The sequence below is a fragment of the Polaromonas sp. genome (genome assembly GCF_013817205.1).
In the GTDB taxonomy this organism is placed as follows: Bacteria; Pseudomonadota; Gammaproteobacteria; order Burkholderiales; family Burkholderiaceae_C; genus Polaromonas.
Genome location: NZ_JACDDD010000005.1, coordinates 1 through 89,852, shown reverse-complemented (window position 1 = coordinate 89,852; position 89,852 = coordinate 1). Strand labels below are relative to the sequence as shown.

The following is an 89,852-nucleotide window of genomic DNA, read 5'->3' as shown; positions in this document are numbered from 1 at the left end:
CTGTTCGCCATTTAAAGAGGTACGTGAGCTGGGTTTAAAACGTCGTGAGACAGTTTGGTCCCTATCTTCCGTGGGCGCTGCAGATTTGAGGAAGCCTGCTCCTAGTACGAGAGGACCGGAGTGGACGAACCTCTGGTGTACCGGTTGTCACGCCAGTGGCATTGCCGGGTAGCTAAGTTCGGAAGAGATAACCGCTGAAAGCATCTAAGCGGGAAACTCGTTTCAAGATGAGATCTGCCGGGGCCTTGAGCCCCCTAAAGAGTCGTTCAAGACCAGGACGTTGATAGGTCAGGTGTGGAAGCGCAGTAATGCGTTAAGCTAACTGATACTAATTGCTCGTGCGACTTGACCCTATAACTTTGATTAGATTCAAGGTTGTTATGCCAAAGTGACGCATTCAAAATACTGCACTCGCAAGAGTGCAAGACATTAAATAAAAGCTGATTTTCTCTATAAATTCGATGGGTTGTCGTTGTGACAATCGATCAAAAAGTTATGCCTGATGACCATAGCAAGTTGGTACCACTCCTTCCCATCCCGAACAGGACCGTGAAACGACTTAGCGCCGATGATAGTGCGGATTCCCGTGTGAAAGTAGGACATCGTCAGGCTCTTACAGCAAGAAACGCCCAGTTGATTCAATCAACTGGGCGTTTTCTTTTGGGCGAACGAAGATGAACAACGTCCAGTGCCTGCCTCATTCGATCCTTCGCTCGTTCGCAACTTTTCTCGGGCGGATCTGACGACGCTCACCGGACCGAGCCTCGACGCAGAGTCAATCAGTTGTTGAATATCAGGTCACCATCCCGGCGCGCTGCTGCCGAACGCACAAGTTCCTCGGTGAGCTGTTCGATCCAACTCTCGAATGTTGTCGATGGGAAAAAGCTCTTTCGCATGTGTTCGAAATGACTGGTGCGACGAGCCCAGGCTGAAAAATCAGAAAATTTCAGTTTCTGACGTTCAAGCAGCTTGAACTTCAGTAACACTTTGGCCGCATGATTTGCATGGCGACCGGGATTGGCGACGAAAGATGCCAATCTTCGACGCGCGAATGCGAGCACCTCGGAACGGTACCCGAATATCGGGCCATGCCCAGGAATGATCACGCGCGGATTCAAACGCTCGACCAGATCCAGAGTTGCTGCGACTTCTCCGAAGGCATCCTCACCATCAAGCTCCGGAAACACCACACCGAAGCCACTCTCCCACAGGGCATCGGCCGAAATCAGGGTACGTGACGCAGGTTCAAAAAGGATCACCGAATGCGGATCATGGCCTGGAGCCGCATGAATTTCCCAGGATATGTCTGCCAGCCGGACTTCACTACCCGGCTTCAATAAATCAGTAAATCCAAACCGGGGACAAAATTGCCCAGTTGGCTCGTAGCTCAGGGCGACAGGATCCCAGGCGGAGACAAAATGTTCTTGTCCAGGAGGTATCCATGTCTGTAAATCCGGGTAGGCCGCCTGAAGCGCAGCGTTTCCGCCGCAGTGATCACTATGCAGATGGGTATTGAGAAGACAGTCCAGTCTGCGCCCCTTCAAGCCGGTTTCGACAAGTGCCACCGTCTGCGCCGCATGCGTTCCGTATCCACTGTCCACCAGCGCGCTTGAGTCGGCTCCCAAAAAGAGAATGTTGTTGGACGACAACCATCCCCGCTCGAAAACCAAAACCCCCGGTGGCAATTTCGTCTCAGTCATGCAAGCCGGCCGTCAAGCCGCTGCGCGCAGTTCACGTCTTAAAATCTTTCCCACATTGGTCTTGGGCAGATCATCGCGAAACTCGATGTATTTTGGGCGCTTGTATCCGGTGAGATTCTGGCGGCAATACTCGCCAACAGCTTCTTCCGTTAGTGCCGGATCGTTCTTGACGACAAAAACCTTGATCGCCTCGCCCTGTTTGTCATCGGCGATGCCGATCGCCGCACATTCCACCACGCCGGGGCACAGTGAAATCACATTTTCCAGCTCGTTGGGAAAAACGTTGAAGCCCGACACGATGATCATGTCCTTCTTGCGGTCCACAATTTTTGTGTAGCCGTTTTCATCCATGATCCCGATGTCACCGGTGCGCATGAAACCATCTGCGGTAAACGCCTTATGGTTCTCCTCGGGCTGCTGGTAATAGCCCGTCATGACCTGCGGGCCCTTGATGCAGATCTCTCCGGATTCGCCAGGAGCGAGTGATCTGCCGTCATCGTCCTTGATGGCGATGTCAATTCCCGGCAGCGGCAGGCCGATGGTGCCAGTGAATTCGCGGTTGAGCACAGGATTGTTGGTACCGATGGCGCAAGTTTCACTCATGCCCCAGCCTTCGATCATTGGGCTGCCGGTGACTTCGAGCCAGTGTTTAGCAGTTCCCTCAGACGCCGCCATGCCGCCAGCTTGTGAGACGCAAAGGCTGGAAAAATCAACCGATTTGATCTGCGGGTGCTGCAACAAGGCATTAAAGAGGGTGTTCACAGCCGGCAGCATATGGAACGGGTGTTTCTTCAGAACTTCAATGAACTGGCCGAAATCGCGCGGGTTCGGAATCAGCGTGAGGTGGGAGCCCCAGCGAATCGCCAGCAGACACAGCGTCAGAGCGAAGATGTGATAGAGCGGCAAAGCAGCGATGCCATTCGTTTTGCTCACTTCGCCGATTCGCCGCAAGGCCGGGGTGAACCAGGCCTCAGCCTGAAGGACTGCTGCGACGATGTTTCTATGGGTCAGCACCGCGCCTTTGGACAAACCGGTGGTCCCGCCGGTGTACTGCAAAAAGGCGACGGAATCGAGACTGGTCTGGGATGGTTTGAGCGCTTTGCCCATTCCCTCCGCCATGACCAGCTTGAAGGGCGTGACGGTGCGGCCATTGGCCAGCGGCAATTTGTAGGCGGGCACCATTTTCGCCAGGTGACGTACCGCAAAGGTGATCCATCGTCCGTACCAGAAGCCCAGCAAATCCCCCATTGACGCGATCACCACATGTTTAATGGGTGTCCGGTCAATCACCTCTTCCAGCGTGATGGCGAAATTTTCGAGGATGACGATGGTCGTAGCACCCGAGTCCTTAAGCTGGTGCTCCAGCTCGCGGGCGGTATAGAGCGGATTGACGTTGACGCAGGTGTAGCCCGCGCGAAGTATGCCGGCCATGGTGACTGCAAACTGCGGAATGTTGGGTAGCATGATGGCCACACGTGCGCCGGGCTCAAGTCCCTGGGCCTGCAGCCAAACGCCCATTGCGCAGGAGAATTCGTCGAGTTCCCCATACGACATCCAGCGATCCATGCAGACTGAAAACGGCCGCGTTGCATTCTTTTTGAAGGAGTCCTCCAGCAACTGGGTCAACGAGCGGAATTGATCGGGATCAACGGTATGGGGAACCCCCTCGGGATAACTTTTGAGCCAAAACTTGTCCATGAAAACTCCTTGTGTTCCATTGTGAAAGCACGGCGGGTGCAAGCGTATGGGGCTTGTCCCTAATTCGGCGATGGGCCGGCAAGAAGTTCATGCAATTTCGTCTCGCAGGTGACAGCGTCATCGTCGAACAGCGCATTGATCCAGCCTGACTCACGTGACTCAATCAGGCCCAAAAATTCGGAAGCGCCTTTCATTCCCGAGAAACAATCAAAACCTGCCTCCAGAAAACCTTGCAGTGAACTCAGTCCGGCAGCAGCAGCAGGCGCTCGCATCATTCTTAACAGGCTGCGCAGGCCCCGCCTGCGTGTCAGCCGGTCCAGTTCGCGCCCCAGATGCAACACTTCTTTTAGTTGCCGAAAGCGGGCGGATCGGTCGCCCACCATGCGCCAACACTGGATGTAGCGGCCCTGCACTGTGGGCCCGCTGGCGGCCAGCCATTGGCGGGCCATGCTGTCATCAAGTTGTTCCGTCAGCGCATGCACCTCAGCCAGTGAAGCTGCCGTTTCGACCACGGCTTGCGGGAAAAGCCGGGCAATGGTGTTGGCAATGCGGGCAAACTGCCGGTCACGTTGCGCATAGTCCTGCTCTCCATACAGCTCCCGCAGAAAAAAGCTGGCGGCGCCCCCATAACGTGGGTTGTGCAGCAGGTCGGGGTATGTCGCCCTGAAGCGTAGCGCCTGAAATCGCTTGATTTCAAGACAAGCCTGTTCCACCGCAGGCTGGCTCGCACGACCAAGCCGCAGCAGAGAAACAGCCTGCATGGCTTGACGAATGCGGGATGCAGCAGGGTCCATATAAACACGGAGTTTATCTAGGTGTGGTGCTCTATAGAAATGCAGTGAGCCCATGCGAAACTTGATCGATGAAGAGAAGGACCCTGTTCAAGCTAGGCGTAGCCTCGGCGGCGGCGCTCGCCCTGGGCGGCGGCGCGGCGGCGCTGTTGCACTCCGGCTTGCGCGATGGCAGGCTTGCCGAGGCCGGGCGCGAGGTGTTTCGGGCTGTGGCGCGCGCAGTGCTGCAGGGAGGCCTGCCGTCCAGTGAAGCTGCCAGACAGGTGGCGCTGGATGGTCTGCTGGAGCGCATCGACGCGCTGACGCTGGCGCTGCCGCCACACGCCCAGGACGAACTGTCCCAGCTCTTGTCTTTGCTGGCCAGCGTGCCGGGGCGGCACCTGCTGGCCGGATTGAACCAGGCCTGGCCGGTGGCTTCGGAGACCGAAATCCAGCAGGCGCTGCAGGGCATGCGGCTTTCCACCCTGGCGTTGCGGCAGCAGGCCTATGCGGCGCTGCATGACATCGCTGCCGCGGCCTATTTCACGGACGCATCGACCTGGCCGCAGCTTGGCTACCCCGGCCCGCTGGCCATTTGATCAATCATTGAAGGCCGCATGAGTCAACTGCAAGACCCGATACGCGACGGACTCCGGCGCGGCTGGAAAGTCCTCGGAGGCGCCAGAGGGCCGGCGCCGGAGAAAATCGTCTGCGATGTTGCCATCGTCGGTACGGGTGCCGGCGCAGGCATCACCGCCGAACTTCTGGCCCGGGCCGGCCTGAATGTGGTGATGGTCGAGGAAGGGCCGCTGAAAAGCAGTAGCGACTTCAAGCAGAAGGAGTCCGAAGCCTATCCGCAGCTGTATCAGGAAAGTGCAGCACGCAAGACCGAGGACAAAGCGATCAACATCCTGCAGGGGCGCTGTGTCGGTGGTTCCACCACCGTCAACTGGACCAGTTCCTTTAGAACCCCGGCGGCTACGCTCCAATTCTGGCAGGACCATTTTGACCTGCCAGATTACAGCGTTGATGGCCTCGCGCCCTATTTTGCGCAGGCTGAAAAGCGCCTGAACATCCTGCCCTGGTTGACGCCACCGAACGAAAACAATGAGCTGCTGCGGCGCGGCGCGGCCAGGCTGAATATCCAGGCGGCCGCGATTTCGCGCAACGTGACAGGCTGCTGGAATCTGGGCTCGTGTGGGCTGGGCTGTCCGACCAATGCCAAACAATCGATGCTGGTCACGACCATCCCTGCCGCGCTCGACCTGGGCGCGCGGCTGCTGAGTGAAACGCGGGTGGAGCGCTTTGAACTGGCCAATGGCAAGGTCACCGCCATGGTTTGCCAAAGTGTGATGCCAAATGGGGCTCTGGCCCCCGCTGGACGCGGGGTAGTAGCTACAAAAATCATAGCGAAACACTATGTACTGGCCGGCGGCGCCATCAACTCGCCGGCCGTGCTGCTGCGCTCGGGTGCCCCCGACCCGCACGGCGTTCTGGGCGCCCGGACCTTTCTGCATCCGGTGGTGATGAGTTCGTCAGTGTTTTCGCAGAAAGTAGAGGCCTGGAGCGGCGCCCCACAGACGATTTACACCGACCACTTCCTGGACACACAGGCGATTGACGGACCGATGGGCTACAAACTTGAAGCGCCGCCCCTGCACCCGGTGATTTTCGCGTCCACTGTTCCCGGCATGGGTCAAAGCCAGGGGGATCTGCTCAAGACCTTCCCTCACAACCACACCTTGCTGGCATTGTTGCGCGACGGGTTCCATGCGCAGTCGCGTGGCGGTCAGGTCAAGCTGCGTGGCGACGGATCGGCCGTACTCGACTATCCGCTGACCGACTATGTGATGGACGGTGCGCGCCGTGCCCTGCTGTCGATGGCGGAAATCCAGTTTGCCGCCGGCGCGCGACAGGTCTTTCCTTTGCACGAGATGGCTCAGCCTTATACGTCGTGGGCGCAGGCCCGGGATGCGATCCATGCGCTGCCCATGAAACCGCTGCTCACCAAGATCGTCAGCGCACACGTCATGGGCGGCTGTAGCCTGGCCGGCCATGAAAAGCGCGGCGTTACCCGTCCTGACGGTATCCACTGGCAACTCGGTAACCTGTCGATTCACGACGGCTCCATTTTCCCGACCAGCATAGGCGCCAATCCGCAGTTGTCGATCTACGGCGCCGTTAACCGTCTGGCGCAAGGGCTGGTCAAAAAGCTGACCGGGCGCGATGTCGCTCTGGCCTGAAACTGCTGCTGGACGCACACCAGGCACGCTGGCGCGCCTGCAGCAGCTGATCACCATTTCGCTGCTTGTCGCTGCGGCCGCATGGCTGTTGTTGTTCTGGGAAACCTCCGTGGTACTGGCGGTGTCTGGCGGGCTGCTACTGGTGCTGGGCTATTCGGGCTTTCTGGCCGTCGAATTTTTCCTGCTGCGGTTCGTCAACCGACGCGATCCGGCACCCCAGCCCACCTGGGCCCAACTGGCGGCGGCCTGGCTAGGCGAAACGCTGGTGGCGCCCCGGGTGTTTTGCTGGCGCCAGCCGTTTCGCTCGCGGGCATTTCCCGACGAGTCGGCGCTGCGGTCAGCCGTACCGGGGCGGCGCGGCGTTGTGTTCATTCACGGATTTTTCTGCAACCGCGGCTTTTGGGCGCCATGGCTTGAGAAGCTCCAGGGCAGCGGCCACGCGTACATCGCCGTCAATCTGGAGCCTGTTTTTTCCTCCATTGATGACTACGTGCCGATCATCGACGCCGCAGTCGCCCGGGTCACGCAGGCCACCGGGCTGCCGCCCTTGCTGGTTTGCCACAGCATGGGCGGATTGGCCGCGCGTGCCTGGCTGCAGGCCCTGAAGTCAGAGGACCGTGTCCACCACGTCGTGACCTTGGGCACGCCGCACCGCGGCACTTGGCTCGCCCGCTTCAGCCGTGGCGCCAATGGCCGGCAAATGCAGCTGAGCGGTCAATGGCATCAATTGCTGGATCAGGACATGCCGGTTCACCGCCACTCACTTTTTACCTGTTGGTACTCGAATTGCGACAACATAGTGTTTCCCAGCTCAACGGCGACCTTGCCCGGCGCGGATAATCGACTGATGCAGGGTGTTGCTCATGTGCAACTTGCTTTCGTGCCAGAGGTCATGAGAGCCACGCTGGCGATGACGGGCGGCGATTTGTGAAAAATTACCCAAGGCTGTAACTCTTCCGAGTCTTCATACTGCGCTGGTAACAAATTGTGTATGCTGGGGGGGTATCTCCTTGTGAGCCCACCCGCCCGGAAGAACAATGCCCTTGATTGTGTTGATGGAAGACGATGCCGCGACGCGCACGCTGGTCGCTTCGGTGCTCAGGAAAGATGGGTACGAAGTCCTATCGGCAGACAATGGCATGTCTGGCTTGGCGCTGGTCAAGCAGAACAAACCGGATCTTGTGATCAGCGACGTTCAGATGCCGTTGATGGACGGTTTTGCCATGCTGCAGGCCTTGCGGGCAGACCCTGCCATCATGGCCATCCCCGTGGTGTTGCTGACCTCGCTTCAGGAGCGCGCGCACATGCGTATCGGCATGACCAGCGGCGCGGACGACTACATCACCAAACCATTCAGGCCCGGCGAATTGCGTGAGGCCGCCGCAGCCCAGCTCAACAAGCGCCAGGTGCAGGCGGCGCTGCAGACCATGGCGGTAGAGGCTGCGGTGCAGGCCGCGCTGGAGGATCAGAAGCATCATCTCTCACACTTGTACGAACAAAAACTTGCCTCTGAACTGAGCGACAAGTGGCCAGCGGCCGATGCGACGACAGAGGATGAAAAGTTTTCCAATGCCACCGTGCTGTTTGTAGATGTGCTCAACTATGCTGCACTCGCCGAGAAGCTGTCCAGCTCAGACCTGAGCGATGTGGTGCGCCAGTTTTATAACAACGCCGGTGACACCGTGCATTTGTTCGGTGCACGCCACATGCAGTTTGTCGGTGAAGGTCTGCTGGTGGTGTTTGTGGACAGCACGGACACCTCCTCCGTCAACCACGGCCTGCGTGCCGCGCGTGCTGCCCTGGGGCTGCTTGATTCAGCCCGGCGCGTCCAGAAATTTCTTAACAGCCGTTTCCCTGACCAGGAGCTCCCGCGTTTCGACGTCAGTGTGGCCTTGAACAGCGGCCCCGTCGCGCTGGCCAAGCTTGAGGATCCACTGCGCGGAGGCCAGCATGTACTGCCCGTAGGCGACACGGTCAGTGCCACGCTGCAACTGCAAAAGCAGGCCCACAAGGCCGGCTGGCAGATCGCGGCCAGCGTGGCCATGTTGCGAGGCGTCACCGGCGCGGTGAGCATCGGTGGGCGGGCGCTCATCTCGCTGCCGGGCCGCACTGCGGCGCTCGACGCGGCGGAATTATTGGGTCTGACTCTGCAGAGCTGAGCGCTGCCCCAGACCGACGAAGCGAAGTCATCAGGCCCGCCACATGCGCCAAAGAACGCTCTCGCTGCGCCGCGTCCTCGTCGTGAGTCTTCTGCTGTTCGCACTCGTGCCTGCGGCGCTGGTCGCGTGGCTGATGGCGCGCAGCAGCGCCCAGGCAGTGGAGGATCTGGCGGGAGGGATTCTCGTCAATGTCGCCGCAAAAATCCAGGCCGGCACCGAAGCCCATCTGGGACAGGCTCACAACGTTCTCAATGGCCTGTTCCCGGAGCGCCTCAATACGGCGCAAACCGAACAGGCGCGCGACTGGTTGCGCCAGGGCGCGGCTTTCGAGCCCATGGCGTTTACCTTGACCCGACTGTCTCCAGATGCGCCACGTCTGTATTTCGGCAACAGTCGTGGCGAGTATTTTTCGGTCGACAATACCGACAGCGGTGCAACGGTGTTGTTGCGCAATTCGGGCGATGCCGCCTTGCAGGCCTTTGCCGCCCGGCGGCCTGGAGACAGGAGCCGGCCCGTGCCACCGGCCCAGCCAGGGTTCGAGCCGCGCACCCGCAACTGGTACCAGGGCGCCCTGCTTGCCAAGGGGCGTGTTTTTTCCCCCATCCAGGTGGTTCCAGGCAAGCCCCAACTGATGGTCACGCTGTCACAGCCTGTCTATGACAGCGATGAAGGTGCGGCCGGTGTGTTTGGTGCGGATCTTTACCTGCAGCAACTCTCCCGCCTGTTGCAGACACAAAGCATCAGCGCCCGGGGCGCTGCATTTATTGTGGACGAAGCCGGCCTGCTGGTCGCCGGATCGGCAGGCGATGCCTTGTTCGAGGATGCGCAGGGGGGTCCGGTCCGGCGCAGTCCGCAGCAAAGCGCCAACCCGGTCATTCGGGAGAGTTTCGCCGCACTGCAAAAAGAGCGCGCCCGCGAGCGCGAGGATTCGGTCGCCAGCAGCACGGCCCTGCAGAGGCTGCCCATGCGGGGAGACACCCTGATGCTGGTCCAACGCCCCTTTGGCGGGTCGCTGGGCTTGCGCTGGACGCTGGTGGTGGCCGCGCCCGAGAGCGACTTCACGGCACCGATGGACAAGGCGTGGAAACTGTCCCTGGGCTTGATTGGCGGGCTGGTTTTTCTGGGCGCCCTGGCCGCCCTGTACGTGGCGAATCGCATCGGTCGTCGGCTTTACCGCCTCAGTATGGCAGCCAGGCAGCTAGGCCGTGGCGAGGTGCCCAGGATAGACCGGCGTACCCATCTGCAGGAGGTGATGGAACTTTCGCAGATGCTGCATGACAGCGCGGAGCAGCTACAGACCTACAGGGCGGAGGTGCAAACCAAAACCCGCGCCATTGAAGAGGCCAACGAGATGCTGAAGCGGCGTGTCGCAAAGCGCACAGAGGAGTTACTGGCCTCCCGCGAAGAGGCCTTGCAGGCGGCCCGGGCCAAGGCCTCGTTTCTGGCAACCATGAGCCATGAAATCCGCACCCCGCTCAATGGGGTGGTGGGCATGAGTAGCCTGCTGGCCGAGACCGCCCTGGATGATGAACAAAGTGACTACCTTCAGACCATCCGTTTGTCGAGCGATCAGTTGCTGGCGGTCATCAACGACATCCTGGACTTCTCGAACATCGAGTCCGGCAAATTGGACCTGGAGGCCGAACCCCTGAGCCCCTTGAGCGCCATTGAAGAAGTCTGCGACATTGCCGCCCCGCGGGCCAGGGAAAAAAATCTGGAACTGATCGTGGATGTGCCTGAGCTATCGGGCCCCGGCGCGCTGGCGCTGCCGGCTGCCATTGCCGGGGATATCACGCGTATCCGGCAGGTGCTGGTCAACCTGATCAACAACGCCGTCAAATTCACCGAAAAAGGTGAGGTGGCCGTGAGTGTCCGGCGGCTGCCCTGCGCAAATGAAGCGCAATTCGCCCTGCTTGAGTTCCGCGTTACGGATTCGGGCATTGGCATACCCCCTGACCGCATTGGCTCACTCTTCCAGGCATTCACCCAGGTCGATACGTCCACAACACGCAAATACGGGGGGACCGGATTGGGGCTGGCCATCTGCAAGCGTCTTGTCGAGCTGATGGGGGGAGACATCGGCGTTGACAGCGAGCCCGGGAGGGGTTCCACCTTCTGGTTCACCATTCAGGCGCCTTTGGCCGAGTTGCCGGTGTTGTCGGGTGTCGTTGATGCAACGACGGGCAACGCACTGGTCGGCGCAAAAAACCTGACCTTGCTCGTGGTTGACGACAACGCCGTCAATCTCAAGGTTGCTTGTGCCATGCTGGCCAGGCTGGGCTACCAGACCGAGACTGCGCTGGATGGCCGGGAGGCCGTGCAGGCGATGGCGCGGGCCCATGGGGCGGGCTGGCGATTTGGCGCAGTGCTGATGGACGTCAACATGCCCCGCATGAACGGCTTTCAGGCCACGCAGCAGATCCAGACCATGATGGGCAGCAAGGCGCCGCCCATCATCGCCCTGACCGCTGCCGCGTCCCCCGAAGACCGGGCCCGTTGTGCCGCTGCCGGCATGGACGACTACCTGACCAAGCCGCTGCATGTGGCAGCGCTGGTACAGGCGCTGGAACGCTGGTTGCCCATGATGACGGTGGCGGCCGGCGGTTCGGGCAAGCCTGAAAAACGGTCGCCTGCGCGGGATCGGGTGGCTGACGCATTATCTCCAAGCCCTGCGCTGGCGAGCAAAGCCAGCGCGGTCCCTGTGCCCGAAGTGAAATTGATGGATCTGGAGCGGCTGGCCCAGTTCAAGGAGTTCGACGATGAGCATCTGACCATGACCCGCGAGGTCATCGGGCTGTTCGTCGCCGATGCCTCCCAGAGGCTCGATGCCATCGAGCAGAGCATTCGTGCTGCGGATCCGGTGGCTCTGGCATGGGCGACCCATGCGCTGATCGGCGCCACGGGCAACGTCGGCGCCGTTGCCATGCAGACGGTATGCGCTGAGCTCGAACTGGCGGCCAAGACCGGCGGTGTACCTGCCAACGCGAACCAGCAATTCGAGAGGTTGCAGAGCTACTGGACGCAAACGCGCGCCGTGTTGAACACTTGGGTTTAATTCCCCGCTGCCTGCCCGCTCCCTTGTGGCAATACAACAGCCCAACCCGCTCCAGACAAACAAGCAGTGGGCTCACACTAGCTTGAGCTTGGTCAAGCTAATCCCCCTCTTCTCGAATCGTGAAGTGTGAAGTGTGAAGTGTGAAGTGTGAAGTGTGAAGTGTGAAGTGTGAAGTGTGAAGTGTGAAATTATTCACATAAAACAAGTTCCTTATTCACTAGGCACATTTGCGCAGGCTTCATACGCTTAACAAGTTGTAACGGCTACAAGGCGCCTGAAAAATGAACACCGTGTTGAATGCCGGATTTCCAGACCCGGCCCTGCTTGTTGCCAGTCCGGGTCTTGCCCAGTCCAGCCCCGATGTCCTGGCCGTGCTGCTTGATGTGCTGGCCCATGGCCTGCTCGTGCTCGGTGAGCACGGTCAGCTTCTCCATGCCAACCAGATCGCCCGCATGGAACTCCATCGGGGCAGGGTGCTGTGCAAAGCCGGTGACGAGATCCAGGCCGTCACCGCCGCCGACAACAAAACACTGCAACTCGCGCTGACCAAAGCTGCGGCCGGCAAGCGCAGCCTTATCAATGTCAGCGGGGCCGGCTTGAACCTGATGCTGGCGGTGGTGCCCCTCAAGCCCGAAGCAGATCGCTGCAGAAGCCGTATCGCGTTGCTGTTTTCAAGGGCCGAGGTCTGCGAATCGGGGATGTTCGGATTCTTTGCGCGCAGCTACGGGCTCACACAGACGGAAGAGCAGGTGCTGGCCATCTTGTGCCGGGGCTTGAGCACGCCGCAAATAGCCGTCCAGCTGAAGGTGGCCGTTTCCACGGTACGCAGCCACGTGCGCAGCCTTTGCGCCAAAACCGGCTCCTGCGGGGTGCGGGAGCTGGTCAACCGGGTGGCGGTGCTGCCGCCTGTGGCGCCGTGCCATCTGGTTCAAATTCACTGAATTTGCGATAGGCCGCGCCAGCAGCCCCACCTGCAGCGCGCCCCGTGCTAGATTACGGCTCATCATGAGCACGTCAATTCCTTCCGCCGAAGATCTGTACACCCCTCTGGTTCCCGAGTTGCGCTCACTGGCGCGCCGTGGTGTGCAGCGCACTTACCGTAAAAACGCAGTCCTCATCAACGAGGGCGAGGCGGGCGACAGTCTTTTTGTGCTTCTCAAGGGCAGCGTCAAGGTGTTTGCCATGGACGAGAGCGGGCGCGAAATCACCTACGGCACGGTCTACGCGGGTGACTATTTCGGTGAGATGTCGCTGGACGGCGGCCCCCGTTCGGCTTCGGTGATGACACTTGAGCCCTGTACCTGCTCGGTGCTCAGCCGCACCGATGTCAGCGAACACCTGGCCGAAGAGCCCGAATTTGCCATCAACCTGGTGGTGCAGGTGATACGGCGTGCCCGGGCCGCCACCGAAACCGCCCGCAACATGGCCTTGCTCGACGTGTATGGCCGGCTGGTCGCCCTGCTGGAAGAGCGGCGTGGCGATGCAGAGGCTGAAGGCACTGCCAGCCCCGCCATGCTGGAATCCATCACCCACCAGGACATTGCCAACCGCGTGGGCGCTTCCCGCGAGATGGTGAGCCGCCTGCTCAAAGACCTTGAAAAAGGCGGCTACATTGAGCTCGGCATCCGGCGCATCACACTGCTCAAGAAGCTGCCCAGCCGCTGGTAAGTCCGGTGGACTGACCGCCGGGCCGACACCCAGGCGCGGCCTGTTGCGCTGAGCCCAGTTCGCGCCCCCAAAGGAATCTCCCGTGACATCTGCGTATCGGTGTTTCTGTTTTGCGGTTCCTTCCAGGCTGCTCAAAAAACTGGCAACCAAGGCCGGAGAAGCCGACCGTCATGTGATGCGCGGGCATATCGAGCACACAGCGCGTCTTCGCTCGCTGCGAAGTGCCTGGAGCGCGCCTGCACCGTTGCCCCCGCTTCTGGCCGCGACCGCGCACAAGGTGGCTGCACCGGGCCAGCGTACAGTTTTTGATGCGGGCACAGGCATGCTGCTCCCTGGCAAGCCCGCGCGAGCGGAAGGTGACAAGCCGGTCAGAGACAAGGCCGTCAATCAGGTCTACGACAACACCGGCATCACGCTGGATTTCTTCCTCAAGGTTTTTGGGCGCAACTCCATAGACAACCGGGGGATGCGCGTGAACTCGGCGGTGCATTTCGGAAAAAACTTCAGCAATGCCATGTGGACCGGCGAGCAGATGGTTTACGGTGACGGCGACGCCAATGTAGGCGGCTTCACCCAGGCGCTGGACATCATTGCCCACGAACTCACCCACGGCGTGACCCAGCACCTCATACCACGCGGGCTGGGCGTGGTCCGCGTGCCGGTCAGAGACAGGGAGTTCAAAGAGCAAACCCATGCCCTCCAGGGCCAAAGCGGCGCGCTCAACGAATCTTTCTCTGACGTGGTCGGCAGCATGGTCAAGCAGTGGCACGCCGGCGAGGACGTGACCGGGGCCAGCTGGCTGCTCGGCGAGCACATGCTGGCACCCGAGCATGGCAAGGCCATCCGTTCGCTGAAGGACCCGGGCAACCGGAAACTGACGTGGTACGAAGACGATCAGTTCAAGAGCATGGACCAGTATGTCGATAGCGCTGACGTGCATGACAGCTCCGGCATTCCCAATCACGCCTTTTATCTGGCCGCACGGAAAATGAGCGGGTACTCTTGGGAAGCGGCCGGGCCGATCTGGTACGAGGCTTTCGCCCAGCTCAAACCCAGGGCCAGCTTTGTGGATGCAGCCAGAGCGACTCTTGGCGCCGCTCTGGCGCGTCACGGACTTCAATCAAAAGAGTACAAAGCCGTCAACGCGGCATGGCGGGCCGTCAAAGTGCTGCCCTGAGCCTGGTAGCAATGCCTTGCATTGTTTCGGGCGCCGTGCAAGCATTCCTGTTGCCACAATTTTCAGAGTTTCCAGTCGTTGAGTACCCCCAAAGATGCCCTTGCGTTGCACATCCTGCCTGACCACCAATCCGGACGCCAACCGCTTCTGCGGTAATTGCGGCACGCCTCTTCATGCTGGTGGCGAAGTCAGGGAGCAGCTGGTGCCGCCGACTGCGCCGGAAGTTCAGTGGGGTGCACTGAAGCACGCCACCATTTTGTTTGCGGATATCGTCAGCTCGACGGAACATGTGGCCGGGCTCGATCCTGAGCAAGCCATGGAGCAACTGCATCCCGCCGTCCAGCGCATGTGCCATGCGGTGGAGAGGTTTGGCGGCACGGTGGTGAGAACGCTTGGCGACGGCATCATGGCCCTGTTTGGTGTGCCCAAGGCGCTGGAAGGCCATGCCAGCCTGGCCTGTGAGGCCGCCATCGTCATGCAGGCAGCGTTCGAAGGCCATGCCCAGGGTTTGCGTATCCGGGTTGGCCTGCATTCCGGCCAGGTGGCGCTTGATCCCGGGGCCGCTGACGCCACGAAAGGCGGTGGTGTGCACGGCCATGCCATTCATCTGGCCAGTCGCGTGGTGGGCCTTGCCGAGCCGGGCGGCATCTGCCTGACGGGCGATTGCCTGGCCCTGGTCCGCACGGTTTGTGATGTCCGGTCCATCGGCCCTCATCTTCTCAAGGGCATCAGCGAGCCCGTAGAGATACATGCCCTGCTCGGCATGAAACACGATGTCGACAACTACCATTTTCATGAGGCGTCGCTGTCTGTTTTCAGGGGACGTGCCAAGGAACTGGAAATCCTGAAGAACGCGCTTTCCCTCGCCAGCCAGGCGCAAGGGGCCGTGCTGGGCCTGTCGGGCGCGCCGGGAACCGGCAAGAGCCGCTTGTGCCACGAATTCGCCCAATGGTGTCGTGCAAAGGACATTCCTGTCCACGAGATACGCACGCAACTTTACGGGCACGCCACACCCCTGCAGCCGGTGTTGATGTTGCTGCGTACCTGCTTTTTTCAGATATCCCCAAAACACGACGCGGCTGGCGCACGCGAGCGGATTTCAGACATCCTCGCAAAATGCGGTTCAGGCTCGGCAGATGACTTTTCCCTGCTGTGCGAGTTTTTGGGGGTGGCCGAGGAAGGCAGTGCGGCCTGCTCGCTCAACCCGAAGGCGCGGCGCGCCAGATTGTTGGGGCTGGTGCATGAACTGGTCAAGCAGGCCGGAGCCAGCCCCTCCGTCATTGTGTTTGAAGACCTGCATTGGCTCGACGAGGCGAGTGCCGAGTTTGTGTCTGCCCTGGTGCAGGCGGTGGCGGGTACCCGGCTGCTGCTCCTGCTCAATTACCGCCCGGGTTACCAGGCACCCTGGGCGGAGTTGCCGCACTTCCAGGCCATTCATCTGGCTGATCTCAGCACAACCGACGCGCTGGACCTGGTACGCGAAAGGCTCAGGCACCACCCGCATCTGCACGGCTTTCTGTCCCTCATCGTGGAGCGCTCCGCGGGCAACCCGTTTTTTGCCGAAGAACTGGTCAACTCGCTGATCGAGAAAAGCGTCCAGCTGAAGATGTCTGCGGTTGGCTCAGCAGACATGGCCCCGCTGGTCCATGCCTTGCCCGCGACAGTACAGGCTGTCATCGGCGAACGGATCGACAGGCTCGTTGCCGCGCAAAGAACGCTGCTTCACATCTGCGCCGTCATCGGCAAGGAAATACCGCTCCCTGTATTGCAGGATGTCGCGGTTTACCTGGTCAGCCAGGTGGAGAGCGGGCTGGACGGGCTGTGTGAAGTGGAATTGCTCCAGCTGCTGCGCGAGATCGCCGGCGAGCGGCGGTTTGCCTTCCGCCACCCGCTGATTCAGGAGGTGGCCTACAGCTCCCAGCTCAAGGCCAGGCGTGCCAACCTGCATGCCGCGGTGGCGGTGGCCATGGAGGCGCATTACAGCGCCCAGCCTGGCGAGTTTGCCGCGTTGATTGCGTATCACTATGCAGCGGCCGGGAAGTTTGTGCAGGCGGCCCAGCATGAAGCACGTGCGGCCAAGTGGACGGGATCGACCCATTCTGCACAGGCTACCAAACACTGGCGCAGGGTGTGGGCTCTGCTGGAGGGCCAGGAGCGTTCTCACGAGGTCAACAGCCTTCGCGCCCTGGCAGGCGGGCGGATTGTCTACCTGGGCTGGCGCGAGGGTCTGAAGCCCGACGAGGTGCACCAGATTACTCATGAAGCCATCGAACTCGCGAGCGAGGTCGACACCCGGCTGGTTCAATTGCTGCTCTTTGCCCGGGGCCGCATCCTGCAATCGGGCGGAGGCGCGGCCGACGACTATGTCGAGTGCATTCTCAAGGCGCTGGCGCTGACGCCGCCAGGGCAGGACACCGGAAGGGTGGCGATGCTCAATGTGGCGTTAAGCCAGGCCTATGCGTGGGCGGGCTTGCTGCACCAGGGCCTGGCGGCCAATGATGCTGCCCTGGCGGCGGTGCAGCACATTGATCAATTCGACCGCGAATTCATCGACTTCAGCATTGAGCAATGGGTGCTTGGCATCCGTGCCCGTTTGTTGATACGGCTGAACCGGGTGGAGGAAGCGACCCTGTGCTTGCAAAACATGCTGTCTGTCAGTGCAGGTCTGAACGACCCTGTCATTGGACAAATCGCCCACCATATTCATGTAGAACTTGCCGCAGTTACCCAAAATACTCTGCTCGCCAAGGAGCATGCGGCGATTGTCATCAAGCTGGCGCAGCAGCACGCCAGCCCCTATTCAAGAGTATTTGCGCTCTGGAGCTCCGGATTGGCTCAGACGAGTGTTGGCGACCTGGAGGCGGCGCAGCAGAGCTTTCTGGATGCGCTGGAACTGATCGCCAGTTCGAAAGTTGCGGTGGAGTTCGAGGCCGAAATACGGGCTGGCCTTGCGGAGTGCTACCAGCATCTCGGCAACTTCCACTTGGCCGAGGCATCTGCCCAAGAGGCGCTTGTTCTTTCGAGGCAGCGCAGCAATCGACTGGCCGAATGCAGAGCTCTAATCGTTTTGGGTGCCGTGTCGGCTTCGAAGAACGAGCCCGAGAGAGTCGAGAAGGCACAAGACCTGTTTGATCAAGCGGCACAGCTGATCTCCCTGACAGGGGGCAAAATTTTTGAAAGCTCTCTGGCGCGAGCCCAGGCGACGGCCTTTCCACCTGCAGCGATTTAGATGGAGGGCGTTTCGGTCTCAGCTGCTGCGTGCAATCAGGGTGTACTCGCGAAGACCGTAGCCGGCGATGACTTCAACCTTTGAATTGAACGTGCGTTCGCAGTACTCGCGCCAAACATCAGGTTGCGCATAGTAGAGCTCGGGCACGGGCAGACTCTGCGCGGAAGTCGGGGTCAGAAAATTCACCGCAAAGCCTCGCCGGCTGGTGCTGTGCATGTTCGCAAGCGACTTTGCAACGAAGAGCTCCCATAAGTCGATGGGCTGCTTCAATTTCACATTGAAAATGCCGCTTGCAATCGAGTAATCAGCCGTTCGGGGGCTGGTGCTGGCGATCAAAAATTTTGTGCCGATGCGTTTTTGCCATAACTTCTGCGCCTGGGTAATCATCGCGGGTGAGATATCCAGTCCCAGATAGTCAATCGCAGTCCCGCGAAAGCGTTTGGCCAGGAAGGCCAGAACCGCACCGTACCCACAACCCACATCATTCAGTGAAGTGGCGCTTTCAAAGCTGCAAAGCTTGAGCAGATGCACGAAACGCATTTGCTGCGTGGGGACGCATGACCAATCGACGCCCAAGGGGGTAGCCCCATGGGTGTTGATTTTGCGGGTGTAGTACTGCGCTACATCATCAAGCAACGCATCAAGCGATGGTTGCTTGAGGTGCTCAGTCACTGAAGACGCCGGAGGATAAAGCTGCGCCAGCTCGGGCGACTTCTTACTTCTTTGCGCCAGACTTGCCCGGTTTCGCCGACGCCCTGGCTTGACGTGCTGCGTTTGCCGCTTGCACGGATTGCATGGGGAGCGAGATCGTGAGGTAATCTTGCTCCAGGTAATGAACAGGACGACTCTTGTCTGTAATCTTCACCTGCGCATTTTCTTTCTCGCCGCGCATGTCGTGGGAAGTGAAATAAACCGGCAGTGGTGCTTTGGCCGCGAGGTTTTTAATCAGGGCATTGACAATCGCAACGTCTCCATTCTGCTTGGGTCGATTGGAGTCATGCTTGCTGAGTGCCCCTATCAGGTCATACCAGCGATTTTTAACTTCGTTGTTTCGGGCGCCAAGATTGAGCGCCATGACGCTGGTCTTGAAGGAGCGGCCCTTCTTGAAGATTTTGAATTCCTTCTGCAAGGCCACCATTTCTTCGATGCCACCGTGGTGCGTGTCTTTGCCCTGCGGGGGCGCAAACCGGAGATTCAATTCATCCAACATGCTACCGATGTAGATGTCGTGCTCTTTCATAAACCAACCCATATCTCTCTCCTAGTGGTTAAGTGGTAACAGAAGCAGAAGTGCGCATATTGTTAAAAGTGCACGGTACTTTAAGTCCCTTTTGGGGTTTGCCCAAGAGGGCATTCTGCCCTCGCGCATTCAAACTCAACTCAAGGGGCAGCATTCTTGGCTCCGCGCCCCTTTTCCTGATCCCGGGCGAGCCTCAATTGCCATTGAGAATCTTTCGTGCAACCTGCGGCGAGGCATCGCTGGTTCCGCGCAGGCGCACCACCGCACCGCTGCGGGTGCCTGCCGCATTGACGCCTAGAGCGGCGGGGTTGACGTCACTGAAGGCTTCGGCATCGGGCACCTTGACCACGCCGGGCCGTTGCGGCCGGCCAGCGTCGGGGTCGGGCCGCTGCGGCGAATAGTGCGCCCAGCGCGGCCCGGTGATTCGCGTGCCGCCAACAGATACCGTCTTGCTTCCGGTGGCGATGCTGTTGAAGTTGCCGCTGCGCCGGATGGCGCTCGGGTTGTCGGGGTGGTCCACAAAGGCGTTGGGGTTGCCGCTGGTGTCGTACCACTTGTCTTCGAAGTGGGATTGCTGCGCGCCGCTGCGGGTGCCGATGACGACATCGTCCCGTTCCACGTAGGCGTCCACCGTGACCGGTTTGTTGCCGGTGTTGATGAGCTCAATCTTCCAGACGCCGCTGGGGGCGGTCGCGGTCTTCTGGTCGAAGCTGAAGGTCGGGGCGACCGCGAGCAGGGCGCAGGTGCCACGCCTGCCGGTGGCCACTGTTTCAGGGTAGATCAGCGCACAAAGGGGCTGTTTGCCGCCGTTGGTCCACATCCGTGATTCGCCAAACTTCAGCGCCGGCAGTGGCGCGCAGCCCGGCGGGGACAGCTGGATCTGCATGCCCTCGCGGTCTTCCTCCACCCACAGTTCCACAAAACTTTGAGTCGAATCGTCGGGTAGCCCCCGCCAGTCAAGCGTATGCCGCTCTCCTTTTGATAGCGTTTTGTTGGCGTGGGTGCGCAGCTGGTAACTGTTGCCGGCCGCCAGCACGATCTGCAGCCGTTTGCCCAGCAGCGCGATCAGCTGGTCCATGGCGGCTTCCAGAAGCGATGTGCCATCGTGTGGCCCTGCCAGGGTGCCGAAACTGACGTTCACGGTCACCTTCGCGTTGTCGGTGCAGCGCGACAGGATGTACATCAGGCCGTCCAGCACATGCACATTCATCGAGCCGCCCGAAGTGTCGCGCACCGTGTCGTAGTCGAGCTGCACGGCGATCAGCGGCGCCCGGCTGGCGTCGTCGTTTGCAGCCGCCCAAGTAGGCGGTGCGTCGAAGCCGGGGGGAAGGTTGCCCACCTGGGCCAGCAAGGTGCGCGGCCCGGCCGCGAGATCCATGACGTGGCTGCCGTGGCTGACGGAGGTATCCAGCGCATGAAAGAAATGCTCGTTTTTCGGCATCTTCTTGCCCAGCGTCGACAGCCCCAGCGCGACGTAGACCGCGCTTTCGTCCACCAGACCGTTGTGGACATTGGCCCGCATTGCCGCGTTGATGTCAGCAGCGGTCAGCTCATGGCCATAACCCAGGGCGTTCGGCGTGCGGCCCGTGCCCTCGGCGTCCTGCCGCCAGAAATAGGCCGTACGCGCTTTCCCCTGATGCAGGAAGTTGGCATGCGCCAATGCCAGACTGTCGTCAATCAGTGCCAGCACCTTGCCCGACAGCAGGGTCTCGGCCTGCGCTTCGGCCTGGTAGGCGGCGCCGGTCGAATGGGGCGGCAGGCTTCCCTTGCCATGACCGGTCGGGTCGTCGGCATATTCCGCCGCCGGCAACCCCAGCTCGAAACGCAGCACCAGCGCGTGCAGGCGTCCCCCGGGCTGGATGTGTTTGAAAAACGCCGGCCGCACCCGCGCCGTACAGAACTTCAGCCCGGCCGGCGCCGCGCGGCCGGTGTACACGGGCGGAACGTGCAGCCATTTGCTGGACGCAGCGGCCAGCAGTTGGTGGACAGTCGTGCCGGGCTTCAGCTCGATGGCAATCGGCAGCCATTTCGGGCGCTGGTCGCCGTAACCTGAAAAATCGTCTGCTTCCGCCCAGATCAGGTAAGGGTCAAAGCCCTTGGTGGCGCCGGGCTTGGCCCAGTCAATGCCCGTGAACTCGCCCGTGGGCAGTTTGGTCCAGCTCATGGCGGCTTACTTGAGCGGCTGCCACTCTTTGGCGGCTTTGGTCCACATGAACTCGAGCAGCGGCGACGCGGCAATGGCCGATGCCGACGACGCGTATTCGTAGTAGCCGCTCTTGTTGTCGATCATGGACACGCGCGGGTCGAAGTCGATCACCGCATCTTTCGCGCCGTGGAATTTCGGGCCGTTGAAGCCGCGTTCATGCAGTTTTGCACCGGTGCAGCGCGCGACAAAAAATTCTGCCAGCGATGTGCCGAGCAAGCGCCCCGCGGCGCTGTCAGCCGGGTAGTGCATGCCCGCGACCGTGCGATTCACCGCAATCCGCGCGGCCAGGCGTTCGAGCTGCTCGCGGTATTTGTCACCGTGCGGAATCAAAGCCTGCAGCACTGCGCAGGTCATATAGGCTTCCGTCGCATGGCCGCTGGGCCAGCTGGCATGACCGGGTGTCGGGATCATGGGTTGGATTTGCGGTGACAGGTCGACCGGCCTCGGGCAGGCAAAGGCGTGCTTTAAGCGCATCTCCACATGAATGGCCAGCGACATCGCCAAGTCCAGCAACTCCAGCGTGTATTTGTGGCGGTGAGCCGTTAGACCCACGATGGACGCCCAGAAAGCCGGGCCGCCGCCCGTCTGCGCCAGAACCTCTGCACCACGGTCTTCGCGCAACTCGGCGTAGTTGGCGACCAGGTCCAGTTGCTGCTTGAAGATGCTTTCAGTCGGACGGGTCAGGCTCGCAAGTGTCAGGTCCTTCAGCGGCTTGCGGTCAAGATCGACAAAACCAAGCGTCATCGACTTTTTGCCCTGGTTGACGTCGAAGCGCACCCCGGAAAGCACTTCCAGTGCGCAGACCGCCATGCGCGGGCCTGCGGCCCATTCGGCGAGGCGGTCTGGTTTGTCTAGGGGGGTGGGCAGCGTGAATGGGAGAGTTGCGCCTTGGAACGGGCCAGTCAACGCCGCTCTGTTGTTCGTCAGTGCGTCCGCCAGTAGGGGGTCGGTTTGCGGTCCAAAGCCCGAAAAGCCAGAGAACCCAGAAAAGCCAGAAAACCCAGAAAAACCCGAGAAACCCGAAAAGCCGGAGAAGCCGGAAAAACCAGAAAAACCAGACATCAAAGTCTCCTGTTAACGATAAGAAAAAAACTAGTCGGGCAGCCCGGCGGCTTGTAAAGCGCCAGCCAATAAAGCCGTGAATTCAGGCGATGACCTGCTACCTGGGTGCCGCACCACGAATTCCCTAACCGTGAAAGTGGGATCGATCGTCAGCAATTTCTGCACAGTTAACCTGGCCTGCTGTACGTCTCCATGCAAAGACTGGGAAATAGCCAATGAGCGGTAGCTGGAGAGATGCATCCTGTTCGCTTGCAGGGATCGCTTTGCATACTCACTCGCGATCGGGTACTTTTTTGCGGCTATAGCGGCGGCCGCTGCCAGCGAGTCATAGTAATAACGCAGCGGATCTAGAGGGGACAGCCGGAGAGCTTTTTCGGCGGCAACAAAAGCTTCTTCACCTTCATTTTTATAGGCGTGCATGATGCTGGTGAAAAGCCACGCCAACGACTCATTGGGATTTTTTTCCAGTGCTGATCTGTGCTGATCTTGGGCTTTATCGAGGTTCTTGAGCAAATTGCTCTGCACCATGCCTTCAATTGTCAATGCGAGTGCGCAGTTCGGGTCGGCATCGAGAGCGCGATGCGTGGCATCCAGCGCCAGTTGAGCATCTTTGTCCGGGGAGCTGGACCAACCCTGAGATGCACGCATGACGTACCACTTGGCCAGCCATGCATGGGGGATGGGGTGACGCCGGCCACGTTCAATCAGGTGCTCGAGCATCAGGTGAGACCGCTCAAACTCAGCCGGGGAGGTGCGATGCATCAGGGCGATGGCGCCGAGAAGCAGGGTATAGCCCTCGAGATTGGGGATGGCCTGGCTGTGTGCACGCTGCAGTTGCTGCGACATCACCGAGGAACTGACCGCTGCGACCACCCGCGCAATCAGCTCATCATCAGCCGCAAACAAACCATGCACCTCCCCCTTGAGGCTGTCAGCCCAAAGAATGTGCCCGGTTTTGGTATCGATCAGCTCCACGAACAAGGCCAGCTGCGTTCCCGCACTGCGGCAGGTGCCCGAGAGGATGTAGGTCGCGCCCAGGTGTGTCTTGATGTCCTGGATGGCCTCGCGGCGATCCCGGAACACGGTCGTTGACAGCCGCGAAATCACATGCAATTCCGAGGTTCGCGACAGCGCCGCGATCACCTCGTCCGCCAGAGCTTCACCAAGCAATTCATGCCCTGGCTCGTTGCTGCGCATCGCAAACGGAATCACCGCAATCGTAGGGCGCAGGTTGAGTTCAACGGCATGGCCCGGCGGAACGATGGGGGCATCGCCGGGTGGGCCGACGCGGTATGCGCGAATCGGCTCCTTGACGTGTTTGAGATGGCACTCACCGAGGTCTTCGACGTCGGCATCCAGCAGCGGCGCGAGCTGATCGCGCATGTCGGCGGTGACCACGATTTCACCCGGCCCTGCAAGCGTGCTCACGCGCGAGGTCAGGTTGACGTCGGTGCCGTAGATGTCATGCTGGTCGGTGACGAAGCTGGCGAGGTGGCCGCCCATGCGCAGGTGCATCTGGTGCTCGGGCCGCACGCCGCGGTTGGCCTGGCGGGTGAAGCTGTGCAGGGCGAAAGCGGCCTTGACGCAACCCTGGGCGCTGGCAAATTCGAGCATCAGGCCGTCGCCCAAGCTTTTGACAATGCGCCCGCCATGCTGCGGCAGCACCTTGTGCTCTGCCTCTTCCACGAGTTGTTGCCACCGCTGTACAAAGCCATCCTGGTCCTGCTCCATGATCCGGACCGACTCCACCACGTCCATGACCAGCAACACTTTCGTGCTTCTTGGCAGGTTGGCAGGGAGTTCGATCAACGGGAGCCTCATCGTAGACGGTGTAACAAAAGTTTACCTCCTCTGTTTGTAGGAGAGGCCGTCTGGATGTGGTGAATAAGCCCGATGGCGCACGGCAGCGCGCAATACGTTGCTTTAGTGCTGAATCGTCTTGGCTTCCCGTGGTCGTGCCGTTGCCGCGATGTCAGGCTGGCCCTGCAGTCGCCGGTAAATCGGCGTGAAGTCGGGCGCTGTTTTGTTGAACACTTCCTGGAAGCTTTTGATGACAAAGTAAGCCTGCAGGCATTGTTGCTATTGTTTGCATAGCTGCTCACGCTCGTATTTGTTGGGCTGAAGGCCGATTTTCTTAAGAAATTACCTGCCTCTGAGGCTCGCCACGCGCGGTGCTCTGGCCTTGCATCAATCGGTGGGCGATTTGCATTCATTGGCTGTCTGCGCAACAAGCCGTCAAGCCTTCAGTCGGTCCAAAGCCTGCAACGCTGTGATTATCGGAATGCCTTCAAACCTTTGCAGCACCAGCAGGTCCTGGTCACCGGAGACGATGAGGTCGGCTTGGGCCGCTTTGGCGCATGCCAGCACCGAATCGTCGTCAGTGTCGCGGCTGACAGCTTGGGCCAACGGGGAGGGTGAGACGACTTCACACAAAGCGCTGTAGTTCATGACCAACTGCTGCGCTGATATGTCACGCTTTAACAGCTCGCTCCCCAGTTTGGTGCCCAGCAGTTTGCGTGTCAGTTCAGAAATGAGTGGATAGCTGGTGAAGGCCGCGAATTTATCTTCGGTCAGGGCAACCAGCAAATGGTGTGGTGTGCCTCGCCAGATCAGGCCAGAAATAACGATGTTGGTGTCAAGAACAATTCGCAGCATCAAAACACTGACCCATTAATTAGCGAGAGACTGCGCACCGGCCTCCAGCTCTGCATCGGTCAATGGAGCAATGGGGTCGCTTCCAAGCTTTTGCCAGATGACTTGCAAATCGGCCTTGGCCTTGCTTCGCAAAGAGGCGCGAATAAGTCGTTCAAAATGACGTGCATCAAACAAACCAGCCATGGCGGCCTGGCTGGCCAATTCGTCGGGCAGATCAATCGTAATACTCGTCATGGCGTGCTCCTGTAACGCTGCTGAAAGCAAGGAATTTCAGTTTACAGCAAAGCTTATTTTTACCTGCTTGCCGAGGAAACCCCGGAGGCGGGGCACCCGTTCCGTTGATTGACTCGGAGTGATTGTGCGGGCTCACCGCATCGCATCCGCCGCCAGTTCCGGCATCCCCTTCAGGCGCTGATAAACCGGCGTGAAATCCGGCGCTGTTTTGTCGAACAGTTCCTGGAAGCTGTTGATGACAAAGTAGGTCTGCATTTTGTGAGTCGTATATCATGCTAGATATGGCATAATTTGTTATGAAAACAATCAGCTGGGTTGGCGACAGCAAGAAGGACTTGCTTGGCTTTCCAGTCGACGTCAGGCGTGAGGCGGGTTATCAGTTGGGCAAGGTGCAGGCTGGCCTTGAGCCTGACGACTGGAAGCCCATGAAGACTGTGGGTTCCGGCGTACGCGAAATTCGTATCCGAGATGCTTCCGGAGCGTTTCGGGTGATCTACCTGGCCAATGTAGGGACGACGGTCTATGTCTTGCATTGCTTTCAGAAAAAGACCGAAAAAACCAGCCTTCCTGATTTGAGGTTGGCGCAAGAGCGGTTCAAGAGAATCCAGGAGTGAAGCGTGAAAACTGAAGCAACAAAAGCTGTCCGCGTGACCAAGGGCGATCCCCGTGGTGTTTTCTATGACCTGTTCGAACCCGATGAGGCCGCTGAACTGACCATGCGTTCTGCACTGTTGAGTGCCTTGCAGGTCTGGCTCGCGGAAAGTGGCCTGACTCAAGCAAAAGCGGCCGTGCAGTTGGGTGTGACTCAAGCCAGAGTCAGTGACATCAAACGGGGAAAAATCAACAGCTTTAGCCTTGACTTACTTGTCCGCCTGGCCGCACGGGCCGGATTTTCTCCCAGGCTCAAGCTGGCCGCTTGAGCTCAGGCCACCGGGCCCGCCGCCAATTCCGGCATTCCTTTCAGCTTTTCATAAATCGGCGTGAAATCCGGCGCGGTTTTGTCGAACAGTTCCTTGAAACTGTTGATGACAAAGTAGGTCTGCTGGTAGCTGTCGATCTTGTAGCGGGTGCGCATCACGCGCTCAATGTCCAGCGGCAGGCGCTGGGGCTCGGGGCTTTGAGCCGAGTGCTGCAGTTCGCCCGAAGAACTGAGAATGCCCGCGCCGTAAGCGCGCAGTCCGTCCTTTTGCTGGATCAGCCCGAACTCGATGGTGTACCAGTAGAGCCGGCTCAGTTGCTCGCAGGCGCCCAGGCCGTGGGCCTTGAGGCCGCCCTTGCCGTACTCCTGCATGTGGTCGGCAAAGATGGGGTTGAACAGCAAGGGTACATGGCCGAACAGGTCGTGAAACACGTCGGGCTCGACGATGTAGTCGAACTCTTGAGGCTTGCGTATCCAATCGGTCACCGGAAATTGGCGGTTCGCCAGCAGGGTGAAAAACGGCACCTCCGGAATCAGCCCCGGCACGGTGACGATTTCCCAGCCGGTGGCTTGGCGCAGGCGCTGGTTGATGTCTTCAAAGCGCGGAATGTGGTCGCTCGCGCCCAGTGAGGGCAGGGCGGTGATGAACTCGTCGCAGGCCAGGCCCGGCAACAGCGCGGCCTGTCGTTCGTACAGGCGCCGGTAGGTGTCGTGGTCGGCCGCCGTGTAGCTGTCGTAATCCTGCGGACAGGTGTAGTCGGCGCCCGCGCGGGTGTAGTCGCCGCGAGGGGGGCGTTCACTCGCGCCGTAGGATGTGACCCCCACCCTCCCCACTGCGTGTGGTTCGCTGCCCCCCGAGGGGGCCGTCGCTTGCTCGGGGCGGCCCTTCGCGGCGCGTGCCCCGGCACTTCCATCTTCCTGAGGCGCGCCGGTCCTCATGCTTTTTGCAGGACGCCGCGGCGCATCTGATCCAGCTCAATACTTTCGAACAGCGCCTTGAAGTTGCCCTCGCCAAAACCCTGGTTGCCCTTGCGCTGGATGAACTCGAAGAAGATGGGGCCGAGCTGGTTCTCGCTGAAGATCTGCAGCAGCAGCTCACCCGGCGTGCCGTCCACCAGGATGTTGCGGGCCTGCAGCTCGGCCACGTTTTCGCCGTGGCCGGGAATGCGTTTGTCGAGCAGCTCGTAATAGGTCTCACCGGTGTTCAGCAGCTTCATGCCGCTCATTTGCAGCGAGTCCACGGTGGCATACAGGTCGTTGGAGCCCATGGCGATGTGCTGGATGCCTTCGCCCTGGTACTTGTCGAGGTACTCCTGGATCTGGCCGGCTTTTTCGTTGCCTTCTTCATTGATCGGGATGCGGATCTTGCCGCAGGGGCTGGTCATGGCCTTGCTCTTGACGCCGGTGGCCTGGCCTTCGATGTCGAAGTAGCGCACCTCGCGGAAGTTGAACAGGCGCTCGTAAAAGCCCGACCACTCGGCCATGCGGCCGCGGTGCACGTTGTGGGTGAGGTGGTCGATGTAGGTCAGGCCGTGGCCGGCCGGGTTCAGCTCTGCGCCGGGCAGGGGTTCAAAGTCCACGTCGAAGAAGCCGATGTTGCCGATGTCGCCGTCTTTCGCGCCATTTTTGCCGCGCCAGCGGTCGATGAAATAAATGATGGAGTCGCCGATGCCCTTGATGGCCGGGATGTTCAGCTCGCCCGGGCCTGCCGTGTGGGCATAACCCCAGGCGCCCAGGCTGATCGCGCGCTCATAGGCCGCCTTGGCATCCTGCACGCGGAAGGCGATGGCGCAGACGCTGGGGCCGTGCTGGCGTGCAAAACGCTGGGCAAAAGAATCGGGCTCGGCATTGATGATGAAGTTGATGCCGCCCTGACGGTAGAGCGTCACGTTTTTGTGGCGGTGCTTCGCGATCGGCTTGAAGCCCATGCGTTTGAACAGTGCCCCCATGGCAGCCGGGTCGGGCGCCGCATATTCAATGAATTCGAAACCGTCAGTGCCCATGGGGTTGTCCCATGCGGTGGTGGCTGTGGCGGTCGGGGTGCTTGTGGAAGTCATGGTGTCTCCAGACGATAGGCGTTTTGCGGGCAACAGATCCCTTAATGTACCGGCGCGCCCTCTCACGTTTTATGCAAATTGAGGCGCTGATCTTGGCAATCGTGCAGTAAACCTGCAAAATAGGCCGCATGGAAGCATTAGACAAGCTGGACAGACTTATATTGCGCAGCCTTCAGGCAGACGGAAGGGCCACCTACGACCAGATCGCCGAGGAGGTCCGCCTGTCGCCGAGTGCTGTGTTGCGCCGCGTCAAGCGGCTGGAGGAAAGCGGCGTGATCGCCCGGTATGTGGCCCTGGTCAGGCCCGAATCCGTCGGGCTGGGGCTGACGGCCTATATCAATGTGCGGCTGGAAAAACACACCGAATCCCACAAGCGCAACCCCATGGACCTATTCCGTGCGAGTGTGCAGACCTGGCCCGAGGTGGTGGAGTGTGCGGCGCTGACCGGCGAGATGGACTATTTGCTGCGTGTGGTGGTCGCCGACATGGCGCATTACAGCCGTTTCATCATGGACACCCTGCTCAAGCACCCCAGCGTGCAGGACTGCAAGACCAGCTTTGTACTGGATCGGGTGAAGGCCACAACCGCAGTGCCAGTTTGAACGTGCCGGGACGGATATCTGGGCCGTTTGGGGGGGCTGGTCGGGGCACCTGATTCCGGATGAATTAGGGGAAGGAGCCGGTTCAGGTGTCGAGTAATGCCGGACCGGCGTCAGTGCAGAGGGGACATTTGCTCCTGTTTTGATAGCTACTTGCGCTTTCTGGACGAGGGCTGGAGGCCAATTTGGCTTGTAATTGAGGTGTCTGACCCCGGTCAGTACGGAAAAAGCCCCTGCAGGCTGGATTTCTGCGGGAATACCCTTATATTGGGTACATGGTCAGTCCCGGCATATTTTTAAAGGCATCCCTGAACGCAGGCAGGGAGTTCTTCCGCCCACCCGTGGTGGAGGACGGCGAGCCTGCGCCTTACCGGGTGCCGGTGATGGTGCCTATCCGTTCCATCGGCCCCAGCCACAGCGAGCGGATTGAAAAGCACTTGCTGGCGCTGGACGCGCACGACCGCTACCTGCGTTTCGGCTACGCCGCCAGCGACGAGCAGATCCGCCGTTACTCGGCCAGCCTCAACTACCAGCGCGACGAAATTTTTGGCATCTACAACCGCCGGCTTGAACTGATCGCCATGGCGCACCTGGCGCTGTCGGTGGATCCGGATCTGACCAGTTGCGCCGAATTTGGCGTGTCGGTGTTGCCGCACGCACGCGGCCGCGGCTACGGCGCGCGGCTATTTGACCGAGCCGTGATCCACGCGCGCAACGAAGGCGTGCGCATGATGTTCATCCACGCGCTCAGCGAAAACACCGCCATGCTCAACATCGCCCGCAAAGCCGGTGCGGTGATTGAGCGCGACGGCTCGGAGAGTGAGGCCTACCTCAAGCTGCCGCCGGCCGACCTGGACTCGCGCATGACCGAGCTGGTGGAAGAGCAGATTGCCCAGACCGACTATCGTCTGAAAGTGCAGGCCATGCAGTTCTGGGACCTGCTGGGACTGGTGCAGGAAGTGCGTCGCGGCGTGCGTGACAGCCGCGACCGCATGCCGATGTGAATATGGCCCCCACGGTCGCTCACTGCGTGTAGCTCCCTGCCCCCCGAGGGGGCTGGCCTTGCTTGGGGCGGCCCTGCGCTGCGGCCGATGGCCCCCACGGCAAAACTCAATCCACATCGGGCTTGTAGCGGCGCGCGCTGCTGCCATGGCGCCTGTCGGCCAGCGGCAAATCCCCCTCAGCGGCCAGGGCGTCCGCGCTTGCCTGCAAGCGCGTCAGCATGCCTGCGAGCAGTTCAATCTCTTGCGGCTGCAGGACTTGCAGCACATCGCGGTTGATCTGTCTAACCAGCGGAAACAGCCGCGCATGCAGGGCGATGCCAGCCGCTGTCAGTTCCACGCGGATCTGCCGGGCATCACCCGGGCGGCCGCTGCGGCTGACCAGTTTTTTCTCAGCCAATGTGGTGACCGCCTTGGAGGTGCGCGGGCGGTCCAGGTGCGCGTGTTCGGCCAGTTCCGAAGAGCCCATGGGGCCGCGCGAAGCCAGCTGCGCCAGAATGCGCCATTCGCGTCGGGTGATACCAAACTGGCCCTCGCAGTACCGCACCACCATGCGGCCGGCGGTGGCCTGCAAGCGGCTGAGGCGGTAGAGCAGAAGGTCGTCCAGAACCTCAGGCGAGAAGAGGCGGGAGGTGGCTTCAGAGGTAACGGTCATGGGGGCGGGCACCAGGGTCGGGCATCAGGGTTACTCCCGGGGATGATTGATTTCCGCAATCAAGGGTCGGGCCAGGACAATCGCCGCACCAACCGGAGATTTATCATGCCACAGCCTCTGTTTCCTGCTGCGCCCAATCGGCGCAAAGTCTTGCTCGGGACCGCCGCCTGCACCTTGGCGGCGGGCCTTTCACTGCCACGACGGGCCCTTGCCCAGACGGGACCCATCCGTATTGTGGTGGGTTATCCGCCAGGCGGCGCGTCTGACCGGGCCGCCCGCATGGTGGGTGAGCGCATGCAGCAACTACTCAAGCGCCCGGTGATTGTTGACAACCGTGTGGGCGCGGGCGGTCGCCTGGCTGCGCAGCAGCTGGTCAACACGCCCCCCGACCAGACCGTGATGATGATTGGCAACCCGGCGGTCATGAGTGTGGCGCCGCTGATCTACAAAGACCTCAAGTTCGATCCGCTGACCGATTTTGTCCCCTTGGGCGCAGTGACCGACTACGATTTTGGCGTGGCTGTCAGCTCGGGCCTGCCGGTGCGCGAGGTCTCGCACATGCTGGCCTGGATACGTGCCAACCCTGACAAGGCCAACGCCGGTGTGCCCGCCACGGGCAGCTTGCCGCACTTTTTTGCACTGATGGTCAGCCACATGGCGCAGGCGCGACTGGAGGTAGTTGGCTATCGGGGCTCGGCCCCGCTGCTCAATGACCTGATCGGGGGGCAGATACCCATCGCCTTCGATACGCTGGACTCCCTGCTGTCGCAACATGAAGGCGGCAAGCTGCGTATCTTGGCAACCTCCGGGGCCAAACGCTCGCCTTTTTCCCCCACCGTACCCACATTCAGGGAGCAGGGCCTGCCTCTCGTGGCCACCGGTTGGAACACCATGTTTGCGCCGGCCACCACGCCCAAAGCCACGGTGGATTTGCTGGCAAAAACCTTGCTGCAGATCATGCAGGAGCCGGAGACACGCGCCAAGTTCGAGGCCGGCAAAATGGTGCCTGTGGCCATGAGCCAGTCCCAGACTGCGGCTGCACTCCAAGCCTTCAATGCACAGTGGAGCCCCGTTATCCGGCGCTCCGGCTTCAAGCCCGAATCCTGAGCGAGTGAGCGCAGCCTTGACCGCCTCGCCACGCCCCAACATCATTTTTATCGTGGCCGATGACCTCGGCTACGCCGACCTCGGGTGTTATGGCGGCCGGGCGCCGGTGTCGCCCGTGCTCGACAGCCTGGCTGCAGCGGGTATCAGGTTCACGCAGGGGTATTCGAATTCGCCGGTGTGTTCGCCCACACGTTTTGCGCTCATGACTGCGCGCTACCAGTACCGCCTGCGCGGTGCCGCCGAAGAGCCGATCAACAGCAAAAGCCGTGGCAGCAGCACGCTGGGGCTGCCGCCCGATCATCCGACGCTGCCGTCGCTGCTTGGGCAAAGCGGTTATCGCACGGCCCTGATTGGCAAATGGCATCTGGGCTATCCGCCTTACTTCGGGCCCCAGCGCTCCGGGTACGAGGAGTTTTATGGACCGATGTCGGGCGGGGTGGACTACTTCAGTCATTGCGACTCGACCGGACGCAAGGATCTCTGGCTGGGTGAGCAGGTGCACCAGGAAACCGGCTACTTGACAGACCTGATTTCACAACGTGCGGTGGACTATGTGCACCGCATGGCAAGCGGCGCCAGAGAGGACAGGCCATTTTTCCTGAGCCTGCACTACACCGCGCCGCACTGGCCTTGGGAGAGCCGCGACGATGCGGCGCTGGCGCCGCAGCTTGAAGGCAAGCTGTTTCATCTTCACGGCGGCAACATCCACACTTACCGGCGCATGATTCACCACATGGACGAAGGCATCGGCCAGCTGATGCGGGCGGTGCAGGAAAACGGCCTGTCCGACAACACGCTGGTGGTTTTTACCAGCGACAACGGCGGCGAGCGCTTTTCAGACAACTGGCCCCTGGTCGGCGGCAAGATGGACCTCACCGAAGGCGGCATTCGTGTGCCATGGATTGCACACTGGCCGGCAGTGATTGCGACCGGCAGGCTCAGTGATCAGCCCTGCATGACGATGGACTGGTCGGCCACCATGCTAGCCGCTGCCGGGGTATCGGCTGATGCCGACTACCCGCTGGACGGCGTATCGCTGCTGCCGGTGCTCGCGCGGCCGGGCCACCGTTTTGCACGCCCGCTTTACTGGCGCATGAACCATCGCGGCCAGCGGGCCCTGCGCGACGGCGAATGGAAATACCTGGTGGTCGATGGCAACGAGTATCTGTTTCATATCGCGTCCGACGAACGCGAACGCGCCAATCTGGCCCATCAGCAACCCGCCCGCCTGGCGGCCATGCGCGAGGCATGGGTCCGCTGGAACGACAGCATGCCGGCTATTCCGGCCGATGCCACGGTCAGCCTGGGTTATTCGCTCAAGGATATGCCACAGCGCTAAGATGTCGGCCCCCACGGTCGCTCACTGCGTGTAGCTCTCTGCCCCCCGAGGGGGCCGCTGCGCCTGCGGGCCGGCAAAGCCGGGCCCGCGGCCCCGGCTTGAATGGAGATAGCCGCGGGCTTACAGCCATCGAAGTAAGTTATCCTTGGCGCTCCTCCACTACCGAACACCCTTGTGTCCGACGCCCCCCCCAGTAGATCGACCAAGCCGGAAGACAAACGCGGCTTTTTGCAAAAGCTTGCTGAAATGCTCCACCCGGGGCCCGACTCCAAAGACGAGCTGATCGAAACCCTGGTCGAGGCGCAGGACAACGACGTCATCGGCGCGCAAAGCCGCGAGATGCTCGAGGGCGTGATCCGCATGGCCGACATGACGGCGGGCGATGTGATGGTGGCCGCGCCGCGCATGGACGCCATCAACATCGATGCGCCCTTTGACGAGCTGCTGCACCTGGTGATAGACACCGCGCACTCACGCTTTCCTGTTTACGAAAACGAAAAAGAAAACATTCTTGGCATCCTGATGGCCAAGGACTTGCTCAAGCTGCAGCGCGCGCCTGAGCTCAACATTCGCGCGTTGCTGCGCCCGGCGGTGTTTGTGCCCGAGAGCAAGGGCCTGAATGATTTGCTGCGCGAGTTTCGCGGCAACCGCAACCACCTGGCCATCGTGATCGACGAGTTTGGCCGTGTTGCCGGCCTGATCACGATTGAAGACGTGCTTGAGCAAATCGTTGGCGAGATCGAAGACGAATTTGACATCGCGGAAGACGACGGCGACATTTTCGGCCTGAGCGACCACACCTACCGCGTCAGCGGCGACACCTCCATCGAGCGGGTCAGCGAGGCCTTCGGCGTGAAGCTGCTGGACGCCGACTTCGAAACCATAGGCGGCCTGGTCGCGCACGAGATGGGTCATGTGCCCAAACGCGGCGAAGTGTATGTGCTGGATGGCCTGCAGTTCACCGTGCTGCATACCAAGGGCGGCGCGGTGCGCTGGTTCAAGGTCTCCCCAGTCGCCGCTGCCGGCACCCCGGCGCCATAAAGACACGCGGCATGGGACGGCAGACCATCGACAGCATGATGCCTGCGCCGCCGACCCTGCCGGCGCTGCTTGAGCACATTGGCTACCCCAGACAGAAGAACCAAGGCGCGTGGGTGCTGCAACTGCTGGGGATGTTGCTCGCCGGTGGCGCCCACGCCGCCAGCATTGCCTGGCCCTTCGCCGTGGGTTTGCCGCAGGGCCAGCCGGTCTGGTGGCTGCAGTTGCTGGCGCTGGCGGGGCTGGTCTGGCAACTGGACCGCTGCAGGACTTTCCGCCAGGGGCTGACCTTGGGTTGGGTGTTTGCCACCGCGTGGTTGAGCGGTATTTTCTGGTGGCTGTTCATTTCGCTGCACATCTACGGCGGGCTGGCTTCGCCGCTCGCTGTATTGGCGGTGCTGGGGCTGGCTATTTTTCTGTCCACCTACTACGCGCTGGCCAGCGCTGTGTTTGTGGCCGTCGGGCCGGCCGGCCGAACACGGCGCGCGCTGGTGTTTGCCGCGTTGTGGTTGATGGCCGAGTTGGCGCGGGTCCAGTTGTTCACCGGCTTTCCATGGGGCGAGGCTGGCTACGCCCATGTGAGCGGCTGGCTGGACGACTACGCCCGCTGGATCGGTGTGCACGGCATCACCTTCCTGGCGGCTTTCCTGGCCGCCGGCCTGGCCGGCTGGAACCAGTCGCGGCGCCAGGTCCTGCTGTTTCCGCTGACGGCGCTGGTGATTGTGGCGGTAGCCGTGCTGGCCGGGCGCCAGACTTCCACCTCAGCCGGCAACCTGCAGGTCACCCTGCTGCAGGGCAATATTCCGCAGAACGAAAAATTCCAGCCGGGCAGCGGCTTGCCGACCGCCCTGCGCTGGTACGCTGAGCAGTTGCAGGGCGCGAAAACCGCGCTGGTGGTGGCGCCCGAGACCGCTTTGCCGTTGCTGCCCCAACAAATGCCCGAAGGCTACTGGGGCGCTTTGCAGTCGCGTTTTGCTACGGGAGGGCAGGCCGCGCTGATTGGCACGCCGCTGGGCAGCTACAGCGCAAGCTACGCCAACTCCGTCGTCGGGCTCAAACCGGCCTCAGGCGCAGGCACGGCACAGAGTTACCGGTTCGACAAACACCATCTGGTGCCTTTTGGCGAATTTGTACCGCCGGGCTTTCGTTGGTTCATCAACCTGATGAACATCCCGCTCGGTGACTTCAACCGCGGCCCGCTCGGCCAGCCCTCGTTTGACTGGCAGGGCCATCGGCTGGCGCCCAACATTTGTTATGAGGATCTGTTTGGCGAAGAGCTGGCGGTGGCCTTTTCCAATGCGGCGATGGCGCCGACTATCCTGGTCAACGTCAGCAACATCGCCTGGTTCGGCAACAGCATTGCCATCGACCAGCATCTGGCGATCTCGCGCATGCGCGCGCTGGAGTTTGAGCGCCCGATGATCCGCGCCACCAACACTGGCGCCACGGTGATCATTGACCACCGCGGCAAGGTCACGCACGAGTTGCCGCGGCATACACGCGGCGCGTTGGTGGGTGAGGTTGAGGGGCGCACCGGCATCACGCCATACGTCTCGTGGGTGTCGCGGTATGGGCTCTGGCCCTTCTGGGGCGGGGCCGGCGTGCTGGTGTTGCTGGCCTGGCTGGCGCGGCGTCGTCGTTGATACGCACCGGTGGCGCTATCAAAATAGTAGCTTCTCACGCCCGTTGGATAAGGGCTGAAGGCCGATTTGTCTAAAAATCAGGACGCGACTCTTCCCATCCGAACCAGCCGCCCGGGACGCCCTGCGGTGATCTCGCCTTCGCGCTGTACGGCCACGCCGGCGACCCAGGTCGCCACATAACCCTCGGCCTTCTGCAGAAAACGTTTGCCCCCGGCCGGCAGGTCGCGCACCAGCGCCGGTGTGCCCACGCTCAGGCGTTGCGGGTCGATGAGGTTCAGGTCGGCGCGTTGACCGGGTGCGATCTCGCCGCGGTCTGTCAGGCCCAGGTAACGCGCGTTGCGCCGCGTCAGCATCTCCACCGCGCGCCCCAGCGGCAGCTTGCCCTGCTCGCGGCCCAACACCCAGTGCGTCAGCATGAAGGTGGTGAAACTTGCGTCGCAAACCGTGCCGACGTGGGCGCCGGCATCGCTGAGGCTGGAGAGCACACGCGGATGGTCCAGCATCTGCCGCACCGCGTCCAGCGAGCCGCTGTTGTAGTTGAAGATCGGGAAGTAGATGAGGTGGCTGCCGTCGCCCCCGGCCAGGTGGTCGTACAGCGCTTCCAGCGGTGTGGCGCCGCGCTGCCTGGCCTGCACCAGAAAACTCTGCATGACCGATGGCTCGTAGTTGAGCTGGTCGTCGAGCGGGAACATGCGCCCGCTGATCATGTCGATACGCGCCAGCAAAATATCCACCAGTGGCGGGATGGCCGTGCCGTCGCCCGCCAGGCGTTCCGACTTCTCGCCCAGGATGCGTGCCTTGCGGGCCGGCTCGCGCAGTGCGGCGGCGCGTTCGGCCAGCGGCAGGTGCGCGACTTCCTTGTAACCGGGGAAGCCCATGAAGGGATGAAAACTCGCGTCCAGCCCGTTGATCACGCCGATGCCGCGCACGGCAGCCTGCAGAAACAATGGCAGGCCAGAGGCCACCGCGCTGTCGACGCGACTGCGTATCGCTTCATACTGCTCGCCGCCCGGGTCGCGCTGCAACCAGGTCATGGACAGCGGCTTGCCGCTGGCTTGCGCCATCTGTTCGACCAGGTCGAATTCGGCGTCGAAGCGCGGCCCCGGCGACGGGCCGCCCCTAGCGGGGAGCGCCCCCTCGGGGGGCCGGTCCTGCAAGGGCCGGGGGGCAGCAAGATCTTGCAACAGGTCGAAGTCGCTGACCACCTGCAACACGCCGTGCGCGATGCCTTTAAACGCGCCGGCCAGTCCCACCAGTTCTGCCGCCGTGGCCTCGGCGGCCGGCGTGTCCTTGCCTTCGGAGGTGCGGTGGTTGTCGCTGCGGCCAGTGCTGAAACCGGCGGCGCCGGCCAGCAGTGCCTCGTGCAGCAGCGCACGCATGGCGGCGATCTCATGCGGCGCGGCGGTTTGTTTGGCCACCGCGCGCTCACCCATCACATACATGCGCAGCGGGTCGTGTGGCACCTGCACCAGGTAGTCCAGGCTGCGCGGCGTCTTCTCCAGCGCGTCCATGTACTGCGGGAAACTCTCCCAGTCCCAGCGTATGCCCTCGTGCAGCGCCGCACCGGGAATGTCTTCCACCCCCTCCATGAGCTTGATCAGGTCGTCCTGATGGCCGGGACGAACAGGCGCAAAACCAACGCCGCAGTTGCCCATCACCAGCGTGGTCACGCCGTGGTAAATGCTAGGTGCGAAGTTTTCGTCCCAGGTCACCTGGCCGTCGTAGTGGGTGTGGATGTCGACAAAACCGGGGGTCAGCCACAGGCCGCTGGCGTCCACCGTTTCGTGCGCGGCTTCGCTGAGGGTACCGACTTCCACGATGCGGCCGTCCCGCACGCCGACGTCGGCGACAAAAGGCTCGCCTCCGCGTCCATCCACCACGGTGGCACCCTTAACCAGAAGATCGAGCATCCTGTTTCCTCCACCAGTAAACCATGACCAGGCCGCTCACGATGTGCCAGATGCCCCACAGGCTGGCCACCGTGACCATACCCAGGTCGCTGCCAAACTGCACGCCGATGATGCCCAGCGCCAGCCCGGAATTCTGCATGCCGCCCTCGATCATCACGGCGCGGCGGTCTTTCTCGCTGACCCGCATGACGACGCTGGTGAGCCAGCCGAAGAACAGCCCGCAGGCGTTGTGTATCACCACGATCAGCAGCGTCGGCAGCAGGCCCAGCGTCAGCAACTGGCGCTCCTTGATCAGGCCGGCCACGATGAACAGCAGCAGGCAGGCCACGGCAAAGTTTCCTAGCGGCTTGCGGATGCGCGCCGTCAGCATTGGCAGCTTGTGCGAAAACAGCAGGCCCAGCGTCATGGGCACAGCCAGCAACAGCAGCAGGCTCAGCCAGATGCCCGAAGGATCGATGCTGAGTTCGCGCATCCAGGCCGCCGTGGCCGGGTTGGTGGCGATCATCCAGCTGAAGTTGAACGGCGTGGCCACCAGCGCGATCACGCTGGCGACCGCCGATACGCTGACCGACAGTGCGGTGTTGCCGCGTCCCAGGTGGGTGATCACGTTACTCAGGCTGCCGCCCGGGCAGGCGGCGACCAGGATCATCGCGGCCTCGACGTTGGGCGGCAAGTCCAGCAGCAGGGTGGCGGCCCAGGTGGCTACCGGCAGCAGGATGAACTGCGGGATCAGCCCGCAGATCACCGCACGCGGCGTCTGCGCCACGCGTTTGAAGTCCTCGATGCGCAGCTCAAGCGCGACCGAAAAAACCATGGTCGCCAGCACCAGGGTGAGGATCAGTTGTTGGGTTGTCATGAAGCTTTCCTCGTGCCTGAGGGTAAACCGGAAAAAGCTCCGTAAAATCAAGGGTTTTCGCGGGTTCAGGCCCGTGCGGTCCTTTACTTGCGCTTACCTGCAGCCACGCTGCTGCGGCACACCCTACCTATGTTGACCTTTCAGCAAATCATCTTGAAGTTGCAGTCCTACTGGGATGCCCAGGGCTGTGCACTCTTGCAGCCTTATGACATGGAAGTCGGCGCCGGTACGTCGCACACTGCTACGTTTTTGAGAGCGCTGGGCCCTGAGCCCTGGAAAGCCGCCTACGTGCAGCCCAGCCGCCGGCCGAAAGACGGGCGCTACGGCGACAACCCCAATCGCGGCCAGCACTACTACCAGTACCAGGTGGTGCTCAAGCCAGCGCCTGCCAACATCCTGGAGTTGTACCTGGGCTCGCTTGAGGCGTTGGGCTTTGACCTGAAAAAAAACGACATCCGTTTTGTGGAAGACGACTGGGAGAACCCGACCCTCGGCGCCTGGGGTTTGGGCTGGGAGGTTTGGCTTAACGGCATGGAAGTCACCCAGTTCACCTATTTTCAACAAGTTGGCGGCATTGACTGCAAACCCATCACCGGCGAAATCACATACGGCCTTGAGCGGCTGGCCATGTACCTGCAAGGTGTGGACAGCATGTTTGACCTCAAATGGACAGACGGCATCACTTATGGCGACGTATTTCACCAAAACGAGGTGGAGCAGTCGACGTATAACTTCGAACACAGCGATGCCGACTTCCTGTTCACGGCCTTCACCGCCTATGAAAAGCAGGCCAAGCACCTGATCGCAGTGCAATTGGCTTTGCCAGCCTACGAGCAAGTGCTCAAGGCCGCACACAGCTTCAACTTGCTGGACGCGCGGGGCGCAATCAGCGTGACCGAACGCGCCGCCTACATTGGCCGCATTCGCAACCTGGCCCGCGCCGTGGCGCAAAGTTATTACGAAAGCCGCGAGCGCCTGGGTTTTCCAATGGCGCCGCGCGAATGGGTTGACCAGATGACGAAGAAGGCTGCTTGATGATTCTGGAAATCGCTCAGTTGCAGGTCAAGCCCGGCGAAGCCGATGCCTTTGAAGCCGCTTTTGCCCAAGCCCAGTCCATCATTGCGTCCATGGGCGGTTATCAGGGGCACGAACTGCAGCGTTGCCTGGAAAACGATCATCACTACATGCTGCTGGTGCGCTGGGCCACGCTTGAAGACCACACCGTCGGTTTTCGGCAATCGGAGCCTTACCAAGCGTGGCGCAAGCTGCTTCACCATTTTTACGATCCGTTTCCAACAGTGCTGCACTACAGCGCCATTGAATCGAAGAATCAGAACAAGCCATGACTAGCAAGAACCTTCTCGTTGAACTGTTTGTGGAAGAGTTGCCGCCCAAGGCACTCAAAAAGTTGGGCGATGCATTTGCCGGCGTGTTGTTCGAGCAGCTCAAGGCCCAAGGGCTGGCTGGTGCTGATTCCACGCTGACTTCCTTTGCTTCGCCGCGCCGTCTTGCCGCACACGTGACGGACGTCGGTGCGCAAGGCGCTGACAGGGCCGTCTCGCAAAAACTCATGCCCGTGACGGTGGGACTTGACGCGTCAGGCAGCGCTACGCCAGCGTTGCTGAAAAAGCTGCAGGCACTCGGCGCCGACGCGTCGGCTGTTGCTGGTCTCAAGCGCGCGCCCGACGGCAAAGCGGAGGCGCTGTTTTATGACAGCAATGTCAAGGGCGCCACATTGGTCGAAGGCCTGCAGAAAGCGCTGCAGGAAGCCATCACGAAATTGCCGATTCCCAAGGTTATGACCTACCAGCTCGCCGATGGCTGGAGCGACGTGAAGTTTGTGCGTCCCGCCCATGGCTTGGTAGCGCTGCACGGCAGTGAAGTGGTGGCCATCGAGGCGCTGGGCCTGAAAGCCGGCAACAGCACACACGGTCATCGCTTCGAGGCCTCTGTGGACCCCGTGGTGTTGAAAGACGCCGACAGTTATGCGGCCACGTTAAAAAAGGACGGGGCGGTGATCGCCAGCTTTGCTGAACGCAAAGCCGAGATAGCCAGACAGCTCGCAGCAGCGGCGGCCAAGGTCGGCGGCGGCGTCAAGGCGATTGAAGACGACGCGCTGCTCGACGAAGTGACCGCGCTGGTTGAGCGCCCCAACGTGCTGGTGTGTGAATTCGAGAAGGAATTTCTCGACGTGCCGCAGGAGTGCCTGATCCTCACGATGAAGGCCAATCAGAAGTACTTTCCGTTGCTAGAGGCGTCGGGCAAGCTCAGCAACAAGTTTTTGGTGGTCAGCAACATCAGCCCGGCCGATGCCAGCGCGGTGATCGGTGGCAACGAGCGGGTGGTGCGGCCGCGCCTGGCCGACGCCAAGTTCTTCTTCGACCAGGACCGCAAGAAGACACTGGCTTCGCGCGTGGCAGGGCTGGGCAAGGTGGTGTATCACAACAGACTGGGCTCGCAAGGCGAACGGGTGGAGCGGGTGCGCGCGATTGCCAAAGCGATTGGCCAGCAACTCGGCGGCGACGCGCTGGCGCAACAGGCCGACCAGGCTGCGCAACTGGCCAAAACCGATCTAGTGACCGACATGGTCGGCGAGTTCCCTGAACTGCAGGGAATTATGGGCCGCTATTACGCGCTCAACGACGGCTTGTCCTCTGATATTGCCGACGCTATCGAAGACCACTACAAACCTCGCTTTGCCGGCGATGAATTGCCGCGTCATCAGGTGGGTGTGATCGTCGCCTTGGCTGACAAGCTGGAAACTCTGGTCGGCATGTTCGGCATCGGCAACCTGCCCACCGGCGACAAGGACCCGTTTGCATTGCGCCGCCATGCGCTGGGCGTGGTGCGCATGCTCATGGAAAAGAATCTTCCTCTCGAGATCCTTCAGCTGACCGGTGCAGGCTTCAAGGCGTTTCCAGACGGCATGTTGGGCGATGCCCAAACAGACCTGAGCCTTTTTATTCTGGACCGTCTCAAGGGTTACCTGCGTGAGGGCGGCTACTCTGCAGCCGAGGTGGATGCCGCTGTACATGCGCCGGGCATGACGGTCTGGGCCGATATTCCACGCCGCCTGGCCGCCGTGCGTGCTTTCGTGGCCCTGCCCGAAGCGCCCGCGCTGGCCGCGGCCAACAAACGCATCAGCAACATTCTGAAAAAAACCGAAGGTGTCGATGCCCATGTGAGCGAAGTTCTGCTGCAGGAGCCCGCAGAAAAAGCCCTGCACGCTGCGATGCAGCAGGTGGCGCCGCAGGCCAGTGCGCAGTTCGAGGCGGGCGACTACGCGGCTTCGCTGCAAACCCTGGCCGCGTTGCGCGCGCCCGTCGACGCATTCTTCGAGGGCGTGATGGTCAATGCCGAACAGACCGATTTGCGGCTGAACCGCCTCGGCCTGCTCGCCACCGTGCATCAGGCCATGAACCGCGTCGCCGACCTGTCGCGCCTCGCGGCCTGAGCTGCGTGCCATGATGGACTTCAAACTGGCTTGGCGCGCGTGGAAGACACGTTACCGGGATCAGGTGTTCGAGTTGCGCGCGATCCGCGAGGCCTTGCGCCATGGCGGCGTGGCGCTCGACGTGGGCGCCAACAAGGGCAGTTACCTGTATTCGATGGCGCGCTGGGCCGGCACCTCGCCGGTGGTGGCGTTCGAGCCGCAAAGCCGTTTGGCGAGTTACCTGACGCACGCCTGCCGGCGTTCCGGCCTGCGCAACGTCACCATCGAAAATCTTGCCCTGTCCAATCAGCAAGGGGAGCTAAAGCTGTTTGTGCCGGGGGACAGCCATTCGCCCGGTGCTTCGCTGGAAGCCAGCATTGCGGACAAGACGGCCTGCCACACGGAAACGGTCAGCGTCACCACGCTGGATGCGTATGCAGCAGAAAAATTGCATTCACCAGTGCGCGTGATCAAGATCGACGTGGAAGGCCATGAGATGGCGGTTCTGCAGGGCGCGTTGGCACTGATCCGGCGCGACAGGCCGCTGCTGGTGGTCGAGTGTGAAGCGCGCCACCTGCCGGCCGGCAAGACCGTGCGCGACTTCATCACGCTGGTGACCTCGCTGGGCTACAGCGCGACGCTGGCTATGCCCGGTATCGGGGAGTTGCAGGCAGCGCAGTTTGATGAAGCGCTGCACCAGAAACAGGCAGGCGAGCGTTTCTGGGGCGCCAAGGATTACTACAACAACTTCATCTTCCGACCCACAGGGGCTGCGTCATGAAACTCGTCATCCTCGACCGCGACGGCACCATCAACAGCGACAGCGAAGATTTTGTCAAGTCGCCGGAAGAGTGGGTGCCGCTGCCAGGATCGCTGGAGGCGATTGCGCGCCTGAACCATGCAGGCTGGCATGTGGTGATTGCCTCCAACCAGTCGGGGCTGGGCCGCGGCCTGTTTGATGTGGCTTCGCTCAATGCCATGCACGCCAAGATGCACAAGATGCTGGCGGCGGTTGGCGGGCGCGTCGATGCCGTGTTCTATTGCCCGCACAGCCCCGAGGAAAGCTGCACCTGCCGCAAGCCGCTGCCGGGCCTGTTTGAACAGATAGGCGCGCGTTTTGGTGTGCCGCTCAAAGGGGTACCGACGGCCGGCGATTCGGTGCGCGACCTGCTGGCCGGCGCTGCCGCCGGCTGCGAGCCGCACCTGGTGCTGACCGGAAAATCCGCGCAGTACCAGGGCGGCGGCCAGCCTGAAGGCCTGCCACCCGGCACGCGCCTGCATGCCGACCTGACAGCTTTTGTGGAGCATCTGCTAAGCCGTGGGGCATCCACCTGATGCTATGAAAATAGTAGCTATCAGCCCTTGTATTTAAAGGGCTGGAGGCACAAAACGTTAATAGAAAACGAGACAAGAGACTTCACATGCCACTGATCCGCTCCGTACTGCACCTGCTGTGGATGATTGTCACGGTAATTCCCTGGGCGCTGGCCGTGCTGGTGTTTTCACTGTTCGGCAGCAGCACCCAGATCTACTGGATGTGCGCGGGCTGGCTGCGCCTGGCGGTCAGCGGCGGCACAGTGATTCTTGGCATCCATAACCGGGTGTCGGGAATGGAAAACCTTCCCACCAGCAACACCAGCGGCGCGGTCCTGCTGCTCAAGCACCAGAGCACCTGGGAAACCTTTTCGATGCCGACGCTGATGCCGCACCCGCTGGCTTACGTTTTCAAGAAAGAGCTGCTCTATGTGCCCTTCTTCGGCTGGGCCATGGCCCGCATGGACATGATCCACATAGACCGCAGCCAGCGTACCCAGGCTTTCAACAAGGTGGTGGAGCAGGGTCGCCGGCTGATGGGGCAGGGCGTCTGGGTCATCATGTTTCCCGAGGGCACACGCATAGACCGCGGGCAAAAAGGCGTCTACAAAACCGGCGGCACGCGGCTGGCCATTGAAACCGGCGCGCCGGTGATCCCGGTGGCCGTGACATCGGCCAAATGCTGGCCGCGCAAGGCCTTCATCAAGAAGCCGGGCATTGTCGACATTTCCATCGGCAAGCCGATCAGCAGCGTGGGCCGCAAGCCCGAGGAGCTGATGCGCGAGGTCGAGGCGTGGATAGAGGCCGAGATGCGGCGACTGGATCCCGAAGCCTATCTTTAGGCCCCCACGGTCGCTCACTGCGTGTAGCTCCCTGCCCCCGAGGGGGCCGCTGCGCCTGCGGACTGGCAGAGCCAGATCCGCGGCCCCTGTTTGACAAAAGATGCCCGCGCATGCGCCCACTCGACTTCGTTCACCCGGAGCTTGTCGAAGGATTCCGCTTCCACCGCTGGAGCGGCGCTAAACTGCCATGATGCAAAGGCTTCTCCAGTTCACGCTTGACCTGTTTGGCACGGAGATACCGGCGCCGGGACCTGACAAGCGGCGCAAGGCCGGAAAAATCAAGCCAAATCGCCCGCCAGCCCCCGTCCTTCCTGCGAATTCTGCTATTGAAACAGTAGCTGATCTCGGCCCGGTCGATGGTCGCCCGGCGCAGACCCTGCAGCAGGTGCTGGCGCCCGCCACCTACCGCCATCCGGCCGCTACGCGCGAGGCGCTGCTGGGCGACACGGTGGTGGCGTACCAGTTCCGGCGCGGCAAACGCCGCACCATCGGCTTTTCGGTAGGCGCCGAGGGCCTGGTGGTCAGCGCGCCCAAGTGGGTGCCCCTGTATGAGATCGACAAGGCGGTTCAGGAAAAAACCAGCTGGATTGTCGCCAAGCTGCGGGAAACCCGGGCGCGCCACGACCGGCTCGAAGCGGCGCGTATCGAGTGGCGCGACGGAACCACCCTTCCCTTCCTGGGCGAGACGGTGACGGTGCAGATCGACCCGCGCCATGCGTTCAGCGGTGTCGGTGGCGAACTCCAGCCTGGACCGGCCGGGGCACCGAAAACCCTGTGCATCGGACTGGCGCACGACGCCAGCGCCGAACAGATCCGCGACTCGGTGCAGGCCTGGCTGATGCGGCGGGCCAAACAGATCTTTACCGAACGCCTGGACCACTTTGCCCCCCATTTGGGTGTGCAATGGCGCAAACTCAGCCTGAGCAGCGCGGGCACCCGTTGGGGCAGTGCCAGCGCCGATGGTGCGATACGGCTGAACTGGCGGTTGATCCACTTCAAACCGTCGGTGATTGACTATGTGGTGGTGCACGAGTTGAGTCATTTGCGGGTGATGGACCACAGCCCCCGCTTCTGGGACACTGTGCGCACCGTGGTGCCCGACTACGCCCATTTGCGCAGCCAGTTGAAGGATGAGGTGGTGCCCCGATGGTGATGTGGATCAAAGACATGCGATGTAGACGCTGCAGCCATCGTATGAGGGCTAATACGACTGGACAACTTTGTGTTTTTCTGTAATATGACAAAGATGATAAAACTGATAGTCAAGCGGCTGTCACACTGGTAACGAAGGTTCTTATGAACGACAACCCTATTCTTGTAGTTGAGGACAATCCCGACCATCTGGAGTTGACCGTCCTGACGCTCCAGGAGCAGGGTGCAGATACCCCCATCGTGACTGCGCGCGACGGCGCCGAAGCACTCGACTACCTGTTTGGTCAGGGCGTGCACGCGGGGCGCGATACCCAGAAGCAGCCGGCCTTCATCCTGCTGGACATGAAGCTGCCCAAGCTGTCGGGGCTTGATGTCTTGCGCAATGTGCGCGCCAATCCGCTGACTGCGCTCGTGCCCGTGGTCATGCTCACATCCTCAAGCGAGCAGTCCGACATCATTGCCTGTTACCAGAGCGGCGCCAACGGATTTGTCCGCAAGCCGGTCGACTTTGGCGAGTTCACTGAAAAACTCAGCCGGCTGCAGCAATACTGGCTGCGCGTCAACGAGTCCATCGCAACGGCCTGACGGCCTCACGAAAGCTCATCAACGCGTGAAGCAGTCACGCGACGTCTTGGCATTGCGTGGCCGACGCATGACCCTATTTGAATTCAACCTGCACTGACCCGCGCGGCGACTGGCGTCGGCCAGGGCCAGTTTGTGCTTCCCCCTTTGCGGAGAGTGACTTACATTGGAGTCAGGTCAACAGTGGAAGGCAGCATGAGGCTCAGGATTGGTTTGCGCACGAGACTCGTCATGGTTGTGATGCTGGCCATCGTTCCGCTGCTGGGCCTGTTTTTGCTGAAAGCCTGGGTCAATGCAGACGCAGCCGTTAACCGCGCTACTGAAAACCTGCGCTTCGCCGCTGCGCTGGTTGCTGCCAACCATCAACGTGTTGGCGAGTCAGCCCGCCAGGTCCTCATGGCGGTTGCCAATGCCCCGGGCCTGATCTCTGAAAACCGCGACGATTGCCGGCGTTATCTCACCGCGCTGAATGGGCAATTGCCGATGTACACCAACCTGGGAATTATTGGCCCGGACGGGTATTTCATTTGTGATGGGGTGGGAAGCCCGAGCAGCATTTTTGCCGGGGACCGGGAGTACTTCAAAGGCGCACTGGCCAGCCGAAACCTTTCCGTCAGTGGGTACATGGTGGGGCGCGCGTCACGCAAGGAGGTCATCACCTTTGGCCTGCCGATTGAAGGAAGCGGCGTGGGCACGGCGGTTGCCTTTGCAAGTATTGACCTTGCAGAGTTTTCAAGGTCCATGACCAGTGTGGCATTGCCCAACGGCAGCGGTTTTGTCATTACGGATCGCGCGGGCATTGTGTTGGCCACCAGCCCGGACCCCATTGCCGTGGTGGGGCAACCTGTAGGCAACCCCCTGCTTCAGGACGCGATTACAAACATGCGCGCCGGCTCGGCAGACGGTCAGGACAGCAAGGGGAATCCCCGGCTCTATTCTTTTCTTCCTGTGAGCATAGGGCCCGATGCCCCTTTTTTTGTGGCAGTGAGCGTCGACCGCGATCTGGTTGTGGGCCCGGCGCGCCACCAGCTCCAGCTGGAGCTGATTGTGCTGGGGCTGGTGGCCTTTCTCGGCGGCTGGCTGGCCTGGATGATGGGCCGTCGCGCCATTGTCGAGCCCACCCGCGAAATTCTCGATGCGACGCGCAAGATCGGCCACGGCGATCTTGAACAGCGGATTCCCGCGGCGTTTCTGGAAGGCGGTGGCGAGTTCGCTCAGATGGGGGCGGCTTTTAACCTGATGGCCGATTCGCTGCTAAGGCAGCGCGATGCGCTCAAAGCGGAGCTGTCGCGCAGCGAGTCGGTCCAGCAAAAACTGCAAGACGCCCAGCGCTTGGGGCGCATTGGTTATTGGCAACTGGACCCCAACCCCTCGCAGAGCTGGTGGTCCGATGAAATCTATGAGGTGCTGGGCGTTGACCGTGAGGGCTTTGATGGAACCATCCCGGGCCTGCTGCAGCTGATTCACCCTGACGACAGGGAGGCCTTCAAGGCGGCGCGCGCGAAGGCTCTTCAGGGTGGCCTGCCGATAGACACGGAGATGCGAGTGATTACCGCAAAGGGCGAAGTGCGGTGGATGCACTTTTTTGGCAGGGTGCACGACACAGCCGATGCGGGTGGCAGGGCGCGGCGCTCGGGTGTGATTCAGGAAATAACCGATCGCAAGCGGGCTGAACAGACGGTCGCGCGCAATACCGAGCTACTCAACCGCACCGGAGAAATGGCCAAGATCGGTGGATGGGAGCTGTTGCTGGACCGCATGGTGCTGATCTGCTCGGACGAGGTTTACCAGATTCACGAGGGCGACTTCAGGGGGCGATCCACTCCACTGGAGCAGGCGATCGGTTTTTACGCCCCGGAGGCCCAGCCTGTCGTGCGGGCCGCCATCATGGCAGGCATCGAGAAAGGCCAGTCCTGGGACGTGATCTTGCCATTTGTGACTTCCAAAGGCCGACGCATTCAGGTGCGGCTGCAGGGGAAGGCCATCCAGAAGGACGGGAAAACCGTCAGGCTGGTGGGGGCTCTTCAGGACGTCACCGAGCAGCAGGCCGCCCAGGCGCAGCTCAAGCTGCTGGAGGCGGCAGTCTCGCGCTTGAACGACATCGTTCTTATCACCGAAGCCGAGCCGCAGGACGAGCCCGGTCCGCGTATCGTGTTTGTCAATGACGCTTTCGAGCGCAGAACTGGCTACAGCCGTGAAGAGGTGCTTGGAAAGTCCCCGCGCTTTTTACAGGGGCCGCTGACACAACGCCCTGAACTCGATCGTATCGGCGCCGCACTGCGGCAGTGGCAGCCGGTGCGCGCGGAGCTGATCAACTACTCCAAGTCGGGCGAACCGTTATGGCTTGAGCTGGACATGGTCCCGATCGCTGACGACAAGGGCTTATTCACTCACATCGTGTCTGTGGAGCGTGATATCACAACGCGCAAACGCGCCGAGCAGGACCTGATTGAGAGCGAGCAGCGTTATGCGGCGTTGTTTGATTCCGCGCCCGTGCCGATGTGGATTGTCGATATCGGAACGCTGGGTTTTCTGGCGGTCAATCAGATTGCCCTCGATAACTATGGCTACACCCGTGACCAGTTTCTTGGGCTGACGGTGTCCGACATCCTCGCACCGGTGGAGCGTATCCAGCTGCAGCAGCACGTCGAGAAAAGCACATCCGGCAAGATGTACCGCTGGCAGCATGTGGACAGCCAGGGGCGGCAGTTTCCGGTGGAGACCCTGTCGCGCGGCATCACGTATCTGGACAAGTCTGCGCGTTTTGTGGTGGCAGTCAATGTTTCCGCCCAAGCCAAGGCGGAAAACGAGCTGCAGGCCTACCTGTTCACCCTGCAGCGCGCCGCCGACGCGGCCCAGGCCATCACCAGCCACCGCACACTGGAAGCCACCCTGCAGGAAACGGTGGACCAGACGCGCGCTGTTGTGGGGGCGCACCAGGCGGTGGTCAGCCTGACCGCCAGCGACGGGTCCGTGGCAGCGATCAATGCCATGTCTTTCTCCAACCATTACGCCAACTGCCGGGACTTTGTGCGGCAGACGCATGGCTGCGGCATCTCGCAGGCGGTTTGCCGGACCAACAGTCCGAAGCGGCTGACGCAGGCCGAGCTGGAAGCGCAGCCGGGCTGGCAGCCTGTCCCGGCCGACCGCATAGGCCCGCCGCCCATGCGTGGCTGGCTGGCCGTGCCCCTGACAGGGCGCCATGGCGAGAATGTCGGGCTGCTGCAACTGACCGAAAAATACGAGGGTGAGTTCAGCTTGCAGGACCAGTATGTGGCGGTCGAGCTAGCGCAGCTCGCATCCATCGCCATTGACAACGCCAGGCTGTTTGAGCAGGTGCACCAGCTCAACCTTGGGCTGGAGGAAAAGGTCGTTGAACGCACGGCCGCGCTGGAGCGCCAGGAAGCCCTGTTTCGCACCCTGGCTGAACAGGCGCCGCAGGTCATCTGGAACGCCGAACCCGGGGGCCGTGTCACCTATGCCAACCGCAAGTGGTACGAGCTGATGGGCGGCACGCCGGCCGACTGGATGGGGCACAAATGGCTGGGTGCCGTGCACCCGGACGACCTGCCCGACATGCTGGCCAACTGGCAGCATGCGCGCGACACACAATCGCCTTATACCGGCATGCGCCGCATGCTCGCCAGCGACGGCACCTACCATGTCATGTCCTACCGCGCGTCGCCGGTGCTTGATGAAGCCGGGCAGGTGCTGTTCTGGGTGGGCATTGACGCGGACGTCACCGAGATCAAGGCCATCGAGGCGGCTCTGCGGCTGTCCAACCAGGAACTGGAGGCCTTTTCCTATTCGGTATCGCATGACCTGCGCTCGCCGCTGAACACGGTGGACGGCTTCAGCCGCTTGCTGGCCAAACAGCTCGCCCCGGACCAGTCCAGCGACAAGATTCAGCATTACCTGTCTCGCATCCAGGCGGGCGTGGCGCAAATGGGGCGCCTGATCGAGGACCTGCTGTCGCTGGCGCAGGTCTCTCGGATGCAAATGCGCAACGAAGCCGTGGACCTCAGTGCGATTGCACACGAGATTGTCGAGGAATGCCAAGGTCGTGACCCCTCGCGTATGGCAGACATCGATATTGAAAACGGGCTGCAGGTGCAGGGCGACGGGCGGCTGGTGCGCGTTGTGATGGAAAACCTGATTGGCAATGCCTGGAAGTTCACGTCGCAGCGACCGCGCGCCTTCATCCATGTGGGGCAGACCAAGGTCGAAGGCGGCGCGACGGCGTTTTTTGTGCAGGACAACGGTGCCGGCTTTGACATGGCCTACGCCGACAAACTGTTCAACACCTTCCAGCGCCTGCATGCAGTCAGCGAGTTCCCGGGAACTGGCGTGGGCTTGGCGACAGTGAGCCGCGCGATTGGCCGCCACAACGGCAAGGTGTGGGCCGAGTCCGAGCCGGACAAAGGTGCGACCTTCTTTTTCACCCTGCCGGGCGTGCCATCGACCTGAGGCGTTGCAGTGCGCCGCCCCGGTTGCCCAGCAGCGCTATAATTTTAATAGCATCTTGCGCTTGCTGTACCAGGGCTGACGGCTTGTTTCATCATCAGTCGCGGGCTGGAGCCGGATGAAATGTCAAATTGATGGAATGTCATCTGCGTTGATTAAATTCAATAAATCTATTAAATTGCAATTTATTTCCTTTTTGGATCATCCCCATGCCGCGCGAACCCCAGCCCTTCGAAACTGCCATCACCTCCACCGATTTTTCCAGTGACGATTACTGCGGTACCACCTACGCCGCCAAGTTGCTGGGCCTGTCCGTGGCCACGGTGCAGTCACTGGTTGAGAAAGGGGAGATCGAAGCCTGGAAAACCTTGGGCGGCCACCGCCGCCTGTCGCTCAGGGCCATCAATGCCTACCTGCAGAAAAACAGCCCGCAGTTGACACCTGCGGACCCCGACCCGCGCAGCCGCCTGAGCGTGCTGGTGGTGGAGGACGACGAAGATGCGCGCGAACTCTACAAGGCCCAGTTTGAGGAGTGGGACATGGCGGTGGACTGCAGTTTCATGCCGTCCGCGCTGGAGGCGCTGATGGACATTGCTACCATGCGGCCCAACCTGCTGATCACCGACCTGAACATGCCCGGGGTGGACGGCATGGAAATGCTGCGCGCACTCAAGCGCAACCAGCACCTGGCGACCATGCAGATTCTGGTGATCAGCGGGCTGCCGAGAGAGGCCATTACAGAGCGCGGCGGCTTGCCGCCGAATTCGCACTACCTTGAAAAGCCCATCAACTTTGACTGGCTCCATGGGTACGTGACCGCCCTGCTGGTGGCCAACCGTAAGTGGCGCTGACGCGCCAGCGCACTACGGCGCCTGGAAAGAGCGGCTACCGTGCAATCCCCATTGGCCATGTTCCGTGCGTGGCTGCAAGCCTTCTGGCCTGGACGGATGCGACTGAGCCGGCGTGACACCCTTGGCGCAGGCAGCGCAGGGGCCGACACAGAGGGCTGGCAGGCCGGCCTGGAACTGGCGAGCCAGGGCATCATCGTGCTGGATGCCGGCTGGCGCATCGTGTCACTCAACAGCGCGGCGCGCGCGCTGATGCATGCGCCGGGCGAGGGTCTGGCAGGCACGGAGTTCTGGGAAACCGTGTCGGAGGAGCTCGCTGACGGCCACCGCAGTGCATCTGAGCAGGCCATGCGTCACGGTGACGCGCATGTTTTTGTCGTCCATGATTCGTTTGAAGACCGGTGGACCGAATACAGCCTGCGTCGGCACGCCGGCGGCGCGGTGGTCAACCTGCGCGACGTCAGCGATACCCGCCAGGCCTTGTTGCTGCTGCAGGACAGCGAGCTGTGCAACCAGAGCCTGTTTGACGGCAACACCCAGGCCATGTGGCTGTTTGACGCGGAATCCCGGACCGTGCTTGCAGTCAACAAAATGGCGGCCGTGTTCTACGGTCTGGCCGACGACCCGGCGGCGCTGCCCCAGGTCGAGGCTTTCTTTCCGGAAGGTGAAGCGACGACTTGGCTGGCCAGCCTGCCCGCCGGCGCCTTCCAGCAGGAGATGCGGGTATGCACGCAATGCCGGATGAACGGCGAGCGGGTGCTGGTGGAGCTGGCTTGCAGCAGCGTGCAATGGCTGGAGCGGCCCGCCGTGCTGGTCAGTGTGGTGGACGTGGGGGCGCGGCATTTCGCAGACAGTCAGCTCCAGCACCTCAATGATGCGCTGGAGCAGCGGCTCGCCTACCACGCTTGCGAACTGCAGCGCAGCCGGCAGGAGCTGGACACCTTTATCCACGCGGTGTCGGACGATCTCAAGGCGCCGCTGCATGCGGTCAGCGGTTTTGCCGCCACACTGGCCGAGCGGTATGCGGCCGCACTCGACGAACAGGGCCTGCGCTACCTGTCGCGCATCCGGGCCAGCACGCGCCAGCTTGCCAAGCTGATCGATGATCTGCGCATGCTGGCGCATGTACCGGGCATGGCGCTAAGCCCGGCGCCGGTGGACCTGGCGCCCTTGTGCCTGCGGTTGATTGATGACTGGCGCAAGCGCGAACCGGAGCGCGACCTGGTTCTGGAGATTCCGCAGACCCTGCCGGTGTATGGCGACCGCAACCTGCTCCTCACGGCGGTGGACTGCCTGCTGGACAACGCCTGGAAGTTCACCGCCCGCAAGGCGCAGGGCTGGATCCGGGTCGCGGTGGTGCCAGGGGCAGCTCCCCGGGAAAGCGTGCTGGTGGTGGCCGACAACGGCGTTGGTTTCGACGCAGCTTATGCCGACAGACTGTTTACCGCTTTTCAGCGCCTGCATTCGTCTGCCGATTTTCCGGGCGGAGGCCTGGGTCTGGCGATTGTCAAACGGGTGGCCGAGCGCCATGGCGGCAGGGTCTGGGCCACCACCGCAGACAGCGGCGGCGCCAGCTTTTTCATGGCGCTGCCACAGGACAGTGCGGCCCCCGAAGCGCCGCAACCCTCGCCGCCCCATCAGGCTGGGTAAAACCGGTAGATGCCGTCGCTGCCGCGCAGGCGCAGCAGCCGGCCTTCAAACCACAGGGTGTGGAGGTGGGCCACCGCTTCACCCATGGCAAACGTGGTCTGGTGCAAATCCAGCGGGCGTTTGAACATCACCGGCAGGATGTCGGCACCGCTACAGGGGCTGGCGGCGCAGGCTTGCATGACCTCGGCCAGCCGGTCGTGGTGGTGCGCATGCAACTGCGCGATGCGTATGTGCAGGCCGCGGAAGGGTTTGCCGTGTGAGGGCAGCACCAGCGTGTCGGTATCCAGCGCGCGAAACTTGTCGATGGACTGCAGAAACAGTGTCAGCGGGTTGGACTCGGGCTCCACGTCGTACACACTGACATTGGTCGAGATGCGCGGCAGCACCATGTCGCCGCTGATCAGCAGCTTGACCTCCGGGCAGGACAGCGCGATGTGTTCTGGCGCATGGCCATAACCGCTGATGCAGGTCCAGTCGCGCCCGCCGATGCGGATCACCTGCCCGTCCATCATGCGGTGAAAGCTGCGGGGTACGGCCGGAACCAGCCCGGGGTAGTAGTTGCTGCGGCCGCGGATTTGTGCGAGGTGCTCCGGGTTGGCCAAACCGTGTGACGCAAAAAAGTCCGCCGAGTTTTCACCACCGAAACCGGTGCTGCTGCGTATGCTGAGGCTGGCCGTGTTGTAGTCGGTCGCGCTGATCCACAGCGGGGCCTTCCAGCGCTCACACAGCCAGTGCGCAAGGCCGATGTGGTCAGGGTGCATGTGGGTGACGATCACCCGCAGGATGGGCAGGCCGTCCAGCTCGCCGGCGAAAATCTGTTCCCATGACGCCTTGGCTTCGTCGCGGCTGACGCAACAGTCGACCACGGTCCAGCCGCGCTGCCCGCCTATGTCGTCCTCCAGCAGCCACAGATTGATGTGGTCCAACGCAAACGGCAGCACCATGCGTATCCATTTGACGCCGGGAGCCACGGCCAGCGTGCCTCCGCCCATCGGCAGGGCGTCCCCCAGCGGGTAGAGAAGTTCTGCTTCCTGTGCATTCATCTTGTAAGATCCCCTGTCGGTTGACGTTTACGTTAACGTAAACTAGAACCTCATTACACCTGATTTGGCGTCCCAGTCTCTGTCACCCGGGTTTCACACACATGGCAAGCACCACGTATTCCATCAGCGATCTGGCCAGGGAGTTCGACCTGACGACGCGTGCCATCCGCTTTTACGAAGACATGGGCCTGCTGCAGCCGCTGCGCGAAGGCCCGGGCGGGCGCAGCCGGGTCTACAGCGCGCGCGACCGTACCCGGCTTAAATTGACCTTGCGCGCCAAGCGTTTGGGCCTGAGCCTGACCGAGGCGCGGGAAATTATCGAAACCTACGACAGCCCGCGCGACACCGGCCCGCAACTGACCAAGTTTCTTGCCGTGCTGGCCCAGCACCGAAAGCAGCTAGAGGAGCAGATGGCCGACCTGCAGGCCAATCTGGAAGAGGTCAAGCTGCATGAGAAGGAGGCCCGCACCTTGCTGGCCAAAACGGTCAAGGCCGGTAAAACGCCGAAAAGCGCGAAGTAGGCCATAATTGACGTTTACGTAAACGTCAACTCGATGCCGCGCTGTACGGCGCGACTCGCAGAGGGGGCGCCAGATGGTCTTGAGAAATTTCCGGAGCAGCAACATGGCGTACAGCAATTTCAGCTTTGACGTGCAGGCGCATGTGGCCCGTATCACCATTGAGCGGCCCACCGCCTACAACGCGCTTAATCTCGATGCCATGAAGGAACTGTGCGACATCGTGAACCGTTGCGGCAGTGACCGGCGCGTGCGCGCTGTGGTGATCACTGGCAGTGGGGTCAAGGCTTTTTGTGCAGGTGGCGATGTGGCCTCCTTTGCGACCAACGCTGAGACCGTGGACCTGCTCATCAAGGAAATGACTGGCCTCTTTCATATGGCGATCTCGCGGCTCGCATGGATGGAGGCCCCCGTGTTGGCAGCGATAAACGGCGTGGCTGCGGGTGCCGGCTTGAGTCTGGCGGCGGCCTGTGATCTGGCGGTGGCTGCCGATCATGCGACTTTTACCAGCGCCTATGCCAACGTGGGCTTGTCCCCTGACGGCAGCTCCAGCTGGTTTCTGCCACGCTTGCTTGGCCGTCGGCGCACGATGGAGCTGTACCTGACACCGCGGATCCTGGATGCAGCAGAGGCGCTGGAATGGGGTTTGATCAACCGCGTGGTCGCTCAGGCAGATTTTGAGAACGAGATTGATAAACTCGCTGGCCAGTTGGCCAGTGGTCCCACCCGTGCTTATGGCGGAGCGAAGAAATTGGTAATGATGTCGTTCAATGACAGTCTTGAGTCGCAAATGGAACGCGAAACCCGTCAGATTGCCGAACTTGCCATGTCACGCGATGGGCTGGAGGGTGCCAGGGCCTTCGTCGAAAAGCGCAGACCTGCGTTTGGCGGCCAGTGACGAGCTATGGATCAACCTCATTTTGATCCCCGTGATCCAGGCTATGTGGCCAGGGTGCGGGGCAGCTTTGCAATGCAGGGCGCCATGGGTACGCTGGGTGCGTCGCTCGCCGACATCGCCCCCGGCCGTGTCGTGATCGAGCTGCCCTGGGCTGCCGGCCTGAGCCAGCAGCACGGCTTTTTGCATGCCGGCATGGTGGCCACGGCGCTGGACACGGCCTGCGGCTATGCCGGCTTCACACTGATGCCGGAAGGCGCCGGTGTGCTGACCATCGAATTCAAGATCAACCTGCTGGCCCCGGCCAAAGGCCAGCGTTTTCGCATGGTCGGCCAGGTCGTCAAGCCCGGCCGCACCATCACCGTGACCGAAGGCCGTGCCTACGCCATTGACGGCGGCAGTGAAAAGCTGATCGCCACCCTGGGCGCCACGCTGATGACCATCACCGGGCGCGACGACGTCAAGAACTGACCCCCCCAAGGAGACCCCATGAACAATCTGCCCGGACTCAACTTTCAGCTCGGTGAAGACATTGACGCGCTGCGCGATGCGGTGCGCGAATTTGCGCAGGCCGAAATCGCCCCGCGTGCTGGCGAAATCGACCGCAACGACCAGTTTCCCATGGACCTCTGGCAAAAGATGGGCAGCCTCGGCGTGCTGGGCATTACCGTCGGCGAGGAATACGGCGGCGCCAACATGGGCTACCTGGCGCACATGATCGCCATGGAAGAGATCTCCCGCGCGTCCGCCTCGGTCGGCCTGAGTTACGGCGCGCACAGCAATCTATGCGTGAATCAGATCAAGCGCAACGGCAGCGAAGAGCAGCGCAAAAAATACCTGCCCAAACTGATCAGCGGTGAGCATGTGGGCGCGTTGGCCATGAGCGAACCCGGCGCGGGCAGCGACGTGATCAGCATGAAGCTCAAGGCAGAAGACAAGGGGGGTTTCTACGTTCTCAACGGCAGCAAGATGTGGATCACCAACGGCCCCGATGCCGACACCCTGGTTGTCTACGCCAAGACCGAGCCCGAGCTGGGCGCGCGCGGCGTGACTGCTTTCCTGATTGAAAAAGGCATGAAAGGTTTTTCTGTCGCGCAAAAGCTCGACAAACTGGGCATGCGGGGTTCACACACGGGCGAGCTGGTGTTCAACAACGTAGAGGTCCCGGCGCAAAACGTCCTGGGCAATCTCAACGGCGGCGCTAAAGTGCTGATGAGTGGCCTGGACTATGAGCGCGCGGTGCTCACCGGTGGGCCGCTGGGCATCATGCAGTCCGTCATGGACAACGTCATCCCTTACATCCACGACCGCAAACAGTTTGGCCAGAGCATTGGCGAGTTTCAGCTGATTCAGGGCAAGGTGGCTGACATGTACACCGTGCTGCAAGCCGGCCGCTCTTTTGCCTACACCGTTGCCAAAAACCTCGACATGCTGGGTACCGACCATGTGCGCCAGGTGCGCAAGGACTGCGCATCAGTCATTTTGTGGTGCGCTGAAAAAGCCACCTGGATGGCAGGCGAGGGCGTGCAGATCTACGGCGGCAACGGCTATATCAACGACTACCCGCTGGGCCGGCTTTGGCGCGACGCCAAGCTGTATGAAATTGGGGCGGGGACCAGTGAGATCCGCCGCATGCTGATCGGCCGCGAACTGTTTGCAGAAACCATGTAAGGAGGCGGCACAAGCCACAATAGCACCATGACTTCTTCCATCACCGATCTTTTCAGCCACAACCGCGCCTGGGCCGGGCAAATGGAGCGCGAGCGCCCCGGTTTTTTCACCAGCCTGGTCAAGCAGCAAAAGCCCAAATACATGTGGATAGGCTGCTCCGACAGCCGTGTGCCGGCGAATCAGATCACCGGGTTGGAGCCCGGCGAGGTGTTTGTGCATCGCAACGTGGCCAATATCGTGGTGCACTCCGACCTCAATGCCCTGTCGGCCATCCAGTTTGCGGTGGAAATGCTCAAGGTCGAACACATCATGGTGGTCGGGCACTACGGCTGCGGCGGCGTGCAGGCGGCGCTGGATGGCGCGCGCATCGGTCTGGCCGACAACTGGATACGCCACATCCAGGACGTGCGGCATCGCCACCGTCAGCTGCTCGACAGCTTGTCCGATGCGGTGCGCGCCGATGCACTGTGCGACCTCAATGTGATCGAGCAGGTGGTCAACGTCTGCGTCAGCACCGTCATGGTTGATGCCTGGGCCAAGGGCCAGAACGTCAGCATCCACGGTTGGGCTTTTGGCGTGCACGACGGCCTGCTGCAGGACCTGAAGATGACCATCTCCAGCCCCGCCGAGCTCGACGACCTGTACCGCGCGGCGGTTGAACGTGTCTGGGACAGCCGTCGCGCTTCGTAACACAGGACCATGTTCCCGCAGCGCCTCGACTCGCCGCTAGCCTACGACATCGCCAAGGCGATGATGGACGGCTTCAACCGGCACTACCAGCTGTTCCGCAGCGAGTCGGCACGTGCCAAACACCGCTTTGAAACCGCCGACTGGCACGGCCAGCAGCGCGCGCAGCGTGAGCGCATTGAGTTTTACGACCTGCGCGTGCGCGAGGCCTCGACGCGGCTGGAGCGCGAATTCAAGGCTGGCGACTTGCCCATGGACGTCTGGCAGCAGATCAAGCTGCATTACATCGGCCTGCTGGTGAACCACCATCAGCCGGAGCTGGCCGAGACCTTTTTCAACTCGGTCACCACCAAGATCCTGCACCGCAGTTACTTCCAGAACGACTTCATTTTTGTGCGGCCGGCCGTCAGCACCGAATACATCGAGAACGACGAACCGGCAGCGCGGCCGACCTATCGCGCCTACTATCCGCAGCGTGACAGCCTGCAGGAGAACCTGGTTGCCATGGTGAAGGATTTCGACCTGCGACTGGAGTTCGAGGACCTGGAGCGCGACGTCGCCCATGTGGTGAAAGAGCTCAGCGCGCGCATCGGTGAGGTCAAACTGCGCGCCAACTTCCAGATCCAGGTGTTGTCCAGCCTGTTTTTCCGCAACAAGGGCGCCTACGTCGTTGGCAAGCTGATCAACGGCTTCAACGAGCTTCCGTTTGCGCTGCCGCTGCTGCACACCCAATTGCGTGGAGACGCGCCGCAACCGGCCGGCGAAGGCATTTTCGGGCAATCCACACCCGGCAAGCTGGTGATCGACGCCATGCTGATCGGCGAGGACGACCTGCTCATCCTGTTCAGTTTTGCACGCGCCTACTTCATGGTGGACATCGGCATCCCGTCGGCCTATGTGCAGTTTCTGCGCAGCATGATGCCGCGCATGCCGCGCGCCGAGATCTACAACGCGCTGGGTCTGGCCAAGCAGGGCAAGACGCTGTTCTACCGCGACTTCCTCTACCACCTGCGCCACAGCACCGACAAGTTCCGCATCGCGCCCGGCATCAAGGGCATGGTCATGCTGGTGTTTGATCTGCCGTCGTTTCCCTATGTGTTCAAGGTGATCAAGGACTTTTATCCGCCGCCTAAGGACACCACGCGAGAGCAGATCAAGGGAAAGTATTTGCTGGTCAAACAGCACGACCGCGTCGGCCGCATGGCCGACACCCAGGAGTACAGCGAGGTGGCCTTCCCGCGCGCGCGTTTCGACGACAGCCTGATCGCCGAGATCGAGAAGTTTGCGCCCAGCCAGCTCGAGATCAGCGACCGCGACGGCGATGGCCAGCAGGAAGTCATCATCAAGCATGTCTACATCGAGCGCCGCATGATCCCGCTCAATATCTACCTGCAGGAAGCGTTTGACACCGGTGTGGAAGAGCCTTTCGCCAAAGGCCAGATCGAACGCGCGGTGATCGAGTACGGCAACGCCATCAAAGACCTGGTCGCGGCCAACATCTTCCCTGGCGACATGCTGTTCAAAAACTTCGGCATCACGCGCCACGGCAAGGTGGTGTTTTACGACTACGACGAGATTGAATACATCACCGACTGCAACTTCCGCAAGGTGCCACTGCCGCGCAATGAGGAAGAAGAGATGAGCGGCGAGGTCTGGTATTCGGTCGGGCCGCGCGATGTGTTCCCCGAAACCTTCGCCCCTTTCCTGCTGGGCAACAGCGCGGTGCGTGAGGTGTTCATGAAGCACCACGCCGACCTGCTGGACGCCGCCTTCTGGCAGAGCCACAAGGAGCGCATTGCCGCTGGCCACGTGTATGACGTGTTTCCCTACGAGCAGGACCGCCGCTTTGTGCGCAAGTACAGCGCGCAGCAGGCCTGAGGCAGCCCATGCGCGACTTCTGGGAATACGCGAGTTTTGTGGTCACAGCCCTGGCGCTGCCGGTGGCAATCTTTTTCTTCATGCTCGAGCAGCGCAAGGAGCGCAACAACGAGGAAGAAGAGGCTTATCAGTTGCTGTCGAATGCCTACAACGACTTCCTCAAGGTGGTGCTGGCCAACCCTGACCTGCACCTGCGCACCAGCGAGGCACTGGAGCATCCCACGCCTGACCAGAACGAGCGCACCATGATCATCTACGAGATGCTCATCTCCCTGTTCGAGCGTGCCTACATCGTGGCCTGGAACGAGCACATGAGCGAGGTCGAGGCGCGCCGCTGGAACAGCTGGGACGACTACATGCGCGAGTGGTGCCGGCGCGAGAATTTTTTCAATGCCCTGCCGCTGCTGCTACGCGGGGAAGACCCGGGCTTCCAGCACTACATCCAGCGCATCGCCGAAGAAGAACGCGGCGTCGTCATTCAACTTAACTAAAGGAGAAAACCATGTCCCCATCCATTCTTGACACCATCGTCATCCTCGGCGCGGCCCGCACCCCCATGGGTGGCTTCCAGGGCGATTTTTCCAGCTTGTCTGCGCATGATCTCGGCGGCGCCGCCATCAAGGCGGCCATTGAGCGCTCCGGCATTGCGCCTGAAAAAGTGGACGAAGTACTTTTCGGCAACTGCCTGATGGCCGGCCAGGGCCAAGCGCCTGCGCGCCAGGCCGGCTTCAAGGGCGGCCTGCCGGCCAGCACCGGCGCGGTGACGCTGTCGAAGATGTGTGGCTCCGGCATGGAAGCCACGATGCTTGCGCACGACCAGTTGCTGGTCGGCAGCCGCGACGTCATGGTGGCTGGGGGCATGGAAAGCATGACCAATGCGCCGCATCTGTTGCTCAAGGGCCGCAGCGGCGTGCGCATCGGCCATGACCGCATCTTCGACCACATGATGCTCGACGGCCTGGAAGACGCTTATGAGCCGGGCCGTGCCATGGGCACCTTCGGCGAGCAGTGCGCTGACAAATACAAATTCACGCGTGAAGCGCAGGACGCTTTTGCCACCACCAGCGTCAACCGTGCCAAGGCCGCCACCGAGTCGGGCGCCTTCAAGGCCGAGATCACGCCGGTGACTGTCAAGGGCCGCAGCGGCGAGACCGTGATTTCCATCGATGAGGGCCCGGGCAAAGTCAAGCTCGACAAAATTCCCACGCTCAAACCCGCGTTCAAAAAAGACGGCACCATCACCGCCGCCTCCAGCTCGTCCATCAACGACGGCGCCGCCGCGCTGGTGCTGGCACGTGCATCAACCGCGAAAGAACTGGGCGCCAAGCCCATCGCCCGCATCGTCGGCCACGCCACCTTTGCGCAAGAGCCGGAATGGTTTACCACCGCGCCAGTCGGCGCCGTCAGCAAGCTGCTCAAGAAAATCGGCTGGAGCGTGAAAGACGTGGACTTGTGGGAAGTCAACGAGGCTTTCGCCGTGGTGCCCATGGCTGCGATGAAGGAGCTCGGCATCAGCCACGACATCGTCAACGGCGGCGCCTGTGCGCTGGGCCACCCGATTGGCGCCAGCGGCGCGCGCATCATCGTCACGTTGATCCATGCGCTGCAGGCGCGCGGGCTGAAGAAAGGCGTCGCCACCTTGTGCATTGGCGGCGGCGAAGGCACGGCGCTGGCTATTGAGTTGCTATAAATACAATAGCTGTTGACGCATATTTCATAAGGGCTGGAGGCCGATTTGATACTTAACTCCGAGCAAGAACAGATCCGTGATGCGGTGCGTGACTTCGCGCAGGCCGAACTCTGGCCCCACGCCGCAAGGTGGGACCGGGAGCGCCACTTTCCTAAAGAAGCGCACCAGGGCCTGGCCGCGCTCGGCGCCTACGGCATCTGCGTGCCCGAAGAGTTTGGCGGTGCGAACCTTGACTACCTGACGCTGGCGCTGGTGCTGGAAGAAATCGCGGCCGGCGACGGCGGCACCAGCACGGCGATTTCTGTCACCAATTGCCCGGTCAACGCCATCCTGCTGCGTTATGGCAATGCGCAGCAGAAAAAGCAGTGGCTCACACCGCTGGCGCAGGGGCAGATGCTGGGCGTGTTCTGCCTGACCGAGCCGCATGTCGGCAGCGACGCGTCGGGCTTGCGTACCACCGCAGTGAAAGAGGGCGACGGCTACGTCATCAACGGCGTCAAGCAGTTCATCACCAGCGGCAAAAACGGCCAGCTCGCCATCGTGATTGCGGTCACCGACAAGGGTGCTGGGAAAAAAGGCATGAGCGCGTTTCTGGTGCCGACCGATGCGCCGGGTTATATGGTGGCGCGGCTGGAAGAAAAACTCGGTCAGCACAGCAGTGACACGGCACAAATCAACTTTGACAACTGCCGCATCCCTGCCGAGAACCTGATTGGCGCGGAGGGTGAAGGCTATCGCATTGCCCTGGGCGCGCTCGAAGGCGGACGCATCGGCATTGCGGCACAGAGTGTGGGCATGGCGCGTAGCGCCTTCGAGTTTGCGCTGGCTTACGCCAAGGAGCGGCAAAGTTTTGGCACCGCCATCTTCAACCACCAGGCAGTGGGCTTCCGTCTGGCCGACTGTGCCACCCAGCTCGAAGCCGCGCGGCAGCTGATCTGGCACGCCGCCAGTTTGCGCGATGCCGGCCTGCCCTGCCTGAAGGAGGCGGCCATGGCCAAGCTGTTTGCCAGCGAGATGGCCGAAAAAGTCTGCAGCGCCGCGATCCAGACTCTGGGCGGTTATGGTTATGTCAACGACTTCCCAGTGGAGCGGATTTACCGCGACGTGCGGGTGTGCCAGATTTATGAAGGCACGAGCGACGTGCAGAAAATCATCATTCAAAGACAGATCTAGGCAAACCCCCGTTGAGGCTCACTGCATGTAGTCTCCTTCCCCATGCAGGGGGCGGCCCCTGCTTGCGCAACGAGCCCGCGCGCTGTCCGGCTTGGCTAGGCCATTTGCGCAGCACGCTCCTGCATCTGCGGGAACAACAGGTGGCCTTGTTCCGCGTCGCCTTCCATCGCAGTGTTGCTCAGGCTGGCGCGCACCGCGCTGTCGTCCAGGCCGGGTTGTGTGGTGTGCGCATGGGTCACGATCTGCAGCGCCAGTGCATCGAGCTGCGCGAGGTTCAGGCGCAGCCGCTCCTTGAACTGAGCGTTGTCCAGCGTGTCAGTCAGGCTGCGGTTCAGCTCGGCAAACCAGGGCATGGTGGCCTGGTCCAGCATGCGTGTCACGTCGGGCGTGCGGCCGCCCGTGTCCCAGGCGCGCAGGAAGGCCTGCATCGCCACATTGAGTTGCTCCACGGCCTCCAGCGTTTTTTTCAGCCGGCCCATGGCGCTGATGTCGACCCACTTGTTCTGGAAGTAGAGCTGGCACATCACGCCCCAGTAATAGGTGTAGTCCCACAGCACCTTGATGGGCATCACCTCGGCATTGCCGAAGATCGCATACTGTCCGGTGTACATCGGCAGCATGTTGCGGTACAGCGAGAAATACACCGACTGGTAGATCTCGGCATACATGGCCACCGGCTGTCCCGCGATGTCTTGCGCCACCATCTCGGTGATGAAGGTGTTGGAAATCGCGATGAAGTCGCTGCCGGGTGAATAAAACGGATCCAGGAACAGCCCAGCCTCGCCAGTCAGCGCCCAGCGACCATGGCCGTCCCAGACCTGCTTGCAGCCGTAAGAAAAATTCTTGAAGAAGGCAAAGTCCTGCAGCTGGTCGCGGCGGCTGTCGAGCTCGGCATGCAGCTGCGGCTGGTGCACGGCAAACCAGTCCATGGCCTTGTCGAAAGTGTTCATGCCCTCGATCGGGTGCGTGTCGGCGTCGCAGACGATGCCCACCGAGTGCGAGCCGGAGGCCAGCGGAATCAGCCATGTCCAGTAGCCGTCGCCGCACAGGTGGTTGGTGGAGAGCCAGCGTTTGGGCGGGTCGCAGCGGGTCAGCCAGTTGCTGTCGCCCGACCAGTCGTCCACATCGACCTTGCCGGCCATGCGGAACCAGACCGCGTTGGCATGGTGATCGTTGGCTTCGGCCAGCCCGAGTTTGCGTTTGAGCAGGCCGGCACGGCCGCTGGCGTCCACCAGCCAGCGCGCCTGCAGCTCATGCTCGGCACCTTCATGGCTGTAGCGCACCTGGTGCAGGCTGTCCGGTTGCGCGGCATCGGCCAGCTGGACGGTTTTGACCATGGCACTGTCTGCAAAACGGATGCCGCGCTCCAGCGCCAGCCGGCCCAGCTCATTTTCGAAAATGCCGCGGTCCAGCTGGTAGGTCGGCGTGGGGAGGAAGGTGCTGGCGCCGAGTTCGGTCACCGCGTCGATGTCTTTCCGCCCGTCGTTGAAGAAAAACCGAAAGCCGAACTTTTTGAGCTGCGCGGCCTCGAGGTGCGGCTTCAGGCCCAGCACGTTGGCGAAATAGTGCGCACCGATCTCCACCGTCGATTCGCCAACCTTGTGCGCCGCCACCGGCACCGGGTGGCTGCGCCGCTCCAGTACCACGATGTCAAGTTCGGCAAAACGCTGGCGCAACTGCAGCGCTAGCGACAAGCCGGCCAGGCCGCCGCCCAGGATCAGGATGCGCTGGTCGGCGCGGGAATGCGGCAGGGGGATAGCTTCGGTCATGGGGATGGGCGATGGGTGGACGGAATGGCTGCGCAAGCTTAACCCGAGCAGACCTTAAAATGACGGCAATACCCGCAAGAATTGCTGCGTCAATCACACGGCCAACCAGCTTACCTCCGCAGGAGAGCCCCATGCCCATCACCAAAGGATTCCGCGCCCTCGTCGACGAGGCCATGGCGCAGGTCAGGACCTACAGCGTCGAAGAGGCCAGGGCCAAAATGCAGGACCCGAACACGCAGATCGTGGACATCCGCGACGTGCGCGAGCTTGGCCCCGGCACCCTGGTCGGCAGCCTGCACGCGCCGCGCGGCATGCTCGAATTCTGGGTGGATCCGGCGTCGCCCTACTTCAAGCCGCTGTTCGCCGACGAGGGCAAGGAGTTCATCCTGTTCTGCGGCGCCGGCTGGCGCAGCGCGCTGGCCGCCAAAACCCTGCAGGACATGGGCATGACGAATGTCGCGCACATTGACGGTGGTTATGCCGAATGGGTCAAGCAGGGCGCACCGACCGAGACGCTGGAAGAGCGCAAGGCCCGTTCCACCAGCGGCGGCTGATGCCGCATTCTTCCCCACCCGTTTCGGCAGCTTGCCCCTGCGGCCGTTCGGGGCCGTTGGGCAAGCCCCTGAATCTAGACGCTTGCTGCGGCCGCTTCATCAACAATTTCGAGATCACCCCGGCGCCCGATGCCGAGTCGCTGATGCGCTCGCGTTACAGCGCCTTTGTGCTGGAGCGGGATGACTACCTGCTGGCCACCTGGCACGCCAGCCATCGCCCGCCGTCCATCAGCTTCGACGCCGGCGTGAAATGGCTGGGCCTGGAGGTGCGGCAGCATCGCGTGCTGGACGCCTGCCACGCCGAGGTCGAATTTGTCGCACGCCAGAAAAGCCCCGGCAGTCCGGCCCTGCGCCTGCATGAGCGCAGCCGTTTTGTGCGCGAAGGCGAGGGCGCAGGCCGTTGGTACTATATTGACGGTGACCAGCTTTAAGTCTCAAGCAAAATATGCCATCAGCCCAAGAATGACGGGCGCAGGCAGCTATTAAATATGTAGCAAAAAGGATGGTTGTGCTGAAATTCGATGCGGTGTTGTTCGACTGTGACGGCGTGCTGGTGGACAGCGAACCCATCACGAACGGGGTGTTGCGCGACATGCTCGAAGAGCTGGGCTGGACGCTGAGCAGCGACGAATGTATGCGCCTGTTCATCGGCAAGGCGGTCAAGGACGAGGTCGCGCTGATCGAGGCCAAGACCGGCCAGGCCATCACCGAGGACTGGATGCAGCGCTTCCGTGAGCGCCGCAACGAGGGGCTGGTCGCGCGCGTCAAGCCGATTCGCGGCGCAGTCGGGGCTGCCGCCGCCATTCACGCGCTTTACGGCGGCCGCATCGCCTGCGCGTCCGGCGCCGACCGCTTCAAGGTCGAGTTGCAGATGGACAAGTGCGGGCTCATGCCCTACTTCAAGGGCCGCATCTTCAGCGGCCACGAAATGCCGCGCTCCAAACCCGCGCCCGATGTGTATCTGGCAGCCGCTGCCGCGCTGGGTGTGGACCCCAAACGCTGCGCGGTGATTGAAGATACCGAGACCGGTGTGATGGCCGGCGTGGCTGCCGGCGCCACGGTTTTCGGCTACAGCCCGGCCGCCGGGCATGACGCGCCGGCGGCGTTGAAGGCCGCAGGCGCGGCCCTCATCTTCACCGACATGGCAGCCCTGCCGGACATGTTGTGAGCACTTGCTTCACGTCGAGCGCCCGCCAACGGGCGTTTTCCGATGACTGACACTGAGCATCGGGCCCGCACAGTCGTGCTGGCGCAGGCGCTGGAGAATGACGATCCCCGGGGTGATCTGGTCGGCCTAGCCGAGCGCAAGGCGGCTGCATTGGCGGCCCTGAATGAGCTGGGCGAGACTGCGGCCGATGGTCGTGTTGTTCCCGATGATCAGCTGCTTGCCACGCGTGCCAGACACCTGGTGGACCTGCTGGCGGCAAAGCATCCGGCCCTGGGCGCATTGCAACGCCCGGGCGCCCTCTGGTCCGGGCTGGCGCTGGCGTGTCCGGTGCTGGCTTTGCTGGCAGGCATCGCCACCGACCGGATCGGCAATCCCCACCGGGTCGATCTGCTGTCTGCGCCCTTGTTGATCATCATCGGCTTCAATCTGGTGGTTTACTGCGTGCTGGCCATTCTGGCGGTGCGGCGGAAACCCGTGGCCCGCGTGCCTTGGCTGCCGTCGCTGCTCCGGCAGCTCGATGCCTGGCGTTCGCGTCAGCGCGGGACCAGCGCCCGGGTGATGGCTGGTTTTTATCAGCGTTGGCAGCTTGTAGCCGGCCACCTCCTCGTTGACCGCTGGAAAACTGTGCTGCATCTGTCGGCGGCGGCCTGGGGCGCCGGCGTCGCGCTGTCCCTGGCGGGGCGCGGGCTGTTTGTTCAGTACAAGGTCGGCTGGGAAAGCACGTTTTTGAGTGCAGAAAGCGTGCACCGCCTGCTGGAACTGATTTTCTGGCTGCCGACCCGGGTGTTCAATCTCACGCCGCTGACCCTCGCCGAAGTGACGGCCTTGCGCAATTTCCAGAACGACAGCGTGGCGGGTGATAGATGGGTCTGGATGTACGTGGGTTTGACGGCCTTGTTGGTCATCCTGCCGCGCCTGCTGCTCGCCGCCTGGTCCGCCGTGCGCGCCCGCACAGCCAGCCATCAGCTGCAACTGGATCTTTCTGCGCCCTACTTTCAGGCCGTGCTGGCCGCCATGCGCCGCGTCCGCCTGAAGATCGGTCTGGCCTTCGCCAATGCCGCGACACATGGGCAGTTTGTCAGCTTGGCGCGGCTGGTGGCAGACGATCCGCTGGGGCAGCAGCTTGTGATATCGACGCCGGAGGGTGACTGGCTGCAGTGGGTGGAGCCCGGCGCTGGTTCGCCGGTGGACTGCGTGTTGTCCATCGATACCGGGGAACCGCCTGACAAGCCCCTGCCATCGGCCTGGTCCGGTCTGCCAACCGTGCTTGTCCCGGCCCATCAATTGGCGAACAGCTGGCCACAGTCGCCGGTGCTGACCCGGGCGCTGGCGCTTGCGACGGGTTCTGGGTCCCAGGCGGGGTGGGATCGCCTAGAGAGCAAGCTGCAACACGAGCAACAACAGCGCCTTGAACGCAGCATGGCAGCGGTGGCGACCTGCCTGTCCGGCATCGCGGTCCACATCAACGGCGACGCCTCGGTCACCGCCATCGAAAAAGCGCGGGACGAACTGTTTCTTGCCCTGCAGCAAATACATCGCCTGGATCCGGCGACCGGTCTGGCACTCGCGGGACAGTTGGTGAAGTACACCGCCCCTGCCGCCACCCTGGGGAAAAAGTCGGTCACGGCGGCCAGCGCGGCCACCGGCGCCAGCGTGGGTGCTGCAGTGGATGCATCAACGGGATTTTTAACCCTGGGCACGGCCACTGCCCTGGGTGCGCTGCTGGGTGCCGGCATCGGCTGGGTGACCGCGCAGCGGCACAAAAAGGGTGTTGACGCCGACGTGATGCAGCGTCTGACGGGAGCTGCCCTCCTGCTTTATCTGGAGATTTCCAATTCCGTCAGGGTGCATGCCGAAACGAGCGGACTTCGCGATGCCTGGGAAAAGGAGATGGCCAAAGAGATCCAGCATCGAAAGGCAGCGCTGTCGCGGCTCTGGTCCGCCGGCGGGGGTGCAGTCACAGACGCCATCGCGTCCGAGGCGGCGCCTGTGCTCATGGCCACCGTGCAGGCGGTGTTGGCCACCCTTTACCCGCCCAGCACGCCCGTGGAGGTTGTTGGTCCGGGCGCACAGCTTTCCTGAGCGGGCTGTGCGCGCGAGCCCGCTTCGGTGGGTTTTGAGTTCCGGGGTGAAATTCATGCATCAAATCGGCCTTCAGCCCTTTACTGGTATGCATAAGCAGCTATTGAATTGATAGCGAATCAATCCCGGTTTTGTCATCCCGGACATCGATCCGGGATCCATGCCCGCCCTCCAGCCTGCCCGGTCAGGACGCTTCAGGAGGCAAGCCCATGTGCATCGGCCGGCTGCCAAGTTGGGCGCCCGTCACCGCGTCAATGGCCATGGGCTGGATTTCCTGGCCGGTCTCGTCGTCGATATACCGCGCCAGCCTGTCGCCGCTGCAATTGCGCTGGGCCCAGGCCCCAATCATCATCAGCACCGGCAGGAAGTCGCGCCCGGCGTCAGTCAGTACATACTCATCGCGCGGCGGGCGCTCGGAGTAGCTGCGCTTTTCCAGCAAGCCCGCATCGGTCAGCGCGGCCAGCCGCTTGGTGAGCATGGTGGGCGCAATCCCCAAGTTCTTCCTGAACTGGTCGAAGCGGGCCATGCCGGCGTGCGCGTCGCGCAGGATCAGCATGCTCCACGCGTCGCCGACGGATTCAAGGCCCCGGGCGACCGGGCAGCCCGGCATCGAATTATTTTCTTCGATCATATCGTTTTGATAGTGACTTAGTACTGTTTTGATAGTAACATCCTTTTCAACGGCAATCCAGCCTGTTTTGAAGGAAATCACATGAGCAACACAAACAAGGGTATCGCACTCGTGACGGGTGCGTCTTCAGGCATCGGGCTGGTCACGGCCCGGTCCCTGGCCCAAGCCGGCTACCGGGTGTTCGGCACCAGCCGCAAGACGGTCGCCAGCTCCCAGGGCATCACCATGCTGGTCTGCGACGTGACCGACGAGGCGTCGGTCAAAAGCCTGGTGGAAGAAGTTATCAGGCCGGCCGGGCGCATCGACCTGGTCGTCAACAACGCCGGCGTGGGCCTGCTCGGCGCGGCCGAGGAATCGTCCATCGCCCAGGCGCAGCGCCTGTTCGACGTCAACGTTTTCGGCGTCGCCCGCGTGGTCAACGCGGTGCTGCCGGTCATGCGCGCCCAGCAGGGCGGCCGCATCATCAACATGAGCTCCATCCTGGGCCTGATCCCGTCGCCCTTCAATGCCTTTTATGCCTCGACCAAACATGCGATCGAGGGCTACACCGAGTCGCTGGACCATGAGGTGCGCCGCTTCGGCATCCGGGTGGTGCTGGTCGAACCCGGCGTGACACGCACCGCCTTTGAGGAGAACCTGACCCGCGCCGACCAGCCCATGCCCACCTACGCCGAAGACCGCGCACGCAGCGAGGCGCTCATGCGCACGTTGATGGAGGCCGGCGACGCCCCGCAGGTCGTTGCCGATGTCGTCGTCAAGGCCGCCACAGCCGCCAAACCGAAGTTGCGTTACTCGGCCGGCAAGCAGTCCAGCCAGGTGCGGACGCTGCGCCGTTACATGCCCGAAAGCATGGTCGACAAGGCGCTGCGCAAGTTCAACGGCTTCCCGGCGTAAGCCGCGAGCACGCTGCGCGCGCGGTTCATGCATTAAATCGGCCTCTAGCCCCCGTCTGGCGGGCGCAAGCAGCTATTGAATTAATAGCGGCTGAGGCGCTGGGCCGGTCACGCCGGACCGGATCCAGGGTCCCTGCCGGGCGCCCCTGCAGCGCCAGGCCCACCGTGCTAAGCTGCCAAGCCGATGTTTTTCACCTACCCTGAGTAAACCCTATGCCCGGATTGCTGCCCAACGTGGACCCCGACGGCCTGCTCGAATTCTCGGTGGTCTACACCGACCGCGCGCTCAACCATATGTCCAAAAGCTTCCAGGGCGTGATGACGGACATCTCCGGCATCCTCAAAGAAGTCTATGGCGCGCATTCCGCGGTGCTGGTGCCCGGCAGCGGCACCTACGGCATGGAATCCGTCGCCCGCCAGTTCGCCCACGGCAAACACGTCATGGTCATCCGCAACGGCTGGTTCAGCTACCGCTGGACGCAGATCTTCGACATGGGCAGCATCCCCGCTTCGCACACCGTGCTCAAGGCCCGGCAGACTGTCAAGGGCGCGCAAGCCCCGTGGATTCCGGCGCCGATCGCCGAGGTGCAGGCCGCGATTGCCAAAGAAAAACCCGCCGTCGTGTTTGCACCCCACGTCGAAACCGCCGCCGGCATGATCCTGCCCGACAACTACCTGAAAGCCGTGGCCGACGCCGTGCATGCGGTGGGCGGTTTGTTTGTGCTCGACTGCATCGCCTCCGGCGCCATGTGGGTGGACATGAAAGCCACCGGCGTGGACATCCTGATCTCGGCCCCGCAAAAAGGCTGGAGCAGCTCACCCTGCTGCGCCATGGTCATGCTCAGCGAGCGCGCCCGCACGGCCATCGACGGCACCACCAGCTCCAGTTTTGCCTGCGACCTGAAGAAGTGGCTGCAGATCATGGAAACCTATGAAGGCGGCGGCCACGCCTACCACGCCACCCTGCCGACCGACGCCCTCACGCGCCTGCGCGCCGCCATGCAGGAGACCAAGGCTTATGGTTTTGCCAAAGTCAAGGCCGAGCAGGTGGACCTGGGCAGCAAGGTGCGCAAGTTATTTGAAGGCCGGGGCCTGCCCAGCGTTGCCGCCGAAGGCTTCAAGGCGCCTGGCGTCGTGGTCAGCTACACCACCGACCCCGAGATCCAGTCCAGCAAGAAGTTTCTGGCCGAAGGCCTGCAGACCGCCGCCGGCGTGCCGCTGCAGTGCGACGAAGGCCCCGACTTCAAGACCTTCCGCATCGGCCTGTTCGGTTTGGACAAATGGCACAACGTGGACAAGACGGTTGCCAACCTGGCGGATGCGTTGGATCGTATCGGTCTGACGGAGCGGGTGGTGGAGACTGCCGCCGGTTAGCCCAGAGCCATGTGGCGGGCCAGATGCGTGAACACCGTCGAGACTCGCCGCAAATGCCTTGATTCTGTGTGCGTCAGCAGCCAGAGCTCTGTCTGGCATTCATCCAGCGTGTCCGTCAGGGCGCGCAAATCACCTCGCCCTTGCGCCAGAAAGACAGGAAGCAGGCCGATGCCCATCCCTTGGCCCACCAGCTCCGCCACGGTGAGGATGCTGTTGACCCGGTAGCGCGGCAAAACTTTCGGGAAATGCTTTTTGCGCCAGGTGACCGAGGGGTGGTCAGGCAGGGCGTCGTCGGGCGCCACCCAGCCGGTTTTTGACGCCACGCCGGCGTCAAAGCTTTTTGGCCCGCCTTTTTTGGAGCCGAACACGGCCATGCGGATCGGCCCCACATGTTTGCCCACCAGGTGTTGCGGTGGTCGCCGGGTGGCGCGCACGGCAATGTCGGCATCACGCCGCGTCAGGCTGGCCAACTCATTGCCGGCATGGAGGTCGTAGCTCAGAAGCGGGTGGCTTGACTGCAGAAGTTTCAGTGCCGGTGCCACCAGCCCGTGCAGGATGGTGTCGGTGGTGGTGATGCGCACACTGCCCGACACCTGCTCCGGCTCAGCCTGCGCGGCAGAACGGGCGGACTCCAGTTGTACCTCCAGTTGCTCGCCATGGGTGGCCAGTATCTGTGCCAGCTCCAGCGGCTGATAGCCTGTACGTGATCTCTCAAACAAGCGCTGGCCCAGCCCCTTCTCAATGCGTTGCAGTGAGCGGAACACGGTAGACGCATCCACTGCAAGCCGCTCACCCGCCTCTGCCAGCGTTTGGGTTCGTACCAGAGCCAGCACCACCTCCAGATCCGGGGCGCTGAGTTTGTATTGCGTTTGTGCAGTCATGGTTTGCATTTGCGCCTATTTTCATTGCGTTATTGCAATACTACATTAGCTCCATCAACTTAACCCATGGAGAAACGCAATGAACCCAACCCCACACAGCAACGCTACCGACCACGGCGTGACCCTGCTCCGCATCAGCCTGGGCGTGATGTGGATTGCCCACGCCTTGTTGAAGCTATTCGTCTTCACGCTGCCGGGTACCGCACAGTTTTTTGAGAGCGTGGGCATTCCCGGCTTCCTGGCCTATCCTGTGTTTTCCGTAGAGCTGCTGGGTGGTGCGGCGATTCTGTTTGGTGTTTACGCGCGTCAGGTGTCGCTGGCGCTGACGCCTGTCATGGCTGTGGCTGCATCGGTGCACTTTGCCAACGGCTGGCTGTTTACCAACAAGGGCGGCGGCTGGGAGTACCCGGTTTTTCTCGTGGTCGCATCGCTTGCGCTGTGGCTTGCAGGGGACGGCGCCCTGGCGCTGCGCCGCAGCCAGCGCTTTGTGCCCACTGTTTGACCAAGGGCAAGCCATGAGACCCCACCTCACATTAATCAGCCACAAGTTATGCCCCTACGTGCAGCGCGCCGCGATCGTGCTGGCTGAAAAAGGCATCTCCTTCGAACGCAAAGACATTGACCTGGCCAACAAGCCCGACTGGTTTCTAAAACTCTCGCCGCTGGGCAAGACGCCGTTGCTGCTGGTGGACGGTGAAGCAGTGTTTGAATCCACCGTCATTTGTGAGTACCTGGATGACACCGCCGCCCCGCGCCTGCACCCACAAGACGCGCTGCAGCGCGCCCGCCACCGTGGCTGGATGGAGTTTGGCTCCGCAGTGCTCAACAACATTGGCGCCTTTTACAACGCACCTGATGAGCAGGCTCTGGCTGCCCGTGCCGCCGAGCTGCGTGCAAAGGTTCAGCAGATCGAGGCTGCGCTTGGAGCGGGCCCTTACTTTGCCGGCAGCCATTTCAGCATGGTCGATGCGGCTTTCGGTCCGGTCTTTCGGTACTTCGATGTGTTTGACACCATTGGTGATTTTGGTGTCTTTGCCGATATGCCAAAGGTCAATGCCTGGCGGCAGGCGCTGGCGCAACGCGATTCGGTGCGCACGGCTGTGGGGGCCGACTACCCGGAACTGCTGAGTACTTTTCTGCAGCAGCGCAGGTCAGCGCTGTCGGGGCGAATGGCTGCCGTGCTGGCGGTTTAGGAGACCCATTGGCAGCGCATCGTCTTTTCTTTCAAGGTTGACGGATCGATTGTCGAAATGCGGGCATGTCATTCGTCGTCAAGGTGTAATGTTCAACACCTGAAGAAAGAAAAGCCATGCAATACCTTTGCCTTGCCTACTACGACCCCGAAAAAATGGACGTCATGGCACCCGCCGACATGAAAACGCTGGTGGAGGCCTTGCCCGCCAAGGACGCCGCCCTCGCACAGACGGGCAAGCTGGTCTGGAGCGGCTCACTCGAAGGCCCCAAAGCCACCTTCGGCATGCGCCCGCGCGGCGGCAAACCGCAAGTGACCGATGGCCCCTATGCCGAAGCCAAGGAGCTGGTCGGCGGCTTTTTTGTCATCGAAGCGGCCGACAAGGAAGAGGCGATACGTATCGCTTCGCTGCATCCCGCCGCCACGCTGGGTGAACACATCGGCTGGGGGATTGAGGTGCACCCAATTGGGATTTGTTCGGTGAAGAAATAGCGCCGGCTTCTGTTTGGGTGCGGCACCCGTTATCCCGCAGCATGCCAGCCGGGTTTCCGCATGTGATGTCTCCCCTCGTGGGTCGTGGCGCTTACCGTCGCGCACATCTGTGGCCTCAATAAAGAGGCAGGTCATCCCTCCGTGGGTCACAAAAAACCTGTTCTTGGCCACGTCGGCAAGACGCAAAAAAAGCCCCCGAGGGGGGCTCTTCTTTTGGGCACGCAGAGCTTCAGCTGCGGGCACGCGCTGCGTCACGCAGGTCACGGATCTGGTCGTGATTTTTCTGGGCGCCGGCGGCCTGGCGTTCGATAAGGCTGCGTACGTCGGCGGGCAGGCCTTCTTCTTTCAGGGCTGAGCGATAACGCGCAATAGCCGCGTCTTCGCCCTTTTCGCAGGATTCGAGGATGGACAGTTCACTGTCAAAGCCCACCGCGCCCTTGACCTGGACCCATCCGCGGTGCAGTGCGCCCGATGCGGTGCCGCCGTCAGCCGGCTCGCCGCCGTACTGGCGAATCATGGCTTCGAGTGCACGGGCCGCTTCGGCGCAGCCGGCCGCGCGCGAAGTGAACAGCGCTTTGGCGCTCGCCGTTTCGACCTGCTCGGCGCAGGTCTTGAAGCCGTATTCGCCGTCGCGCGAGTTTTCCAGAAGATCGTTAAGAACGCTTACAACTTGTTTGTTGTCAGACATGGTGTTTCCTTTGTGGCCCGGGGGGCATGGGGTTAAAAATGCTTCCTGGCTCCGTCATGAAGACCGGAACTTGGCAACAACCTTAAGAAGATGGCAGGGCGCGCGGCGTCGTCAGTGGGGGCCTCGGCTTGTAGGCCAATGCCTTTTATGTGCCGGGTGATTGCGCACACCGGGCCAGCGGCTGGCGAATCAGCCGGCCCCAACGGCCCGCCCGATCAGAAGCAAGCTGGTCACAACCATCACGGCGCCGACGGCACGCGCCACACGTTCACCGTCTTTGGCCCAGCGTTCTGCAGTGATCGCTGCCGTCACGATGGCCATGACATGCAGATTCATCACACCCAGAACCAGCAGCAGCGTCGTCAGCCCGGCGCAGGAGCACATGCAATGGATGCCCAACTGCAGGCCGTGGTGCCAGGCGGCCATGGCCTGTGTGGGCAATCGGGTGATTGGTTGCCGGCAACAGGCGAGATGACGCGCCTTCCAGCGGGTGAACTGGAACACACCAGCCAGCAGCACCACCAGCCCTGACAACACGGGCACTGTTCGCGCCACCGTATTTAACTGCAGCAGGGCTTGTGTGAGCACCGCACCGAGCGCGAAGATGATCACTCCCAACACGGTCCACACGAAGAAGTAGCCCGCCCCCGCCGCCATGGCGGATGCGGGCCTGCGGTACCGCAGTTGAGGTAACACTGCCGGCAGCATCATCGCCACCATCATCACCACCCACATGCCGGTGAAGGACGCTGCGGCGCCGGCCCAGCTTTGCCCGCACATCGGCATCCAGGTGGTAGAAAGCGTCCAGCCACCGGGCATGGGCACCTCGCCCATGTCCTGCATGGACAGGCTGCCCGCGATGGTTGCCAGCGTCGCGGCAACCCACAGCAACGGGCCGGGGTTGCCCAGGGCCGGCAGCCGGCGAAGCAACTCAGACGCAGCAGGCATGGGCCGCGGGCGCCGGCGTTTGCTTGTACTCGTCGTGGCGTCGCCACCAAATGCCGGTTTCGTTGCGGCCCAGCGGCGCGCGGTCCAGCCACTGGTACGAACCCCACAGACCGTCCACACCGCGCGCATAGGTCGAGTAGCAGTGGTAAATCTCGCCGCCCTCGCGCACAAAGGTGCTCATGCCCGGCCGCTCGCGCGTGTAGGTGGCCGGGTCGGTGCCGGTGCCCCGTGCGAGGTCGGCCACCGGGCCGGCGCTGTCGCCTTCCTGTCCGCTGCGCCAGACAAACTTCGGCTCCGTGCTGAAGTTGTAGGCTATGCCCTTGTTCCGCTGCTGGTCCTCGGTGAACGAGACATTGAAGTCGAAGTTGAAGTCGCTGCCAGAGGACGAGGCCCAGGGAAAGGTCCAGCCCATGCGCTTTTTGAAAGCCTGCAGCTTGGCCAGCGGCGCGCGTGATACCGCGTGCAGCGTCACGTCGTGGTTGGCAAGGTGCACCGCAAAACCGTTGAAGCCGTCGGCAATCATCGAGCACGAGGGGCAGCCCATGGTGTAGTCGGGCCCGAACATGAAGTGATAGATCATCAGTTGCGAGCGGCCCTGAAACAGGTCGTCGAGTGTGGCTTTGCCTGCGTCGGTGTCGAAGTGATAGGCCTTGTCCAGCCGCACCCAGGGCAGTTGCTGGCGTTGCTGCGCGAGTGCGTCGCTGCGGCGTGTGAATTCCTTTTCGGCGGCAAGCAGTTCGAGGCGTGCAGCCATCCATTCATCGCGGGTTGCTGTGTTGTGAGTTGTCATCGCTGAGTTCCTTTCGTGGGTTGTTGATCAAGCGCGGGCTTATAGTAAAAATAAAACAGGGAGATGTGAGAGTGACAAATGTGGCGGGATTCGAATGGACGCACTGATCACGGCTGCCGCGCTGGCACTGGCCGCCGGCGATGTGCTGGGCGCACTCAAGCGCGTGGCCCTGCGCAACGACGCGCCCGCGCTTGCGCTGCGCGGCATTGCGATGGCACGGCTGGGCGACCTGGTGCGCGCCAAGCTGCTGCTGCGCAGTGCGGCGCGCGCTTTCGGTGCGAAAGAAGCGGTGGCCCGCGCGCGTTGTGTGGTGGCCGAAGCCGAGATTGCATTGGTATCGCGCGACCTGGGCTGGCCGGCCACGGCGCTGGATGCGGCCCGCGCGACGCTGGAAGCCCACGGTGACCGGGCCAACGCCGCCCATGCCGGGCATCTGCAGGCACGGCGCCTGCTGCTGATCGGCAAGCTCGATGACGCTGAACACACACTCGCTGGGCTGGATCCGACGCCGCTGCCACCCGCATCTGCCGCTGCGCACGCGCTGGCGGTCGCGGGCCTGGCGGTGCGGCGCCTGCGCATCACTGAGGCGCGGTCTGCACTTGCAGGTGCCGAGCGTGCCGCGCGCCAGGCCGGCATTGCCGCGCTGCTGGAAGAAGTCAAATCTGCCTCGCTCGCACTCGACGCGCCCGCGGCGCGCCTGATCACGCGCGGCGAGGAGCGCGCATTGCGGCTGGAAGAAGTGGAGGCGCTGTTCGCTACCGACACCTTGGTCGTGGATGCCTGCCGTTATGCCGTGCGCCAGTCGGGCAGCGCCGTGCCTCTGACCAGCCGGCCGGTGCTGTTTGCGCTGGTCCGTGCGTTGGCCGAAGCCTGGCCTGCCGATGTGCCGCGCGAGACACTGGTTGCGCGTGCCTTTCGCGGCAAGGAGGCGGACGAGTCCTACCGCGCGCGGCTGCGGGTCGAGATGGGGCGGCTTCGCAGACTGTTGAAGCCGCTGGCCAGTGTGAATGCCACGCCGCGCGGCTTTGTGCTGGCGCCGCATCATGACGGTGGGGTGGCGGTGCTGGCGCCACCGATGGAGGGCTCCCATGGCGAGGTCCTGGCCCTGCTTGCAGACGGCGAGTCCTGGTCGAGCTCGGACCTGGCGCTGGCCCTGGGCGCCAGCCAGCGCACGGTGCAGCGGGCGCTGGAAGCGCTGGTGCTGGTGGGCAAGGTGTTGTCGCTGGGGCAGGGCCGGTCACGGCGCTGGCTGGCAACGCCGGTGGTCGCAGGATTCACGACAATCTTGTTACTCCCTGCTTCGCTTCCGGCTGGGTAGGATGGCGGCATGAAACGCAACAAAGCCACCATCGTTCGGGAATACGGCCCCTTCCCCGGCATCGAACATGTCGCGGGTGTCACCCATGACGGCAGCCACATCTGGTTTGCATCGGGCAAGCAGCTCAATGCGCTGGACCCGGACAGTGGCAAGCTAGCGCGCAGCTTCGATTTGCCTGCCCATGCGGGCACGGCCTTCGATGGTCAGCACCTGTTCCAGATCGCGGAAGACCAAATCCAGAAGATAGATCCCGCCAGTGGCCGCGTGCTTGGCACCATTCCCGCCCCTGGCGGTGGATGCTCGGGCATGGCGTGGGCTGAAGGCACCTTGTGGGTGGGCCAGCACCGCGAGCGCAAGATTGTTCAAATCGATCCGCAAACGGGTGCTGTGCTGCGCACCATCGAATCGAATCGGTTTGTCACCGGCGTGAGCTGGGTTGACGGCGACTTGTGGCATGCCACCTGGGAAGGTGAGGAGAGCGAGCTGCGCCGCATTGATCCGCAGACCGGTGAAACGCTGGAGGCGCTTGATATGCCGGCCGGCACCAACATTTCGGGGCTGGAGTGTGATGGCGCTGACCGCTTTTACTGTGGTGGTGGTGGCCGCGCGGTTATCCGGGCGGTGCAACGGCCCAGGCGGCAGGCGGCGGGCAAACCGCGGGCTGTGAACTGACGCGGGTGCAGATCAACCCGGCAGGCCTTTGCGGAAGTCGCCTGGGCTGAGGCCGGTGGCCGTGCGGAAAGCCCGGATAAAACTTTTTTCGTTTTTGAATCCTGCAGCCGTGGCCACCTGCTTGACCGGTTTGTCGCTGCGGTTCAGCAAATCCTTTGCGCGTTCAAACCGCACCTCGTCTTTCAGCGCCTGCAGCGATGCGCCTTCTTCCTTCAGTTGCCGGTGCAGGGTGCGTGTCGAGATATTGAGCAGCGCCGCGAGGCCGTCGGCCTTGTGCGCCTGCTCTGGGTACGCGGCCAGCGCCTGGCGCACCTGCTGCACCAACAGGCGGTCGCGCCGGTACTGCAACACCGTGAGCGGCAGGGCGCGCTGCAGCATCTGGGTCAGGGCCTTTTCGTCGCGACGCAGCGGCAGCGCCAGGTAACGCGCATCGAAGCGAATGGATGCCTGCGCCTCGCCGAAGTGCAGCGCGCCGGGAAACATCAGCGCATAAGCGTCAGCATGCGGCGGCGCGGCAAATGGGAAACGCGCGCCCTGCAGCGGGATGCGTGAATCGATGTACCAACAGGCCAAGCCGTGGATGTTGCGCAGCACGTGCACCAGGCAGAAGGCGCGCGCATCCTCGCCATGGCGGCCCAAGTCACTGCGTTCCTCGATGTTGATGGCGGCACTGTCGCCGCTTATCACCAGTCGCAGCCGGATGTCGTCGGCCAGCAGGCTGTGGTGCCGGCACCAGCGCTTGAGCGCCACACCCAGATCCGGCGCACTCAGTGATGCGCGGGCCAGCATGCCGTAGCTGCCCCAGGGCAGGCGTCGGCTGAAAGCGCCCAGTGCTTCGTCGTCCAGCTCCTGCATGGCGGTGCCGGACAAGACCTCCATCTGGCGCGAGGTAATACGGCCGTCGGCTTGCTGAAGCCTGGTTGGCGTGATCTGTGCCATCCTGAGTGCGTTGGCGGGGCTCTGGCCGTACAGCGGGTAAGCGGCAGCAATCACCCGTGCAAAGGCCATGGGCGTGACGGCCACGGGCGAGCCTAGGGTCTCGGGTACGGGTCGGACAGACATGGCGCCAGTTTCTCAAAAAATGGCACGATTTGCAACCTGTGTGGCGACTGTCGGGCCGCATTAGCGCCTAAGCTGAGCGATTTCGCGTTATGGTGTGCAAGGAATTGGCCCAGCCGCAGACCCACCCCACGCACCCCGCCGCACAGAGGAGACACATGCCAGTTCTGGAAACCAAACTCAACGCCCGCTCGGCCGACTTTCAGGCCAACGCAGCCGCCATGCGCGCGCTGGTTGATGACTTGAAGCTGCAGGTGGCCAAGGCCGCTGCCGGCGGCGGTGAAGCCGCCCGGGCCAAACACGTGGCGCGCGGCAAGCTGCCACCGCGCGAGCGGGTGCAGATGCTGCTGGACCCGGGCACGCCCTTCCTCGAGCTGGCGCCGCTGGCCGCGCTGGCCATGTACCCGGACCGTGACGGCAGCGACAGCGCGCCCTGCGCCGGCGTGATCACCGGCATTGGCCGCGTCAACGGGGTGGACTGCATGATTGTGTGCAACGACGCGACGGTGAAGGGCGGCACCTACTACCCGATGACGGTGAAGAAACATTTGCGTGCGCAGGAAGTGGCGCAGCAGAATCGCCTGCCCTGTATTTACCTGGTCGATTCGGGCGGCGCCAATTTGCCGAACCAGGACGAGGTCTTTCCCGACCGCGACCATTTCGGCCGCATCTTCTACAACCAGGCCAACATGAGCGCGCAGGGCATTGCGCAGATCGCTGTGGTCATGGGCAGTTGCACTGCGGGGGGCGCTTACGTGCCGGCCATGAGCGATGAAAGCATCATCGTCAAGAACCAGGGCACGATTTTTCTGGGTGGGCCGCCGCTGGTCAAGGCGGCCACGGGCGAAGTGGTCACGGCCGAAGACCTGGGCGGTGGCGACGTCCATACCCGTCTTTCGGGTGTGGCGGATCATCTGGCGCAGGACGACCTGCACGCACTGGCGCTGGCACGCAACTGCGTCAAGAATTTGAATAAAAATACGGCTCCAGCCCTTATCCCACGTGCGCCAGTAGCTCCTGAATTTATAGCAGAAGAGCTGTACGGCGTGATTCCGGTGGACACCCGAAAACCCTTTGACGTGCGCGAGATCATTGCCCGCATCGTGGATGGCAGCGAGTTTGACGAGTTCAAGGCGCGGTATGGCACCACGCTGATCTGTGGTTTTGCGCATATTGAAGGCATGCCGGTGGGCATCATCGCCAACAACGGCATTCTGTTCAGCGAGTCGGCCCTGAAGGCCACTCATTTCATCGAGCTGTGTTGCCAGCGCAAGATTCCACTGGTGTTCTTGCAGAACATCACCGGCTTCATGGTGGGCCGCAAGTACGAAAACGAAGGCATTGCCCGCAACGGCGCCAAGATGGTGACGGCTGTGGCCACTGCCCAGGTGCCCAAGTTCACCATCATCATCGGCGGCAGTTTTGGTGCCGGCAACTACGGCATGTGCGGGCGCGCCTACAGCCCGCGCTTTTTGTGGATGTGGCCGAACGCGCGCATCAGCGTCATGGGCGGCGAGCAGGCTGCCGGTGTGCTCGCCACGGTTAAGCGCGACGGTATTGAAGGCAAGGGCGGCAGCTGGAGCGCTGAGGAAGAAGAAGCCTTCAAGGCACCCATACGTCGGCAGTACGAAGACCAGGGCCATCCCTATTACGCCACCGCACGGCTCTGGGACGACGGCGTGATTGATCCGGCCGACACGCGCCGCATGCTGGCGCTGGGCTTGCGGGCTTCGCTGAACGCACCGATTCCCGAAACGAAGTTCGGTTTGTTCCGGATGTAAGCCATGAAACATCTTGAACTCAATTTTGGCGGTGGCGTTTCCACCGTCACCCTCAACCGGCCCGAGGTCCGCAATGCCTTCAACGATGAAGTCATCAGTGAACTGACGGCAGTGTTCATTGAACTGGCCAAACGCGAGGAGGTGCGCTGCATCGTGCTGGCCGCCCATGGCACGGCTTTCTGTGCCGGCGCCGACCTGAACTGGATGAAGCGCATGGCCGACTACACGCGCGATGAAAACGTCGCCGATGCCGGCGCTCTGGCCGAAATGCTGCGCGTGGTCTACAGCTGCCCCAAACCGACAATTGCAAAAGTGCAGGGTGATGTGTATGCCGGCGGTACCGGCCTGGTGGCGGCCTGCGACATCGCGGTGTCGGTGGACAGTGCCGGCTATTGCCTCAGCGAGGTGAAGCTGGGCCTGATCCCCGCCACCATCAGCCCGTATGTAATCCGCGCCATGGGTGCACGTGCGGCGCACCGCTACTTTTTGACTGCGGAACGGTTTGATGCGGCAGAGGCCCTGCGCATCGGTTTTGTGCATGAAGTGGTGGCAGCCGCCGAACTGGATGGCAAGGTCGCAGAACTCGCAAAAACGCTGGTCAATGCCGGCCCCGAAGCGGTCAAGCTGTGCAAGAAGCTGGTGCAGGACGTGGCCGATCAGGAAATCACGCCGTCGTTGATCCAGATGACGGTCGAAGGCATTGCCGACATCCGTGTGAGCCCCGAAGGCCGCGAGGGTGTGCAGTCTTTCCTTCAGAAGCGCAAGCCTGCCTGGTTGATGTCTGCCTGATCATCCAACTCGCACGTCATGAATAAAAACACACTGACCCTGCTTGTTGTCCTGCTGGTTGGCGCTCCGCTCCATCTGCGGGCACAGCCCGCGGAGCTTAACGAGTCAATCAATGAAGTGGTGATTCAGGTGCCGAAGGCGGGGCTGTTCACGATAGAGCTGGAGACCACGCTCTACAAACCTGACGGCCCCGGCCCTTTCCCGATAGCAGTGATTAATCACGGAAAAGCCTCGGGCGACCCCCGTTTCCAGTCGCGCTACCGGCCCGCCCTGGCCGCCCGCTATTTCATGCAGCGCGGTTACGCGGTGGTGGTGCCCATGCGGCAGGGGTTCTCCAAATCAGGTGGCAGCTACATCGGTGGCGGCTGCAATGTCGAAAGCAACGGCAGGGTTCAGGCATCTGATGTGAAAGCGCTGCTGGATCACGTGACGGCCCAGCCATGGGCCGACAAACAGCGCATTGTCGTACTGGGCCAGTCGCACGGGGGTTGGACCACGCTCGCCTTTGGACCGCAAAACTATCCCGGCGTGAGGGCGCTGATCAACTTTGCCGGCGGCCTGCGCCAGGAAACCTGTACTGGATGGGAGGGCGGGCTGGCCCGTGCCGCGGCCGACTATGGAAAAGAGACCAGCTTGCCGTCGCTATGGTTTTATGGCGATAACGACAGCTACTTCAACACCGATACATTCCAGGCGATGTTTGCGCGCTACAACGCTGCCGGGGGCAAAGCGAAACTGGTCGCCTTTGGCAAGTTTGGTTCGGACGCTCATTCGATGTTTGGTTCCCGGGCTGGCGCACCGATCTGGCAGCCGGAAGTCACCCGATTGCTGGCTGCGGTGGGGCTGCCCAGCGAGCCACAAGCGGAATTTTCGAAGTACAGGATTTCCGGGTTGACACCCATCCCGCCGAAGACATCTTTTGCACCGCTGGAGGACGAAACCCGGTTGCCCCACGTCAAGGAGTCGGGCCGCAACGGGTACAAGATCTACCTTGCCAAGCTGGTCCCCAGGGCGTTTGCGATTGGCCCCAGCGGAGCCTGGGCCTGGGCCGATGGCGGCGAAGACCCGCTCAGGCGGGCGCTGGACAACTGCAAGCGTTTCGCAAAGGCAGACTGCAAGCTCTACTCGGTCGATGACGACGTGGTGTGGACGGAGGGCATGTAGATGCAAACCATGGACACCGCGCAACTGATCGCCCTTGCCGGCGCGCTCGGCTGGGCCAGCGGCGTGCGGCTGTACCTGGTTGTGCTACTCACGGGCTTGGCCGGCTTCATGGGCTGGATCCAGTTGCCGCAAGGCCTGCACCTGCTGGCCAACCCGGTGGTGTTGGGTGCCAGTGGCTTCTTGGTGTTCGTCGAGTTTTTTGCCGACAAAATCCCCGGGCTGGATTCGCTGTGGGACGTGGTACACACCGTCATTCGCATTCCGGCTGGCGCGGCACTCGCGGCCGGGGTGTTTGGCGCCGACAGCGGCGTGATGGCTTTGCTGGCAGCCCTGGCGGGCGGCTCACTGGCGGCCACCAGCCACGCGGCCAAGGCCACAACCCGAGCGGCCATCAACACCTCGCCCGAACCCTTCAGCAATGTAGGCGCCTCGCTGGTGGAAGATGGCCTGGTGCCGGCCGGCCTGTGGCTGGCGGTTGCCCATCCACTGGTGTTTATCGCGGTACTGGTGGTGGTGCTTGTCTTCAGCATTTGGCTGATCCGCACCTGCTGGCGCTTTCTGCGGCAACTGTTTGCGCGTGTGGCCCGCATCTTTAGCGGCCAATCGGACAGCGGCCCGGCGCCGGCGTTTACCCTGAAATCTCCCTTTTCAAAAAAGAACGACTGACATGTTTAAGAAAATACTGATCGCGAATCGCGGAGAGATAGCTTGCAGGGTCGCAGCTACGGCTAGCCGCATGGCCATCCAGACTGTCGCCGTGTACTCGGACGCCGACGCGGATGCCCAACACGTGCGTGCTTGCAATGAGGCAGTTCACATCGGTGGCAGTGCGCCCAAAGACAGTTACCTGCGCTGGGAAAAAATCATTGCTGCTGCCAAGGCCGCCGGCGCCGAGGCCATCCACCCGGGCTACGGATTCCTGAGCGAAAACGAGGAGTTCGCCCAGGCCTGTGGCGATGCCGGGCTGGTCTTCATCGGCCCGCCGGCCTCGGCCATCAAGGCCATGGGTTTGAAGGCCGAGTCCAAGCAACTCATGGAAAAAGCTGGCGTGCCGCTGGTGCCCGGTTACCACGGCAGCGACCAGGATCCAGCCTTGCTGAAACGCGAAGCTGACCGTATCGGTTACCCGGTGCTGATCAAGGCCAGCGCCGGCGGTGGCGGCAAAGGCATGCGTGCCGTCGAGAAGTCTGAAGACTTCGACGCGGCGCTGGCGTCCTGCAAGCGCGAGGCCATCAACAGCTTCGGCGACGACGCGGTGCTGGTCGAAAAGTACGCGCAGCGCCCACGCCATATCGAGATTCAGGTCTTTGGCGACAGCCATGGCAATTACGTTTACCTGTTCGAGCGCGACTGTTCGGTGCAGCGCCGCCACCAGAAAGTGCTGGAAGAAGCCCCCGCGCCTGGCATGACAGAAGCGATGCGCCGGCAGATGGGCGAGGCGGCAGTGGCTGCCGCGCGCGCTGTCAATTACGTCGGCGCCGGGACTGTCGAATTTATTGTGGAACAGCGTACCGACGGCACGATGAACTTTTTCTTTATGGAGATGAATACGCGCTTGCAGGTTGAACATCCCGTCACCGAAGCCATCACCGGCCTCGACCTGGTGGAGTGGCAATTGCGCGTGGCCTCCGGCGAAGAACTGCCGCTGGCGCAGGATGAGCTGCGCATCCACGGCCATGCCATCGAAGCGCGTATTTGCGCCGAAAGCCCGGACAACAACTTCCTGCCCGCGACCGGCACCTTGCATGTCTACGGCCTGCCGCCTTCAGTTTCCTTTGAACGCGGCCTGGTGCGTGTAGACGCCGGGGTGCGCGAGGGCGATGTAATCTCGCCGTTTTATGACTCCATGATTGCCAAGCTGATCGTGCACGGCGACACGCGCGAGCAGGCGCTGGCGCGTCTGGACGAGGCGCTGGCGCAAGTGCATATCGTAGGCCTGAGCACCAATGTTCAGTTCCTGCGCCATGTGGTGGGCAGCCGTTCGTTTGCCCAGGCCGATCTGGACACCGCGCTGATTCCGCGCGAGGAGGCGGTGCTGTTCAAGCAGGAAAAAATAGGCCTGCCCCTGGCCGCTGCCGCCGCCGTGGCCTTGAGCCTGCTGGAAGAAAAAGCGCTGGAAACCTCAGATCCTTTCAGTCGGCGCGACGGCTGGCGCTCACACGGCGTCGCGACGCGCCGCTTCGAATTCGAGTTTCACGGCGAGCCGGCGAAAGCCGAACTGACTTACCTGCATGACGGAGCGCTGCGGCTGGCAACGGGCGGCGAGGAAGGCTTGCTGGTCTTTACCCGCGAAGGTGAAGCGGTCACGCTGACTTTCGGCGGCCAGCGCCTCACCGCGCGACTGTACCGCCGTGGGGAAACCGTCCACGTGTTTGCGCGCCAGGGCGCCACCCAGATCGCCGTGATCGACCCGCTGGCTCATGCTGGCGAGGCCCACGGCGAAGCCGGCCGCCTGACGGCACCGATGCCGGGCAAGGTGGTGTCGTTTGCGGTGAAGGCTGGGGACAAGGTGAGCAAGGGCCAGGCGTTGGCTGTGATGGAGGCCATGAAGATGGAGCACACGATTGCCGCCCCGGCCGACGGCGTGGTGCAGGAGCTGCTTTACGCACCCGGTGACCAGGTCACCGAGGGGGCGGAGCTGCTCAAAATCTCAAGCTGAGCGCAACACACGTGCAGGCCGCGGTGACGGCACAATCAAGCTTATGAACCTTCTTTTTTGTTGCGTCGGCGCCAAGCCCGAACCCTGGGTGGCCGGACTGCGCGCCGAGCTTCCCGAGGCGAACGTGCAGGACTGGACCCCGGGCGCGCTGCCGGCGGACTACGGGGTGGTCTGGGCCCCGCCACAGCAGTTCCTCGACGAGCAGCCGCAGCTCAAAGCCCTGTTCAACATCGGCGCTGGGGTCGATGCCCTGCTCAAGCTCAGGCTGCCGCCTGCCGCATCGGTGGTGCGACTGGACGATGCCGGCATGTCAGTGCAGATGGCCGAATACGTGAGCCATGCGGTGATCCGGCACTTCCGCGAATTTGACGGTTACGAGGCCGACATCCGCAGCGGCAAATGGTCTTACCGCAAGCCGCTCATGCGCGCCAATTTTCCGGTGGGAATCATGGGCCTGGGTGTGCTGGGCGAGCGCGTAGCACGCACGCTGACGCAGTTTGATTTTCCGGTCAAGGGCTGGAGCCGCTCGCCCAAGACGATTGAAGGTGTCCAGTGTTTTTCGGGCGAGGCGGGCATGGCGGACTTTCTGGCGGCCTCGCGCGTGCTGGTGTGCCTGCTGCCGCTCACGCCTGAGACCACCAACATCATGAACCGGGAGACACTCTCGAAACTGCAGCCGGGCGCTTATGTCATCAATGTCGCGCGCGGTGCGCACCTGGTCGACGAGGACCTGATTGCGCTGATCGACGGTGGGCACATCGCTGGCGCCACCCTTGACGTGTTTCGCAACGAGCCGCTGTCGACAGATCACGCTTTCTGGAAACACCCGAAAATCAATATCACGCCGCATACCTCAGCACGCACGCTGCGCGAGGAAACCATTGCGCAGATTGCCGGCAAGATCCGGGCTGTCGAGGGCGGTACGCCGATCACCAGCCTGGCCGGTGTGGTTGATCCCAACAGAGGATACTGAAATGTTGCCCCCACGGTCACTCACTGCGTGTTGCCTACGGCGTCTCCCTGCCCCTTTCACCACGAAAGGGGCCGCTGCGCCTGCAGGCTGGCAAAGCCAGACTCGCGGCCCCTGCTTGCCTGATGAGCTCCGTGGTCGTTCACTCCCTGCAGTTCCCGCCCGCATCTCGTGAAAGAGTCTTTATGAAGTACCCCTCCAAAGTCAAAATCGTCGATGTCGGGCCGCGCGACGGGCTCCAGAACGAAAAGGCGCCGGTGCCTGCATCCGTCAAGATCGAGCTGGTGCACCGCCTGCAGGACGCCGGCCTGACCGAGATCGAGGTCACCAGTTTTGTATCGCCCAAGTGGGTGCCGCAGATGGCCGACGCGGCCGACGTCATGGCCGGCATTACACGCAAGCCGGGTGTGCGTTATTCGGTGCTGACGCCCAACATGAAGGGTTTCGAGGCGGCGGTGCTGTCGAAGCCGGACGAGATTGTGGTGTTTGCTGCGGCGAGCGAGGCTTTCAGCCAGCGCAACATCAACTGTTCAATTGAAGAAAGCATTGAGCGTTTTCGCCCGGTCGCCGAGGCGGCGCGCGCGAGCAACATTCATGTGCGCGGCGCCATCTCCTGCGCCGTCGGCTGCCCCTACGAAGGCGAGATCGCGCCGGAACGGGTGGCCATGGTCGCGCGCCTGCTGAAGGAAATTGGCGTGCAGCACATCGGCGTTGCCGACACCATTGGCGTTGGCACACCGGTCAAGGTTGAACGCGCGATGGAGGCTGCGCTGCAGCATTACGGCGTGGACGATATTTCGGGCCATTTCCATGACACCTACGGCCAGGCCCTGGGCAACACCCTGGCCAGCCTGCAGATGGGCATCTGGCAGTACGACACCTCGTCGGCCGGCCTCGGTGGCTGCCCTTATGCGAAGGGGGCCACCGGTAATGTCGCGACCGAAGACGTGGTCTACATGCTGCAGGGCATGGGCATAGAGACCGGCATCGACCTTGACAAGCTGATCGACGCCGGCAAGTTCATCAGCGACTTCCTGGAGCGCAAGCCCAATTCCCGGGCTTCGACCGCCTTGCTCAACAAGAGGGCAGGGTGATGTGCGGTGGAGAGCTGACAGTGTTGCCAGAAGGCGTGCAGCGTGTCGCGGCTGTGCTGGAGGCGAAAGGCCATCCGCACATGCCCGTGATGCTCAACGACGCGGCACGAACCGCGCAGCAGGCCGCCGATGCGCTGGGTATCGCCCTCGGCCAGATTGCCAAGAGCATTATTTTCCGCCGCAAGTCGGACGATATGGCGGTGCTGGTCATCACGGCCGGTGACCAGCGCGTCGATGAGCGAAAGGTCGAGGCGCTGGTCTGCCCTGACGGCAAGCGCCTGGGCCGGGCCGACGCGGAATTCGTCAAAGCGCGCACCGGGTTTTCGATAGGCGGGGTGTCGCCGCTGGCGCACACCACACCACCTGTCACGCTGATCGACCAGAGCCTGCTGCGCTTTGACGAAATCTGGGCGGCGGCCGGCCACCCGCATGGCGTGTTCAAACTGAGCCCGCAGCAACTGGTGGATCTGACCGGCGCCCCGGTCAGCAATGTGGCGGTGGATGTGGTGCAGGAGCAGGTTTCGCAGCAACATGCTATCAACTTGATAGCTATCCGCGCTTGTCAGATAAGGGCTGAGACCGAAAACATTCCCTCTCCCTGCAACTCGGTGTGCCGCATGAGCACGCTCACCGGCTGGTGTGAAGGCTGCTTTCGCACGCGCGAAGAAATCGCTGCCTGGGCCCAGTGCAGCGATGCCGGCAAGCGTGAGGTCTGGACCCTGATCGAGCAGCGCACCGCAGCGCTGAAGGCGCAGCCGTGATACCCGTCAGTCATCCACAGCAGGCCCCAGCGCTGGCCAGACCGATGAAACACATCACCTTCTACCTGGATTTCATTTCGCCTTACGCCTACCTGGCGTTCGAGAAACTGCCTGAAGCCCTGAAAGGCCTCAGTTACAGCGTGTGCTACAAGCCGCTACTGTTTGCCGGCCTGCTCAAGCACCATGGCCAGCTCGGCCCCGCAGAACTTACCGGCAAGCGCGAATGGACCTATCGGCAAGTAGTGTGGCTGGCGCACCAGCAAGGCGTTTCGCTGCAACTGCCTGCAAGCCACCCTTTCAATCCGCTGGCCCTGCTGCGCCTGGCCGTTGCCTGCCCGGCGCATGGCTCACCCAACCGTTATGTCTGCGAGACGCTGTTTCGTCATGTCTGGCAGGGGGGGGCTGAGGCCGTGGACCCGCAGCGTGTGGCCGCGCTCTCGGCGCAACTGGCGCCGCAGCGCGATCCGGACGGCGCAGACGTCAAGGCGCAGCTGAAGGCGAACAGCGACGAGGCCATTGCGCAGGGTGTGTTTGGGGTGCCTGCGCTAGCGGTGGACGGCAAGCTCTTCTGGGGCCTCGACGCCTTGCCCATGCTGCGGGCTTTCCTTCTGGGTGACGCCTGGTTTGACGGCGCCGCCTGGGACGCTGCAGCGCAGTTGCCGGGTGTTCAACGCCGGAAGTAGCTATTTTTTTAACGCCTGAACCTGCCGTCTGTGCCGATGATGGACAGGTCGGCGAAATCCAGCCCGGTGTGGTCTTCCGTTGAATAGCTCACTTCCAGCCCACCCAGATCGAGCTTGCGTATGCCTTCCAATGCCGCCTGGATTTTTTCGCGGGTGGGTTTGGGGCCGGCGCGGCGCAGTCCTTCTACCAGTACCTTGGCGGCGGCAAATCCTTCGAGCATGGCCGGGCTGATGTCGCTCGCGCCTTTGGCTTTGGCCATTTCCTGGGCTTCCTTGACCATGGCAAAGGCAAAGGCAATGGAGCGTTCGTAAGGGAAGACCTGCGTCACGATCACGCCGCGGGCGTTGTCGCCCAGGCTTTTGATGAAGCCCCCGGACGCGTTGTTGGACAGCGTGACGATCTGCGCGGCAGAACCGGCGGCCCGGAAAGCCTTGATGCCATCAACCACCGCCTGGCCAGAGGCCACCATGATGACGGCCTGTGTGTTGGTCTGAACAATCTTGGGCGTGATGGGGCCGAAGTCAGGCTTGGCGCGGTTGATTTTCTCCAGAACGGAAGGCTGGAGCTTGGCTGCGATCAGGCCTTTTTGCGCACCGGCCACGCCGTCGGCGCCGAAACTGTCGTCGGCATGAACAATCGCAATGCGCGTGATGCCCATGGAGTTCAGGTGGGCCACGGCTTTCTCGGCCTCACGCTGGTAGGTGGCGCGCACGTTGAAGACATGCTTTTGGACCGGCAGGTGCAGCACCATGGCACCGGTGGACGGGCCGACCAGCGGCACGTTGTGTTTGTCCAGATGCGGAAGGATGGCTTCCGTGTGGGGCGTTCCGCGTGTGAGGAACAAGGCCAGCACGTTCTGCTCTTCGATCAGCTTGCGGGCGTTTTCACCTGCCTGCTTGGGGTCGAATTTGTCGTCGAGCGAGATCAGCTCGATTTTCTGCCCATTGACGCCGCCTTTGGCATTGACCGCTTCGATGTAAAGCTTGGCGCCGTCGGTGGTTTCCTTCACGCCCGCGCCCACAGGGCCGGTAAATCCAGCGGTTTGCCCGACCAGCAACTGCGCTTGTGCCCCAAAGCTGAGGGCCGTCAGGGCAAAGGTCGCAAACCACCTATTCAATTTCTTCATGACTGTCTCCTTGGTCTTTGAGTCTATGCGGACGTCTCGTCTTTCCCTTGTGGAAACTACGAAGGCGAAACCGGAGAGATGTGCCCAGTTGTAGCCTGTGAAGTCTTAACCCCACGCCTCGCAAACGCCAGTGGACTGCTAGCCCGGATATTTCATTAGCAGGAGTCGGCAGCCCCGTGCCGAAGCGCGTTGTCATTGGTGTTCGATGTCAATTGCAACCGGGGACTGCCAATGCCAAAGTGTACGCAAGAAC

81 protein-coding genes, 2 rRNA genes and 1 pseudogene are annotated in these 89,852 nt (G+C 62.0%); 59 read left to right on the top strand and 25 right to left on the bottom strand.

Annotation, left to right across the window (positions count from 1 at the left end; genetic code table 11):
* Together H0W47_RS02375 and rrf are read left to right on the top strand one after the other, a co-directional pair.
* A 23S ribosomal RNA gene (locus H0W47_RS02375) occupies positions 1-353 on the top strand; the annotation flags it as partial.
* A 145-nt stretch (positions 354-498) separates the two neighbouring features.
* Positions 499-611, top strand: a 5S ribosomal RNA gene (gene rrf, locus H0W47_RS02370).
* A 168-nt stretch (positions 612-779) separates the two neighbouring features.
* Here the strand turns inward: rrf and H0W47_RS02365 are convergent.
* Genes H0W47_RS02365 through H0W47_RS02355 form a run of 3 tightly spaced genes read right to left on the bottom strand, consistent with a single transcriptional unit; the run spans position 780 to position 4,159 of the window.
* Positions 780-1,700 carry an MBL fold metallo-hydrolase gene (locus tag H0W47_RS02365; RefSeq protein WP_296920143.1) on the bottom strand — a complete coding sequence of 307 codons (921 nt, stop codon included), beginning with the start codon at positions 1,698-1,700 and terminating at the stop codon, positions 780-782.
* Positions 1,701-1,712: 12 nt separating this feature from the next.
* The gene (locus tag H0W47_RS02360; protein ID WP_296920140.1) at positions 1,713-3,398 is read right to left on the bottom strand and encodes an AMP-binding protein; all 1,686 of its coding nucleotides are present in this window, start codon (positions 3,396-3,398) and stop codon (positions 1,713-1,715) included.
* 59 nt (positions 3,399-3,457) lie between these two features.
* The gene (locus H0W47_RS02355) at positions 3,458-4,159 is read right to left on the bottom strand and encodes a hypothetical protein (protein WP_367265079.1); all 702 of its coding nucleotides are present in this window, start codon (positions 4,157-4,159) and stop codon (positions 3,458-3,460) included.
* A gap of 101 nt (positions 4,160-4,260) precedes the next feature.
* Here H0W47_RS02355 and H0W47_RS02350 point away from each other — a divergent pair, with 101 nt between their 5' ends.
* The 9 genes from H0W47_RS02350 (at position 4,261) to H0W47_RS02310 (ending at position 17,699) form a co-directional block, all read left to right on the top strand.
* Positions 4,261-4,767, top strand: a complete 507-nt coding sequence (locus H0W47_RS02350; protein WP_296920134.1) for a hypothetical protein — start codon at positions 4,261-4,263, stop codon at positions 4,765-4,767.
* Positions 4,768-4,785: 18 nt separating this feature from the next.
* Positions 4,786-6,411, top strand: coding sequence for a GMC family oxidoreductase (locus tag H0W47_RS02345; RefSeq protein WP_296920132.1), 1,626 nt, complete (start codon positions 4,786-4,788; stop codon positions 6,409-6,411).
* Positions 6,395-7,342 (top strand): alpha/beta fold hydrolase, encoded by a 948-nt coding sequence (locus H0W47_RS02340; protein WP_296920127.1) that lies wholly within the window; start codon positions 6,395-6,397, stop codon positions 7,340-7,342. The genes H0W47_RS02345 and H0W47_RS02340 overlap by 17 nt, the downstream gene beginning before the upstream one ends.
* A 106-nt stretch (positions 7,343-7,448) precedes the next feature.
* Positions 7,449-8,570 (top strand): response regulator, encoded by a 1,122-nt coding sequence (locus H0W47_RS02335; RefSeq protein ID WP_296920125.1) that lies wholly within the window; start codon positions 7,449-7,451, stop codon positions 8,568-8,570.
* Between the two features lie 43 nt (positions 8,571-8,613).
* On the top strand, positions 8,614-11,625 hold the full coding sequence (locus H0W47_RS02330; RefSeq protein WP_296920122.1) for a hybrid sensor histidine kinase/response regulator: 3,012 nt from the start codon (positions 8,614-8,616) through the stop codon (positions 11,623-11,625).
* A gap of 281 nt (positions 11,626-11,906) precedes the next feature.
* Positions 11,907-12,566, top strand: coding sequence for a LuxR family transcriptional regulator (locus tag H0W47_RS02325; RefSeq protein WP_296920119.1), 660 nt, complete (start codon positions 11,907-11,909; stop codon positions 12,564-12,566).
* 64 nt (positions 12,567-12,630) lie between these two features.
* On the top strand, positions 12,631-13,293 hold the full coding sequence (locus H0W47_RS02320; RefSeq protein WP_296920116.1) for a Crp/Fnr family transcriptional regulator: 663 nt from the start codon (positions 12,631-12,633) through the stop codon (positions 13,291-13,293).
* Between the two features lie 82 nt (positions 13,294-13,375).
* Entirely contained in the window at positions 13,376-14,470 is a 1,095-nt protein-coding gene (locus H0W47_RS02315; RefSeq protein ID WP_296920113.1) for a M4 family metallopeptidase, read from the top strand.
* A 100-nt stretch (positions 14,471-14,570) separates the two neighbouring features.
* The gene (locus tag H0W47_RS02310; protein ID WP_296920108.1) at positions 14,571-17,699 is read left to right on the top strand and encodes an AAA family ATPase; all 3,129 of its coding nucleotides are present in this window, start codon (positions 14,571-14,573) and stop codon (positions 17,697-17,699) included.
* A gap of 18 nt (positions 17,700-17,717) precedes the next feature.
* Here the strand turns inward: H0W47_RS02310 and H0W47_RS02305 are convergent, their stop codons facing one another.
* The 8 genes and pseudogenes from H0W47_RS02305 to H0W47_RS02270 all read right to left on the bottom strand — a co-directional run.
* A complete protein-coding gene (locus H0W47_RS02305; protein WP_296920105.1) occupies positions 17,718-18,371 on the bottom strand; it encodes a class I SAM-dependent methyltransferase in 654 nt (217 codons plus the stop codon).
* 43 nt (positions 18,372-18,414) lie between these two features.
* Positions 18,415-18,951, bottom strand: a complete 537-nt coding sequence (locus H0W47_RS02300; RefSeq protein ID WP_296920102.1) for a hypothetical protein — start codon at positions 18,949-18,951, stop codon at positions 18,415-18,417.
* Positions 18,952-19,132: 181 nt separating this feature from the next.
* Positions 19,133-21,103 carry a hypothetical protein gene (locus H0W47_RS02295; protein WP_296920100.1) on the bottom strand — a complete coding sequence of 657 codons (1,971 nt, stop codon included), beginning with the start codon at positions 21,101-21,103 and terminating at the stop codon, positions 19,133-19,135.
* A gap of 6 nt (positions 21,104-21,109) precedes the next feature.
* Complete coding sequence (locus H0W47_RS02290) at positions 21,110-21,955, bottom strand: phosphatase PAP2 family protein (RefSeq protein WP_296920097.1); 846 nt, start codon at positions 21,953-21,955, stop codon at positions 21,110-21,112.
* A 282-nt stretch (positions 21,956-22,237) separates the two neighbouring features.
* Entirely contained in the window at positions 22,238-24,016 is a 1,779-nt protein-coding gene (locus tag H0W47_RS02285; RefSeq protein ID WP_296920093.1) for an adenylate/guanylate cyclase domain-containing protein, read from the bottom strand.
* Between the two features lie 426 nt (positions 24,017-24,442).
* Complete coding sequence (locus H0W47_RS02280) at positions 24,443-24,862, bottom strand: putative toxin-antitoxin system toxin component, PIN family (RefSeq protein ID WP_296920156.1); 420 nt, start codon at positions 24,860-24,862, stop codon at positions 24,443-24,445.
* 15 nt (positions 24,863-24,877) lie between these two features.
* Entirely contained in the window at positions 24,878-25,096 is a 219-nt protein-coding gene (locus H0W47_RS02275) for a hypothetical protein (RefSeq protein WP_296920088.1), read from the bottom strand.
* A gap of 132 nt (positions 25,097-25,228) precedes the next feature.
* A pseudogene (locus H0W47_RS02270) lies at positions 25,229-25,348 on the bottom strand (phenylalanine 4-monooxygenase); the annotation flags it as partial.
* A 44-nt stretch (positions 25,349-25,392) separates the two neighbouring features.
* Here H0W47_RS02270 and H0W47_RS02265 point away from each other — a divergent pair.
* Both H0W47_RS02265 and H0W47_RS02260 read left to right on the top strand, forming a co-directional pair.
* Complete coding sequence (locus tag H0W47_RS02265; protein ID WP_296920085.1) at positions 25,393-25,710, top strand: type II toxin-antitoxin system RelE/ParE family toxin; 318 nt, start codon at positions 25,393-25,395, stop codon at positions 25,708-25,710.
* Between the two features lie 33 nt (positions 25,711-25,743).
* The gene (locus H0W47_RS02260; RefSeq protein ID WP_296920153.1) at positions 25,744-26,016 is read left to right on the top strand and encodes an XRE family transcriptional regulator; all 273 of its coding nucleotides are present in this window, start codon (positions 25,744-25,746) and stop codon (positions 26,014-26,016) included.
* Between the two features lie 2 nt (positions 26,017-26,018).
* Here the strand turns inward: H0W47_RS02260 and phhA are convergent, their stop codons facing one another.
* On the bottom strand, positions 26,019-26,849 hold the full coding sequence (gene phhA, locus H0W47_RS02255) for a phenylalanine 4-monooxygenase (RefSeq protein ID WP_296920150.1): 831 nt from the start codon (positions 26,847-26,849) through the stop codon (positions 26,019-26,021).
* 101 nt (positions 26,850-26,950) lie between these two features.
* The gene (hppD, locus tag H0W47_RS02250; protein WP_296920072.1) at positions 26,951-28,072 is read right to left on the bottom strand and encodes a 4-hydroxyphenylpyruvate dioxygenase; all 1,122 of its coding nucleotides are present in this window, start codon (positions 28,070-28,072) and stop codon (positions 26,951-26,953) included.
* A gap of 128 nt (positions 28,073-28,200) precedes the next feature.
* On the opposite strand from hppD, the gene H0W47_RS02245 reads away from it, so the two are divergent.
* Together H0W47_RS02245 and H0W47_RS02240 are read left to right on the top strand one after the other, a co-directional pair.
* Positions 28,201-28,674 (top strand): Lrp/AsnC family transcriptional regulator, encoded by a 474-nt coding sequence (locus H0W47_RS02245; protein WP_296920058.1) that lies wholly within the window; start codon positions 28,201-28,203, stop codon positions 28,672-28,674.
* 272 nt (positions 28,675-28,946) lie between these two features.
* Positions 28,947-29,675, top strand: coding sequence for a GNAT family N-acetyltransferase (locus H0W47_RS02240; protein WP_296920055.1), 729 nt, complete (start codon positions 28,947-28,949; stop codon positions 29,673-29,675).
* Between the two features lie 106 nt (positions 29,676-29,781).
* On the opposite strand, the gene H0W47_RS02235 is transcribed toward H0W47_RS02240, so the two are convergent.
* Complete coding sequence (locus tag H0W47_RS02235; RefSeq protein ID WP_296920049.1) at positions 29,782-30,327, bottom strand: MarR family transcriptional regulator; 546 nt, start codon at positions 30,325-30,327, stop codon at positions 29,782-29,784.
* Positions 30,328-30,432: 105 nt separating this feature from the next.
* Between H0W47_RS02235 and H0W47_RS02230 the strand changes: the two genes are divergently transcribed.
* The 4 genes from H0W47_RS02230 (at position 30,433) to lnt (ending at position 35,454) form a co-directional block, all read left to right on the top strand.
* The gene (locus H0W47_RS02230) at positions 30,433-31,434 is read left to right on the top strand and encodes a tripartite tricarboxylate transporter substrate-binding protein (protein WP_296920043.1); all 1,002 of its coding nucleotides are present in this window, start codon (positions 30,433-30,435) and stop codon (positions 31,432-31,434) included.
* 16 nt (positions 31,435-31,450) lie between these two features.
* Positions 31,451-32,773, top strand: a complete 1,323-nt coding sequence (locus H0W47_RS02225; protein ID WP_296920040.1) for a sulfatase-like hydrolase/transferase — start codon at positions 31,451-31,453, stop codon at positions 32,771-32,773.
* Between the two features lie 174 nt (positions 32,774-32,947).
* Complete coding sequence (locus H0W47_RS02220; protein WP_296920030.1) at positions 32,948-33,814, top strand: HlyC/CorC family transporter; 867 nt, start codon at positions 32,948-32,950, stop codon at positions 33,812-33,814.
* Between the two features lie 11 nt (positions 33,815-33,825).
* Positions 33,826-35,454 carry an apolipoprotein N-acyltransferase gene (gene lnt, locus H0W47_RS02215; protein ID WP_296920025.1) on the top strand — a complete coding sequence of 543 codons (1,629 nt, stop codon included), beginning with the start codon at positions 33,826-33,828 and terminating at the stop codon, positions 35,452-35,454.
* A gap of 77 nt (positions 35,455-35,531) precedes the next feature.
* Here the strand turns inward: lnt and H0W47_RS02210 are convergent, their stop codons facing one another.
* Positions 35,532-37,364 carry an amidohydrolase family protein gene (locus tag H0W47_RS02210; protein ID WP_296920022.1) on the bottom strand — a complete coding sequence of 611 codons (1,833 nt, stop codon included), beginning with the start codon at positions 37,362-37,364 and terminating at the stop codon, positions 35,532-35,534.
* A complete protein-coding gene (locus tag H0W47_RS02205; protein WP_296920019.1) occupies positions 37,345-38,220 on the bottom strand; it encodes a bile acid:sodium symporter family protein in 876 nt (291 codons plus the stop codon). Before H0W47_RS02205 ends, H0W47_RS02210 begins: the two co-directional genes overlap by 20 nt.
* 129 nt (positions 38,221-38,349) lie before the next feature.
* Here H0W47_RS02205 and glyQ point away from each other — a divergent pair, with 129 nt between their 5' ends.
* The 11 genes from glyQ (at position 38,350) to H0W47_RS02150 (ending at position 52,505) form a co-directional block, all read left to right on the top strand.
* Positions 38,350-39,255, top strand: a complete 906-nt coding sequence (gene glyQ, locus H0W47_RS02200) for a glycine--tRNA ligase subunit alpha (RefSeq protein ID WP_296920017.1) — start codon at positions 38,350-38,352, stop codon at positions 39,253-39,255.
* The gene (locus H0W47_RS02195) at positions 39,255-39,566 is read left to right on the top strand and encodes an antibiotic biosynthesis monooxygenase (protein ID WP_296920015.1); all 312 of its coding nucleotides are present in this window, start codon (positions 39,255-39,257) and stop codon (positions 39,564-39,566) included. The genes glyQ and H0W47_RS02195 overlap by 1 nt, the downstream gene beginning before the upstream one ends.
* Positions 39,563-41,674 carry a glycine--tRNA ligase subunit beta gene (gene glyS, locus H0W47_RS02190; RefSeq protein WP_296920012.1) on the top strand — a complete coding sequence of 704 codons (2,112 nt, stop codon included), beginning with the start codon at positions 39,563-39,565 and terminating at the stop codon, positions 41,672-41,674. Before H0W47_RS02195 ends, glyS begins: the two co-directional genes overlap by 4 nt.
* A gap of 10 nt (positions 41,675-41,684) precedes the next feature.
* Positions 41,685-42,434 (top strand): FkbM family methyltransferase, encoded by a 750-nt coding sequence (locus H0W47_RS02185; RefSeq protein WP_296920007.1) that lies wholly within the window; start codon positions 41,685-41,687, stop codon positions 42,432-42,434.
* Positions 42,374-42,988, top strand: coding sequence for a D-glycero-beta-D-manno-heptose 1,7-bisphosphate 7-phosphatase (gene gmhB / locus H0W47_RS02180; protein ID WP_367265080.1), 615 nt, complete (start codon positions 42,374-42,376; stop codon positions 42,986-42,988). Before H0W47_RS02185 ends, gmhB begins: the two co-directional genes overlap by 61 nt.
* A gap of 86 nt (positions 42,989-43,074) precedes the next feature.
* The gene (locus H0W47_RS02175; RefSeq protein ID WP_296920001.1) at positions 43,075-43,809 is read left to right on the top strand and encodes a 1-acyl-sn-glycerol-3-phosphate acyltransferase; all 735 of its coding nucleotides are present in this window, start codon (positions 43,075-43,077) and stop codon (positions 43,807-43,809) included.
* A 187-nt stretch (positions 43,810-43,996) separates the two neighbouring features.
* Entirely contained in the window at positions 43,997-44,962 is a 966-nt protein-coding gene (locus H0W47_RS02170) for a M48 family metallopeptidase (protein ID WP_296919997.1), read from the top strand.
* Between the two features lie 143 nt (positions 44,963-45,105).
* Complete coding sequence (locus H0W47_RS02165) at positions 45,106-45,546, top strand: response regulator (RefSeq protein WP_296919992.1); 441 nt, start codon at positions 45,106-45,108, stop codon at positions 45,544-45,546.
* Positions 45,547-45,738: 192 nt separating this feature from the next.
* Positions 45,739-50,010 (top strand): PAS domain S-box protein, encoded by a 4,272-nt coding sequence (locus tag H0W47_RS02160; protein WP_296919988.1) that lies wholly within the window; start codon positions 45,739-45,741, stop codon positions 50,008-50,010.
* 206 nt (positions 50,011-50,216) lie between these two features.
* A complete protein-coding gene (locus H0W47_RS02155; RefSeq protein ID WP_296919985.1) occupies positions 50,217-50,858 on the top strand; it encodes a response regulator in 642 nt (213 codons plus the stop codon).
* A 39-nt stretch (positions 50,859-50,897) separates the two neighbouring features.
* Complete coding sequence (locus H0W47_RS02150; protein ID WP_296919980.1) at positions 50,898-52,505, top strand: ATP-binding protein; 1,608 nt, start codon at positions 50,898-50,900, stop codon at positions 52,503-52,505.
* Here H0W47_RS02150 and H0W47_RS02145 read toward each other — a convergent pair.
* The gene (locus H0W47_RS02145) at positions 52,493-53,548 is read right to left on the bottom strand and encodes an MBL fold metallo-hydrolase (RefSeq protein ID WP_296919977.1); all 1,056 of its coding nucleotides are present in this window, start codon (positions 53,546-53,548) and stop codon (positions 52,493-52,495) included. The genes H0W47_RS02150 and H0W47_RS02145 overlap by 13 nt on opposite strands.
* 101 nt (positions 53,549-53,649) lie before the next feature.
* On the opposite strand from H0W47_RS02145, the gene H0W47_RS02140 reads away from it, so the two are divergent.
* The 9 genes from H0W47_RS02140 (at position 53,650) to H0W47_RS02100 (ending at position 62,060) form a co-directional block, all read left to right on the top strand.
* Entirely contained in the window at positions 53,650-54,069 is a 420-nt protein-coding gene (locus H0W47_RS02140; RefSeq protein ID WP_296919973.1) for a MerR family DNA-binding transcriptional regulator, read from the top strand.
* 103 nt (positions 54,070-54,172) lie between these two features.
* Complete coding sequence (locus H0W47_RS02135) at positions 54,173-54,964, top strand: enoyl-CoA hydratase-related protein (RefSeq protein ID WP_296919971.1); 792 nt, start codon at positions 54,173-54,175, stop codon at positions 54,962-54,964.
* Between the two features lie 6 nt (positions 54,965-54,970).
* Positions 54,971-55,432, top strand: coding sequence for a PaaI family thioesterase (locus tag H0W47_RS02130; protein ID WP_296919967.1), 462 nt, complete (start codon positions 54,971-54,973; stop codon positions 55,430-55,432).
* A gap of 18 nt (positions 55,433-55,450) precedes the next feature.
* Positions 55,451-56,632 carry an isovaleryl-CoA dehydrogenase gene (locus tag H0W47_RS02125; protein ID WP_296919964.1) on the top strand — a complete coding sequence of 394 codons (1,182 nt, stop codon included), beginning with the start codon at positions 55,451-55,453 and terminating at the stop codon, positions 56,630-56,632.
* Between the two features lie 27 nt (positions 56,633-56,659).
* Entirely contained in the window at positions 56,660-57,322 is a 663-nt protein-coding gene (gene can, locus H0W47_RS02120) for a carbonate dehydratase (RefSeq protein ID WP_296919961.1), read from the top strand.
* Between the two features lie 9 nt (positions 57,323-57,331).
* Positions 57,332-59,197, top strand: coding sequence for a bifunctional isocitrate dehydrogenase kinase/phosphatase (gene aceK / locus H0W47_RS02115; protein WP_296919958.1), 1,866 nt, complete (start codon positions 57,332-57,334; stop codon positions 59,195-59,197).
* Between the two features lie 8 nt (positions 59,198-59,205).
* Complete coding sequence (locus H0W47_RS02110) at positions 59,206-59,688, top strand: hypothetical protein (RefSeq protein WP_296919956.1); 483 nt, start codon at positions 59,206-59,208, stop codon at positions 59,686-59,688.
* Positions 59,689-59,711: 23 nt separating this feature from the next.
* Positions 59,712-60,887 (top strand): acetyl-CoA C-acyltransferase, encoded by a 1,176-nt coding sequence (locus H0W47_RS02105; protein ID WP_296920146.1) that lies wholly within the window; start codon positions 59,712-59,714, stop codon positions 60,885-60,887.
* Positions 60,888-60,932: 45 nt separating this feature from the next.
* Positions 60,933-62,060, top strand: a complete 1,128-nt coding sequence (locus tag H0W47_RS02100; RefSeq protein ID WP_296919949.1) for an acyl-CoA dehydrogenase family protein — start codon at positions 60,933-60,935, stop codon at positions 62,058-62,060.
* A 95-nt stretch (positions 62,061-62,155) separates the two neighbouring features.
* On the opposite strand, the gene H0W47_RS02095 is transcribed toward H0W47_RS02100, so the two are convergent.
* A complete protein-coding gene (locus H0W47_RS02095; RefSeq protein WP_296919945.1) occupies positions 62,156-63,829 on the bottom strand; it encodes a tryptophan 7-halogenase in 1,674 nt (557 codons plus the stop codon).
* A gap of 131 nt (positions 63,830-63,960) precedes the next feature.
* On the opposite strand from H0W47_RS02095, the gene H0W47_RS02090 reads away from it, so the two are divergent.
* From H0W47_RS02090 to H0W47_RS02075, 4 genes are all read left to right on the top strand, one after another.
* Entirely contained in the window at positions 63,961-64,383 is a 423-nt protein-coding gene (locus H0W47_RS02090) for a rhodanese-like domain-containing protein (RefSeq protein WP_296919942.1), read from the top strand.
* Complete coding sequence (locus H0W47_RS02085; protein ID WP_296919939.1) at positions 64,383-64,814, top strand: YchJ family metal-binding protein; 432 nt, start codon at positions 64,383-64,385, stop codon at positions 64,812-64,814. The genes H0W47_RS02090 and H0W47_RS02085 overlap by 1 nt, the downstream gene beginning before the upstream one ends.
* Positions 64,815-64,885: 71 nt before the next feature.
* On the top strand, positions 64,886-65,551 hold the full coding sequence (locus tag H0W47_RS02080) for an HAD family phosphatase (protein ID WP_296919936.1): 666 nt from the start codon (positions 64,886-64,888) through the stop codon (positions 65,549-65,551).
* A 42-nt stretch (positions 65,552-65,593) separates the two neighbouring features.
* The gene (locus H0W47_RS02075; RefSeq protein ID WP_296919932.1) at positions 65,594-67,633 is read left to right on the top strand and encodes a DUF2868 domain-containing protein; all 2,040 of its coding nucleotides are present in this window, start codon (positions 65,594-65,596) and stop codon (positions 67,631-67,633) included.
* Between the two features lie 184 nt (positions 67,634-67,817).
* Here H0W47_RS02075 and H0W47_RS02070 read toward each other — a convergent pair whose 3' ends face one another.
* Positions 67,818-68,264, bottom strand: a complete 447-nt coding sequence (locus H0W47_RS02070) for a helix-turn-helix domain-containing protein (protein ID WP_296919929.1) — start codon at positions 68,262-68,264, stop codon at positions 67,818-67,820.
* Positions 68,265-68,345: 81 nt separating this feature from the next.
* On the opposite strand from H0W47_RS02070, the gene H0W47_RS02065 reads away from it, so the two are divergent.
* Both H0W47_RS02065 and H0W47_RS02060 read left to right on the top strand, forming a co-directional pair.
* Entirely contained in the window at positions 68,346-69,158 is an 813-nt protein-coding gene (locus H0W47_RS02065; RefSeq protein WP_296919926.1) for an oxidoreductase, read from the top strand.
* A 212-nt stretch (positions 69,159-69,370) separates the two neighbouring features.
* Complete coding sequence (locus H0W47_RS02060; RefSeq protein ID WP_296919923.1) at positions 69,371-70,531, top strand: aminotransferase class V-fold PLP-dependent enzyme; 1,161 nt, start codon at positions 69,371-69,373, stop codon at positions 70,529-70,531.
* Here the strand turns inward: H0W47_RS02060 and H0W47_RS02055 are convergent.
* Positions 70,528-71,412 (bottom strand): LysR family transcriptional regulator, encoded by an 885-nt coding sequence (locus tag H0W47_RS02055; RefSeq protein WP_296919919.1) that lies wholly within the window; start codon positions 71,410-71,412, stop codon positions 70,528-70,530. The two genes, H0W47_RS02060 and H0W47_RS02055, sit on opposite strands and share 4 nt — an antisense overlap.
* A gap of 79 nt (positions 71,413-71,491) precedes the next feature.
* On the opposite strand from H0W47_RS02055, the gene H0W47_RS02050 reads away from it, so the two are divergent.
* The 3 genes from H0W47_RS02050 to H0W47_RS02040 all read left to right on the top strand — a co-directional run bounded on the left by H0W47_RS02050 (position 71,492) and on the right by H0W47_RS02040 (position 73,096).
* Positions 71,492-71,914 carry a DoxX family protein gene (locus tag H0W47_RS02050; protein WP_296919916.1) on the top strand — a complete coding sequence of 141 codons (423 nt, stop codon included), beginning with the start codon at positions 71,492-71,494 and terminating at the stop codon, positions 71,912-71,914.
* A 13-nt stretch (positions 71,915-71,927) separates the two neighbouring features.
* A complete protein-coding gene (locus H0W47_RS02045; protein ID WP_296919913.1) occupies positions 71,928-72,605 on the top strand; it encodes a glutathione S-transferase family protein in 678 nt (225 codons plus the stop codon).
* 116 nt (positions 72,606-72,721) lie between these two features.
* Positions 72,722-73,096, top strand: a complete 375-nt coding sequence (locus tag H0W47_RS02040) for a YciI family protein (protein WP_296919910.1) — start codon at positions 72,722-72,724, stop codon at positions 73,094-73,096.
* Between the two features lie 229 nt (positions 73,097-73,325).
* Here H0W47_RS02040 and H0W47_RS02035 read toward each other — a convergent pair whose 3' ends face one another.
* The 3 genes from H0W47_RS02035 to H0W47_RS02025 all read right to left on the bottom strand — a co-directional run bounded on the left by H0W47_RS02035 (position 73,326) and on the right by H0W47_RS02025 (position 75,522).
* Positions 73,326-73,784, bottom strand: a complete 459-nt coding sequence (locus tag H0W47_RS02035; protein ID WP_296919908.1) for a PA2169 family four-helix-bundle protein — start codon at positions 73,782-73,784, stop codon at positions 73,326-73,328.
* A 189-nt stretch (positions 73,785-73,973) separates the two neighbouring features.
* Positions 73,974-74,732, bottom strand: coding sequence for a DUF2182 domain-containing protein (locus tag H0W47_RS02030; protein WP_296919905.1), 759 nt, complete (start codon positions 74,730-74,732; stop codon positions 73,974-73,976).
* Positions 74,716-75,522, bottom strand: coding sequence for a DUF899 domain-containing protein (locus tag H0W47_RS02025; RefSeq protein WP_296919902.1), 807 nt, complete (start codon positions 75,520-75,522; stop codon positions 74,716-74,718). The genes H0W47_RS02030 and H0W47_RS02025 overlap by 17 nt, the downstream gene beginning before the upstream one ends.
* A 94-nt stretch (positions 75,523-75,616) precedes the next feature.
* On the opposite strand from H0W47_RS02025, the gene H0W47_RS02020 reads away from it, so the two are divergent.
* On the top strand, positions 75,617-76,840 hold the full coding sequence (locus H0W47_RS02020; RefSeq protein WP_296919899.1) for a helix-turn-helix domain-containing protein: 1,224 nt from the start codon (positions 75,617-75,619) through the stop codon (positions 76,838-76,840).
* A 9-nt stretch (positions 76,841-76,849) separates the two neighbouring features.
* A complete protein-coding gene (locus H0W47_RS02015; RefSeq protein ID WP_296919895.1) occupies positions 76,850-77,512 on the top strand; it encodes a PQQ-binding-like beta-propeller repeat protein in 663 nt (220 codons plus the stop codon).
* A gap of 12 nt (positions 77,513-77,524) precedes the next feature.
* On the opposite strand, the gene H0W47_RS02010 is transcribed toward H0W47_RS02015, so the two are convergent.
* Positions 77,525-78,574 (bottom strand): AraC family transcriptional regulator, encoded by a 1,050-nt coding sequence (locus tag H0W47_RS02010; RefSeq protein ID WP_296919893.1) that lies wholly within the window; start codon positions 78,572-78,574, stop codon positions 77,525-77,527.
* A 155-nt stretch (positions 78,575-78,729) separates the two neighbouring features.
* Here H0W47_RS02010 and H0W47_RS02005 point away from each other — a divergent pair, with 155 nt between their 5' ends.
* The 9 genes from H0W47_RS02005 to H0W47_RS01965 all read left to right on the top strand — a co-directional run bounded on the left by H0W47_RS02005 (position 78,730) and on the right by H0W47_RS01965 (position 88,472).
* Positions 78,730-80,352: a carboxyl transferase domain-containing protein gene (locus tag H0W47_RS02005; RefSeq protein WP_296919888.1), complete on the top strand. Its 1,623-nt coding sequence runs from the start codon at positions 78,730-78,732 to the stop codon at positions 80,350-80,352.
* 3 nt (positions 80,353-80,355) lie between these two features.
* A complete protein-coding gene (locus H0W47_RS02000) occupies positions 80,356-81,141 on the top strand; it encodes an enoyl-CoA hydratase/isomerase family protein (protein ID WP_296919884.1) in 786 nt (261 codons plus the stop codon).
* Positions 81,142-81,159: 18 nt separating this feature from the next.
* Positions 81,160-82,305, top strand: a complete 1,146-nt coding sequence (locus tag H0W47_RS01995; protein WP_296919880.1) for a CocE/NonD family hydrolase — start codon at positions 81,160-81,162, stop codon at positions 82,303-82,305.
* Entirely contained in the window at positions 82,306-82,971 is a 666-nt protein-coding gene (locus H0W47_RS01990; protein WP_296919877.1) for a DUF4126 domain-containing protein, read from the top strand.
* 1 nt (position 82,972) lies between these two features.
* Positions 82,973-84,964: an acetyl/propionyl/methylcrotonyl-CoA carboxylase subunit alpha gene (locus H0W47_RS01985; RefSeq protein WP_296919874.1), complete on the top strand. Its 1,992-nt coding sequence runs from the start codon at positions 82,973-82,975 to the stop codon at positions 84,962-84,964.
* 43 nt (positions 84,965-85,007) lie between these two features.
* The gene (locus H0W47_RS01980) at positions 85,008-85,937 is read left to right on the top strand and encodes a glyoxylate/hydroxypyruvate reductase A (RefSeq protein WP_296919871.1); all 930 of its coding nucleotides are present in this window, start codon (positions 85,008-85,010) and stop codon (positions 85,935-85,937) included.
* Between the two features lie 182 nt (positions 85,938-86,119).
* Positions 86,120-87,028, top strand: a complete 909-nt coding sequence (locus H0W47_RS01975; RefSeq protein WP_296919869.1) for a hydroxymethylglutaryl-CoA lyase — start codon at positions 86,120-86,122, stop codon at positions 87,026-87,028.
* A gap of 20 nt (positions 87,029-87,048) precedes the next feature.
* Positions 87,049-87,789, top strand: coding sequence for a YbaK/EbsC family protein (locus H0W47_RS01970; RefSeq protein WP_296919866.1), 741 nt, complete (start codon positions 87,049-87,051; stop codon positions 87,787-87,789).
* A 44-nt stretch (positions 87,790-87,833) separates the two neighbouring features.
* Positions 87,834-88,472 carry a 2-hydroxychromene-2-carboxylate isomerase gene (locus H0W47_RS01965; protein WP_296919863.1) on the top strand — a complete coding sequence of 213 codons (639 nt, stop codon included), beginning with the start codon at positions 87,834-87,836 and terminating at the stop codon, positions 88,470-88,472.
* A gap of 8 nt (positions 88,473-88,480) precedes the next feature.
* Here the strand turns inward: H0W47_RS01965 and H0W47_RS01960 are convergent, their stop codons facing one another.
* Entirely contained in the window at positions 88,481-89,599 is a 1,119-nt protein-coding gene (locus tag H0W47_RS01960) for an ABC transporter substrate-binding protein (protein WP_296919861.1), read from the bottom strand.
* Positions 89,600-89,852 lie beyond the last annotated feature (253 nt).

What these genes read in the sequence shown, in the direction of transcription:
- H0W47_RS02175 (WP_296920001.1), top strand. Translation starts at nt 43,075, where the DNA reads ATGCCACTGATCCGCTCCGTACTGCACCTGCTGTGGATGATTGTCACG.
- H0W47_RS02125 (WP_296919964.1), top strand. Translation starts at nt 55,451, where the DNA reads ATGAACAATCTGCCCGGACTCAACTTTCAGCTCGGTGAAGACATTGAC.
- H0W47_RS02320 (WP_296920116.1), top strand. Translation starts at nt 12,631, where the DNA reads ATGAGCACGTCAATTCCTTCCGCCGAAGATCTGTACACCCCTCTGGTT.
- H0W47_RS02360 (WP_296920140.1), bottom strand. Translation starts at nt 3,398, where the DNA reads ATGGACAAGTTTTGGCTCAAAAGTTATCCCGAGGGGGTTCCCCATACC.
- H0W47_RS02295 (WP_296920100.1), bottom strand. Translation starts at nt 21,103, where the DNA reads ATGAGCTGGACCAAACTGCCCACGGGCGAGTTCACGGGCATTGACTGG.
- H0W47_RS01980 (WP_296919871.1), top strand. Translation starts at nt 85,008, where the DNA reads ATGAACCTTCTTTTTTGTTGCGTCGGCGCCAAGCCCGAACCCTGGGTG.
- H0W47_RS02000 (WP_296919884.1), top strand. Translation starts at nt 80,356, where the DNA reads ATGAAACATCTTGAACTCAATTTTGGCGGTGGCGTTTCCACCGTCACC.
- H0W47_RS02070 (WP_296919929.1), bottom strand. Translation starts at nt 68,264, where the DNA reads ATGATCGAAGAAAATAATTCGATGCCGGGCTGCCCGGTCGCCCGGGGC.
- H0W47_RS02240 (WP_296920055.1), top strand. Translation starts at nt 28,947, where the DNA reads ATGGTCAGTCCCGGCATATTTTTAAAGGCATCCCTGAACGCAGGCAGG.
- H0W47_RS02365 (WP_296920143.1), bottom strand. Translation starts at nt 1,700, where the DNA reads ATGACTGAGACGAAATTGCCACCGGGGGTTTTGGTTTTCGAGCGGGGA.
- hppD (WP_296920072.1), bottom strand. Translation starts at nt 28,072, where the DNA reads ATGACTTCCACAAGCACCCCGACCGCCACAGCCACCACCGCATGGGAC.
- H0W47_RS01990 (WP_296919877.1), top strand. Translation starts at nt 82,306, where the DNA reads ATGCAAACCATGGACACCGCGCAACTGATCGCCCTTGCCGGCGCGCTC.
- H0W47_RS02045 (WP_296919913.1), top strand. Translation starts at nt 71,928, where the DNA reads ATGAGACCCCACCTCACATTAATCAGCCACAAGTTATGCCCCTACGTG.
- H0W47_RS02025 (WP_296919902.1), bottom strand. Translation starts at nt 75,522, where the DNA reads ATGACAACTCACAACACAGCAACCCGCGATGAATGGATGGCTGCACGC.
- H0W47_RS02275 (WP_296920088.1), bottom strand. Translation starts at nt 25,096, where the DNA reads ATGACGAGTATTACGATTGATCTGCCCGACGAATTGGCCAGCCAGGCC.
- aceK (WP_296919958.1), top strand. Translation starts at nt 57,332, where the DNA reads ATGTTCCCGCAGCGCCTCGACTCGCCGCTAGCCTACGACATCGCCAAG.
- H0W47_RS02050 (WP_296919916.1), top strand. Translation starts at nt 71,492, where the DNA reads ATGAACCCAACCCCACACAGCAACGCTACCGACCACGGCGTGACCCTG.
- H0W47_RS02290 (WP_296920097.1), bottom strand. Translation starts at nt 21,955, where the DNA reads ATGGCGGTCTGCGCACTGGAAGTGCTTTCCGGGGTGCGCTTCGACGTC.
- H0W47_RS02145 (WP_296919977.1), bottom strand. Translation starts at nt 53,548, where the DNA reads ATGAATGCACAGGAAGCAGAACTTCTCTACCCGCTGGGGGACGCCCTG.
- glyQ (WP_296920017.1), top strand. Translation starts at nt 38,350, where the DNA reads ATGTTGACCTTTCAGCAAATCATCTTGAAGTTGCAGTCCTACTGGGAT.
- H0W47_RS02210 (WP_296920022.1), bottom strand. Translation starts at nt 37,364, where the DNA reads ATGCTCGATCTTCTGGTTAAGGGTGCCACCGTGGTGGATGGACGCGGA.
- glyS (WP_296920012.1), top strand. Translation starts at nt 39,563, where the DNA reads ATGACTAGCAAGAACCTTCTCGTTGAACTGTTTGTGGAAGAGTTGCCG.
- H0W47_RS02065 (WP_296919926.1), top strand. Translation starts at nt 68,346, where the DNA reads ATGAGCAACACAAACAAGGGTATCGCACTCGTGACGGGTGCGTCTTCA.
- H0W47_RS02235 (WP_296920049.1), bottom strand. Translation starts at nt 30,327, where the DNA reads ATGACCGTTACCTCTGAAGCCACCTCCCGCCTCTTCTCGCCTGAGGTT.
- H0W47_RS02130 (WP_296919967.1), top strand. Translation starts at nt 54,971, where the DNA reads ATGGATCAACCTCATTTTGATCCCCGTGATCCAGGCTATGTGGCCAGG.
- H0W47_RS02090 (WP_296919942.1), top strand. Translation starts at nt 63,961, where the DNA reads ATGCCCATCACCAAAGGATTCCGCGCCCTCGTCGACGAGGCCATGGCG.
- H0W47_RS02085 (WP_296919939.1), top strand. Translation starts at nt 64,383, where the DNA reads ATGCCGCATTCTTCCCCACCCGTTTCGGCAGCTTGCCCCTGCGGCCGT.
- H0W47_RS02005 (WP_296919888.1), top strand. Translation starts at nt 78,730, where the DNA reads ATGCCAGTTCTGGAAACCAAACTCAACGCCCGCTCGGCCGACTTTCAG.
- H0W47_RS02060 (WP_296919923.1), top strand. Translation starts at nt 69,371, where the DNA reads ATGCCCGGATTGCTGCCCAACGTGGACCCCGACGGCCTGCTCGAATTC.
- H0W47_RS02205 (WP_296920019.1), bottom strand. Translation starts at nt 38,220, where the DNA reads ATGACAACCCAACAACTGATCCTCACCCTGGTGCTGGCGACCATGGTT.
- H0W47_RS02140 (WP_296919973.1), top strand. Translation starts at nt 53,650, where the DNA reads ATGGCAAGCACCACGTATTCCATCAGCGATCTGGCCAGGGAGTTCGAC.
- H0W47_RS02280 (WP_296920156.1), bottom strand. Translation starts at nt 24,862, where the DNA reads ATGCTGCGAATTGTTCTTGACACCAACATCGTTATTTCTGGCCTGATC.
- H0W47_RS02330 (WP_296920122.1), top strand. Translation starts at nt 8,614, where the DNA reads ATGCGCCAAAGAACGCTCTCGCTGCGCCGCGTCCTCGTCGTGAGTCTT.
- H0W47_RS01985 (WP_296919874.1), top strand. Translation starts at nt 82,973, where the DNA reads ATGTTTAAGAAAATACTGATCGCGAATCGCGGAGAGATAGCTTGCAGG.
- H0W47_RS01995 (WP_296919880.1), top strand. Translation starts at nt 81,160, where the DNA reads ATGAATAAAAACACACTGACCCTGCTTGTTGTCCTGCTGGTTGGCGCT.
- H0W47_RS02135 (WP_296919971.1), top strand. Translation starts at nt 54,173, where the DNA reads ATGGCGTACAGCAATTTCAGCTTTGACGTGCAGGCGCATGTGGCCCGT.
- H0W47_RS02020 (WP_296919899.1), top strand. Translation starts at nt 75,617, where the DNA reads ATGGACGCACTGATCACGGCTGCCGCGCTGGCACTGGCCGCCGGCGAT.
- H0W47_RS02040 (WP_296919910.1), top strand. Translation starts at nt 72,722, where the DNA reads ATGCAATACCTTTGCCTTGCCTACTACGACCCCGAAAAAATGGACGTC.
- H0W47_RS02335 (WP_296920125.1), top strand. Translation starts at nt 7,449, where the DNA reads ATGCCCTTGATTGTGTTGATGGAAGACGATGCCGCGACGCGCACGCTG.
- H0W47_RS02325 (WP_296920119.1), top strand. Translation starts at nt 11,907, where the DNA reads ATGAACACCGTGTTGAATGCCGGATTTCCAGACCCGGCCCTGCTTGTT.
- H0W47_RS02170 (WP_296919997.1), top strand. Translation starts at nt 43,997, where the DNA reads ATGATGCAAAGGCTTCTCCAGTTCACGCTTGACCTGTTTGGCACGGAG.
- H0W47_RS01965 (WP_296919863.1), top strand. Translation starts at nt 87,834, where the DNA reads ATGAAACACATCACCTTCTACCTGGATTTCATTTCGCCTTACGCCTAC.
- H0W47_RS02345 (WP_296920132.1), top strand. Translation starts at nt 4,786, where the DNA reads ATGAGTCAACTGCAAGACCCGATACGCGACGGACTCCGGCGCGGCTGG.
- H0W47_RS02265 (WP_296920085.1), top strand. Translation starts at nt 25,393, where the DNA reads ATGAAAACAATCAGCTGGGTTGGCGACAGCAAGAAGGACTTGCTTGGC.
- H0W47_RS02230 (WP_296920043.1), top strand. Translation starts at nt 30,433, where the DNA reads ATGCCACAGCCTCTGTTTCCTGCTGCGCCCAATCGGCGCAAAGTCTTG.
- H0W47_RS02075 (WP_296919932.1), top strand. Translation starts at nt 65,594, where the DNA reads ATGACTGACACTGAGCATCGGGCCCGCACAGTCGTGCTGGCGCAGGCG.
- H0W47_RS02165 (WP_296919992.1), top strand. Translation starts at nt 45,106, where the DNA reads ATGAACGACAACCCTATTCTTGTAGTTGAGGACAATCCCGACCATCTG.
- H0W47_RS01960 (WP_296919861.1), bottom strand. Translation starts at nt 89,599, where the DNA reads ATGAAGAAATTGAATAGGTGGTTTGCGACCTTTGCCCTGACGGCCCTC.
- H0W47_RS02155 (WP_296919985.1), top strand. Translation starts at nt 50,217, where the DNA reads ATGCCGCGCGAACCCCAGCCCTTCGAAACTGCCATCACCTCCACCGAT.
- H0W47_RS02015 (WP_296919895.1), top strand. Translation starts at nt 76,850, where the DNA reads ATGAAACGCAACAAAGCCACCATCGTTCGGGAATACGGCCCCTTCCCC.
- H0W47_RS02355 (WP_367265079.1), bottom strand. Translation starts at nt 4,159, where the DNA reads ATGCAGGCTGTTTCTCTGCTGCGGCTTGGTCGTGCGAGCCAGCCTGCG.
- H0W47_RS02245 (WP_296920058.1), top strand. Translation starts at nt 28,201, where the DNA reads ATGGAAGCATTAGACAAGCTGGACAGACTTATATTGCGCAGCCTTCAG.
- H0W47_RS02340 (WP_296920127.1), top strand. Translation starts at nt 6,395, where the DNA reads ATGTCGCTCTGGCCTGAAACTGCTGCTGGACGCACACCAGGCACGCTG.
- H0W47_RS02300 (WP_296920102.1), bottom strand. Translation starts at nt 18,951, where the DNA reads ATGGGTTGGTTTATGAAAGAGCACGACATCTACATCGGTAGCATGTTG.
- H0W47_RS02350 (WP_296920134.1), top strand. Translation starts at nt 4,261, where the DNA reads ATGAAGAGAAGGACCCTGTTCAAGCTAGGCGTAGCCTCGGCGGCGGCG.
- H0W47_RS02185 (WP_296920007.1), top strand. Translation starts at nt 41,685, where the DNA reads ATGATGGACTTCAAACTGGCTTGGCGCGCGTGGAAGACACGTTACCGG.
- H0W47_RS02095 (WP_296919945.1), bottom strand. Translation starts at nt 63,829, where the DNA reads ATGACCGAAGCTATCCCCCTGCCGCATTCCCGCGCCGACCAGCGCATC.
- H0W47_RS02035 (WP_296919908.1), bottom strand. Translation starts at nt 73,784, where the DNA reads ATGTCTGACAACAAACAAGTTGTAAGCGTTCTTAACGATCTTCTGGAA.
- H0W47_RS02160 (WP_296919988.1), top strand. Translation starts at nt 45,739, where the DNA reads ATGAGGCTCAGGATTGGTTTGCGCACGAGACTCGTCATGGTTGTGATG.
- H0W47_RS02010 (WP_296919893.1), bottom strand. Translation starts at nt 78,574, where the DNA reads ATGTCTGTCCGACCCGTACCCGAGACCCTAGGCTCGCCCGTGGCCGTC.
- H0W47_RS02055 (WP_296919919.1), bottom strand. Translation starts at nt 71,412, where the DNA reads ATGACTGCACAAACGCAATACAAACTCAGCGCCCCGGATCTGGAGGTG.
- H0W47_RS02110 (WP_296919956.1), top strand. Translation starts at nt 59,206, where the DNA reads ATGCGCGACTTCTGGGAATACGCGAGTTTTGTGGTCACAGCCCTGGCG.
- H0W47_RS01975 (WP_296919869.1), top strand. Translation starts at nt 86,120, where the DNA reads ATGAAGTACCCCTCCAAAGTCAAAATCGTCGATGTCGGGCCGCGCGAC.
- H0W47_RS02195 (WP_296920015.1), top strand. Translation starts at nt 39,255, where the DNA reads ATGATTCTGGAAATCGCTCAGTTGCAGGTCAAGCCCGGCGAAGCCGAT.
- H0W47_RS02030 (WP_296919905.1), bottom strand. Translation starts at nt 74,732, where the DNA reads ATGCCTGCTGCGTCTGAGTTGCTTCGCCGGCTGCCGGCCCTGGGCAAC.
- can (WP_296919961.1), top strand. Translation starts at nt 56,660, where the DNA reads ATGACTTCTTCCATCACCGATCTTTTCAGCCACAACCGCGCCTGGGCC.
- lnt (WP_296920025.1), top strand. Translation starts at nt 33,826, where the DNA reads ATGGGACGGCAGACCATCGACAGCATGATGCCTGCGCCGCCGACCCTG.
- H0W47_RS02080 (WP_296919936.1), top strand. Translation starts at nt 64,886, where the DNA reads ATGGTTGTGCTGAAATTCGATGCGGTGTTGTTCGACTGTGACGGCGTG.